The following is a 103,954-nucleotide window of genomic DNA, read 5'->3' as shown; positions in this document are numbered from 1 at the left end:
ATCCTTCGCTCTTGGCGTAATAACTGGGATGAACTAGCTACCTTTTTTAAGTATCCGCCAGAGATTCGCAAGCTCATTTACACAACCAACATTATTGAAAGCTACCATCGTCAGCTTCGAAAGGTAACGAAAGGAAAAAGCATCTTCCCAACGGACGAAGCGCTCTTAAAGATGCTCTATTTGGCCACCATGGACGTCACTCGAAAGTGGACAGGCCGCGTCCAAAACTGGGGTCAAATGCTGCTCCAGCTGTCTGTTTTCTATCCAGATCGCATCGGCCAGCATCTGCGCTGAAAATTTTTCTCCCCTCGGGGAGAAGTCTTTTAAAAGAGTTTACACAAAAGATTTGACAGACCCCCGTTTCGTTTAAATTTTTAGAGAAACATATTAAGGGTTATTATGATACTGACGGAATATGAACATTGGAGAGTCACCCAAGAATGTACGACCTGAGAGCTTGATCTTCAGAGGGATTTCAAGGAAGAAGGGTTCGGAAAATGTTACACCACTAAACTGTAAATCAGAAGGAGAAAAGATGAAACCCATTCGTAATTCAGCCAAGGCAATCATTATTCAAGAAGGCAAAGTACTATTAACCAAGAATCAAGATGAACAAGGATTCTTTTATTTGTTTCCTGGAGGCGGTCAAGAGTCTGGCGAGGAATTAATAAATGCAGTATTTCGTGAATGTATGGAGGAAATAGGTGCAGAAATCATAGTCAATGACTTACTATATGTAAGAGAATATATTGGTAAGAATCACGAGTTTGCTGAATGGGATTTCAATATCCATCAGGTGGAGTTTTATTTTATGTGTCAGCTGAAGGATCCTCATACGAATATATCCAATGGAATTAATCCGGATTCTTACCAGGTAGGCGTAGAGTGGGTGGAGCTTGAAACCATCGAAGAAATAAGACTTTATCCAAAGAAATTAGGAATCATCATTAAGAACAAAATAGAATCGCGAATATATATCGGGGATGTAAATTAACTAGCATTGATAATATCTCGAAGTAGGCAGTATCGTCGTTAACTAGGAAGAAAACCCCCGCAACTGACATCAGAAATATAATAAGTTCTTTTTTGAAGGGAGCGATTATCATTCATATAAATTACAGGGAAGCAGTTCTCCAAGACGAAATGGAACTATTTAATTTAGCTGCAAGTCTTGCTACAAGCTATAAAATAAATATGAAAGATTACTCGAGGATATTCAAAGATCTCTTATGTGATAAAAATGCTGATGTTGTAATCGCAGAAACGGAATCAAGAATAGTTGGGTATGTTCTAGTTTTTCATCACTCAACCTTTTATGCAAATGGACTCATTAGTTGGGTGGAAGAATTATTCGTTTTAGATGATTTTAGGGGAATGAAAATCGGGCAAAATTTGATGGAACGAATTGAGGAAAAAGCATGCAAGCGTGAATCCAAGCTGGTTGCCCTAGCCACGAGAAGAGCCAGCGGATTTTACAAGGCCATAGGATATGACGAGTCCGCTACATATTTTAAAAAGAATTTATCTACATAAGATGAACAAAAGAAACACACAGCCCAAGCGGAGAAAGCGGACCCTTCTGGAGAAACGAAGTGTTCGCCTTTGCAGACGGATTCTTACCCCTATGGGGCTAAGAATCGAAAGAATCTGGCTGCAACAGCGATTGGAAGAGGGGTCTGCTTTTGCAGCGCCTCTTTGCTGTCATGATGTTTAGTTCATTTTATATAATGAATAAAACAGGCATACTTATGAAGATCATGCTTTCAAAGTTCAACAATTTGTACAGCGGCCTGAGGGCCGCTTTTTTACAACAAGAATAGCAATTTACTAGAATGATAAAATGGAATATGATGGGATTGCAGGGGCTTACAGATTGGGAAATGGCGGCGGCAGTAGTAATCCGTAAAATCATATTGTTATTGATACCCAAATTTCTTTTTAACGCCTACTAAGTCAACAAAAATACCTGCCGCGAATGTTTTTGGTCCGGATGATAAATTTCAGGGAGTGGTGAAGGAGGATATTGCATGTCAATTGAAATTCTAAGTAAAGAACTTGCTGAAACCATGGAAAAATCTGAAATCGATTATATGGTCGATAGGATGAAAGCGATAAGAGAGCGTCTTAGCAATCCAATGGGGATTGAAATAATGAAGTTCGGTGGGGCAACAGCACTTTATAGTAAAGAAATGCCTTGGCCTCAATTTAATACAGTAAAGGGAATTAGCATTAATGAGCTTAATTTGTTGGATGAAGTCATTGATTTTTATGAGAGCAAGGATAGTCAATTGCAATTTGAGCTTGTACCGTCTAAGGCAAATAAGGAACTAATGAAGGCGCTACATGATCGAGGTTTTTACCAGTCAGGTTTTCATGCTACACTATACGGTCAATCCGAATATATAAGAACATATAATGAGTCCATTACCATTCGTGAGTTGGAAGAGGACGAAATTCATTTGTATGCTGAGATACATTGTCTTGGTACAGGTTTATCTGTCTCTGGAAAAGGCTTTGTAGCGGATAATAATATTGTTTTATTCAATCGGAAGGGTTGGAAATTTTTTGTTGGATTTGTTAATGGTATTCCTGCAGGAGTAGGTGTGATGTACATGAATGATGGAATCGCTTCTTTAACATTTGCGACAACTTTAAATGAATACAGAAATAATGGTGTTCAAAGAGCATTGTTAGAGAGAAGAATATCAGAAGCGGCGAGTAACAAGTGTGATTTGGTAATTGGTCAAACATCATATGCCTCAACTAGTTTCCGAAACATGGAAAGAACAGGTATGAAGCTTGGATATACAAGAGCAACATGGGTAAAGGGATAATGATAAGCGAATATAGTTGGATTTTTATTGGATGACAAGAAAGTCTGGGAACCCTGAGGGGGAAACGGATCCCGAGAACTATATTCCGAGTAAAGACAAATTTGAATATTTTATTGGTTTGGAAGTCTCTGAACAGTATGAGATACCGGTGGGAATGGTATGTAGAACGATTCCAGCTAATGAATATGTTGTATTTACTTTCAAGGGAAAGGCTGACAATGCAGGTAGAGTACACAAGAAGTCATACACAAATGGAAGCGTTTCATCTAAAGTTTAGACAACACTTCATTTATTAGAGATGGAGGTTAACAAGGTTGGTTCAGAAACAATACGACTTGACGATTGAAATTGTTAATGAACATACACAAATGCATGCTAAACAACTAATTCTGGATGGAATGGAAGAACATTTTGGTTTCTTGGGCACAGCTCTGAATCCAGACCTTAATAATATTATAGACAATTATTTAATGCAGGGTAATACATTTTTAGTAGGCTTAATACGAAATGAAGTGGTATGTAGTGGGGCATTGATCGCCGTTGATGATAATACAGGAAGAATCGTCCGAATGTCGGTCAAGAAAGAATGCAGAAGGTACGGATTTGCAAGTAAAATGATAGGTGCATTAGAAACGATAGCAGAAGAAAGAGGATATACAAAAATTATACTTAAAACGTTATACCATTGGGATGATGCTGTTGGTTTTTACATAAGCAAAGGATATACAAAAGGCGATTTAAATGGTGAGAGTATAACAATGGTTAAAACACTTTACATGAACAAGATGAAGGGAGATATTTGATGAAGAGAAAATGTGCAGATCGGCCTGACTGGCTTAGAATTTTGGAAAAAGAATATAAACAACTATATGTGAATGACGATTCTTATCGCGGTTACATCACTTATCTTCACTTACGTAAGGTTAGAGAACCTTTATTGGTTACCTATGATACTAAGGACATTTGTATTGTTGATGACGGATTCAAATGGTTGATGTATTTTCCACAGGAATCGGGTTACTCCGTGACAACAACATTTGATAGTCATGGAAATATAGTGCAGTGGTATTTTGATATCATTAAGAATCAAGGTTTAACAAATGAAGGTATACCTTATATAGATGATCTTTATCTAGACTTGGTTCTTCTTCCAGATGGGACTTTATATGTTTTAGATGAAGATGAGCTTGGGGAAGCGTTAGATGCAAAGGAAATATCTAAGCACGACTTCGATAATGCCAACGTAATTCTGAGTGATTTAATAGAATCCATAAAGAGCCATACAAACTATGAAATCAAAGATTGTAAGAGACGGTTTGAACTAATGAATACGCTATAGACCTTGCGTCATCTACAGTAAAAAGTCAGTGAGGAATCGTGATTTAGGTGCATTTAGAGAGGAGAGAAGTCGGTATAATGAAGGCAGTGCTATTTGATATGGATGGAGTTATCATCGATTCTCATTCGGTTGCTGGTCAACTTTTACATGAAGCTGCAAATAATTTGGGCTGTAATCTTTCTGTTAAGGAGATTCAGCTGTGGGGAAGTTTAAGTTCACGTCAATTTTGGCAAAAGATAAAGCAAGAATTCAAGTTGTCCCAAGATATCACGGAACTCATTCACACGTATGATGTAGACCGCGAAATCAATTTATATAGGGAAATAGGTTTAGTAGCGGGCGTAAGAAAGCTATTAGAAGATCTAAAAGAACATGGAATATATACCGCTTTAGCAACAAGTGCATCAAGAAAAAGAATGAATGCTGTATTAGATATATTCAGTATTGAACAATTATTTGATAAATGTCTTTGTGACGAGGATGTATCCGTATCTAAACCGGATCCTGAAATATATTTAAAAGCATGTAGTGAATTAGCTCTTAAACCCAATGAATGTGTTGTAATTGAAGATTCAACGAACGGTAAAACTGCTGCTCACCAAGCGGGAATGAAATGTATTGGGTTTAAAGGTTTAAAACACGTAAACGAAGATATGAGTGGCTGCGAGTTGATAATAGATGATTTTGGAGAAATAGATACCCATAGGTTAAGGTCACTTTTCCAATAATTCAAAGATGGGTTAACATTCCATTTAATAAAGGAGCACCCCATTGAAAACCTTATTTACTTACAATTGGCAGGTCAGAGATGAATGGTTGCAAGCTTTTGAATCAATATCTGAAGTAGAATTGTTAAGAGATCGAAAAGCAGGGGTGGGATCCATTCTCAAAACCCTTTTTCATATCATAGATGTTGAATATAGTTGGATAAGAGCAATCAAAAATGAACCAGATCTTGCATTACAATATCACGAGCACAATAATCTGAAATACATTAGAAATTTGTCAGACAAACTAAGATTAGAGAACAAAGAACTTATTGATCATTGGTCTACTCATATGGAATTTGAAGTCGTTAAACCTTCATGGATGGATAAATCTTTTTATAAGGGCGAAATTTTAAGACATATTGTAGTTCATGAAATTCATCATGTTGGACAGCTATCGATTTGGTCCAAAGAACTAGGGATACAAGCTGTTTCCTCAAATTTTATTGGAAGGGAATTCATGGGAAGATAATTATGCATAAGAGACAACTACCAGATGTCATTAATAAATTTGAATAAATATACAGAAAGAAGGTATCGTAAATGAATTTGGGCTATCAATTGAATATGCCAAGGCAAATTATTTATGGTCAAGGTGTTTTTGAACAACTTGGCTCTATAGCAGGGAATTTAGGTAAAAAGGCACTCATTATTAGTGATCCGATTATGGAGAAGATTGGCGTTGTCGCACAGTGCCAGGGCTTCCTCAATGCTATTTCTATGCCATATGCCACATTTACAGGTGTACACACCGAACCCACCGATGCGTATGTGGACTTGGGCTTGGAGCTATGTCGGAGAGAGCAATGCGATTTCGTCATTACAGTGGGTGGTGGAAGCTGTATAGATACAGCCAAGGCCGTTGCGGTGATGATGAATAACGACGGTTACATTGGAGATTATCGGGGAAACAACCGTTTCTCGCAGCCACCACTACCCTTAATTGTCATTCCAACGACAGCCGGGACGGGCTCGGAGGTAACGAAAGTAACGGTCATTATTGATACGACTCATGATGTGAAGATGATGATCTCTCAGCCGGAGCTGCTGCCGCAGATTGCGATTGTAGACCCATTGCTCACCTTATCCTGCCCACCTCATGTAACGGCTGCCACGGGTTTAGATGCATTATGCCATGCCATAGAAGCCTATTTGTCCCGTAAAGCTCATCCGATTACAGATACGTTTGCTTTAGGAGCCATTAAGCGAATCATGGAAAACCTGCCTGCAGCCTATGTTAACGGTCAAGACCTTGAAGCCCGTGAACAGATGGCAATTGGCTCCATGATGGCTGGTGTGGCCTTTTCCAATGCTTCGGTAACTCTGGTTCACGGAATGTCGCGACCGATTGGTGCCTTATTCCATGTACCGCACGGGATTTCGAATGCGATGCTGTTATCTGCTGTATTGGAATTCACGAAGCCGGCTGCCGAATCCAAAATGGCTGAGATCAGCAGAACAATTTGGCCTCATGTAAGTGATCTTACGGTTGAGGCACAGGCAGAGGCATTTATCCAAGAAATTAAGCATTTATGTAAGCAATTACATATTCCAAACCTTAGAGGCTGGGGAATCGATGCCGAGCAGTTCGTTCAGGTATTGCCCAAGATGGCAGCTGATGCGATCAACAGCGGAAGCCCCGGAAACAATCAACGGGTACCCACTGAGCAGGAGCTAATTGAGCTTTACCAAATCTGCTATGACTACGACATCAACTAAAAATTGAGGCGCGAAACATATTTATGGTAGATTAACCGAATTAGTGAATGTATGCTCTGATAGCAATACGGTATAAAGCATGAGTGCTCTACGATCACTTATTAAGAAGAGCTTGGAGAGTCAGTATAGTTACAAGAGCCACACATCCTAATACCAACATGGACAAAAACATTTGAAAGTAATATAACATCAAAATCCCATCCTTTGAGTAATCTTTTCTAATAGATTAACAGATAGAAGTTGAAAAGTTGCTCGAATAACGGTGTCGTTCAATGACAAGTTCTGGACCAACCGCTTAACTTTACGGCGATCTATCAGAAATAAATAGGCGTGTATGGCTCAAGTGAGTTGGGTATTTCTTAGAGAGGACTGATTATATGTTTTTTGTAAATTCAAGAGCGATAATTGAAAGAAATTATAATAATGAAAAACAAATTGTAATCCAAACAAGAAGTAAACCCAACGAACCATTAAAGATTGAATTGCCCGGAGGAAGAATAGAGCCCTATGAATCATTAACCCAAGCTTTGAGAAGAGAGGTTAAGGAGGAAACCGGACTAGAAATAACTGAAATTGAAGGAGAAGAGACAAGAATAGATACGGTTGGTATCAATCCCGAATTTGAAGTCGAATGTATAAAACCTTTTGGCGCCTATCAAACCATAAAGGGCCCCATTGATTCAGTAGGGTATTATTTTAGATGTAAAGCGGAAGGAGAATTATTAAAGAACGGAGATGAAACGACAGATATAAGATGGATTAACATTCATGAGTTAAGCGACTTGATCAATAACAGCCCATTACAATTTGCAAATGTGGATCGCGCAGGAATCATTTATTATTTAAAGCAGAAAGAAGGAAACTGGTAGGGAGGGTAATCAATGACGATTTTTTACTTGGTAAGACATGGGGAACCCGATTGGAAGTTTAAGGACGAACGGAATTTAAAAGGTGCCATGAGAGACTATGTTCCTTTGACAGTGAATGGAGTTGAGCAAGCAGAGCAAGCGGTTAATAATAACCTTTATTTAAAAGACTGTGAATTGATCCTTTCATCACCCTATACAAGATCCTTGCAAACTGCTGCCATTATGAATAGATACCTGGGAAAGCCGTTGCAAGTAGAATTTGATTTGCATGAGTGGACCCCAGATAATTGGCAATCTGCCACGGTCAAGGAAATAGGTGAGTTATGGAGCGATTACATGAAACACAATGGCTGTCATCCTCCAGGAGAAACTCGGCTATGGGAAACGAGAGAAAGCTTGCTGAATAGGACAAGTAACGTATTAAAGAAATATGTAAATCATTCAAAAGTTATGGTGGTTTGTCATGGAATGGTAATTGCAACTTTAATGGAATTAAGTTCGGAGGATGTCAATTTATGCGGAGTATATGAATATGTTATAAATCAATAGGGGGTGATCATTGATGATCATTGGCTTTCATCATGCTCAAATTACAATCCCAAAGGGACAAGAAGAGAAGAGATCCATTTGGAAACCGGATAGAATGTATTCAACCCCTATCAATATAGTTAAGGACTTTCAATCAAATGGTTAAAAGTGATTTTTTACAAAAGCGTCTTATACATTCAAAAGTAAGCCATACAGCTGCATCGTTTTTCATTCTCGCTTGCAGCTCTTTTTCTTGATCGACTTGTTGAAAATGTGCTTCGAGCGTTGCTTCCAGACAGTTCCGAAGATCATTAATGATATTCACATAAGGGGAATAGTCGTCTAAAAATCCATCAGCTTTATCACGGCTTTTAACAATGATAGAGTCAGCTTCGTGATCGGTTATTTTGTAAGTTTCTTTCAACAAATCCTTAACCCCGTTCAGAACCTCGTCATCCTCAAAAAAGTCAGATAAAATCATTGCATTCCCTCCCCAGGTGAGATTAGGATCATGTTTTTGTTGAATAACAACATTGTGCAAACCAGCTAGCTATACAAGTATCATATCAAACTTTAATGAATAAAAGTTATAGTTAGTTGTTGAAAAATAACACTGTGTTGTTATGTTATAATAATATCAGTTCCTTATATCCTGGGGTGATCCTTGATGTTATCAGACGATATTTTAAAAAATAATGAAATACAGTTTAAATACAGAGATATCTCGGTATCGAATTATCCGGGCTTTTACCACTATCACAGAGGCATCGAAATTTTATTCATTCATCAGGGTAAAGGGCATATCTTTATGAACCGTAAAATGTACGATTTAAATTCTGGCTGTATTGTATGTATCCAACCGTTCCAGCTTCACCGCTTGAATTTTGAAGTAAGCGATCAGATTCCGTATGAACGCACGGTAGTGACCTTTGAGCCTTCTACCTTTGCCCCTTATTTTAAAAGCTTTCCGACCCTCTATCGTTTCTTTGAACATATATGGAAGGATGAGCTCTCGAATCAAGTATTTCCGATGGACAGCGGAGCCGCTTATATGTCAGATATATTTGAACGCTACGTTTCTAAAATGTCGGGTCGGCATGGAAACGAGCAGCTTGAAGCTGCTTCAATATTAATCATCCATATTTTGGATTATTTGAAATCGTTGCTTGAGGATGTGCAGCTTCTGGGCGCTCCTCGTACGGAACGTAATGCAGAAAAAATTATGCAGTGGGTGGAAGAACACTATACAGAGCCTTTTGAGCTTAGTCAATTAGCCGATGAGCTTCATCTTTCCAGATATCATGTTTCTCACTTGTTTCGTAACGAGACCGGAAGCAGCATTACAGACTATGTAATCGCTCGTAGAATCAGACAGGCTTGCTGGTTGTTAAAAACTGAATCGATAGCCATTGAGCAGATTGGATTACAAGTGGGAATGCCTAATTTTTCTTACTTCTGTCGTATCTTTAAAAGAAATATTGGACTGACTCCCAAACAGTACCGCGATAGCTTTATTTAAAAATAACTACGCGGCCGTATTAATCCGCCGAAATGAACGGAAAACCTGGCCGCGCAGTGTGTGATTAGTTAGTTGAACAGCTTGGCATATTTACCATAGCCGCGTTTATCAAGTTGTGCTGTTGGAATAAATTCCATGGATGCAGAATTCATGCAATAACGCAGACCTGTAGGCTTGGGTCCGTCTTCAAACAGATGACCCAGATGGGAATTAGCGTATTTACTACGAACCTCTACACGAATGTCCCCCAGGCTGATATCCTCTTTAGTCACAATATTACCCGGTTCAAGCGGTTGAAAAAAACTCGGCCAACCGGTGCCTGAATCATATTTATCCTTGGAGCTGAATAGGGGTTCACCAGAGACGATGTCGACATAGATGCCGTCTTGTTTATTATCCCAATATTCGTTTCGGAACGGTGTCTCGGTACCTTCGTGCTGTGTGACATCGACTTGAAGCGCGGTCAAAGTTTTCAATTTTTCGGCCTTGTTGACATTTTTGTATGGCTCTGCTTTTGGTGTCAGCTTCACCTGAAGATCAGCTCCCCATATTTTACTGAAGTATGCGTCCCGCCCCGAGGCTTTGCGGTAGCTGTTATAGTGGTCGGGATTTTTCAGATAGTAGTCTTGATGATATTCCTCGGCTTTATAAAAGGCAGAAGCGTTTTTGATTTGTGTCACAATCGGCTTATTAAATCGCCCAGATTCGGATAGTGCTTTCTTGGAAGCTTCGGCTAGCTGACGCTGCTCCTCATTAAGAGCAAAAATCGCTGTTGTGTATGACTCGCCGCGATCGAAGAATTGTCCCCCGTTATCTGTCGGATCAATCTGCCGCCAATACACCTGCAGCATTTCTTCATAGTTGATAATACTCGGATCATAGCGGATTTCTACGGATTCCAGGTGGCCTGTCGTTTCGGTGATGACATCTTCATAGGAAGGTTTATCGAGGTGCCCGCCTGTGTACCCGGAAACAACGCTCAGCACACCAGGAATTTTTTCGAATGATGATTCCATACTCCAAAAGCAACCTCCGGCAAAAAGGGCAATGTCTCCTAACACGTTGGAAGAACGAGACGTTGCTGCTGCCGCATAGGCTGGAGCCGAACCAGCCTCATTTTTTCGAAGCCAAATGCTTGGAGCATATACAGTGACAATCAAAAGCACAAGTGGGGTCGCCAAAAGAATCCATTTTCTCATATTCATCGTATCGATCACCTCCGGACCATCTACCACTATTATAAAGCCAATTCCTTACAATAGTCTTACGTATTGTCTGCGTCTAAGGATTACTTTCGATATTTTTTCGGATGCTCAGCCCACAAATTCAACTTTTTTATGTATTCAGTCCAGAGAGAGGACGAAAGTAGGGACATTTAAAGCTTGTGATATAATGGAAATAAAACGAATTGAGGTTTTCTGCGTGAATCTATACATCGCGCTGCTCCGCGGCATCAATGTGAGCGGACAAAAGCTGATCAAAATGGTTGATTTAAAGCAGATGTTTGAGCAAATGGGCTTTGGCAAAGTTCAGACATATATCCAAAGCGGCAATGTTCTTTTCGAATCGGAAGAGTCTGAAGCAGCTTTGAGATTGAAAATTGAGCAGCGGATCGAGGAGGTATTTGGCTTTGTCGTCACGGTTGTTATCAGAACGATTGAACAACTGGAGCACATTGCTAAGCATTGTCCATTCGTGGCCAATCCATCGTCTCAGATAGAGAAGGTATATATTGCTCTACTGTCTGAGAAACCGTCTGAGGATAAGATAGCGAAGCTGCTGCTCTGTACGAGTGAAATCGATGAGTTCCAGCTTTCCAGTTCAAAGCTTGAGGTATACATCTTATGTCGGCAAAGCGTTCGCAAATCAATATTTACAAACAATTTTTTGGAAAAAAAACTGGGGGTGGCAGCGACCACTCGTAACTGGCAAACTATGAGCAAGCTTACCATGCTAGGAAAAGCTCTGGTAGAAGAAGGCTTATAAGCTGTGAAGCTTGAACAGCTGGAGGAATTCGTAGATGAAGTAACATCAGAAAGGTAGAAATTCAAAATAAGAATCAATTTCTCTCAAAAAGGGTAATGATAGTTGAAGGAGGCTGTACATATTGCTTCTGGAAACTTACTTATTTATCTGAAAGGATTGACATTGATGAAACGGAAGAGTACTTGCAAATATACAATCCCTATTATGCTATTGACGCTAGCGATGACCGCAGGCTGCGGCTCCAACTCGAATTCAAGCGGTGGCGCTGCCTCAGTAACTGCTCCATCTGTAACGAGTGGAGGTCAGACAAGTGGGACTGGCAGCGTTAATCAATCGGAACTGTCCAACGCTTCGAGTCCGTCAAGTAATAACACCAGCACGGGTTCTTTACCTTCATCCACGGGCTCAGAGAAACCAGCTGAGCAGCAAATTCAAACGATGCTTACAGATGTGAGCCTGCTCGGAGACCAGCTTGGTTATGCATGGGGAGTTACGGCTAAGGAATTAAAAATGTATCGCACAGAGGATGCTGGAGTGAAATGGACGGCTGTGTCTCCACCTGCGGACGGACATTCATTTGAGGCTTCACCTAGAGACAATTCAGGCATTTATGTGCTGGACCGTGATCATATGTGGGTATTCCAGCCTGGGCAAAATGATGGCAAGTCCCAAATGCTCCGCACGAAGGATGGGGGGAAGAGTTGGCAGACGGCAGATTTGCCCAATACGGTAAGAGCGATAGGCCTTTACTTTATAAATCCCAATCATGGGTGGCTGCTGAGTTCGTCGGACGCGGCCATGGGCAAATCCGAGAAATCTCTGTATGTAACGGAAGATGGAGGCGCGAGCTGGAAGCAGATTATGGAGAACACCGGTTATTTACCCACAGATAATCCAACTCCACAAGCGATTCCGCAAAGTGGATATTCGCGAGGGATGAGCTTTAGAGATGCCTTGAATGGTTTTGTACCTTTAGAAACGATAGATGGTAAGCTGCAGTTGTATGGAACACGCGATGGCGGTCATTCGTGGAGTTTAGTGGCTTTACAGGAAATTCCAGGTGAAACGAATGATATCAATTATGCAATTAGCGCAGCCCCGCAGTTTTGGGGAGCAGATCGGATGAAGGGCTGGTTTCCGATAACGGTGAGAGGGAAAGACACCCAATATTTCGATGGCTTTTTCACAACGGATGGCGGGCAAACCTGGACGTTTACGCCGTTAAATACTGTGCCTGTTGATCTAGTAAGTAAGAGCTACGATATTACTTTTATTAATGATAAAGAGGGCTGGTACCTAAAAGATGGGGGCTTCAGCCATACCATGGACGGAGGGACAACCTGGAAGAGGATTGCCGAAGATCCGGTATTGGCGGGTGCGTTCAAAACATTCCCTTATGCAATCAGAATGGAATTCACCGAGAAAGGGACCGGTTGGCTGCTGCTTAGAAACGAAGAGGCGACAGGCTCCAGATTACTGCAAACGAAAGATGGCGGCTCCACATGGCAGCTGCTCTGATAGAGTGATCTTTCTTTTTTATCTATTATTTGATACGATACTAGTAAATTTAGGGTAGAAACGGACGTAATTAGATGAAACATAATTACCTTAGAATCAAAGAAGAATTGGAACGTCAAATGCGTACTGGTGAATTGGCGGTTGGTGATAAGCTTCCATCGGAGCCGGATATGGCACGCAAATTCAAAGTTAGCAGGGAGACCTTCCGTTCCGCTGTCAAGCAGCTGGAGCAGGAGGGCAAGCTCAAGGTTCGCAGTGGATTTGGCCGCTATGTCGTGCGCCCGCTGGCTTCAATTCCGAGTAGTATCGACCATTTAAGTTCGACTTCAGAAATGATTAATTCTTCGTCCTTGCAAGAAGGAGAGCGTCATGAATCAATCAGAATCGAACCATGTCAGGAGGAATGGGCGAAATTTCTGGAAATTAATCCGGAGGAACCTGTAACGATCATTGAACGTATCCGTATGGCCGATGGGGAGCCTGTATCTTTTAACATCAACATCATGCCAAATGCAAGGGTCGGACAATTGTTTCACAATAAATCGCTTCAAGGCTCGTTGATGCAGTTCCTGGAGACGGAATGTGGGATTCGGATCGTTAGTGCGAACACGGAGCTCATCGTTCCGCCTCCTTCGGATATGAATAGCCGTAGGCTGCTGGTGAAGCCTGAAGCTACCGTCATTTTGTTGAAACAGACGCATTACACAGAGTCACAGGTGCCCATATTGTTTTCCTATGATTACTTCCGCAATGATGTATTTAAATTTTGGGTTCGTCGTACAAGGTAATCTATTTGGCAGTATCGTAAACCGTTCTTCTTTGGTAACAAAGAGGAGCGGTTTTTTTGTCGTTAATAAATGTTTAACATGCAGTTAATACAGCGATTATAATTGGCGGCGATAATGAACTCAACAGGTTGTCTAGACATCCCCTGTAAAGCTAATAATCATACAGGTTTCGGACTGGACAAGCTGATAGATAACCAAGAAACAGGGAGGATTAACATGTACAAGATGCAAAGATTTCAAGCAGCAAGTGTAGTCATGGCAGTCATATTATCAATGGTCACCGTTTTATCAGGGTGTGCAACCGGAAACAGCACTCCGACTGCTTCACCAGCATCTGCTCCGACAAAATCTGCAAGCAGCGAACCGGCGAAAAAAACGGTGGAGTCTAAGAAATTGGTTGTTTATGCAGCATTAAATGAAGATGATATCGTTCAAATTCAAAAGAAATTTAAAGAAGATACGGGTATTGAAATTGAATATCTGCGTTTAAGCGGCGCTGGAGAAGCAAGCACACGCATACAAGCGGAAAAGGCAACCCCCAAGGCGGATATTTTTGTAGGCGGTTCGGTGGAGTTCTATGATCCTCTCGCTCAGCAAGGATTGCTTGAGAAATACACGTCCCCTAATGCTAAGGATATCGAATCTCGATTCAATGATCCCAAGGGTTTCTGGCAAGGATGGTACATGGGTGTACTCGGAATTGTTATCAACAAGGATCGATTCAAAAAAGAGCTTGAACCTAAAGGGATCAAAATGCCGACAACCTGGGATGATCTGTTGGATCCTAACTACAAAGGTCAATTCATTACATCCAATCCAGCAACAGCGGGTGGAGGCTACATCTTTGTTGCGGACCAGTTATTCCGTTTAGGTGAAGAAAAAGGTTGGGATTATTTGAAAAAACTGAATGCCAATGTGCATCACTATACACCAGCCGCAGGCGATGGAATCAATCTTACCGCCACGGGTGAATTCGTAGCAGCTATGTCCTGGGCTCATGATATTGTTAAATCTGCTCAAAAAGGCTTTCCGATTCAAGTTATCGTTCCTGAGCAAACCGCTTTCGAAATCGGTGGCGTTGGTATCGTGAAGGGCGGAGAGAATACAGATAATGCCAAGAAGTTCGTTGACTGGCTGTTAACTAAACCTGTTGGGGAAATGAATACGAAAATGTCAAACCGCTACTCAGTAAGAAAAGACGTAGCTCCACCGGATGGCATGATCAAAATTGAAGATGTAAAGCTTGTCAATTATGACCGGGACAAGGCTTCTCAAATGAAAGCAGATGTTGTTAAAAAGTTTACTGAAATGATAGGCAAATAAGGATAATGGAATAAAAGTAAAAAGCATGAACCTTCTCCTGTGGAAGTTTGCTAGCGGGAGAATCGTTCATGCTTTTAAACGAAAGGTGTGGGAAGTCTTGTTATCAACTGCTGTCAAAGACACCTGGGCAGAAATGAAAAAATTAAGAAATGAACCTGCAATGGCCTTTGCTATTATAGCGATTATTCTGATTACGTGTTTTTTTGTTGTCTGGCCGATCGTTAAGGTAGTAAGCTTCTCTCGATTTGAGGATTATCTCAAGCTGTTTACTTATTCCAGGTGGTATCATGCGGCGTTGAACAGCTTGTTCATGACAGCTGTATCCAGTGTATCCTGCACGGTCATCGCTTTTGCTTTTGCTTATACGATTACAAGGTTGAAGGTCCCTTGCAAAGGGCTGTTCAAATTTATTACCATATTGCCTATTGTCTCGCCTCCATTTATCGTTGCGCTGTCGTACATTCTTCTTTTTGGCAGACAAGGTATGATCTCTAAATATGTGCTGCATGTTAATTTGGATATTTACGGCTGGCATGGCTTATGGCTAGTACAAACGATTACCTTTTTCCCTTACGCCTATGCGGTTATTTACGGGGTGATGAAATCGACATCCACGAACCTGGAGTATGCCGCTTACAATCTCGGAGCTACACATTGGCAAGTTTTCAAAAACGTGTTTTTTCCACTATGCAGACCAGGGGTAGCTGGCGGAGCGCTGATTGCCGCGATGAATGTGTTGGCAGATTTCGGGAATCCGATGATTATTGCGGGGAATTTCAATGTACTGCCGACAGAGGCTTATATGCAAATGTCAGGATTATTTGATCTGAATTCGGCTGCTGTGCTCTCAACGGCTCTCCTGCTCCCGGCGCTTGGTCTATTTGTATGGAACCGAATATGGGTTGGCAAACTCTCCTACGTTACTGTTACCGGAAAAGAAACGTCTCTGGAGCATTTTCCGCTTCCTTTTGCGATTAAATGGGGATTGTTTGCATTTTGCATGTTCGTAACGCTAGTTGTACTTTCGATCTACGGAGTTTTGTTTTACGGCGCCTTCACTAAGACATGGGGGTATGATTGGTCATTCACTTTGCACAATATTCAATATGTTGGAGCGAAGGGTAGGGAAATTTTCAACAGCATCCAATATGCCTTGATTGCTTCGTTGGCGGCTGGACTGTTTGCTCTGCCGTTAGCCTATATCGTTCAAAGAAAGCGTATAGGCATTAATCGTTTGCTTGATTTCTTAGCGATATTGCCTGGGGCTGTGCCTGGGGTATTTCTGGGACTTGGCTTTGCCATAGCCTTTAACGAACAACCGTTCCTGCTCACGGGGACACCTCTGATAATGGTTCTTGCCCTTATGTTCTGGAATTTACCAACCTGCTATAGCGCCAGCCTTGCAGGACTTCAACAGATCAGTGGAGCGCTGGAAGAGGCTTCGCTCAATCTGGGAACAAGCAATCTCGGAACCTTCAGGAAAATTGTGTTTCCCCTATTGAGAGGACCCTTTATCTCAGGAATCGTCGTATCTTTTCTACGCTCTGTTACTTGTTTAAGTGTGATCATTTTCATTTATTCTGCGAAAACGTCCGTGGGTACGGTTTCCATTCTCGGACTTGTACAAAACGGAGAATGGGGAAGAGCATCGGCTTTTACCATTGTTCTCATATCCATCGCTTTCACTGTGTTGGTTATAGCACAGATTTTCTTGAAGAAACAAGGTAAATCGATAGAACTTTAACTTGGAGGCAATCATGAACACAGAGGAACCGATGATTCGAATTTCAAATGTGTCGAAACGCTTTGGAGACTTTCAGGCAATAAATGAAGTGTCTCTAGACGTCCCCACCGGCAGCTTTACTACACTGCTCGGTCCGAGCGGTTGCGGCAAAACGACACTGATGCGGCTGATTGCCGGATTTTATGAACCAGATGCAGGTCATATTTATATAGAAGGCAAAAACGTGAATGGACTGCCCGCATTCAAACGAAACACACCGTTGGTTTTTCAGGAGTATGCTCTTTTTCCGCATATGACCGTTTACGAAAATATTTCGTATGGATTAAAGCTGCAGAAAATTTCTCGTCAGGAAGCCAAGGGAAAAGTCGAGTCCATGTTAAGCATGTTTGGACTTCAAGGCTTGCAGGACAGGCTTCCCAGAGCACTGAGCGGCGGGCAGCAGCAGCGTGTTGCCTTTGCCAGAGCGCTCATTTTAGGACAAAAGGTTCTGCTTATGGATGAGCCGCTGAGTAACCTCGATGCGAAAATGCGAGTTGAAGTGAGAAATGAGCTTAGAGAGCTGCAGCAGCGATTAGGAATTACGGCAATTTTTGTTACACATGATCAGGATGAAGCCTTGTCCATCTCTGACAAAATTGCAGTGTTCCACAAAGGGCAGATTGGTCAGGTCGGAGATCCTTGGGATATTTACTTTAAACCGAATAGTAAGTTTATAGCTGATTTTGTAGGAACGGCTAATTTTATAGAGGGTGAAGTCGCAGCTATTGAAGGAAAAGATTTGGTTGTAAAATGTGGATTAACTGTGCTGAGAGTTCATCATAGCGGACATCCCGTTCGGTTGGGTGATCGGGTTACCCTTGTGATCCGACCTGAATGTATCTCCATTATAGAAGCGCCGATTGCTGGTGAGAATGTATGGAGTGGATTCATTCAGCGGAGCAGCTTTCTGGGGCGGATGATTCGTTATTGGGTTGATTCCGCTCCGCTCCAGTGGATTGTAGATGATTCCAGCCCAAGTGTGCGGGGTTACCTTCAGGGCGTCATCCATTTGGCCTTGGATAAGCATAAAATTCATGTATTACCGCCCGAAAAGTAAGGCCAAATATGAATGATAAAGGTGACAGGAGAATGATAAAGGCTACAGTTCAATGTCTGAATGTCGGGTGGGGAGACGCCCATCTGATTCAGCTGCCTTCCGGCAGTGTTTGCTTAATTGACGGTGGTGACGGTACGTTCTCGGAGGATCAGGACCATCCGTTATCCTGGATGAACCGAAATGGGAGGGATCGACTGGAATGGATGATTCTTACCCATATTCATGAAGATCACATCAACGGCCTTTTGGATATCGCTAGAGAGAAACGGGTTATCAAAGCGGTTCTTCCATACGAACCATTCGAGCTTCCTTCGGAGCAGCTGGTTCTAGAGTGTGAGGACAGCTATGTAATGAGAGTATTCCATATGCTGAATTCCTATTTGGAGCTCATCCATGTGCTAAGCGATCAGGGTACTGAAATCAAATGGCGCAGCATGTACGGATCCAACGACAATTCTGTCGTCTGGTCTGATAAAGAAGTTACTTTAACTCATCTGTATCCTTGGGACGGGGACCCGCTTCCGGCTTATGAGGTTCTTATGAAAGCAGTCTCAACCTATGTTGCTAATGGCAACAGCGATGAATTCACCGAGATATTGCCCAGTTTCTTTGAGTTATCCAATGACGACAGCTCTGTATATCGACTTAGTTATGTAAATGAGCCCAGTTCGAGCATTCTATTTGGTGGCGATCAATTGGAGCCCGGATGGGAACGTCTTGCTCAGCGTACGGACATAAGGAGCCGAATTTGGAAGGTTTCTCATCACGGAGTGCAGGATGGCTTTAATTCCCGCATTTTATCATGGATTCAACCGGAGCATTGTATCATATGTTGTAGTGTGGAGCGATCAACTGATTTTCAAGAGGAATGGGACATCCTTCGTTCACGTACAGACACTGTCTTTCATTTGACTGGAGACCGCGCAGCGGGGACCATGTCATCCATAGACAACGGTTCTATTCCTGTTAAGATCGGCATGTAACAACAGATTGCCAAGGATCGTAGTCAGTTTAAATAAAGGATTCAAGTAATCCACTCAGGTGGCTTGGCGAATGGAGAGAACGTATGAACGAACAAGAGGTATATGAACATCAAATATTGCTGGATGCAACTCGCTATGCGAAAGAAGCGGGGGCATTGATCTTGGGTTTCATGAAGAAGCCGTTGCAAATTCAAGAGAAAAAAAACAAATCCGATTTGGTGACAGAAGTGGATGTGCTCAGCGAGCTTTATCTGCGTGACCAAATCAACCGCGATTATCCCGACCATTGGATCTTATCCGAGGAAACAGATGGAGCTAAGGAAGAGTCTCCATATGCTTGGGGAAAGCTTGCTCCAGGATATGGTTGGATTATTGATCCCATTGATGGGACAACCAACTTTATTCACGGAATATCTCACTTTGCGATTTCCATAGGGATTGTTAAGGACGGAATCCTCGTCTGCGGAATCGTCTATAATCCGGTAACTGCCGATCTTTACTCAGCAAGAAAGCAGGGAGGCGCTTTTTTTAACGGAAGCCCGATTCAGGTGGCTCAGGAGCAAGAATTAAGTGAGGCTTTACTGGCAACAGGCTTTCAGGCGAACGACTGGCATTCCAATTCGGTTCTAGTAGAACAAATCAGAAGAATGGCTGGCACATCAAGAAATGTGCGTATTAATGGAGCTGCAAGTCTTGATTTATGCTGGGTAGCATCAGGCAAGCTGACGGGATTCTGGCATGATGGTTTATATCCTTGGGATGTTGCAGCGGGGATCCTCATAGTCCAGGAGGCGGGTGGAGTGGTAACCAATGGTGCAGGATTAGCATTTGATCTCAGCGATCAAAGATTGATTGCCTCTAATTTATGGATACACAACGCATTTCTCTCCGTATTGGAATGATTCAGGTGATAAGTTAACCATGAATTTCCGATCTTATGCTGAAAAACTTGGCGATTCGTTCATTTTTTGATAAAGTGATAATATATGCATGTAATCATGTATCATCAATGACTTCGCAAAGCTTGCAGAGATCAGAAAGGATTGTGAAGAGCAGTGTCAGAAAGCCATAATGTGCAGGATATGCTGGCAGTCATGTCGAGAAATGGCTGGAGAATTACAGATCAGCGTAGAACGATGGCGCAGATTTTTGCCATACAGGATGGATATTTATCCCCTAAAGATGTTTATGATCAAATGACTATTAAATACCCAAGCGTAAGCTTTGATACCGTTTACCGTAATCTTCGTATGTTAAGTGAAATGGGTGTTCTGGAGCAATTTTATTTTATGGACGGGGGTCTGAAATTTAAGGGCAGCTGTCTTTCCCACCATCATCACCATTTAATCTGTGTGAACTGTGAGAAGACGCTGACTTTCGATTATTGCCCCATGGAACAGCAGATGGTGCTTCCTGGAAAGTATAAAATATTGAACCACCGTTTCGAGGTTTATGGAATTTGTGAGGAATGTCAAATTAATCCGCCTTCATAAAGGAAACAGCTAACCCGCATTATTGGGGTTAGCTGTTTTGTTGTAAATCTGGGAATGCTTACCGCGAGTTGATCATGCTAAGTATGCAGGCTAAGAGATATGGCTATGGCATATATATATGGTTTGCCGATAAAAAAGGTTACGTTTTAACTGCTTGTCTTATTTCTTTGCACCGTATCTTTGGTTGAAGCGGTCTACACGGCCGCCGATTTCGGCATTACGCTGCTTACCTGTATAGAAAGGGTGAGAAGCGGAGCTTGTTTCGACACGGATCACTGGGTAGCTGTTGCCATCTTCCCATTCCATGGATTCATTAGAGCTTTTCGTAGAGCCTGTCAAAAACTTGTAGCCACTGCTCACATCAAGCATAATAACCTGATTGTATTTGGGGTGTATGCCTTCTCTCATTTCACATCATCCTATCTCTCATTGATTAAGGGCGTTGGATTACCAGCTTTCTTCGTTGACTCCAGGGAATTTAGACTTTATTTCATGCTATAACTACCTTTGACTACTTTGTCACTTTGTATACATCGCTCTATTTAAATGTAATATTTACGATATAATGATATTGTATCTCATCACTATAAATAAAGTCAATAAAGCCCGGTAGTGTCTGTTTATCCGTTTATTTTCAAGACTTCAATCCTTGATTCCAGGCAGTTGGGCTTCTATTTCACGAATCAGCGCCTCGTACATGTCCTTCAACATTGTAATTGTGATCAGCTCAGGTGTATTCTCTATTTCCTCCCTGGAGTGTGAATGAAGAACACCCTCAAGGCCGTTATAATTAAATTTAAGGTCCTTATAGGTTTGATCCATTTTTTCTAATACGACGCCAATAAGTGCAGAGTAATGTTCCATTTGTCGACCACCTTGGTTCATAATGAATAGCTTGGATAGCAGAGTTTCACTTACGAATCTTTAATGAATATGGGGACAATTGTAACTTGATTCAGGATCATCGTCAACCAACAAGTATAGAGTTATTTTCTATTTACAGAGTTGCAAAAAGTTATATTCAGGAAATCAAGTTTCTTAATTGATAGCGGCTTCCGCTGCTTAAGCTTACAGTGCGTATAGAGGCCAAGCTTGCAGCGGAAGTCGACTGGAATAAGGTGCATGTTACATGGTGCCGCCATTCTGACGAACTTCGACAGGAATTTCTTCTGGACCTTTATTGATATAATTATAGATGAATGTGCCTACCATGGTTTCATCAAAGGTGGTCAGCTCCATCGTTTTTGTCCAGGCATTCACAACAACCTCTTTGTCCGTTTGTACGTCACCGAAAGGAACGGCAAGCACTCCGGAGCCTGCTTTTTTATAATGAGTCAGTGCCGTGATCTTGTCGATCAGCTCAGGCTTTGCATTCGGATGGTAATAAATAATGATATCGCCATGCTCCAAATTGTGGACCAGCATCTCAGTAACTGGTTTTTCCTTGTAAAAGCCGTATTTCAAATCGTGTGGGCTGTGCGTCCCCGATGTAGGAAGTTTCATATCATAGGAAACAGGAGCATCAGAGTGGCCCCTTCCATAGTCTTTGTCATCTGTTACCTGGATAGCTGCTTTATAATTCAAGTTTTCAATATTTGTTTTGCTGGTTGCATTCTGAATAAAAAAGATTCCGACAACAACAATTGCTGCACTGAGCAAAGAGTGCGAAATGACGAGAATGGTTTTGTTTTTCTTTTTCAAGGCGACCTTTTCTGCCTTTTTTAAAGCACTCGTATTTCCGCGTTTTAATTGTGAAGCATACATATAACCGACAATCGATAAGACCAATATGATCAAACCCACATACAAAAGCACGGTGCTCGTGCTGGTCCCATGCTGCATATTAGCATGCATATCCATATTCATTTCCATCCTTGCGTTCATGATCCGTAGTCCTCCCTGATTTACGTTTGTTCGTATGATTATTGTCTTTTAAAGCAAGAAGACAAGTTACACTATGTATTGTAGTGTATTGTTTGAGCATTTTCAAGTTTCATTAGTCTCCAACAAATTCCACTTTTCCCGATGAGCATAGAATCCTCGCTTGATTAAGGTTGTGAATCCGTCTACATATAAAATGGTTCAATCGAAACAATAAAGAGGTATGAAAGTGATGAAAGCATTTTGAGTATATCCGCTATTCGATAAGCTCCCAAACCTGGGACACGAACATCAGCAAATAAAAAATTAAATAAGACTCAGCAATCTGAATTTGACCGATATCCATGTCGTTGCATGCATTGGCTCGTATGAACCGATTAATGTTACCTCTATCGTCGAGAGAATAGGTATTTTCAAAGCTAGTATCTCGAAGATAGGAGTCAAGTTGCAAAAAATGAAGCTGATTCGACGAACTCAGCTGAATGATAATAAAAAAGAGAGAACGGCAGGGAGATAATCCTGCAGTGTGAGGTGAACGTACCGCTTGATAACATGAGTACAGTCCTTACCCGATCAGCAGGATGCAACGAACAGCTCGGGACCGGGACAAGGATCATGGAAACTCCCGAGCTGAAAAAAGCTGTGAGTCTAGCCAGATAGAATCAGGTTACAGCCTCCGTATGCTCTGCATTTCCCCACTCATCCCAGGAACCTTCATAAGGACGTACATCGGAATAACCGATTAATCGCAGCACAAAATACGTATGCGCACCTCGCTGATTGGACTGGCAGTAAGGGACTATCGTTAGCTCCGGCCGTAGGCCTGCTGCTTCAAACTCCTGCTGCAACGATCTGTAATTCTTAAAACGTACAACTCCGTTCTCATCCTTTGGACCGAGTGCTTCTTTCCATTCCTTATGAATGGCCCCACGAATATGCCCGCCCTTAAGGTTGGATCGTTGATCTGCACCTGTATATTCTTCCCATGCACGAACATCGAGCAGGAGACTGTGGTCCAAACCGTCCTGAATGTTTTTCTGAGTAACAACTCGTCGATTATCGACGGATACTGAGAGAGTTCCCTCAGAAACAAGAGGCAGCTCTGTGGATATCGTATTACCTGCTGCAGACCATGCGGTGTAACCGCCATCCAGCAATTTGATTTGATCCTTGAGACCATAATATTCCAGTACATAAAAGACACGAGTGGCTAGAACACCGCCCCCCTCATCGTAGACAACCACGGTTTTTCCATCGCTAACTCCGGATTGTTCCAGCATTCTTTTGACTGTATCCGCTGATGCGAATTTAGGCTGAGAATGATCTTTAAATAATTTGGCGTCAAGCCGGATCGCTCCAGGGATGTGTCCAGCATCATAACCTTTGGCTCGTACATCCAGCAGTACTACCTCAGTGGAGCCAAGATTCGTTTCCACCCAAGGAACATCGACAAGCAAATGTCCGTTTGGATAATCAAATTCGTTGTGAGTAGTCATATTAAATCCTCCTTGTTACATCATGTTCTGGGATTAACTGAGACCGAGGTTTTCACGCAAGCTTTGACCTTCATAGGCTGTAGGGAATAGTCCTCTGCGCTGAAGCTCAGGAACTACCAGCTCCAGAAAATCATCCACGACTCCGAAGTTAAGCTGGGGCATAACATTGAAACCGTCGGCCGCCTCCTCTAAGAACCAAGTCTCCATCAAATCCGCGATATGCTCAGGCGTACCAACAGCTTGAAGCTGGCCTGCACCCACCCAATACTTGTTCAGAAATTCACGCAGGGTCAGCTTTCCTGTGGCGACGATCTTTCTAACCATTTGATGAAAAGTTTGATAGGCATTGACTTGACTCGGCTCAGGCAGCTCTGGAAATGGATCATCAAGCGAATAGACCGAGAAATCAATTCCGAGCAAGTTTGACAAGGACATCACGGCGCGTTCGATGGGTGCAATCTGCTGAAGCTCGTTTGCTTTGTCCTGAGCTTCTGCATCTGTTGCACCGACAATGACGAGAAGTCCGGGCAATATTTTAATATGGTCAGGAGATCTTCCTGCCGCTGCCGTCCTTGCGCGAATATCCTGATAAAAAAGCTTGGCTTCCTCCAAGGAGTTTTGAACGGTAAAAATAAGCTCGGCATATTGGGCAGCAAAGTTTTTACCTTCTTCTGATGCGCCTGCTTGCACGAGCAGCGGTCTGCCTTGCGGAGGACGCATAATATTCAAAGCACCCCGAACAGAAAAATGCGTTCCTTCATGATGAATATCATGAACCTTGCTGACATCGGCATAAATCCCGGAAGTTTTGTCCTGTATTAATGCGCCGTCCTCCCAGCTGTCCCACAATTTGAGCACGACCTCTGCGAATTCCTGTGCTCTTTCATAACGATGTTTGTGGCTGGGCAATTGCTGTAGGCCAAAGTTGAAAGCGGTGCGCTCTACACCCGTGGTTACCATATTCCAGCCAGCGCGGCCTCCGCTAATATGATCTAGTGAAGCAAATATTCTTGCAACGTTATATGGCTCGTTAAAGCTTGTAGAAACGGTAGCAATCAAGGCTATTTTCTCCGTTACTGTAGCAATGGAGGATAACAAAGTCAACGGCTCAAACCCAAGGATGGGGCCATGCTGGACAGCCTTTGCTTCAATAGACAGACCATCGGCTATAAATAGCGAATCGATCCGCGCTGCCTCGGCCTTAATGGCAAGCCGTTGAAAATGCTTAATATTATGTATGTCTTCAAGCCTTGTACTGGAATGGCGCCAGGCTCCTCTATGAGATCCCGCATTGCTTAAAAACAGATTCAAAATCATTCTACGTTTGGATTCGCTCATCTTTCATCACCCTTTTTAAGTAGTTTCTTGAAGCTTGAGCTATAAATGCCATGAGGTTAAATGGATTTTACATCATTATATACTATTCACATTGAAATAGTAGGTACAAATTTAAGTGATTGATATTTCGTAATTGAGAGGTATAATTTTAAATAATCAATCCTGAAAATATTACTATAGTCAACATTAGTTAGGGGATAATCTATGAGCATCATCATGTCATTTCTGAAGCCTTACCGGGTAGCCATGGTCATTGCAGTACTATTGATGCTTGTTGAGTTAATGGTTGAGCTGTTTCATCCGCTGCTCATGTCCAAAGTCATCGATAACGGAATTGTTCATCAGGATCTCTCTGTTGTGCTGTTTTGGGGAGGGGTTATGATTTTCATCTCCTTGCTTGGTTTTATCGGCGGGATAGTGAACTCCTTCTTCGCCGCGCATGTCAGTCAAAACTTTGGATTCGATATTCGAAAAAGCTTGTTTACGAAGGTGCAAGCGATTCCATTTGCTCAGTTCAATCAATTTCAGACTTCGTCCTTAATTACCAGAATTACAAGTGATGTCACCCAGCTCCAAAATACCGTATTTATGGGCTTGCGGATCATGATGCGGGCTCCATTGTTTATGATCTTTGGTATGGTGATGGCCTTGATGGTTCATTTTAAAGTGGCTCTCATTTTGGTCGTCATAACACCGCTTTTGCTATTGCTATTAGTTTGGATGATGAAGAGAGCGTTCTCATTATTTCGTTCTGTACAGGAGCGACTGGATCAAACGAATGGGGTCTTGCGGGAAAATTTAATGGGGATTCGGCTAATTAAAGCGCTTGTACGGGGTAATCATGAAATCAAGCGTTTCACTCAAACGAATGAAGCATTGATGAACCGAACAATGGCTGCTCTGCGATTAATTGAGCTGACCATACCTCTGCTTCTTTTGGTGATGAACTTGAGTATATTGTTCATTCTCTGGTCTGGACATCTACAGGTGAATACAGGAGATGCGACTATCGGCCAAATCGTAGCTGTAGTTAATTATGCGACACGGATCACAGGCTTATTTTCTACAATCTCTATGCTGGTCATGGCTCTCTCTCGGGCTAAAGCCTCAGCGACAAGGGTAGCCGAAGTGTTGAGCGCACCTGAGGATCAGGACAATACCGTGTCGATGTCAGCAGCAAACCGGATAACGGAGGGGAGTGTCATATTTGACAAGGTATCCTTCCAATATCCCGGCATGACCGAAGATGTGTTGAAGTCGGTTTCATTCAAAGCTCGTCCAGGGGAAACCATTGCTGTGCTTGGAGCAACAGGTTCAGGGAAAACATCCTTATTCCAGCTCATTCCCCGTTTATACGAGGTATCCCAAGGAAGCATATTTATCGATGGCAAGGAGATTAGATCCTTCGAGCCAAGTGTGCTGCGCAGCGAGATCGGATATGTGCCTCAGGAGGTTATACTGTTTACGGGAAGCGTGAAGGACAACATCATGTGGGGCTTTGACAATGCCTCGATGGAGGAAGTGATAGAAGCCGCTCAAAGAGCCCAGATTCATGAGACCATCCTGAACTTGCCTCAGCAATACGAAACCATAGTCGGTCAAAAAGGCGTCAATCTATCTGGCGGTCAAAAGCAGCGTATATCAATTGCCAGAGCCTTATTACGCAAGCCCAAGCTGCTGCTGCTGGATGACAGCACAAGTGCCCTGGACGTAAGAACCGAGGCCGGACTGCTGGCAGCCTTGAGAACACTCGAATGTACAACTTTAATCATCACGCAAAAAATCGCTACAGCCATAGCCGCAGATACGGTGCTCCTACTGGAAGAAGGAAGCCTGCTGGCAGTGGGTGATCATCAGCAACTGCTTGCACAATCTGCACTTTATCGAGAGATCGTTCAATCTCAAATGAGAGAGGAGAACGTACAACATGTCTAGTCAATCGGTTTCGCTACAGACAAAGACCCCGAAGAACAATAAAGCGAGTGAATCTGCTCCCAAGAAAAAACAGCTCCCCCAAAACTGGAGCGGTACATTAAGAAAGATATGGAGCTACTGTTCAGTACATAAAGGCTTGCTGGCACTCATATTCCTAATGGTTCTAATAAGCTCTTCGCTTGGTCTGCTTGGACCGTATCTGCTCGGTGTAGCCATAGACCGCTTTGTAGTCTCGCCCCACAGTGACGGACTTATACGGCTGCTCTTGCTGCTTGCTGGTACTTATGTACTGTTCTCGCTTTCTTCCTGGCTGCAAAATTATTGGATGATCGGAGTGGCACAAAAAACGGTTTACGCCATGCGTGAGGATTTATTTCGACAGCTGCACAGGCTGCCTATTTCGTTCTTTGCCAAGCGTCAGCATGGAGAGCTAATGAGCCGTCTCACCAATGATATCGATAATGTGAGTCAAACCTTGAACAGCTCTTTTATCCAGATCATTTCCAGCTTGTTTACGTTCACGGGTATGATCATTTTAATGCTTTGGCTCAGCCCGCTGCTAACATTAATCACTGTAGTCATCATTCCCATTATGTATTTCGGTATGAAGTGGATTACAGCACGTACAAGCAAATATTTTAAAGAACAACAGCAAAATCTGGGTGAGCTTAATGGATTTGTCGAGGAGACATTATCCGGCCAAAGCATTGTTAAAGTGTTCTCGCGCGAAGAGCAGATGACGGAAATATTTTTGGAAAAGGCACAGAAGCTGAAAGTATCAGGCTACTGGGCGCAAACCTATTCGGGCTTTATTCCCAAGCTGATGAACGGGTTAACCAATGCAAGCTTTGGTGTTATCGCCATCGTGGGCGGGATGCTCGTTATGCATGATATAATCTCGATCGGTATCGTCGTCACGTTCTCTGAGTATGCCAGACAATTTATACGTCCGCTTAACGATCTAGCTAATCAATTTAACACGTTTTTGTCGGCAATTGCAGGTGCAGAGCGGGTTTTTGAAGTGCTGGAGGAGAAGGGCGAGATCAATGATGAGCAGGATGCAATTGAATTGCCGGAAATGAGGGGAGAGATCGTATTCTCCGATGTTGCCTTTTCCTACAATCAGCAAGTCCAGACTCTGCGAGACGTCAAGTTCCGTGTTGCACCTGGAGAAACTCTGGCATTAGTCGGCCCTACAGGTGCGGGCAAATCCACCATAGTCCAGCTGCTGTCGCGTTTCTATGATGCCGATCACGGACAAATCTTCATTGACGGTCATGACATCACAAGTATTCAACGGGCTAATCTGCGCCGTCATATGGGTTTTGTTTTGCAGGATTCATTTTTGTTTCAAGGAACCATTCGAGATAATATTCGTTACGGAAGGCTTGATGCGACGGACTCCGAGGTTCAGCAGGCCGCTATTTCAGCGAATGCACATGCTTTTATTATGAAGCTGCCGTTGCAGTACGATACGATGTTAAAACAGGATGGCAGCGGCATCAGTCAAGGCCAAAAACAGTTGATGTCGATAGCCAGAGCGATTCTCGCTGATCCATCGATTCTCATTCTTGACGAGGCTACGAGCAGTATCGACACCATTACCGAGCTCAAAATACAGGAGGCTCTGTTCCGACTGATGAAGGGCAGAACGAGCATTGTGATTGCGCATCGACTGAACACGATTCAACAAGCGGATCAAATTCTTGTTGTCGACAAGGGAACCATTATTGAGAAAGGTTCCCATGATTCCTTGCTGCAGCAAAAGGGCTTTTACTATGGGCTATTTCACAATCAGTTTAATGAAGAGCCAGCTTAGAGCGCTCCATGAATCAATCTCTTCCGGCTTCATATAGGTATTGAGCTATCCGATTAGGTTCTGACCCATTTTTTGCAATTCAGCAGCGATCCCACTCCAAAAACTGGAGTCCGCCCAGGATCCGTGGATAAGTACAAAGGTAAGAGGTGTATTTGAAAACATGGTTATTCTGCCTTTACAATCAGATAAATCAGCGTATGCCTATACCTGGCGAAACGTCCGTCAATAATGAATCTGGTTATCAACAAACGTTCCTATTTTAAACTATGAAGTATGAATAGTTGTTCTAAACGGAGCTTTTTTTAAAATGATTTCCAAAATGCTACAATGGAAAGGTAATATCCGTTCCAGAAAAAATTCAGGAAATGAGGCTGCCTGATGGAAAAAAGAGTATTGGGGAAATCAGGACTCGAGGTATCGGCTCTCGGTTTAGGTTGCATGGGAATGTCTGATTTCTACAGCGGACAAAATGACGAGGAGTCCATTCAAACGATTCAACGTGCGCTCGATTTAGGAGTAAACTTCTTGGATACTGCAGATATGTACGGCGTTGGGAGAAACGAGGAATTAGTAGGCAAAGCGATTCAAGCAAGACGAGACGAGGTTGTTCTTGCTACCAAGTTCGGTAATGTCAGAGGGCAGGACGGAAGCTTTCTGGGTGTAAAAGGAAGTGCAGGTTATGTGAAAGAAGCGTGTGAAGCCAGCCTGAGGCGTTTAGGTGTGGACCATATTGATCTATACTATCAGCATCGTGTGGATCCAAACACACCGATAGAAGAAACCATTGGAGCTATGGCTGAACTGGTCAAAGAAGGCAAGGTGCGCTTTCTCGGTATGTCGGAAGCTTCCCCGCAAACAATTCGACGAGCTTACGCTGTCCATCCGATTACTGCTCTCCAGACGGAATACTCGTTGTGGAGTCGTGATGTCGAAGATGAGATCTTGCCTGTTTGCCGCGAGCTGGGCATCGGATTTGTACCATACAGCCCGTTAGGTAGAGGGTTTTTGACGGGCCAAATTCAACGCTTTGAAGATTTGGCGGAGGACGATTATAGACGACATTCTCCAAGATTTCAAGGGGAGAACTTTATGAAAAATATCGAGTTGGTTCATCGGATTGAAGAAATTGCCCAAGAAAAAGGCTGCAAGCCTTCCCAGCTAGCCTTGGCATGGCTGCTTGAGCAAGGAGAAGATATTGTACCCATTCCTGGAACGAAAAAAAGAACCTATCTCGAAGAAAATGTAGGTTCCTTGCAGGTACAGCTGACGAGTCAGGATTTGGCAAGGATAGCAGAATTGGCACCAAAAGGGATCGCGGCGGGCGAACGTTATGCGGAAGCTTCGATGAAAAGCTTGAATTTGTAATTTTCCTGCCGATTGCCAAAAATGCACAGCTGTGCGGTCATGGGCGATTGTTTCGGACTTGGCAGAGCAGCCCTGGCGGCAGAGTGAGGAACTTACGGGTATGAAGTTCAATTTTTAACGAATGTATGTTGAAGATAGCTGACATGGCTGAAGCTTGGGGATTCCAGGCCCAGCCCTTTTGGCGTTGGTGAAGGATCATCTTGCATTCCGGCTCTGTCTACACAGCACTATATATGATAAAATAAAGGATAAAGCAATAAGCTGGCACTGATGTCGGACAGGAAGGAATTTTACATGAAGCATCTGCCATTACGTGTACATTTGACGAGAGCTTTTACGATAATAGCCTTGATTCCGATACTGATTCTGGGCAGTATTCAGATCTTTCAGATCAATCAAATAAAAGACGATTATAAGCGTACGCAAATGCATACGACACAACGGCTTGCCGATGCTGTGGAAGCCTATATTTATTACCGCAAAAATGCCATTGAGACATTGGGTGCGACGATCAGCGCCTCCCGTACTTCTTTTCGTGATCGTGCTGGAATTACACCCAAACTCCAATCGCTTCAAGCAAGCCTTCCCGGTTTGATCAATGTGGTCGCTGCGGATCGTAGCGGCATCATCACTGCCTCATTTCCGGAAACCAATCCAACCGGTGAGCCGCTTGTAGGAACAAGCCTTAGTCAGAACAGCTATTATAGTGAGATGCTCAAAGCCCAGTCCACGACGATTTCGTCCTTATTCCGCGGACTGCAAAGTGCAGGGACACCGGGTGTTGTCATAGCTACTCCTATCTTTAGCGAAGATCGTCAATATGACGGGTTTGTAGCGGCTGCTCTCGATTTAAAACAGCTGGAACAGCTGGTAACCAAATATGACTATGGGAAAAATACGTATCCTGTCGTGCTGGACCGCCTGAATCAAGCTATTTACCATCCTGATCAACAAGTGATGGCTACAATGAAAAATTTAAGCACAGAAGCAGTCGTTCAGGCTGCAGAGGAGAGCCCAGAGGGACTCGGCAGGTTCATGTCGTCCTTGCTACAGCAAGAGGAGCTTATCACTTATACAACGATCAGTGGGCTTGGCTGGAAGGTATGGGTCGGCCGATCTTATCAAACTGTGAATGAGGCGTTGTTTAACTCTCTGTTATTAACCTTTACGCTGCTGCTGCTTGCGATTGGCTTGACAATCGCACTTGGCTTCTTTCTCGCCAAAAGGCTTAATAATACCATTCATCTGCTCGTAGGTTACACGCAAAAGCTGGCTGACGGCAGCTACAAGGAAAGGCCTGAAAAAACGGCAATGCGTGGAGTACCTTATGAGCTGAACGTATTGGCTAACCGATTTTTCGAAATGGCTCAGCAGGTGAATGAAAATCAAAAAGCACTACTCGGACTCAATGCGGAGCTTGAGCATCGGGTTGAGGACCGCACTCAAAGCCTTTCCCGCAAAAATAAAGAACTGGAAATCGTCAATACACTGATTACACCTATGAATCCTTCACAGGAAACACCAGAGCTTATAGAAGGCAGCATCGATCAGCTGCGCTTACTGTTGAATGCGGACGTTCGGCTTGACCCTTCATATGAGGGTGATACGCGACAGCTGGGAATTTTTAGCAGAAAGAGGATCGTAGCTGATGGAGGCGCGCAAATCCGTGCAGCTATAGACTCGCCGGCCTATATAGTTCCAGTACGTTCAGGAACAATCGAGCTTGCCCACTTAAATGTTTCACAGGGGAAAGAGAATGGTAACGTGTCGGAGCAGGATCGCAATTTTCTTCATACCTTTGCTAACTCAGTCGCCGTTATGCTGCAAAATGATCTTTTGCTCAAAAGTGTTCAGCATGAGCATGCCACCCTGCAGGCTGTTCTGGAGAGTATGACGGATGCGATTGTGCTGATCGATATGCAAAAGCAGGTCGTATATGGGAATCGCCAAATGAGCGAAATGTTCGGGATTCCGATTCCGGAATTGCTGCAAATGAGTGAAGAGGCGATGTTCGAGACTGTAAGGCTGCGAAGCCCTGAATCTCGGGAAGTATTCACGTCTTTAATTTCACAGGAGGTTCCTGCCGTTAAATTCAAGCTCACTGCAACTACCGGCAAAGAACGGTTTATGATCGTGACCTCTTTTCTTGTACTTAGTCAGGACCATGTTTATGGCCGAGGTTATGTGTGGCGTGACATCACAAAGGAGCATGAGGTTGATTCATTGAAAAATGATTTAATTTCATTGGCATCTCATGAATTTAAAACACCGATAACCGGAATCAAAGGAAGCGTAGAAACGCTGCTCCGTGTCGATGCCGACTGGGATGAAAGCTTTAAACAGGAGCTGCTTGAAGGTATTCATGAGGATATTGGGCGCATTCAGCAATTGATTGAGGATTGGCTGGACATTTCCAAGATTGAAGCTGGAGCGATGAGAGTTAATCGTGAGCCTACCCGTATTCAATCTATTATCAGGAACGCAATCAAACGATTACCGAGTGCGGACGAGCATTGGATGGAGATGGATGCTTCCTTGGAGGGCAGCCTGCCCCTTATTTATGCGGATAAGGATCGGCTGGAACAAGTATTTGTCAATTTGTTTACGAATGCCATTCGTTATAATGACAGACAACCCTTCGTTCGGGTTACCGCAGAGAGCGATAATAGTTATGTGTATATTCGAGTCATAGATAATGGTACTGGGATACATGCCGACCATCTGGAGCACATTTTTGACCGCTTCTATCGGGTGGATCTGTCATCGAGCCGCCGTACAAGTGGAACGGGACTTGGTCTTGCCATATGCAAAGGGATTATGGATTCACATGGAGGCCAGCTTCATGTAGAAAGTACAGAAGGTGAAGGCAGCACGTTTATCGTTTCGATTCCCCAATATAATCCGAAAGTAGATGATGTGGTTTGAAGAAACAAAAAATCCTCATCGTGGATGATGAGGCCAAAATATTGCGTTTTATTTCCGCTAATCTGAAATCATTGGGTTATGAAACGGTGACTTGTCTGAGCGGTCTAGAGGCAATGGATAAGATAGACGAGATGGATCCCGACCTGATCCTTCTCGATATTATGATGCCGGGGATGGATGGTCTGGAAGTATTGCGCAGATTGCGCAGCTATTCGGACGTTCCCGTCATCATGCTGACTGCCCGCAGCAATTCGGATGATAAGGTCCAGGGATTAAATATCGGTGCGGACGATTATTTAACAAAACCTTTTTCATTGGATGAGCTGTTCGCCCGAGTGAATGCCGTGCTGCGCCGCACGGATGGAAGAACCTTGCAGACAACAAGCGCCAGTGAGATGAAACACGGCTCCATTACCGTTAATATGGCGCAGCGACGCATTAGACTGATGGAAACTGAGGTCAAGCTGACGAATACCGAATATAAATTGTTCGTGCTGCTGCTACAAAATGTGAATAAAGTAATGACGCATGAGCAGCTGTTAAGTGACGTATGGGGCAGTGAATATCGCGATGATGTCGAGTATTTACGGGTTACCATCGCCCGTATTCGCCAGAAATTAAAGCATGCCAATCCTGGAACTAATTTGATAGTGAATTATCCTGGAGTGGGTTACATGATTCCTGCGGAAAAAGAAACCACTCAGCCAACGCACTAGCAGTCCAGTGTAAAAGACCCGCTGCGCGGCCAAATAAATGAAAAGTTTCTACTATAACGAAAAAAGGAAGACACTGCACCCTCGTAAGGGGTAGTGTCTTCCTTTTTTGTATGATATGGACTGCTGCGAGATATTCTATTACTGTACGCTTTTCAAGGTAATGGAGTTCGAATCTGCCCAACCGTTCACAGCGGTAACGGTATAAGTGACACCAGATAGTAGCTTGTCGTTATTTTGGATATCAAAGACACCTACCGCTCCTTGGCGGGATGTAAACTTGTATTGTGCGGTTAGCTTGGTACCATCCGGTGCTGTTAGCGTCACACTGCGGCCAGCGAACAGCTCGTCCTGAGGGTCAGCGGTCAAAGTCACGTTGATACTCGTAGCAGATACGGCATCTGCTTTTTGTATCACCAGCGGGGCGATGCTCTTGGCTGTTAGTGTCTGACCACCAAAAGTCGACCATGGAGAAGATAAGGTATAAACCGAACCCGGTTTCAAAGTGACACCATTGGCCAGACGGAACTTCGGCTCCTGCTTGCCGTCTGTTGACTGGGTGAAAGGAACATAAGTTGCAGTCAAGCTGGCTCCTGCTGCGTCTGTCAGTGTAACCTGCTTAAGTCTCATGGACGGGATGACTGTAAGCTGTTTTCCATTATACGTATTGTTCTCATCTACTGCAAAATCCAGTCCGTTCCTTTTGCCGCTGTACAGCGCGATGATGTATTGGTAGTCAGTCACACCGTCTGCAAGGTAGGATTGAAGCTCGATGGTATCATTCGAAACCTGCTCTACCGCTTTAAATGGAATTTTGATGTCACTGCCGTTGAAAGCTCCTGATTTTTGTCCTTTATAGGATACTGTGTAGCTTGTACCTGCTTTTTGTGGTGAAGTGGGCACAATGTAGGTTGCTTTCGCGCCTGTTTTGAGCTGTGGAATGTTTTCAAGCATCAAACCATCCGAGAATGCGAAATTTTGCTTGGCTTTCTCCACATCTGTATTTTCGGCTGTCAGAGGAGCTGAGAATGTAATTTGGACAGCAACTGCATTCAGCACTTTAACCTGTGTGATTTGCGGGATCGCCGCTTGCTGTACGGCATAAAATAACTGTGCTGCTTCCGCACGGGTAGCTGCTTTCCCTGCGGTATAAGTAGTGCCGAATAAAGTCTGCACAGCAGACTTGTCCTGCTTCAATAAAGCGGCTGCGATTTCTACCAGCTGTTCATGTGTAACAGTTGCACTTGGCTGAAATCGATTATTATCGGCTTTCATGATGCCAGCATTCAACAAACCATTAATATAAACGAAAGACCAATCGGATTCATTCACGTCCTGTAAACTTTGCTTTTTGTCCGTATTCAAATTTACGTACATGGATAAGGCAGCGATCTTGGCCAGTTCACCTCTGGTTATGTTTTGATTAGGCTTGAACTCGGTATCGGAATATCCTGAAAGTACATTTTGTTTAGCCAGCTCTTGAATTGCGAATTTCGATGCTGCTGTTATTTCAATATCGTTAAATTTGTCTGCCGCAAGCACATGCAGTACATTCACGGGTGCTATGGCTGAAAAACCTACTGCTGTCGTTATTGTTAAGGCTGCTAACAAAGATTTCCGTTTTACCATTGTGATCAATCTCCCTTATGGTTATATTCAATTGCCTGACAATCTGTATGAGTGTCCTTAGGTATAGAATAGCCCATACGTCATTACAATCGAATAAAAAGCTACGGCCCCGCATAACAAAACCATAACAAAGCTGTTGTTGCATACGAAGGAGCAGGATGAGAATGAATGCAATTGTAGCAGCAATTACAAAAGCAAAAGGCAGAAAGTCCCTGTTTCATTTTACAAGGGCAAGCAATTTATTGGCTATTGCACATTTGGATATGCTATTATCCAGTACTACTATCCATCCCCATGACTCGGGTGAGCGCCGATTAGAAGCGCGGAACGTGAACTTTCATGAATATTCGATTACGATCAATGCGCATTTAAAGATTGTTGACAGCATGATGGATGCGGCAACCTCACAGGAGCAATTTCGTGCATGCCTGGACAGGCATGTATTTTTGTGGCCCACATTAAAGGATTGTCAAAAAATGATACAAACCTACGCGCGAAGAGAGCCGAATGAACGATTTGCCGTTCTGGAATTTGATGCGTACTCCTTATTGTTGGAGCATTATTCTGCTGTGAGGCTATCTAAATATGATTCGGGGAGTTCTCCGCGGTATCCAGCACACTGCTCGTATAAGAAAAGCCCAGATATGTTTTTACCTTTAGAATGCTTCAAAACCATCATCAGTAACACAGTACCTGCAAAAGCGTCCGAAATAAGAGAGGTACTTATAGAAGATCGGGTTATGGGCGTGTCCAAGCATTTGCGAACGGTTTACATCGATAATCGCGAAGATATGCCTGAATTCTGGCGGAGTTTGATGAAGCCCTTGGCGAATTTACAAGTCACAGTTTAAGATAAAGTTGATTTTATCAGTTTTCGAAATGAAGATGATAGGGTACTTCGTGGCTTGATGAAGGAGTATGTGATCATAGGCCTATCATATGTTTTAGTTTTTTAAATATTTGTTTATCTTCTACACCATTAAAACCCAAAGCGTTCCCTATGATTTTAGTATATTCATCGAAAGTAGTATTGATATTGCGCTTGCTTGAAAACCAATAATTTGAGCTGTACCCTGTTTGAGCAGCGCTGTATGTTAGTCTGATTCCTGAGCTAATGAAAACATTGCTAAAATTGAATTTAACTCTTCGCATATGATAATCTGAAGAAACGACTATAGCAGATTTTAAATGGTATTCATTCATCATATTTAGTGTGTATTGTGCATTCGTATATGTACTGTCTGCTTTTGTTTCCTTTAAGATGTTACTTGAAGGGACCCCAAGTTTAACCATGTATTCATATATGTTATCTTCATGAGCATTGGAAATAATGATAAGTGGTGCGTAGCCTTCATTAAACAAAGATATGGCTGCTTGAGGACGTTCTATGCCTCCTCCAGTTAATACAATAATGGCATCAGACTTAATTGGTTTATCATTAACAATTAAAAATTGCCCTAATAATAACAGCAAAATGAATACCCCCATCACGAATGATGCTAATATTAGCTTCCTACTTCTTTTCATGTTTTTGATCTCCTATAAGATAGGTTCTTTATTAAGAATATTATCTCATTGTAGATATATGAATACAACTTTAGGGAGAAATGCTTAAGCGTCCATCCATATATCTACGGCTATTTGCAGACGGATTCTTACCCCTATCGGGCCAATACAATTTTGTGAATCAATCCATAAGTCTGTTGTGAATTTCTCGAAAAGAAGCAGCGGTTCTCAGATTTCCGTGGATCTCATAATATTCGGATAGTCGTTCAGCCCAATACTGCATACGATTTGCAATATTATGCTTTAATCTTACTGACCATTCGTCTGAAAAACCCATCAAGTAATGATTATCATAAATGACAACAAAGTAACGAAATAATGCAGTTTCAAGATGAACTCTATTTTCTTCAAAACTTTCATTCATTAGGATTCGGTAAAGGTCGTAAATGTCAGAATTACAAGTAGCATGAATACTTATATATTCGCGATCAGATGTAACAACATCAGGATAATTATATTCAGCAAATAAACTTTTTAAATAATTCAAACTTACACGCAACTGGTTTTGCGCATTCACCAAATTTTTATCTGGCCAAAAATCCTCAAGCAATTGTTCCCGTGATACCTTACGATAAAAGGTTAAGTATAACAATAAATTTTTGGCAAGTCGTTTATTCCATCCTTTTTCAATTTTGGATTCATTGATATGTAAGGAGAATTCCCCTAACAAATTAAATGTAATGCTTGGAATATCATTTGAAAATAGAGAATTGGTGAACTTCTCCTTCATTTTTCGGTGAATTTGCTGCAGTTCGTCATGCGGTTCAAATAAAACCGTCGTCGGATTTTGTGATTTAATTAAAAATCGTTGAATATACCTCAAGGTCTCCTGCGGTTTGTCAATAAATACCATATTTGAAGCATCAAGAATGTTAATATACTCGGAATTTTCGATAAATCCACTTGCTACCATAGAGATATAAGGAGTAAACAAAGAATCTTTTTCACCAGACATCACCTGTGTTGGAATCTTGAGATTTTTGAGTTCAGAGATCCAGTCTGTTTCTGAGACCAAATGACACAAGTGAAAATGCATATCCAAAGCACAGATTTCTAATCCGCGATGTATGATTTTCCATGCTTGCTTGGTTTCATCTTGCAAAATTATTTTAGGTATCAAATGTTCAATTAGCTTTTCTTTACCGAATTCATTGACCAAATTCTTTCTAAAAGCTATATATTTACGGATTTCTACAATTGGAAAAAAACAAGGGGTAGAAATCATACAAATCGTTGTGACGAATTCTGGATACCTATTGGCGAATAGTATTGCTAGATTACCTCCCACATCGTGTCCGATCAGATGGAAAGCTTGTATCCCTAAGGACTCCGTTAATAATTTTAAATCCTCGCATAATTCCTCCCACGAAGGGAGACTAGCTTTTAAAGGACTCTTTCCATATCCCGGAAAATCATACATAAGAATATCGTAATGTTCTAGAAGTTCGTCTTTGATTGTATACCAACTTTTTGAATCCAAACCGTTTCCATGTAATAAAATTAGCGTTTCTTTTGTTTCCTTAATCGAATGAAAATAGTCAAAATGAATGGTTGTATGGTTTCTATCGATGTTGAAAATTTGATTCATGTGAAGCCCTCTCTAGCCGCTAAGTTTCTCTACTGAAGTTTGAGTGCCATTTGTTTAATCAAACAATTTTGAAATAATGAGAAAAACGTATATTTTTTAACAAAATGCGACTTTTGTAATGGTATTGTAATGGTACTTTTAGCATACTGGATTTATCATAAAATGTATAGATTTGTCGATTTTAAATAATAATGCGAAAGGATTTTTAAAAATGAGGTATAGCAGACAAACTGATATGGAAGGTTTATTTAAAATAATTAAACTTCTTGTAGACTCAAAGCGAGCAGGGACTTGGAAACTTTCACATAGTTGTTTAGTGCTAGGATTAATCCTAGTCATTACTGGATTCATTGGTTTCTGTACAAATATGTTTATTAGAAATAATCATGGACCTCTTTTTTTGTGTATATTGATGTTTGGCTGTTTGTTAACCATAGTGTTTTCTATAATTGTCCGCTTTCAGTCCATGTCATCCCATTCCCGAAGTGCAGAAGAAGCAGGGAAAAAGGGAGAGCAGCATATTGCTCATCAACTTGCTTTTCTAGGTGACGACTACAAAGTGTTTAACCATGTATTCGTTAATATTAAAGGTGAGCAACAAGAAATCGATCATATTGTAGTTGGACCTAATGGCATCTTTCATATTGAATCAAAAGCATACTCAGGTAATCTAACCTTTACCTCTACAGGGCTGAGTAAGGATGGTCAATCTATCGAAGACCCAACTGGGCAAGTATACCGTCATCAATTCATCATGGAGTCCATATTGAAAAACAGTGGATTAAATTGTGATGTTGCGGGAGTCATCTGCTTCTCTAACCCGAACAGTACATTAAATGGGTGTAGCCCAGCATTTATAACTTGTAAAGTAGATCGATTAATTCATTTGATTAAGGTGGATCAATCCAAAACATTATTGGATTCGTCATCCATCAAACAAATAGCAGATTGCATTGAAAGAAGTATAGTAAACGATAATACAAAGATGAAGTAGTCAGAAAGACCTCTCTTGTAAATCAATTCTTATAGAAACTTCTGCGATAGATCGCAGGAGTTTTTTTGTATGGAGTCAAGTCAATAGTAGTTATTCAAATGCTTCCAAATTATAGTATAATTATATTGTAATTCATATCTGGCTTTTATTGAAATATTATCGATGAATGAGGTTTTCATGACAACTTTGAAGAAAGAAATGAAGCTAAGCCATGTAATTTACTTATTATTGTTCATCTTCTTGTTGGTTGCGGTACGCTGGAGTTGGCATGATCAACTGTCGTTACCCAATCCGCCTACTGTGAAGCATGGTGTGTTGGATTTACGAGGCATAGAACTTAAACAATCAAGCACCATCCCCATGGACGGCGAGTGGCAGTTTTATCCTGGACAATGGATCGGTGCTTCAAATAAGAACAACGCTGCACCTGGACAGTTGCTGCAGGTTCCAGGCAATTGGAATGCTGCGTTTGATCCTGTAAACAATGAGGCATATGGATATGGAACCTACTATGTGCGCATTTTGCTGGATCGGCCATTGTCCGAACCACTTAGTATGTGGTTTCAATCGATCTATACAGCTTCTGAAGTGGAGATCAATGGGGATGTGCTTGCCAAATTTGGTGTACTTGCTGAAGAGAAGGAGGGACATGTTTCAGAAACCAAGTCAGTTCTGATCACCTATGCGCAGACAGGTCACAACGAGCTGGAGCTGTTCGTTCGGGTAGGGAATTATGAATCACCGATGAAAGGAGGCATTGTTCGATCTGTACAGTTTGGCACGCAGGAAGAGGTCAATCGGAAATACTTGTATTCTATTGGTTTGCAGCTTAGCGTATGTGTGATTCTATTGCTGCATGCGATATATGCACTGATTATTTATTTGATGGATGTACGAAAAACAGAGTTTATCGTGTTTTTTCTGATGATGGTGGCATCGGCCATGACGATCGCAGTCTATCACAATGGGCTTTTATTCCTGTGGATTGACGCCGATTTTGCATGGACATTAAAGTTAAAAGCTTTTGCATACATATGGTTCTCCTTTTTTCTCTTGCTGATGGGAAGAGTGCTGATTGGTACTAAACACAAAGGCGTGTTGTTTTATAGTTACTTCCTCTTGCTTATCTCCTATACTCTTTTTATTGCAGTTGGACCGAAAGAGATGGCGCTTTATTCAATAGATAAAGAGTTATACATGATTCTGTATTACGTTCCATTGCTCTGGGCTGCATACTATTTTATCAAAATGATATTAAATAAGGCAGTAGGCGCGTTGTACCTGTTATTTTCCGTGGTATGTATTATCAATAATATTTTGTGGGGAACGGTGTATTACGCTGGAGCGGCGCAGTTCATGTTTTATCCTATAGATCTGATTGCTGCCATTGCAAGTTTCTCCGCTTATTGGTTTAAAAGGTATTTCCATAATTCAAATGAAATCGAGCTGCTCAATACTCAATTAGCAGAGGCTAACAAATTAAAGGATCGTTTTCTGGCAAATACATCGCATGAGCTGCGCACGCCGCTGCATGGCATTATGAACATTGCTCAGAGTGTGCTGACCCGAAAGAAGCATATCCTGGATGAACAGAGTCAAGCTGACATGGAACTGCTTATTATGGTCAGTCGCCGGATGTCGCTCATGCTAAATGATTTACTTGATGTCGTGAGATTGCAGGATAAACGGATTACGGTCCATATGACAGCGGTACAAGTGCAGTCTTTGGCTGCAGGTGTACTGGATATGTTGCGCTTTTTGACCGATGGTACCAAGGTTGAGCTGCGCATGAACATAAAGAAGGATGTACCTTTCATACTTGCAGATGAAGAGCGATTGGTACAGATTCTGATTAATTTAGTACATAACGCGATTAAATTTACAGAAGAAGGCACCGTTGAACTGGTTGCAGAACAAGGCAACGGGCATGTATGGATACATGTAAGGGATACCGGATCGGGTATGGATGAGGCCATGCAAAAGCGTGTTTTTAAGCGATATGAGCAAGGGGCTTTTGGCCAAGGCGGCATTGGATTGGGACTAAGTATTTGCAAGGATCTTGTCGAATTGCACGGTAGTGAGTTAATGGTGCAGTCGCAACCGGGACAAGGCAGTATGTTCAGCTTCAAATTACCCATGGTGGATGAGAAGCTGCAGGTATCCATTCCTGTTTGTACAGAAAAAGAATTGGACTCACTGGCGTATATCAGGACGCAGATCACAGCAGCAGAATCAGCTGCCATGGTGGCAGCTAGTTACGATCTAAAAGAAGCCGATCATATATCGATACCTTCAACAGGTTCCGATCAGATTCGGGTGCTGGCGGTTGATGATGATCCCGTCAACCTAAAGGTGCTGATTCATATTTTGTCGACCGAAGCTTATTATATAGAAACCGCGAATTCAGCACGAGAAGCGCTGGACAAACTGCAACATGAGCAGTGGGATCTGATCATCGCTGACGTCATGATGCCGGGTATGTCGGGGTACGAATTGACGCGATTAATCCGCGAGCGATTTACGTTGTTTGAACTGCCTATTATTCTGTTGACTGCTCGTGCTGAGCCTGAAGACATTTATGCAGGTTTTCTGGCAGGAGCAAACGATTATGTCACCAAGCCTGTAGATGCACTGGAACTGAAGTATCGCGCCTCGTCGCTCTCGACACTGAAGCAAGCGGTCAATGATCGTTTGCGTATGGAGGCTGCTTATTTGCAAGCGCAGATCCACCCGCATTTTCTCTTTAATACATTGAATTCGATTCTGGCTCTTAGCGACATTGATAATGAAAAAATGAGAGAACTTGCAGAAGCATTCACTTCATACCTGCACATCAGCTTTGACTTTTTAACCGCGGGCCACATGGTGCCGCTGTCGCGGGAGCTTGAACTGGTGGAAAACTACTTATATATTGAGCAGCAGCGGTTTGAGGAGCGGCTGCAGGTAGAATGGGAAGTGAACGTGGATATGGAAGTACTAATTCCTCCACTTACCATTCAGCCGCTTGTGGAGAATGCGGTTCGACATGGCATACTCAGTCTGTCGCAGGGAGGAACACTGCGCATTCGGATTGAGAGACAAGCAGATGCCGTTCATTTTATGGTGGCAGATACGGGAATGGGCATGGATGATGAACAGCTTAGCAAGTTGTTAATTCCAGCAGGTAGAGAAAATCGTGGTATCGGGCTGTTTAATACGCATAGTCGATTGACACGATTATACGGGAAAGGCCTGCATATTCAAAGTAAGCCTGGTAAGGGAACAACGGTATCTTTCACCATTCCTGACTCCACACTGCATTGAGTGTTCCAACAGCTAGGACAGAAGGAATGAATAATAGGTACCAGTGAAGTTGTAACAAAACTGATAAAGGGATACGTCATCATTCAGTTTAAGGATGATGACCTGAATTTTCTCATCGTAAATATTAATCATTATCATGATGAGACTATTCATCGCCTAAGTCTACTTGAAGTCCAGAGAATGATACGATGAACCATGGAGTAACTAGCCGAAATTAAAGTAGGGATTGAGAACAAAAGCGATGTTTCTGCTTAACAGGGAATATCGCTTTTTCTACATATCCATTTTTCTGAAAACGAACAATTTAACCGAATCGAAAAGAGCAGGTTACTACAACGATGATTTTTGGAATCGTTTTTTTCTGAATTCTGAAGGGGTACAATCGTTATACCGCTTGAAAATACGGATGAACTGGGTGACATTCGGGAAGCCAGATTGAACGCCGATGTCTGCCATGCTAAGCGATTCAGTAAGCAACAGATGCTCGGATTTTTTAATTCGCCTTAAATGAAGATAGTCGATAAAGGACATGCCGATACACTTTTGAAAGTATTTAATAAAATAATGATACTCTAAATGCACGAGATGAAGCACATCGTGAATCCGAATAGGATTCTCGTAGTGAGATTCAACATAGTCCAAAACCGGCTTGAGGCGCTGCCAATCTGCAGGAGATATGGGAGTAGATGAGGGGGCGTGGCGAATGAATTGGGAAAGCAACTGCTTAAAGGCTCCACTTATCGCCAGTTCGTACCCTGGTTCCATTCGGCTTGCTTCCTGGTAGACGTGGATTAATAAATTGAACATGGATTCCTTGACGGATTTGTTCATAGATAGAACCCCATTTACTCGATCTAACGGTTCTGACAGCTCCAATAAGATTGGCGAGTAGTCCTTGGTGTACTGATCTAATTGAGCTATGATATCTAATTGAAGTACGATTTGTTTGACGGGGTTATGCCTTTTGGTACGGTGCAACCGGGATGATCCGATAATTAATAGGTCTTGATCTTGCAAATCATATACAGTATCGACAGTTTCTACTTGCATCGAGCCTTCCAACAACAAAAGGATTTCTACTTCTTTATGATAATGCCAAGTGTTCCAAGAAGATGAAGATAAGGGATCCAACGTAATGTTCCATATTTTATAGCGAAGCAGCGGATGATGATAATTGACGTGTTCATTTTTTGCGTTTTCCTCCACTTTTGTTCCTCCCTCAGTTTTCCATTAGAGACTGTTTGTCAGTACCCCACCCTACCGTTTTATAACGAAATGCCTGTTAGTGCTGTATAAAGGACAGTATTGTATGATTAAGCGACAGTTCTGTGACTATATGGAAATTTACGATAAGATTATAATCTTAGTAGTAACGGCTGGTATCTAGACAAACTATTTAGTAAGCGCTACCAAAACAATTCTAGCACAACGACCATGATATCACAAAGGAGGTACAATATCAGACGAAGAGTGTAAACCATGAATACATCTTAAAATGTGTTCCCCAAAAGTCAGCTTTTCAGTACAGATAAGGATAGCCAATTTTGAAAGGAGTTTTGTTCATGGTAAGTTGTAAAAGGCGTCCCATTTCATTTGTGAAAGCACTATCTATCTGTTTATGTACGACTGCTGTATTCACATTCTGGCTTTCTCCGACACCAATTGTGCAGGCTGCAGCTCAGGATAACAATGTGATGTGGAGTGGTTTGTTTCATGACCAAGGACCAATTTATGACAATAATCTGGAGCCCACAAGTACACAAAGTGTAACTTTGAAGTTCCGTACATACACCAATGACATAACAACGGCAAATATTCGTTATTTCGATTCGGCAGACAGCGCATATCATTGGGTCGCAATGTCGAAAGTGGGCAACGATGCCACGGGTAATTACGAATTTTGGCAGGGAACTGTACCAGCCAGCAGCTCGACCAAACATTATCATTTTCAGATCAATGATGGATCCAAAACCGTGTGGTACGACGCAAAGGGACCATCAGATACGGAGTCAACCACGCGGGATTTCTATATTATCCCCAACTTCAAGACCCCTGATTGGATGAAAAATGGTGTTATGTATCAAATTTTCCCCGATCGCTTCTATAACGGAAATACGTCCAATGATGTTCAGACAGGTACTAACCAATATAATGGTAATCTTGCTCAGAAGAAGACATGGGGGAGCAGTGTTTTAGCGGATGCTCCGTATAACAACAATCTTGTGTTTTTCGGCGGGGATTTAGACGGAATCAATCAAAAGCTAAGTTATATCAAACAAACGCTTGGTGCAAACATCGTTTATATGAACCCGATCTTCCAAGCTCCAACTAATCATAAATACGATACAGAGGACTACTATACCGTAGACCCGGCCTTAGGAACGAATTCTCTCCTGCAAACGCTCATTTCGAATATTCATAGTTCAACAAACGGTCCGAAAGGGTATGTTGTACTGGATGGTGTTTTCAATCATACGGGCGATACGAATCAATGGTTTGACAAGTATAACAAATGGCCTACGCTTGGAGCCTATGAGTCACAATCGAGCACTTGGTCCAATTATTATAATTTCCAGACCTGGCCCAATACGTTCTCAACTTTCCTCACATCATCTCGATTACCGAAATTGAATTTTGGAGCGACAGGTTCTGCAGTGCGCAATGCTTTATATAACAATAGCACTTCGGTTGCAAAAACCTATTTGGGGGCACCTTACAATATCGATGGATGGCGGTTGGATGCTCCCCAATATGCCGATAAGGATGGAGGTAATGGGAACAACGCCACCAATCACACGATTTGGAAGGAATTTCGTATTGCGGCAAAATCCATAAATCCCAATGCTAATATCTTGGGTGAATTCTGGGGAGATGCATCATCTTGGACTTCGGCGGGCGATCAGTGGGACGGAGCGACGAATTTTGATGGATTTACACAACCCGTATCAGAATGGATTACCGGCAAAGATTACAGCAATAATACAGCATCGATTCCAACCTCCCAATTCGACAGTTGGCTGCAAGGAACAAGAGCCAATTATCCGACCAACGTTCAGCAGGTGATGAGCAACCATTTGGGTAATCATGACATTACGCGATTCGGAACGAGGGCGGGGGGAGATATATGGAAAACCTACCTTGCACTGTTTTTCCAAATGACGTACGTTGGAACTCCCACAATCTATTACGGAGATGAGTATGGCATGCAGGGCGGAGCGGATCCTGACAACCGCCGTACATTTGACTGGACACAAGGCACGACTTCAAACAGCGCGGTTTCCTTAACACAACAATTAATCGGTATTCGTAATCAATATCCCGCTTTAAGGACGGGTTCATTTATGACATTAATCGCGGATGATTCGACTAAAATCTATTCCTATGGGCGATTTGACAATTCGAACCGAATTGCCGTTGTTTTAAACAATGATACGGCTCGCAAATCAGTTACGGTTCCGGTGTCTAAGCTGAGTGTGGTGGACGGGAGTACAATGACAGATAAAATTACAGGAACTGCATATACGGTTCAAAATGGTTCCGTGACCGTTTCTGTGAATGGACATTACGGTGCCATCCTGGTGCAATAAGCTGGACTTCCAACGGGCAGTCGAAACCTGTCACTTCAATGCTGCCCTCTTGTTGAGTTTATTATTTCGATCTATTTTCATAACATTTTACTGTAATTATCAGATTTCGTATTTCTGAATAAGAAGTGCATAATTCATACATTAGGGTAAATTTTTAATTTCGAATGACAGTTTTGTACAATTATTCACCAGTTCTGTGTCTAGAAAACACCTTCACTAAGACTTAAAATTATAGATGCAGGTGGATAGGTTAAATGAAAAGAATATCAAGTTTTGAAGTATGACCATATCCGTGTGAGGTGATCTTTTTGTAAATGTAAGCGATTTCGCAACGTCGCATATAGGGTAAGAAAATTTAATGAAATGATAAATTTAAGGGGGTAAACGGATTGACTAAACACAGAATACGTAAGGCAAGTACATTGACAGTAACCGGAGTACTAATGGCATCATTAATTGGTTGTTCTTCATCTGATAAAGTGGGTTCTTCTCCAGATGCTTCAACAAAACCTATGGATCTAAGTGTTATGTTTTACACATCTTCCAATATGCAATTTACCCATGACGATAACGAAGCGATTAAATTTTTGGAAAAAAAGTTTAATGTGCATCTTAATCTGATGGATGTACCGATTGGTGATTATACGACAAAACAGAACGTCGTCATAGCATCAGGAGATTTACCAGATGTTATGGTTTGGAATTCGTTTCCCGACGCAGGGCTGAGTAATTATATAAAACAGGGTGCTTTTATGCAATTGGAGAAGTACATCGAAAGCGCACCTACTTTAAAGCAGTTCCCCCAGAAGCTTTGGGACAATTTAAAGGTGGATGGTCACTCTTACCTAATTCCAAGGCCAAGACCGATTGTTCGGACAGGTGTAGTGATTCGCAAGGATTGGTTGGATAAGCTTAATCTGCCAATACCCAAAACGATAGATGATTTTGCCAAAGTAGCAATTGCGTTTGCTAAAAATGATCCTGATGGTGACGGCAAGGCGAATACTTATGGTATTGCCACGGGTAGTAACTTGGAAAATTTGAACCCGATCTTCCTTGCTTTAGGCGCGGGTAACGGCTGGCTAAAACAAGCTGATGGAACATTAATCAACTCGAATATTACTCCGGGAATGAAGCAAACTCTCCAACTGCTGCGGGATTTGTATGCTCAAGGTGCTCTTAGTAAGGATATAGCCGTACAACAAGGAATGGTCAGAAAAGAATTGCAAAGTGGAAAAGCAGGTATGGTGGTTGAAAGCTATATCGTTGACTATGCTCAGGACATCACTGCCCTTAAAAAGGTTGACCCTAAGGCTGAACTGATTTTTATTGACCCCCCTGTTGGTCCGTCAGGAATCAGCGGCTTTAACGGTACGACGGGAAATGCAGGTGGATGGCTGATACCAGCTAAAGTCAAGCCTGAAAAGGCTAAAAAAATTATGGAGATTTTGGACTGGGAAGCAAGTCCTGATGGTGCTCACTTCGGTAAATTTGGTGTCGATGGCATCCATAATACAAAAAATGCGGATGGTACTTTTACCATAAATGATAAGTATAAGCAGGATAACTTAAAGGAGCTTATTATGGTATCTCCTTACGATATTTACAGTTACGTTGATGGAGGAGCCCCTCAAGAGATCCAAAAAATTCAACGTGATGCTCTCGATATGATTAAAGATAAAGGTATTTTTAGTCCAGTACCTTCTTATTTATCACCAACAACGATAGAAAAAGGAGCAGATTTGAATAAATTGAAATTGGAATACTATTTCAAAATTGTAACTGGTGAATTACCGATTAGTGCCTTTGACGAGTTTGTTGTTAAATGGAATGCCGGAGGCGGAGATCAAATGACCAAAGATACGAATGAGTACTATAAAGCTCAGGGCAGTAAATAAACTGGAGATGATATCCTTTGGATTACTCTTGCTGCAGTTTTGCAGCAAGAGTCATTTGTATAGGATGACCCCCAGGATTATAGGGAGGAAAAATCTATGATCGCTGAGAAAACAAAATCTTTAAGAAAAAAAAGATTTGCTTCGATATATCAGGATTGGGATTTATATGTGTTAGCAGTTCCAGGTATTTTGTATTTCATTATTTTCAAATACATTCCTATGTGGGGAATTCTATTATCTTTTCAAGATTATAGTCCCTTTCTCGGCTTTTCAGGCAGCGAATGGGTAGGATTGAAGCATTTTAACAACCTGTTTCATTATGAGCATTTTTGGAGGTTGATGAAGAATACGTTGTTAATTAGTTTTTATCAACTTGTATTTTTCTTTCCTGTACCGATAATTTTCGCTCTCTTACTGAATGAAATACGCAAGCTGTTTTTTAAAAGGATAGTACAGACAGTCATATATCTCCCTCACTTCATTTCGTGGGTTGTCATTGCTTCGATGACTTATGTGTTGTTGTCTGGCGGGGGTGTGGTCAATCACTTGATACAAGAAGCAGGTGGACAAACTGTAAATTTCTTATCCGCGCCTGATATGTTCAGAACATTGATTGTATCCCAGGATATTTGGAAAGAAGCTGGTTGGGGAACGATTATTTACTTAGCTGCATTGGCAGGTGTGGACCCTATGTTATATGAGGCTGCGGTTGTTGATGGTGCCAACCGATGGCAGCAACTGCGGCATATCACACTGCCTACAATACGCAGTACGATTATTATCTTGTTTCTCCTGCGTCTTGGCCACATCCTTGATGTCGGTTTTGAACAAATTTTCTTAATGTTGAACAATTTGGTTCTTAATGTAGGAGATGTTTTTGAAACCTTCGTTTATAGCAAGGGATTAATCGGGGGACAATTCAGCTTTGCGACAGCCACTGGATTGTTCAAATCAGTCATCAGTTTGATCATACTTGCTGTCGCTAACTGGCTGACAAAGAAATTCGGCGAAGAAGGGATTTATTAAAATGAATAAAGGGGAGAGGAGGATGATCCGCCATGATTCATAATAAGGGTTTAGGTAGTCGTATTTTTGACGGGTTTAATTATATTTTTTTAATGGTTGTAACCTTATTGACCTTTATTCCATTTTACTATGTACTAGTTGCTTCACTATCACCTGTCAAACAAGTACTGACTTCGAATATCATACTTTGGCCGGATGAGTTTACTCTTGACGCCTATCATATGATCATGTCCAATCCATCATTCGTCAGAGCGCTTCTGTTTACCTTATATATTACTGTAACGGGCACTTTAACAAATATGCTGTTTACTACGAGCTTAGCGTATACATTATCAAAAAAACGATTTCGTGGACGTAGAGTCATATTGATATTGGTTATATTTTCTATGTTATTTAGTGGCGGGATGATCCCAACATTTTTGGTAGTTAAAGGGCTGGGGATGCTTAATACAATCTGGGCGCTACTCATTCCAGGTGCCATCAGTGCGTTCAATCTTATTATTTTAAAAAACTTTTTCTTGAGCATTCCGGAATCTCTTGAAGAATCGGCTCGGATTGACGGCTGCAGCAACTTTGGGGTGCTTTTCCGGATTGTCCTGCCTTTATCACTGCCTGCACTAGCAACGTTTACCATGTTTTATGCAGTTGGGAATTGGAACCAATTTTTCGCCCCAATTATATATGAGAACAATTCAAAATTCTGGACACTGCAAGTGGTTTTAAGACAGCTAGTAATCGTGGGCGATACCACAGGATATGGTCAAACGGTGGATGATTTTAATAAAGCCGCTTTCCCCGAAACCTTAAAGTATGCCGCTATCATTGTTGCCACTGTACCGATTCTTTTAATATATCCTTTTCTACAGAAGTACTTTACTAAAGGGGTATTGTTAGGTTCGATAAAAGAATAAGGAAACTAAAAGAAAGCTTGCCGTGATCATCAGAGGAGGAAAGTGTATGTTAAGAATAGGCTTGATGGGATGCGGAGTTGTAGCAAATTACGGACATATCCCCTCAATTAATAATTCGTCAAAAATTGAACTGGTTGCAATTTATGAACCTGATTCTACTCGAAAAGAAGAGCTTGAGAAGAAACACAATGTTCAAGTATTTACAGATGTAGAACCTTTTTTTCGTTCAGGTTTTGACGCGGTGGTCATTACATCTCCAGCTCCCTTTCATTATCAAAATGTAGTCGATGCCGCACGTTACGGAAAACATGTTCTATGTGAGAAGCCGTTGGCAATGGATGACAAAGAAGCAGCCGAAATGATTGCTATGATGGATGAAGCGGGCTTGATGTTGTTTACTGCATTTGATTATCGATTCAGTCCAGTTGCTCAAAGGATCAAAAGTATCGTGGAAAATAAGACCATAGGTGAAGTTCGCTCCCTGAGGTTAAGCTATGTTTGGAATAATCACGGTAAGTATTTGAATAATAACGAAATCCCACCTCAATTAAATTTGCGAAGGGTAGAAAGAATGTTTGAAGGCGGACCTATGGTTGACTGTGGTGTTCACCAAATTGATCTTGCCAGGTGGTGGCTTAATTCTGATGTGCATATTCAACACTCTGAAGGAGCATGGGTAGATGAGTACGAAGCTCCAGACCATATGTATCTTCATCTGACTCATTCCAATGATGTCCATACGATGCTAGAAATCAGCTATTCCTATTGCTTTACGGCAAAGGAACCCGTTTCACATTTTATTTATGAACTCATTGGAACAGAAGGTGTTATTCGATATGATCGTGAATCTAAACTATTTGAGATGCGTACTTCAACGGGCACAACCCATTTTCCTTTTGCTAGAGAGAAGAATTTTCCCGGAATGTACGATGCTTTTGCTGAATCACTTGAAACCGGTCAAATTGGGGAAATGCCTACCGGTTTAGACGGACTCATTGCAACTCGGATTGCCCGAACAGCAACAAATGAACTTATACAGAGGTATGGCAAGTTTCAAAAGGTTTAGTAAACTCTCGATTATAATAATGGTGTCCAAATAGATTAATAGCGGAGGAAGGAACTTTTCCTCCGCACATTAGGATCTGAATAACAACGCAACCCTATTGGTTCGATATGAGAATAGGGCACGCGGTGTTTATTCGTGTTTCCTTGTAAATATCTTTATTTCCTTTACTACTATATGAATAAGGTTTTCAAATTGTTAGGTGTAGATTATAGTAGATTATATTGGATGAGGTTTTTTTATCCCCACATGAGATGAAGCAGCTTATACAGTTCACACAGGAGGCATTATGAAATTCAATTGGCGCAGCCGTCTGCTGCTTTCTTATCTCCCTATTTTTTTTGTCGTGGTCATCATTCTAATTACTGTATTCTTTATGTCCATGAGTGAATTTTCCAAGCAGGAGGCTAAGAAAGCGAACGAAATTTATGTAAAGCGCATTCTTGAAACCATTGACTCCTCACTAATTTCTATTGACCAAACGATTACCAAAGAAGTGATGTCCAATAATAAATACGCTCACTTCTTCAGAAATGAAGATTCCTCCAACAAATACTATTCCAGTTTTGAGGCTTCGATCGAATTGTTTGATCTGTTGCGGTATGTCCCGCTAATTGATTCGGTTTATTTGTACCGAAGTTCCGATCAAGTCGTGCTCACCGACAAATCCTCCTCATCGTTCGATGAGTTTGGGGATCGGGAATTTTTATTGCGGGGAATAGAGAACGGTATCCCGAGGCGGTACACTGATTTGAGAATGTACCAAGAGAATATTGAAAATAAACAGGGTAGGCCTGTAATCACTATCGTCAAAAAGATGGTCCCACCATTCGGAAACGAAGGTTATATCGTAGTAAACATTCGGTTAGATTCACTTAAACAGCTTGTTCAACCGATGCTTAATTCGAAAATAAGCCATATCGATGTATTTGATAAGCACGGTTCCTTTTTGTTCGGCGACAGCCAGTGGGTAGCAGATGCAACTGTTCAAGCGCGACCTTCAGCGATTACGAAGGTAACATCCGAATATACGGGCTGGGAAGTTGACAGCAATTTTGCCGATATGCAACTGTTCGGAGTGTTTTCGGTATTAAGCTATGTGTGGATGAGCATCGGAATCTTTAGCTTATTAGCAGGTGGTATTTGGATATTTTATATTACTCGCCAAAATTACAAGCCTATTGAAACGATTATGGCTCACATTTACCAATATTCGCAAAACCGCAGTAACGCTTTCGCGGGGAAAGCGGATAGTGATGAGTTCAAGTTCATCGAAGTTGGTATTCACAATTTGATCGAGCAATCGATCCGCTACGAGAAACAATATGAAGAGAATCAAGCCTATCGAAGCAAACATTTCTTCCAGGAATTGCTCGATGGCAACCTGACGGTTAACCCTTCCAGATGGGCGGATGAACTTCTGTATAAGGGATTCGGAGAGGACTTCGAAAGCTATGCGGTTATCGTTGTGGAAATCGATACATATACAAAGTTTATTAGCACCTACAATGTGAAGGATCAAAACCTTCTGAAGTTTGCCGTAAGCAGCGTCCTGAAGGAGATTTGCCAGAACCATGGGGTAACCATATGGAGTGAATGGATAGATACACATCATTTGGCGGTGATATTTCCCATCGCAGTTGGTATGGACGGCGATGGTCTGATACATGTAGTTGGGGATGAAACGATCCGATGGGTATCTGCCAATCTGCCGTTTACAGTTACGATTGGTATTGGCTCCATTACGGAGCATCTTGAAGGAGTTTCAGTTTGTTACGACGATGCAATGGAGGCATTACAATACAAGTTGACGCTCGGGAACAACCGATTGTTGGATCATTCTCAGATCGTTAGACAACCTATCCACAAAGATATGTTTAAAAGTCTCCAAAGCATCCGTTCCATCACCCAATCGTTTCGGCTTGGTGACGAGAATTGGAAGGAAGAATATGCAAAGATTTTTAAGGAAATTCAGTCGAGGTCCACTCCCAAGGATGAATTAATTAGCATGATGAACTATATGGTTTATCAGATGTACCGTGAATCGGTTGAATTGTCCGAAGAGCTGCAGCAGGTGTGGGAGCAGAAGATGCCCGAATTGAATGCAATATTAGACCATTTCGAAACATTGAAGGAATTGGATTTACGCTTTTATGACGTATTAAACAGGGCAGCCGAAGATATGCGGCGCATACGGGAAGGCAAAACCCATTATCAGTTAATAGGTGAAATGAAGGCGTATATCGAAACGCATTTTGCTGATACTGACCTTAGCCTATCGTCACTCAGCGACCGGTTTGAATTACATCCCAACTATTTGAGCCGATTATTCAAAGAAGAATTTGGTGAGAAGTTCATTGATTATTTAACCACGATACGCATAGAGCGGGCCAAGAAACTTCTATTGGAAACTAGCCTTTCTATCCAGGATGTAGCCGCTCAGGTTGGCTATTCGTTACCGGTATCTTTCATTCGCGTCTTTAAAAAGCATGTAGGGAGCACCCCAGGAGATTACAGAAAGGGCACGCTGCCTTGATTTTGCTAAATTGTATATTCCGTAACAAAATGAATACTGACTGTTTTTCAAAGCTCTTCTTTCTTAGAAATTAGACGGGAAGGGTTTTTTTTCTTTTTGCATATCACATTAAAACATATCTATATACACCTCCAGCCCTCGTCAATTAAGATCAATTTGCAAACGAATCATACACAACGAAAGAGAGGAGGTAATCGAAACAAATGATCAAGGCTCAGTCACCTTTGTCTAGGGAAACCGTGCAGCGTGCGGATGTATCCGTCAAGCTGCGCAGATCGCGGATTATTAAACAGAACATTCCTCTTATGGCCATGTTTATGCCGGTCATTCTGTTCTATATCGTGTTCAAGTACATACCAATGCTCGGTTTGGTGATCGCATTTAAGGATTACAATTTTTTTGACGGAATTATGGGCAGTGAATGGGTAGGGTTCAAACATTTCAAATATTTGTTTGAAAACAACTATTCGCGGGAAATCATCTACAATACGATGCTGCTCAGCTGTCTCCGCGTTTTTGTAGGCTTTCCGTTTCCAATTCTTCTAGCTATCATGATGAACGAGGTAAGAAAGCTGTGGTTTAGAAAATCAGTGCAAACGCTGGTCTACCTTCCCCACTTCTTGTCGTGGATCATTGTCGGCGGCATTGTGGTGACGGTATTTGCCGAGCAGACCGGCATCGTCAACGGATTAATGAAGCTGCTGGGCTTTTCAAGCTATGCATTTCTGTACCACGATGTCTCTTGGGTATCTATCTTCGTCGGATCAGGGATATGGAAAGAGGCCGGGTTTAGTGCCATTATTTATTTAGCTTCGCTCACCACAATCGATCCCAGCTTATATGAAGCTGCCAATATGGATGGAGCGGGGAAATGGCGGAAAATATGGCACGTTACACTCCCTGGAATTCGTCCAACCATTATTTTAATGCTCATTTTGTCAATGGGTCATGTTATGGAAGTCGGATTCGATCATGTCTACGTGCTACAAAACCAGGTTGTTTCTCAAGTATCCGAGGTAATTAGCACTTATATTTTCAAAATAGGTTTACAAGGAGCTAACTTTAGTGTTACCGCGGCAATGGGCTTGTTCGAATCGCTAATTGGGATTGTTCTCGTAGCGGTAACCAATCGAATCGCTCGTGCGTTTGGTCAAGGACTTTGGTAAAAAGGTGGAGCGTTATGAACGACACAAAGGGTGAATCGCTATTTTATGTTGTAAATTATATCGTCATGACTTTAGTAGCGCTTAGCTGCCTACTGCCGATCATCAATATTTTTGCCGTATCCGTTAGCAATCAGAATGCGGTTGCATCCGGCTTTGTTTCCTTGTGGCCTATCGGCTTTAACTTGGATTCATATAAAGCATTACTCAAAGGAACTAATATCGTTCTAGCCTTTCAGAATAGTGTGGTCATTACGCTGGTTGGCGTATTGCTCAGCATGCTGTTTACGATTATGGCAGCATATCCGCTATCGCGTAAATATTTTTGGGGACGGAAATTTTTTACGATGGCTATGGTGTTTACTATGTTATTCAGCGGTGGTTTGATCCCAACTTACTTGCTTGTTAAATCGCTTGGCCTTGTCAATTCCTATGGCGCTCTTTGGCTGCCTGGGCTCATCAGTACTTACAACATGCTTGTTATGCGCACTTTTTTCGATAATATCCCTGTGGAGGTAGAGGAGGCTGCCCGGATAGACGGCTGTGGGGAACTGAGATTGCTGGGCCAAATCATCATGCCGCTCTCGCTGCCGGTAGTTGCCACATTGGCGCTTTTTTATGGTGTTGGTTTCTGGAACGCGTTTATGAGCGTGCTGATTTACATCAATGATACGAAACTGTTCAACCTTACCGTTCTCGTGCAAAAAATGGTGCAAAGCCAGCAGCTATTGCAGCAAATGAACAATTTACAACCCGATGACGTCGAGGCAGTCACTCCAAATTCAATCAAGAGCGCCGCTATCATCATAATGATCGCACCTATGTTGGTTGTATATCCTTTTGTGCAAAAATATTTCGTCAAAGGTGTGATGATCGGTTCCGTCAAAGGGTAACTTGTTCCGTTTTTATTTTTTGCAAGGGATAGAAAAATAGACAAGGAAAAAACATTTCAAGGAGGCAAAAGAATGATGATTTCTTCACAAAAATGGATGTCTATGCTTGCTCTAACCGCTTTGTCCAGTTCTCTGGTTGTTGGTTGCGCAGACAGTAAGCAGGAGCAACCAAAATCCGATAACGGAAAGGCAACAACACAGGCTGCAGTTAGAGGGGCAGCGACCGTCACACTTTACGACCGAGGACGTGTCCCTGCGGAAGAAGGCACAATGGATAAAAGCAGGTGGACTGACTGGGTTAATAAAAATGGGCCCACCGATGTGAAATATATTTTGATTCCAAGAACGGACTCTATCGCTAAATTTAATACCTTATTCGCCTCGGGAGAAGTACCTGATGTCATCAATGAGTACGACCCGCAGTATCGTGATCTATTGTATCAACAAAAGCAGCTGCTGCCGTTAGACGATTTAATTGACAAGTATGCACCTAACTACAAAAAGCTGCTGGAGCAATACCCACAGTTGAAAAAGGCAGGAACCAAGCCGGACGGTAAGCTTTATGAAATAGGCCGATTGCAGGGAACGATGTCCATGTATTCTCTTATTATTCGTGCCGATTGGTTGAAAAAGCTGAATCTGCCAATGCCTCAGACACCAGAGGAGCTTTTTAAGGTTGCTAAAGCTTTCACAGAACAGGATCCGGATGGGGATGGGAAAAAGAATACCTATGGAATTTCAATCGCCGCTGATACTGGAATGGCGATCAGTAAGATGTATGGCGATGTTGGTTGGGTCGTTAAGGATGGAAAGCTCACATACGATTGGGACAGAACAAAAGCTAGCAACGAATTTAAGAAAATGCTATTTGACGAGGGCATAGTAGACAAAGATTACCTTACCGACAAAAATGGCGAAAAGGCAAAGCAGGATTGGCTTAGCGGTAAGCTTGGGATATATGCGATGCAGCATTCGCAGCAATTCAATCCGGGATTATCCAACTACCAAACGTTGAAGAAAAATGTGCCTGGCGCAGAAATATTGCCGATGCCTTTGCCAAAGACGCAATTCGGCCAATTCAGTATGAACTTTCTTAATCCGGCGCAAATGACTACCGTCGTTTATCGGGGTGCTAAGGATCCGGTAGCTGCAGTGAAATACATCGATTTCATAGCATCTAAAGAAACAGCAGTGGTCATGAAGTACGGATTGGAAGGTACCCATTGGAAGCAAGGAGCTAACGGATGCCCAGCACCGATTGATTTGGAGAAAAACAAAAAAGAGCTTGTTTATGTACCTGATCTTGCTATGCAAACGTCACCAGACTTAGTGGGGGCTTGCAACCAAACGGAGAGCTCTTTCGATCCACAGGTACCCGATCAAAATGCTTACTTAACTTTCATCAAGCAAGCTCGGGAAGCCTATGAATCGCCTGAAAGACCTATGCCGGATTTAACACTTTCTGAACATATGCCTAATTTGCCGACTGACCTTGCAAAAATCAATGCTGATCTCAGTCTGCAAATTACGAGTATATGGGCTAAATCGATTGTTAGCGGATCGACTTACACGATTGACAAGGCGCTCGCGGATGCGAAAGCAGTGTGGGATAAAGGCGGAGGAAAGCAATTGGAAGATTGGTATGCTAAGTGGTACGCGGATAACAAAGACAAGGCATTCCTCACGCAGGACATTTATAAGTTCTTGAATAAAAAATAATTCGTTTCCAAAAACAAAGTACCCCGAAGACGGATGTTCGTTCTTTGGGGTTTGTATCATGACCTTTACACTTGAGAGGAGATCAATATGAGCTATAATGTGAAGCATTTTGGAGCTATTGGGGACGGATCGACATTAGATCATAAGGCGATCCAATCAGCTATTGACGATTGCAGCCGAAACGGTGGAGGCATGGTTCTTGTGCCGCAAGGAGCTTATCTGTGCGGAACGATTCAAATCCGCTCGAATGTGTGTTTGCATCTGGAAATGGGTGCTATCATCCGAGGGGCAGATAATCCAGCGCTTTTTCCTGAAATTTGCAAGACGCCTTACGGAAATTTGCCTGGTCAAATCCAAGCATTAATTTGGGCCGATGGTGTGGACAACGTCTCGATTACAGGGCAAGGCATCATCGATGGCGGAGGCGCCAGTCCTCTACCTCCGTCTGCGGCCGCAGAAGTGAAATTTCGGCCTGCCTTAGTATTTTATCGGGATTGTAAAAATGTTAAATTTCTGGATGTCACGCTGCAATATTCTTGCTTTTGGACTTTACATCTGATGCGCTGCGAGGATGTGATGGTACGGGGGCTTACCATCTTGGCCGACATGAATCGTATTAATACCGACGGCATTGATCCCGATGGTTGTAAAAATGTCATCATCAGCGATTGCAATATTAAGACAGGCGACGATTGTATTGTGATTAAAAGCACGGAAGGAGACTTGTGTGAAAATATTACGGTAACCAATTGCATACTTAGTTCCCGGCATGCCGCTCTTAAAATCGGTACAGAAGCTACCGGATCCGTTCGCAACATCACTTTTAATAACTGCATCATCTATAATACGGATGTGGCGCTTGCTCTCTACATGAAGGATGGAAGCGTATACGAAAATATGGTGTTCAGCAACATGGTCATTGAAGCACGCAATGAATTCCCGATTATATTAGACATTACTCCCCGTTATTACAAGGAACCGAAGATAGGACGTATCCGAAACATTACATTTGATAATATTACGGTGACGGCAAAGGGACGGTGCTACATCGAAGGGATTCCAGAGCAGCCCATTGAGAATATTCGCTTCCGCAATATTATTTGGAACGTATCCGGCCCTTGCAATTTGGCGAATACAACCAAACCGCCGGGGGCCCGTCGTGTTGAGATCGATCCCGATCGGCTCAATCACGCTTTGCATCCTTACCAATTCATCGCTGTTAACGTCGACGGTTTGCTTCTAAGTGATATCCGCATTCAACAGGAGCAGTCGGACAGCATTCCCGACAGGGGACGCCTTTACGCGGATCATGTCCGTGATTTAACAGTGGAACGCATGGATTCTTTTGAAGTTCCAGCCGGTATTGATCCGATATTGATCCGGTATTGATCTGGCTTTGCAATTCCGAAGAGTTGAAGCCTGAAAAATATAACATAAGGGAGAATGTTATGAGAAAAAAAGGATTCACAAGCATGCTGCTAATAGCCGCATTGCTGGTAGGCATGCTACCTGCCGTTAACCTTAACTCAACCGTTGTGCAAGCAGGAGGCGCGGAAAACTACTATTTGGACGAGAACTTTAACAGCAGCACGAACTTTCCAACAGGTCAAGCGCCAAATTACAAGGATTGGTCATCACAAAGCAATGGTGTGTTAGATAAGAATTACTGGTTTACGGAGACGACAGGTGGTACTGTAACTGTGGGGAACCCTCCCGATGCCTCCAATAGAAGCGTGAAGATAACTAAGTCAGCAAACAATACCAACAAAGCGGAGTCCTCGGTAGATTTTACCAGTCAACCGTTAAGCGGGTTAGTGGTAGTTGAGGCTAGTGTCATGTCGTCTGGTCCGATGACTGGAACACAGGTTGCCCCATATATAACTAATGGGGCGGGTGCTTCTATAGTAAAAATACAGTGGAATGGTGGACAGATAAAGGCAAATAATGCAGGAATGCAAAATAAAGTACAGGCATTTAATCAGGACCAATGGTATGACATCAAAGTAGTGATTAATACATCAAGTGATACCTATGACCTGTATATAAATGGGACTAGCAAGCTGACTGGTCAAGCTCTAGCAGCTTCATCGGGCGGATCTGTGGGGAAAGTCACTCTTAAAATGGACTCAGGCGACAATACAGGTACCATTTATTATGATAATTTAAAAATATATACAATGAAGCCTTCTGCTACAGTTACAGGTTTAGAATTTGATCCGGCTACGTATAGCGTTTATACAGGAGATGTAATTCAAACAGTTGTGAAAGCGGTTTATTCAGATAAGAGCAAACAAGTGATAACAAGTGGGAATTCTTTTTCATCCTTGAACACCAGCATTGCATCCATCGACCCGACGATAGGGAAGATTACAGCAAATATTCAGGGTACTACACAAGTCTCGGTTTCAAATAGTGTATATAGTACACCCGCATCGGCAACGGTGAATGTAAATCCGCTACCGACTCTTATGGCACCATCAGGTATTAGCACAAGTACTGTGACGGACACATTAGTGCAATTGAATTGGTCTGCTGCACCCAATACAGCAAAATATTATATTTACAGGACGGCTGCGGGAAGCGGACAATATAGTAAAATAGGAGAATCAACTACAACCCCTTATACGGATAGTACCGTATTAGCAAGTACAGCCTATGATTATATGGTATCGTCCGTGTTTGTCACACCCGGCGGACAAGTTATTGAATCCGCGCGAAGTGCAAAAGTAAGTGCTACGACATCAGCGGCATCAGGGTTTATAGTAAATGATGATTTTAACAGCATGGTAACAGAAGCATTGCCAACCGGATGGACAGATATACTTGCAGGTACCGGAAAAGCAGCTGTGGCAGAAATACCATCTGCTTCTGACAAGAGTTTAGGCTTGTTCGTTGCAAACAAAACGGATGCGGCTGAAGCTAACAGGATTTTTCCGGGACTTACTGGAAAAGTAGCTATAGAGGCAAGAGTGATGACAACAGGGGATCAATTTAGCGTAGCTCCCTATTTATATAACAGTAATGATAAGGCTTTTATGAAATTTGGGTTTAGAAATGGCTATTTTGTTGCACTCGGTAAAACCAGTACTATTAATGCACAACCTTTCGAGAAAAACAAATGGTATAACCTGAAAATAGTCGTTAATACAAACGCGAATACCTACGATCTTTGGATTGACGGGGTTCAACAGGATATTATCAGGGAAGATATGCTGCTTGATTTTTCTGGTAATACGAGTATAACAAGGGTTATGTTTAAAGCAGATAATAGTAATGCGTCCACAAGCTATGTTAATAATCTTAAAGTATATACAATGCTTCCTGCTCAAGTAGAAGGGATTAACTTTGATAAATCCACATATGACCTCTATACAGGCGATACTTTTAAAGCAAAAGTGAATTCGATTGACGGAGATGGAGCCAAAGAGAATGTAACAAGCAGCAGTATGATTACTTCTTCAAATCCAAGTGTTGCAACAATCGACCAAACAGGTGAAATTATTGCAGTCGGCGTAGGGACTGCACAGCTAACCGCAACCTATACAGTTGGACAAAACGTGTATCAAGCTCAGGCAAATGTGAATGTAAATTCAATCTCAACGATAGCTGCACCTCAAGGGCTTAGTGTTGGACAAGAATGGAACACATCCGTAACATTAAACTGGATTCCGGCGGCTGGTGCAACAAAATACAGTATTTATAGAGCGAATGCACAAGATAGCCAATATCGTTATGTGGGCCAATCCCAGCCTGGCATTGCAGCCTATATTGATAACAACGTATTGCCCAGCACAGCATACGATTATAAGGTAACATCCGTATTTACTACTCCTGGCGGACAAGTTATTGAATCTGTACAAAGCAGTAAAGCTACTGCTGTTACTGCGGCTCCACTTAACAATTTCCCGCAGGCAGCGAAAGAGCTTACAGTTAACGACAGCTTTAACAGTGATAAAACTGGCAATGCGCCGACCGGTTGGGTCACGGATACTTCTGGCGGCATTGTGAACGTACAAGAAGTTCCATTCCCGGCTGATAAGAGTATTATGATATCTAAAAGTGCTGCTGGGAATCATGCATCTGCAGAAAAAACTTTCCCCTCACTAGATGGAATAGTGACAGTTGAAGCTAAAGTTAAAGCTATGGAAAGAGCGGGAATTAAGTACATCCCATACATCTATGACAGTCATGGTAATATTATTGCACGCATAGCATTCAATGGTACCAATATCGCATATGAGAAAAATGGGACATGGACCCATGCAGGTGTAACTTTCGATGCTGACAAATGGTATATAATCAGGGCAGTGCTTGATACAACTGCCAATAAGTATGATCTGTACATTGACGGAGTAAAAAGAGGAAGCGGCATTCCTTTTGTGACCCAGGCTTCTGATGTAGGGAAGCTATCGTTCAGCATAGATTCGGGTAATACCGGCGCACTGTACTTTGACAATATCAAAGTATACAACCAAGCATCCTTTATAGGAGGGCCGCCGACACCGGTATTCGATGTTAAGAATTATGGGGCCATAGGGGATGGTACAACTAAGGATACAGCTGCCATTCAGGCTGCAATCGAAGCTGCTGCAGGTACTGGTGGATCGGTTTACTTGCATCACGGTACATTTCTTTCAGGAATGATCGAATTGAAGAGTAATATGACACTTTATATCGATTCCTCAGCAACATTAAAGGGAAGCACTTCAGCTTCAGATTATCCGGATACCCATCCGCTTACTTATAATACACAATTAGGTCCTGAAGCCAATTGTAATAAAGCATTGATTTATGCGAACCATGTAGAGAATGTGAAAATTGACGGTGGAGGTACAATTGATGGAAGCGGCGGGTCCTTTAGCACAGGGAGCGAACCCACAAGACCTATGGCCATTTATACTGTACTTAGCAATAATGTAACCATACAGAACTTATATATTACGAAATCAAGCATGTGGACTGTTGTAAATGCGGAAACCGATTATTTGATCATAAGGAACTTATATTTGGATGTTAAGCTGGCAAGCAACAGGGACGGAATTGATATCGTTGATAGCTGGCATGTTGTAATTGAGGACGTTACTGTGAATACCGGCGATGATGCGATTTGTATTAAAAGCGGTAAAAGTCGCGGAGTCGTGGATCTGTTGGTCCGTAATTCCAATGTTACTGCTTCGGGTACAAACGGCTTAAAGTTTGGAACAGCTAGTTATGGGGCATTCAAGAACGTCAGGTTTGAAGATGTCATGGTGAAAGGTGTTAAATATTGTGCGATGTGCGTTGAATCGGTTGACGGAGCAGAAGTATCCAATATCACCTTCCAAAGGATTGATGTCCAGGATGCGGGGAATCCATTCTTCGTTATTCTTGGAAAGAGAAGCGACCGTACAACAAAAGACGATAAACCAAGATTAGGAACGATGGATACGGTAAGATTCCAGGATATTATTGGAAAAGACATGAACACTTCCTGGGCTTCTCCGATAGCAGGAGCCAATATGTCGGATGGCACGAAATATAGATTGAAAAATATTTATTTTGAAAATGTCCATATCACTTACAAAGGAGGCAGAACGACGGTACCCGGAAACCCGCCGGAATACGCCCTCGGCCAGTATCCCGAATCCAATATATGGCGTGATCTTCCGGCATATGGATATTATGTCAGACACGCTGACGGAGTATCTTTTATAAATTCAACAACGAATGTATCTCCGGCAGATGCAAGAGACCCTATAGTGATGGTTGATGCGTTTAATTCGACAGGTATTATGCTTGACTCGACGAAGTACAGCCTCCAAATTGGTGAAGCTCATACTATTAAAGTGACGCAAAGGTATGAAAACGGAGATACTTTGGACGTAACAGGTTCGAGCCATTTTGCATCATCCAATACCCATGTAGCAACCGTTGATGCTTTCGGAAAAGTAACGGCAGTCAGCACTGGCAGCTCGGAAATCACGATTACAAACCGTGAATACAAGGTATTGGTGAGTGTGACAGTTCTGGACAACGTGGTCCTGAGCAGTGATGCTTCATTAAGCAGTCTCACAATCACGCAAGGTACCATCACACCCGTATTTGATAAGGAACACAACAGTTACTTTGCAAATGTTGGTTATGCTGTAGATACTGTTGACATTACGTCGATAGCGAATTCTGTACAAGCGGTTATCGCCATTAATGGAGTCGCGACCGAGTCGGGTGGTATTTATACGGCAAGACTGGATGTTGGTATCAATACGATCGCAGTCGTTGTAACAGCTCAGGACGGTACTATTCAAACGTATACCCTTACGATAACAAGAGATTTAATTAGGTACGGTAACAACGATAATAACAATAACAGTAATGGTGCTAACTCAAATAATGGACAGCCTGCACAGATAGGGACAACAGACCCTACGAATACAGAAGGTATCGATAGTACATCAGCCATAAGTGTAAATGCATTGTTGGATAAGTCTACTGGAACGGCAAAAGCGGAAATCTCCGCATCGGTATTGTCCAATGCGTTGGACAAAGCTGCGACAGATCATAACGGAGTAAAAACGGCAGAAATTCAAGTGCCAAAAGTGGAAGGTGCCCAAGTATATGAACCCGCATTGCCTGCAGGTTTTGTAACAAATGGTGACCCTAAACAAAAGATAGCTCTATCGACTCCGTTTGCGATTGTAGAACTGCCGGGTAATATGCTTAAGTCCTCTGAAGTATCGGCTTCATCAACTATAGCTTTTCCTGTAGAGTTTGTTGATAAGGGAGTAATTGGCGACTCTAAGTTGCAGGATAAAATCGGTGATAGGCCAATACTGAAAATTAATATGAAGGTTGACGGTAAAGTGGTTAAATACGAAAACCCTCAGGCTGCAGTTACCATATCCATACCCTATAAACCATCAGATCAGGAAATGAAGGATTCTGAGCACATCGTCGTTTGGTATATAGATGGAAATGGCGATGCGGTGAAAGTGCCAAATGGGAAATACAATACGGTAACAGGTAGGGTAACTTTTAAGACGACTCATTTCAGCATGTATGCCATCTCTTACGATTATAAGACATTTGAAGATATAGGCGATTATGGGTGGGCGAAAAAGCAGATTGAAGTGCTCGCTTCAAAAGGACTAATAAACGGTACGTCGGACGATGCGTTTACACCAGCAGAAAGCATTACGAGAGCAGACTTTCTGGTGCTTCTGGTAAGAACGATGGGAATTGCCGCAGACATTGACGACAACTTCAGCGATGTAAGTAAGTCAGACTACTTCTATCATGATCTTGGAATTGCCAGAAAGGTCGGAATCAGCGATGGAATCGGCGATAACAGGTTTAATCCGAATGGGAAAATATCAAGACAAGATATGATCGTACTTTGCGCTAAAGCACTGCAACTAACACAAATGACTAGTGCACGTGGCAATGCGTCCGATCTTGATATTTTTACCGATAATTCGATTGTGGCCTCCTATGCAGCGGAAAGTATGGCTTCCATGGTTAAGGAAGGATTAGTGATGGGGGATCGGAATCAGCTTAACCCTAGAAGTTATACGACAAGAGCGGAAGCTGCAGTGCTGATGTACAGAATTTATAACAAGCAATAAAGGATATTACAGATTGGGGCTTTCCTTAGTCAGATATTGCTGAAGGGAGGTCCCTGTAAAATAGTTGCACAGTCTGCTTACTGGCAATATCGAGCAGGGTGACAGCCCTTCTTCCTCAATGCGGTTCTTCACGGCATATTCAGTTTGTAGCAGGGCGGCACACTGCGCATTCGGATTGAGCGGCAAGCAGATGCTGTACATTTTTAGTCTCGGATACAGGAATTGGCATGGATGATTTTTTCTTGATCCAACACTAAGGACAGAAAGGAATGAATAATACGTAAGTGTATTGATTTTTCCATATCGGACATAATAGCGAAGATTGCAATATAAGTAATGAAAAGGAAGTTTTAGGTATGCCCGAGAATGACATTTTTCAACAGGCGCTTAAATCCAACGATTTTCATCAATTTTCACCAATTGATCATGGTCACCCCATTCAAATCAGCTATTATCGATCCTTGGTAGACGCGGAGAAAATAAATCGCTATCTCCTTCCAGGGATACAAGAAAATATCGATAACTTGACCCTTTTGGACGATATAAAAAGGGTTATTCCCTTTGACGATGTGAGTGTGACAGATGATACCGGTGAAGTTGTAACAAAGCTGATGAAGGGATACGTGATCATTCAGTTTAAGGATGATGACCTGAATTTTCTCATCGTTAATATTAATCATGATGATTTAGGTCATCGCAAGAGCAATGAAACTGAGAATGAATTTAGCGTGGTTGGGCCTAAAGTGGGCTTTGTAGAGAACATTGATATTAACCTTCATTTATTGCGCCAGCAAATTAACATTCCTGCATTAGTCCTGCAAGAGATCAAAGTGGGCACAATATCCAACACGAAAGTTGTTATTGCCTACATAGATGGAATTACGAATCCTAAACACGTGCAAACCATGCAGCAGCGTCTTCAAGCTATTCACTTTGACGTGGTTTTTGACAGCTCTCAATTGGATCAAATTATTTCCGATCATTCTAACACGCCTTTCCCGCTTTTCTTATCAACGGAAAGAGTCGATCGCGTTATATTTGCCATCTTGTGTGGACAAGTGGCTGTATTCTCCGATGGTTCTCCTTATGTGATTACAGGACCATCAACCATTCTGGATTTTTTTATTTCACCCGAGGACTATCATCTTCCTTGGATTGTAGGCTCATTTTTTCGTATTATCCGAATTATGAGTGTGTTCTTCTCAATCTTTTCAACCCCGTTATATATTGCGATACTCACTTATCATTTTGAAGTTATACCGGAAAGTTTGCTTGAACCACTCATTAATTCGCGCGTTCATGTTCCGTTTCCACCTGTGATCGAAGTCATTTTTTTGGAAATTACAATTGAACTTTTACGGGAAGCTGGAGCTCGTTTACCTGCAAAAATTGGGCAGACATTAGGAATCGTGGGTGGAATTGTGATCGGACAAGCGTCGGTTCAAGCTGCATTCACCAGCAATATTTTATTAATCATTGTAGCGTTATCTGCACTTGCCTCTTTCACAACTCCGATTTTTAAAATGGCGAACACCATCCGTCTCCTGCGGTTCCCCTTTATCCTACTGGCGGCTTTTTGGGGCGGATTTGGCATTATTGTCGGGTTCATATTACTCCTCGGGCATTTGTTGAGGTTAAAATCGTTGGGGACACCTTATCTGGTTCCTTTATTTCCGTTTCGAACAAGTAATTTTGCAGATAGCCTTGTCCGGTTATCTTTCCGATACACAACAAATCGAAGTGTGCACCTAAAGCCTCTTTCACAGAAACGTTATAAACCAAACGATGTCAAGGAGGATATTGATCATGACTAGCGGCGACAAACGGAAACGCTGGATTCCTTGTCTCTTGGTGATTGTTCTGGCTCTGACGGCTTGCAGCAGCCAAAGGATCGTAGATCAGATTAATATTCTTATGATTCTGGGACTAGACAAGAGTGACAACGGTTTCAAGGGAACAGGGCTGTATTCAGATTTTAACCATGGCGAGAAATTAACGCTCTTGCAAGGAACTGCTGCGAAACCGACACTGTTGCTAAATAAGATGAACAATCAATCCCCGCAGCCCGTTGAGATCGCCAAGTTGGAGATGATTCTTTTTGATAAGCAGTTAGCGGAAGATGGCATATCTCCTTTTATTGAAACTATTTTCAAAGATCCTCTGATAAGCAACTACTTAATTGTTGCTGTTTCTGAGGGAGCTACGGCATCGATGTTGGAAACCCTAGTGGATAAAAAGGGCGATAGCCTGCCATATCATATCATCAAGCAAAATATTCAATCAGGGGGTATTCCGGATTCGAATTTGCATACTTTATTGTTTGATTATTATGGAGAAGGAAGAGATATGTCGGTTCCGTATTTAACATTAAATCCAGGTGGGAAGATTGCATTAGCAGGGTATGCGATTTTCAAAGATGAGCATTTGAAATTAATTATTAATCAGGAAGAACTGCCGCTGTATACAATGCTTCATGGCAATCTACGAGGGGATGTACCATTTACAATAAGGACAGGGCAGAACAAAGGTATGGCCGTGTTCTCCAGTATATACGGGAAGGAATCCAGATCGGTGTCCAAATCTATAAATGAGACTAAGGTAATCTACAACATGATGGTGAATGGTATGGTTAAGGATTATCCGAAATGGACAGATTTAAGAGATGAAGGAAATGTTCGTGAATTGATCTTGCAATTAGAAAAGCAAATGAGCAGTAAGCTTGCGGTGCTTCTGAATAAGTTTGTAAAGGAGAAGGTAGACCCGTTTGGAGTAGGAGATTTGGTTAGAGCACATAGTAGAGATTGGTGTGAGAAGGAATTTTACGAAGTCGAATATCCCAAAATCAAATTTGAAGTTAATTTAAAGGTTCATCTAAGTAAATCTGGAACATAGGAAATGGAGCAGTGGGTGATATCCGTGAATAAACAGGCGAGTGAAGGCTTAATCGTATCTCCATTCTATCTGTGGTTCCTCATTCATAGTACCCAAACGGGAGTTTCAATGTTGAATTTTCCAAGTAAAGTGATTCTGGGAGCCGAACAGGATGCATGGGTTTCTTTATTGGTGGCAGGGTTAAGTGTTCATCTGATTATTTGGATGATTTTTTTTGTGTTAAAAAATTCGAATAAAGGGGATATCATTTCATTGCACCAACAATTGTTTGGAAAATGGTTTGGAAATGCCCTGACATTGGGGTTTTACGGGTACACCATTTTGTTTGTTTGCAATGAAATTCGCTCTTACATAGAAGTTTTACATATCTGGGTTTTTCCAATGTCACATCCCTGGGAATTGTCGCTCATTGTTCTGTTGACGTCAGTCTATATCGTATCTGGAGGCTTCAGAGTCATAACCGGTATTTGCTTCTGGTGTGTGGTTATCCCTTCGATTTTGCTTGTCTCTCTCTATTTTCCCCTGAAATATGCCCATTGGAATAATCTCCTCCCACTCTTAAATCATAATCTTGACGAATATACCGTGTCTGCTCATCAATCGTTATCGTTATATCAGGGAGTTGAGTTTTTGCTGCTCTATTATCCTTTCATTAAAAATAATGAGAAATCCCAAAAATGGGCGCATATTGCGGCAGCGCATACAACTATATTATATTTGATATTCGCTTTCGTGATTTTTGCCTATTTCAACATTCAGCAGTTGAAGCATACGATATGGCCCACGCTGATCTTATCGAAAGTCATTCAATTACCTTTCCTTGAAAGATTTGATTATATGTTTGTTTTTAATTGGTTCCTCATTATATTGCCTCCTATCTGTATCGGACTGTGGGGAGGGACACGGATACTGAGGAAAACAGTCGGCCTTAAAGCTAGACCCGCGTTATGGATAACGAGCAGCATCGTTTTTATAATCATCGTGTTTTTGAGAGAGCCAACCACTATCGAGAGGCTGGACTCTCTGCTGTCCGGGGCAGGATTCATCTTCCTGTACGCGTACATCCCTATGCTTGTTATTTGGATAAGCTTTATCCGTTTTTTTCGAAAAGTTCGGCCTATCGGAGGGAATTTAAAGTGAATCATTCGTATGGAAAGGGTTGGTAATGGGAGTTAATCATTCCTGATGACTAGATATACGATCAGACCCATAACCGGAAAAAATAGCATCCCGAATAACACAATGACGGCGTATTCTTGGCTTTTACCTCTCCTTAAACAGTCTTTATATGCCCAAATGCTTAATACAATATGTAGCAAAGAAAGTAAAAGAGCAAAAACAATCATTCCACTAAACAAAAAGCCAGTACTTGAAGACATTCCGGCACCTCAACTTATTTTTGATTTTTAAGAGCAACAAAAAGAGCGCTTGAAAAAAAGAACACAGCAAGAAACCAACCAAAAGCAGGCGCCGAAGACCAAAGGTCTTTTCCAGCAAATGCAAAACCTAAGAATGCTACTCCAAACATACAAAGAATTGATGGCTTCATAGACGCTCTCCTTTATATTCATTAATAAATAGACGTAGATTTTTCCAGAAAGTTGCAGTTAACGATCTCTATGGATAAATGTCATGCATCTCTGATTCGGACAGTTCTTGCGATTATTTATTCAATAACCCATATGGGGGATAGGGATGGCTCAATTTCGCAACTTTTTAACCAAACTCAGCGTCTCTTTTAAAGGAACACCGGAGGAGGTCGTATCATTTTATGAATAAACATATTGTTATATCAATTCCATTGGCCATAGCCCTGCTGCTGTCTTCGGTACAAACGGCAGGTGCCGCTGTGCAAAAAGTAGAAGTCAAGCTCCCAGCCTTTGAAGTAAGCCTCAATTCTTATTATCCGGTTATGCAATCGGAGGCATATCCGCCAATTATTTATAAAGACGTTATTTACGTTCCGATGACATGGAACAACAGCCTGCGACTTAATATAGCTTTGGAGTGGAAAAATAGCGAAGGTCTTTTTATCCGAAAAAAGGAAGGTGTAGAGCAGTATCCGAATTTTAATTCGTATCCAATTGAAGCGCCCGCATCCGAGAATAATGACCTGAACAAGTCATACGAGGCGAACCTTGTTTCTTATCCAATAACGGTAAATGGCAAAAAAATCGATAATGCACAAGAGCCTTATCCGATTTTGTCGTTCCGCGATATCACCTATTTCCCTTTAACGTGGCGTTTTGCGCATGAAGAGTTCGCATGGACGACCGCATGGACTCCCGAGGATGGATTCGGTTTAATTGCGGGGGGCCGTAGTTATATCCCTAGCATGATCGTGTCGGACAATGATGAGTCGTTATTCGTCAGCACGAACATTTATGGGACGTTTCAAATAAATAAATCGTTAAAAGGAGCTATCGAATCCTTACGTGCTCAACATGCAGAAGGGAGTTACCTTCAGACAGCTGAGAAAAGTCGTATTCAATTGGTTGAAACCGCTCCCACTGCCAAGACGAATCAAACAAAGCTGACCGGCGGCAAGGTAATGTGGGGAGACATCGAGCTGATGTCACTTCAGCCTGTTTTGAAGGAAGCGAATAGAGCAAGTGATGTACAATCTTACAAGGAAGAAGATATACATATCCAAGATACGGTTTTGCCTCTTGGTTCCAGCTATCTCATCAGCTTGAATACCAATCTACCGGGTGCAAGCTCAGTCGGATTTCTTGTGAACGGTACTCAAGTCATTCAATTGGATGTTCTATCACTATACCGCTGGAAGGATAACGCGAATGGATCGTTCTGGGTAAGCAGTGCTGATACGTTTAGTGAGCGGCATCATACCACATGGATGGAACACCATTTATGGCTAATTGACAAGGAGGGACATCCCCATTCGATGAATGAACAGGTGGGTGCTGAAGTTGCACGAATTTTATCTGCAATGGATGACGGCACTTTAATCGTGTTTACTTCGGAAGGGCATGCTGAAGTGCCGGTCGGTGATATTTATCGGATCAAGCCCGACGGAAAAGCCGAGAAAATGTATGCTTCTGTACGAGGAAACATATATGCGGATCAAGCAGGAGAAGTATTCGTACTTTCAAGTCAAGAGAATCGGATTACCAAGCTGAGCGATGGCAGCAGTGCAGAGTTGTCCGAAAAAATGTTGTTCCTTGCATCAAGAGGACAGCCGCAATCGATCGATGATAAATAAATTAATCGGGATCGGCTTCGTACCTTTGAGGCCGATGTAGCTAGATTTTAAATAAACCATCTATATAAGATAAAAAAAAGAAATACACAGCCCGAGCGGAGAAAGCGGGCCCTTCTGGAGAAACGAAGTGTTCGCCTTTGCAGACGGATTCTTCCCCCTATGGGGCTAAGAATCGAAAGAATCTGGCTGCAACAGCGATTGGAAGAGGGGGCTGCTTTCGCAGCGACTCTTTGCTGGCATGATGTTTAGTTCATCCTATATCATTTGTTAAATTAAATAACCGTTTTATAAACTATATTTATCCAAATATATTAATAATAAAAAAACTAAACATGGAAGGGATTTATGTTGGATGGCATTCAAACTCCATATTTTTGGTATTGTCATTATTGTTATCGGAGTTTTCATTGGAATATTTTTTTATGGTGGCGTTGCATTGATTGCAGTATCTATTATTTGCGGAATTTTCTTTATGGCATTAGGGAAGATTGTAGAATTACTAGAAAAGATTGAACAAAAGTTACCTGATCTATCTAATAGTAATACATATCAAGTGCAAGAATACTCTGTAACTTCATCTGATTTTGACGTCTATGATTCCAGTAATGAAACCTATCAATTTCTTACACTGGATGGAAATGATTATATTCAAGCACGTGTTTTTAAGAACTACTTAGATATCAAAGAAAATACAATTTCATTTAAATTACCCAGCAGAGTGCAGCAAGTATTTACTAAGCACGACACTTATCGTTTATCGGTGGATGTTTTTTCAAAAGATGACATAGTTTTTGTGAAATTGGCTTCTTTAGGTATCCATGCTTCACAGCTTGGAAACTCAATAGTGCTCAGTTATTCTATAACGATCAAATAAAGAAAAGACATGGCTTGTCTGACGCAAGCTCTGTCTGTATTTATTGAAGTAAATAAGCCATAACGATTAATTACTTACACTGTAATCAGCTCTTGTACGCGCTACTGAAATGGAGTTGTTGCCGCTGTGCGACGATCTATCATAGTCAGGGCTATGCGAATGGGAAACATTTCCGTTTTCCCCTTGTTTGATAAATGCATCACCTTTTGGATGAACTTGACCCTTAACCCAGTAGTGCGTCCCGGCTTTTAGAATATATTGGCCGCTCTTAGGAATCGACGGAGACCAATTGCCGTTTGCGGTATTCAGATCCCATGTGTTTTGGGAGCTCTGAGTCTTAGTGAATAAGACTGTATTTTCATCCTCCGCGAGCGAAAGAACTTGATTCCAAGATTTTGTGTCTTTATCCGTGCCGATAAGGATAGAAGTTATAGTGCCGCCGATAGCGTTACTCAATCCAAAATCTATATCGTTATCCACGACGGCTCTTACTTTTGAATATGTAACATACGATTTAGCGGGAGCCGATATGTTTGTAGTGTTAGAAGGATTGCCATTGCTGTCGTATTGGGTAAAGGCAAACTCCATACCTCTTACTTCATCAAGGAAAGGATCCTCGGGATCCTCCATGTCCACAACGATGTATTGTTCCCCGCTCTCGTGATAATTGCCGTCATTGGAATCCCAATGTGCTTTGCTCAAGTCGAAGTCATTAATGAATTTCTCAGGAAAGTAACGAGGCCATATTGTAAAAATGTTAGTTCCGTGCCAGGCGACTTCCGCCTTGGACAAGGCATGCTTATCGACATCGAGTTTTTTTCCGCTGTTATAAGCTAGAACCCTTTCAATAAGAGCTACAGCTTCCGCTCGAGTGGTTGAAGTGCCGGCCGCTAAATCTCCTCGATTGTCTCCTTGCATAAGTCCTCGTTTCACGACCTCATAGACGATCCGGCTGTCGGTGTAGTCGACATTCGTTACATCTGCTGCTTCAGAGAGAATCGATTTGAGCTTGGCAGTATAATCTCTGACCAAACATTCAGAAATCTCAACCGAACAAGTATTTTTTGCCCGATTCGGATTTTTAATTTTCGGCTGAATAACATCTCGATTATACCTTTCAAGAGCGGTGATCAGCTTCGGAACATCTGGCAAAATATCATCGATGCTGCCATTGGATTGGCCGTTGAATTCAGGCAAGGAACGGAGCGTCTTCAATTGTTCCGCGGAAAAATTCGGATCTACCTTCGAGGGAACCCATGTTTGAAATCGTTTTAGATTTTCAGTGACATTCTGTTTTTCATATTGGGATTGGGTCGCTCTAAATAATGTTTTGGCTGCATCATCGTGCCTAATAGGAGACTGCCAGTCGTTCTGATAGTCCCCCTTATACAATGCGTATTGATTAGCTGCATCCAGAACAGGAGCAAACCACGATTCTCCTTGCTTTTGTGATGGAAACGGGATTTGTAACGCATGCACCGTCATTGACAAAAATTCCTCTTCCGTAATAGAAGCGTCAGGTCTAAACGTTCCATCAGCATAACCGTTAACGTATCCTGCCGCTACTGCTTTTTGAATCGCATTCTCTGCCCAATGACCAGTTATATCGCCTAGCATTAAATTGTTGGATGCTGCTGTAACGGGACCGATTAATAAATTCGAAGCTATAATTCCAGATAAAGCAAGACTGCATAGTAGTTTTGTATTCACTATGATGAAACCTCCGTGTTTTTCAATATCAGTGATGAATAATGCTGCTGAGACGATTATGTTATGATAACATAAATTGTAAGAAAGCATCTACTGGGTATATCCGACGTTGCACGTACCTGGCTTTGAAGAGATGTTCGTTACTTTCATCTTTACTTTTAAAAAGAATATATCAAAAAGACCGCATTTTAAGCGGTCTCAAGTAGTTCAACAAAAAAGATACTAGTCTTAATGATCTTATCAGTTCTATCGAGTTTTACATAGATCCATTCATTTGCTCGACTCGTAACTATACCCGTACCTTCACGTGTTACAACCATTGTTTCATTTAACTTAATATGAAAAGGATATTCTGCTGACTGACTACGAAGTATTTTCCGTGGCATTGATACCATTCCTTTGTTTTTGTAGTTATTGTACTTATTAATCGTATCATTAGCTGTACGGAGTTTCTGTTAAAAAAATCACAGACATAGTGATGCTGTTATGTCCAAATATAATGCAACCAACTTATGATATTTCAATGGGTTGTAGAATTGGAGGTTAAAATTGAGCAGAATTGATATTGGGAAAATCATTGCAGAATCAGTCTTTTGCTATGCGAGAAGTGAGGGGCAAGGATTAGTAAATAAAGTCCAATGTGCCTGCTACCAGCAGGGTCAAAAGAAGTGTGAAGCATATTTACAAATGGAAAATTTTCATAAGCGATATAAAGAATTACAAATTCAAGGATTACCACGAAAAGAAACTCTTCAAATCATCGAAAAAGAATTGGAAGGCGAGGAACATCACTGGTATAGGCAAAATGTTAAACCATAACCTGTGAAACGAGCTCAATGGTAAAATGATATAAAAATTCTTATTTAAAAGAAATGAGATCTGCTACAGGCAATCCGTTTGGAATCAAGATGGTCATTTATTGAAGACAAAGATATTAGACAAGTTGTAAAGAACTGTGCAAAGCAAAGATTTGAGATTATCAATGATTACATTCGTGCTAACTATGGACATAGCGTGGGTAGATTGGAGTATCAAGGTGCGATTCCTTCAGATGTACTATATCATGGGACTAATGCTAAAGTTGTTGATATCATACTTGCCGAGGGAATAAAACCAATGGGAAGAAAATACATCCATTTTATCAAAGTTCCAATAAATTGTGGTTTAATAAGAGTTTGAGATAGATTAGATTGTCTATGAGTGTTGTTGGGGGGGGCTGTAAAGACAAAATGGCGCACAAACAAATTGCCCCTTATTTGTTAAAGAGTCTTATAACATACATAACTAATGAGAGCGCAACACTTATAATAATGCATGTTACAACGGGAAAATAAAACTTGAAATTTTCTTTTTCGACTACAATGTCTCCAGGAAGTTTTCCAAGGTTGATGAACTTTGATAAGACAGACCATAAAATGCCAATGACAACTAGTGCAATTCCTAAGCTAATTAATATTTTGGGGATAGACATTAGACTCACCTCTTATTTAATTATTACCAGTTTATACTAAGGCAATCAAATAGAATTCTTCTTTCAAAATTTTGCTTCAGAAATGAGCGCTTAATTTCACTCTACCCACATACTAACCGAAGAACCTCCTTTAACTGCGATTCGTACTGATGGCTTGTAAACAATAACAACGAACCCGGTTCATGCTGTAAAACGGTGGCTATGAACGCTACCCATGAAGGGGTTCCAGACTGCCCTACAATAAGTTGAATCTGGTCAAGTGAGCGGAACTTCAGCGATGGAGCCACAAGAATGCTTAAGCGAAACGCTAACGACTCCTGCTCCTTGGGGAACTTTACCATCTCCCGCTCCACGGATAAGACACGAACATCCCAACCTGTCGATCTGAATACATTCTCTCCCACATTTGCACTCCCGTGCTTTTCTACTTTTATCCTACTAAGTTTAGATGGAAGAAACAACTATTACAACAGTTGAAGTCTATGAAAAGTAATATTATGCATGGTAAACATGCTCTTTCGAGCCACCCGGGAGAGATTTTTTATGTGTGAAAGTGGGCAATAATTATTAAACAACATGATTAAAAAAAGCATGATCGGCGCTTTCCAAACATAAATATTATATACGAAATTCATAGGAGGGGAGAGTGTCGAATAATGTCTGTACATCCACCTATCTTGAGACGTGGCGATACAATTGGAATAGTAACATTGGGGAGTCCGCTTAATTCGATGACAATCAATACGGGTATTTCTGTATTGAGAAGTATGGGATTTCAAGTTGTTTTAGGTAACTATGTATATTCGGTTGATGGTTTTCTTGGGGGAACAGATGAGCAAAGAGCATATGATCTGATGAATATGTTTGCTAATCAAAGAGTTAGAATGATTCTTCCCACCAGAGGAGGGGTAGGAGTTCTGGGAATTCTCCCTTATTTGGATTATGAAGTAATTTCTGCGAATCCAAAAATACTTACGGGTTACAGTGACATTTCTGTATTAATGAATGCCTTATATCAATTTTGTGACTTAATTACTTTTTCTAGTTTAATGCTTTTTGATTTTAATCCGTCCACTCCGGCTTATAATTTCGATCAATTTTTTGAGGCTACTTCTAAAGTAAGCGCTCCAAGGATTATTCAAAACCCTCCAAATGTGTTACTTACAAGTAAAGTTCTTGGTAATGTAACGGGGCCTATAGTCGGGGGGAATCTATCTTCAATTGTTGATACGCTAGGTACTTCGTATGAAATTGACACTAAAGGAAAAGTTTTATTCCTTGAAGAAACACATGAACCAATAAACAAAGTTTATAGAATGATCAATCATTTAAAAATTGCAGGAAAATTTAATGATTGCATTGGAATCGTAATGGGTGAATGCACAGAATGCCAAACAGCTTATGGTAAATCATACAATGATCTGATCGATGAAGTATTAGCTCCAATAGGTAAGGCACTCATGACCAATTTGGCATCTGCTCATGGAACATATAAGGCAGCCATACCTATTGGAGCTTTGGTTAATCTCAACACATATAATAATACATTGACCGTTCTTGAACCAACGGTTAGCTTATCTTAAGCAAGATCTTAATCGATTAGACGACGAGCACCCCAATAATGGGAGTCATAATAGGGAGTACCAAATAAAGTGCTAATTTTCACTTCTCTTGTTCCCATTGTTCCAGCTTGTAGTACTTTATTGTCTCCGATATAGAGAGCCACATGTGACACTCCGGCTTGATAGGTGTCACTTAGGAATATCAAGTCGCCTTTTCGTAATTGATTAGCTGGAACAAATTTTCCTAAATCGCTCTGCATAGCCGAGGAATGAGGGAGTTCAATTCCAATTGCTCTAAACATATATTGAGTAAAACCAGAACAATCAAATGCTTCGTACGGTCGATCTCCTCCAAATACATATGGAACTCCAAGTTGAGTCATTCCTTTGGCAATCATTGCATCCGCATTTAATTCCCAATTTTGGTTTTGTTTATTGGGAATGTTTATGATCAAACCCTTGTAAATATTATATGGATCGATTTTTGGATTTATCTCCATTAAACTTGATAAACTTACGCCATACGTATTGGAAACTTTCCATAGCATATCATTATCTTTAGCGGTGTACTGATCATATGTAGCAGCTGAAGCAACGCTTGAAAACATAATGCTTATAGCTAATGCGGAACTCAAGATGATAGATTTTTTCATTGTGACCTCCATGTTGTATAAATCTTTTTGAAATTCCTAATTTAAACATAACACCATTATTCAGTAGTGGAAACACTCAAATTATGGTATTTTGATGTTTCATAAGGTTGTTGCCTATTGAATTCGCTCCATGACTTCGGTACTCAGGAGCGGAATATCCATAGACACCGATGTGCCCCAAGAGAGCTTGCTGCGTATGATAAGCCCATTCTCTTTGCCATAGACAAGCCGGATGCGTTTGTTCGTATTTGACAGTCCGATATGGCGGTACACATTATCCTCTTCGTTGATCAAGATCCGAATCTCCTCAAGGCGTGCCCTGCTTATCCCCTTCCCATTATCGAGCACGGCAATATGGAGATGAGAGGCGAGACGGGAAATTTTGATTTTAATCTGAATAGGGGGTCCTTGGGCAAGCAATCCATGGTGGATGCAGTTCTCAATTAATGGCTGCAAGAGCAGCTTAACGATGCCGACGCCTTCAAGTTCTTCATGCTCATATTGCCAGTAGAGCTCAAATTTGTCTTTATAGCGTATCTGCTGGATATCGAGGTAGTTCTGCATATTGTGGATTTCCTTATCCAGCGATACGATTTCATGTGGCGTTTCCAAGGAGTACTTCAGTAAACCGGACAAGCTTTCTAGCATTTGGTTGGCCTCATTGGGCTGGACTGTTAGCCCCAGCACCTTCCAATAGATGGTTTGAAGCGTATTAAATAAAAAGTGCGGATTGATTTGAGCTTGCAAGGCAAGCAATTCGGCAGCTTGAAGCTTATACTTTTTCTCAGAAAGTTGAACCTGCAAATAATGTCGCTCCAGAAAATTTTTTATGATTTCTTCGGTAATAATGCTGTATTCATCCTTAACTACTGAGGCTGAGGCATCATACAGAGGAACCCCCTTTTCAGCTTGCTGCAGTATGGTCATAATTCTACGTATTTGATTGGCGCTGCGCTTGGTAAGCAAATAGGCAAGGGCTGACCCCAGAACAAAGGAGAGCAGGACAATACAGGCAGTAAAGGTACTAAGCTTGAATGGAATCTGGTTTAATGACGACTGCGGTGTGACAGAAAGGTACCGCCAGCCAGAAACCGTAGAGCGCTGCTCGGAGACGAAATAGGTGCTATTGCCGTTTTTCCAGATGAAGGGCTTGCTTTTTTCGGGAATTAAGGTGCTATTCAATGCATTGGTGCCAGTATCCGGATGATTACGGAATATAACACGCCCGTTATCGTCTATAACAATAATATGCTGATTGGGGTAAGTTGCCATTTGATCCAGCAATTTTTCAATGTACTGGGTATACACATTGATGGCGATCACGCCTCTTGGATGGTTCAGGGCGGAAGAAAACATATTTTTATACAGAGTGGTAACGGAAATCGGCTTCTCGAATGAAAAATGTTGAATTTGCCTCGATTCCGTCCAGATTCCTGTAAGATCACGGTTTTGCATATAGCTGTTTATCCAGGTCGAGTCGTGGAAATCATCAAGTCGGATCAATCCGTCATTGTAATCCAGAAATTGATTGTAGCTATTATTCACATATACATAGATAGATTCAATAAAAGGCTTGACACTGGCTGGAGCCCTCAAATAGTTCTGGATAACCTTCATGAGCCGAATATCTTCTAACGTTAAAGTTTGGGTATGGAGGATTTCCTCCATCCTGAACAACACATCAAGATTGCCAAGACCGACGCTCAGCGACTCCATTTCACTGAAGATTTGCTCCATATTCCGATCCAATTGATTGAACAAAACGAGGTTGTTCCTATTGATCTCCCCTTGAATATATTGCTGGGTGATATAGATGGATAGGCCGCCGAGGAGAACAACAGGAATTAATAGGGGAGCCAGAAATAGCAGCAGGTTTTTGAAAAAAAATCGTGTGCTCATTCGTCTTCACTTGGTTTTTTACTGGATTTTTCGCTTGCAGGTTCGCTGCTATTACGAAATTCGCGGGGACTGATGCCATAATATTTTTTGAAAGTTCTTGTAAAGTTTTTCGGATAGCTGTAGCCAACCAGTTCACTGATTTCATAAGTTTTATAGTTGATATCCCGAAGCAGCTCGATAGCTTTGCCCATCCGGATTTCCACAATATAGTCCGAGAAATTTTGCCCTGTCTTCTGTTTGAAGTACTTGCTGACATAATCAGGATTCATGCGGATCAGGCGAGCCGCTTCTTCAAGAGTAGCTTTGGAATAATTATGCTCAACGTAGCTTTTAATGGAACCGATCACTTTATCTTGGAAGGATCCTTCGTTCCCCTCTTGAACACGCTGCTCCGGTAAATCGGGATGGTGCTCGCGATCATTGTCCAATTCAGCCCTAAGCTTGGAAAATACCTCATGAATTTCATTAAAGTGCGTAGGCTTTAGAATATATCCCTTAACATCGTAGGCCAATGCTTGTTGGGCATACTCAAAGTTTTTAAACGCGCTCAGCAGCAGGACCTTGGTTTTGATTCTCCGTTCGTACAACTTCTGTACAAGCTCCATTCCACTCATAAGCGGCATCGAGATATCGCATAACAGTGCATCGACGGGATGTGACTCCATATATGTAAAAGCGTCCAATCCATTATCAAACTTTTCTACTACTTGGAAGCCAATTTGCTGCCAAGGAAAGTATTGGGCTAGTCCATTACGTATTTCCGCTTCATCATCAACAAGTACAAGTTTGTACACGTGAATTCCAACCTCCGTCTGAGACTTTCATAATAAAGTAAAGTAATCCTATCGGATATATTAAAATGATACTGGATTTTTCAGTTCTTGTATAGGTTTCTTGATTGACAAAAATACGCAGCAATCAACGATTGTAGGGGAAATGATACTTTTTTTCTGAAAATTAATCGTAAAGGATACCATTTCTAAGATTAGGGTTGTATTTTTTTTGCCTAAAACCTTTTATAGTAAATACTCAGAGACCAAGAATGAGGAGGCAGGTATTATGAAAAAACCGACTAGAACTATTGGAATACTATTAACGCTGCTGATGTTCATGGGGGTAGCGGCAGGCTGCAGTAATGGCAGCAATACACCAGTTGCAGGGGGACAAAGTGTGCAGCCCCAAAAAGAACAGCCGCAGGCGCCAGCCAAAAAGGTGACATTGCGGTTTGCCTGGTTTGGAACTGAGGATAGGCACAAAGCCGTGTTGGAAGCTGTAGATTTGTACATGAAGAAATATCCGAATATTACGATCGAGCCTGAATATGGCGGCTTTGACGGTTACTATCAGAAATTGGTTACGCAATTCGCGGGGGGGACTGCACCCGACATTACTCATCTTGGCATTACTTGGATTGATGATATCGCGGTAAAGGGCAAGCTAGTGCTGGATTTGAACACACAGAAGAAAAACCTGAATCTGGAAGCTTTTAATCAGGATTTTGTAAATAAATATACGGTATTTGGCGGTGAGTTAATCGGTTTGCCAATGGGTGTTAACGGGATGGTTATTGCCTATAACCCGGAGTTTTTCAAGAAATTCAACATTCCCACCGACACAAGCTGGGATTGGATCAAAATTCATGAGATTGGGAAAAAAGTGCATCAACAGGATCCCAAGGCTTATCTGCTCGCACAGCTTGACGTTCGTACCTTCCTTCATCCGTTTATAAAACAACAAACGAACCAGCAATGGATTAAGGACGACAAGACGCTTGGCTTTGACCAGGCCATCCTGACAGAAGCCTTTACTTATTATAAAAAGCTTTTGGACGATGGTGTGCTCCAGCCGCTCGCAGAAAGCAGCCTGTACCCGGATATTTCGCAGAACGTGAGCTGGCAAAAGGGTAATGCAGGTATGGTGTTCGTCTTGGCATCTACATTATCCAAGCATAAAACCTTTATTCCTCAGCTAGATGTAACCACATTCCCAATAGCGGCCAATGCCAAAACCTCAGCTGTGCAGGTCAATCCGACCACACCATTGGTCATTAATAAAGCGACGAAGAACCCTGAGGAAGCGGCGAAGTTCATCAGCTGGCTGCTAACAGATCCAGAAGCGGCTGAGCGATTACGCGATGTATTCAGCGTGCCGCCTGTAGAGAAAAACGCCAAGAAGCTGGCGGAGCAGAACATCATAGATGCAACTGTAGTAAAAGCGGTGGGTCTTGCCCTTGCCAAGCCAGGTGACCCGGAGAATGGGATCAGCGGCAACCAAGAGTTGTTCAAGCTGAGCGAAGACTATTTACAGCAGGTCGGCTTCGGCAAAATATCTCCTGAACAAGGCGCAAGCGAATTAATCCGCAGAATGACTGAAAAATTGAAGGGTATCAAGTAACGGTTATGCGTAATTGGTATGTCGGTTTGCTGTATGTCAGCCCGTGGATCTTAGGTTTCTGCGTGCTGACGCTCTATCCTTTCCTGGCTTCGCTGTATTATTCGTTTACCGACTACAGTATGGTACGTGACCCTGTATTCGTTGGCTTGAAAAATTACAGCATGATGGCTGCTGATCCGGATTTTTATCAATCTTTAAAAGTCACCTTTTATTATGTGCTTATGGCTGTGCCTGCCAAGCTGGCAGTAGCTTTGCTGGTAGCTGTTATTTTGAATATCCCGCTTCGTGGCATTGGCGCGTTCCGCACGGTTTATTATTTGCCTTCGCTGCTTGGTGGGAGTATAGCCGTTTCAATTCTATGGAAATTTCTTTTTATGCGGGAGGGCTTGGTTAACGAAATATTGGGTCATGTCGGGTTAGGTCCCATGGACTGGCTGGGTAGTCCGCAATTGGCCTTATTTACCATCACCTTGCTGCCCGTCTGGGAATTTGGCTCATCAATGGTTATTTTTCTGGCAGGCTTAAAGCAAATTCCCAAGGAGCTATATGAAGCTGCGAAGGTTGATGGTTCATCGAGGCTGGCGACATTTTTTCGGATTACGCTACCCTTGCTGACGCCAGTTATCTTATTCAACCTGGTCATGCAGACGATTGGTGCCTTCCAGCAGTTTACCGCCGCTTTTGTAATAACAGGGGGAGGTCCACTCAAATCGACGTTTTTGTATGGACTGATGCTGTATGAGCAGGCGTTTAACTTTTTCAAAATGGGCTATGCTTCGACTCTGTCCTGGATATTGTTTCTTATTATATTGGCGGTTACCTTCCTGCTGTTAAAGACCTCCGACCGCTGGACGCATTATGAGGATGGAGGAGAGGCGAAATGAGCCGTGTGCAAAAGGTTTTGTTATTCATATTGCTATCGGCGGTTGGTATAGCTTTTATTTATCCGTTGTTATGGCTGGTAGCTGCTTCATTTAAGCCCAATGCCGAGGTGTTTGCCTCAATTGGCTTGATCCCAACCGATTTTGTTTGGGATTCCTATGTGAAGGGCTGGAAGGGAATCGGGAAAAACAGCTATCTTGTTTTTTTTCGTAACACCTTTGTATTGGTTCTGCCTGTTGTAGTGTTGACCGTGCTGTCCAGCATGCTGATCGCTTATGGCTTTGCACGGTTTCAATTTCCTTTAAAAAAGCTGTTCTTTGCTTTAATGATATCGACGTTAATGCTGCCGGATGCGGTGATTATGATTCCCCGGTATTTACTGTTTAAAAATTTTGGCTGGCTAAATACGTACCTACCCTTTTATATCCCTGCTTTGCTTGGAGTGAATGCCTTTTTTATATTTCTCTTAATCCAGTTTTTCAGGGGGATTCCACGGGATTTGGACGAAGCAGCCGTGATGGATGGCTGTGGCTCGTTTGGCATTTTGACCAAGGTGCTTGCGCCCTTATGCTTGCCAGCTTTGGTATCGGTCGGGCTCTTCCAGTTTTTATGGACTTATAACGAATTTTTTAATGCTTTGATCTACATCAATAGTGTATCTAAATATCCGGTATCGTTAGGCTTAAGAATGACGCTGGATACGGATGGAGCTGTGTCCTGGAACCAGGTGATGGCAATGTCGGTCGTCACATTGCTGCCTTGTGTAGTTGTATTTTTCGCGGCCCAAAAATATTTCATTGAAGGTATTACAACGACAGGCATTAAAGGCTAACGCCGTAGGAAAGGGTGGTTGGAGATGGGCCGAACAAAGCAACCAATTGTGGATGGCGATGCGGATGCAAAGAAAGCTGGCATTCGCTCCAATCGACGCACCTATCAAGTCGATGGGGAATTGTTCGCGTCGCTGGACGGACATGCGGCTTATCAGCGGGAAAAGTCGCGCTTGGGCCATGAGTTTGGCAATGTGGAGCATCCACTAAGAAAGCAGTCTTATTCTTGCCCGAAATCATCCGATGAGATGACGATGAAGCGAAAAGGCTTGTTCAGTTTGGCGGGCAACAGGTCCGTGTTTGCCACGGGGCTGGCTGATTACGCGCATGCGCTGTTGTCTGCCTGGTCTGCGTTTGCACATGAGCATAGGCGCAAGGATGGGGTGCTGCCCTTGGAACCGGCCGAACCGTTGAAGCCTGTTGATCCCAGAGGGCAGATCCAAGCAGAGCAAATGAACTTACTGTTTGAAGCATTCTTCAAGCAAAGCAGCCTTATCACTCTTTCATGGCAGCCTATAAAACCGCAGTCATCCAGCCCGGCGGCCATATACCCCGTGGCAACGTACACGGAGGATGGCGTTGTACTGCGAGGGACGCAGACGTTTGGGAGCGATGCCTTGTTCGTGGATGAGCTGCTGGTCTTTATCCGGGAGGAAGGAAGTTCAGATACGCTAGCTCATACGATTGCAGTTGTGCCGATAGATAGCGAGTATCTGGTAGTACGACTTCATCCAGACTTCGATTCTGGAGTAACGGTAACGTATAATGCCGTGCTTGTGCCCTGGAGCCGGGTGTTGGTCGATCGCGATACCCGCATGGTGAAGCGTCTGCTTCATGACCCATCCCATAACACATGGGCAGATTTCCAGTGGGCATCCAGGCAGCTTGCGGAGCTAGAGCTCATCGCGGGAATGTCCTTTGCGCTTGCAGACGCAAGCGGGCTTGGAAATGAGCTCCATATTCAAGGAGAGCTCGGGGAGCTTGTGCAAGCCATTGACACGATGGGAGCTTTACTGCACGCAGCGGAGCTCGGCGCTTATTTGACGCCAACTGGATTGCTCCTTCCGGCAGTACTGCCAGTTCAGGCAGCCAAACGAGCCGGGAGTATGCTGCTGCACAAGGGCTATGAAGCCCTCCAGCATACAAGCGGCATAGCTATACTGGATGCGCCTGGAATTGAAGCTCCCGAAGGAAGCGGGCAAGAACAAGAGGGGCAACAGCTTGGCGGCAAACTACTGCGCGGGGTATGGGAAATGCTCGCAAGCCCTCAAGCCTTCAGAAGAAGGCTGCACGAGCAATATGTATTTGGCGATTCGCTTCAGCAGGCGCAAATTCTGTTCGAGCATTATCCATTGGAGCTGCTGCGCAGCCGCTATAGGGAATTCTGGTTAAAGGGAGAGGATACTCCATGCTAGCAGGATCGAAATCAAGCATCGGATCAGGCACTGAACCAAACACGACTGTAAGCTCAGGAGCGAGATATTTACAGCGCTTAAATGATGGCAGGAAAGTGTGGCTGGACGGGAAGCTGGTTCAACATATTGCCAACCATCCCGCCTTTCGTGGGACAATTAAATCTGTAGCGGGCATTCTTGATCTGCAGGATGAACCGGAGCTAGCCCCGCATTTGGTCTTTGAGACAGAAACAGGAGCCCATGCCAACATGGCTTTTCTGATTCCAGAGCAGAAGGAGGATGTATTCCGGCGCAGCCGTGCATTCAAAATATGGTCGGATGCGACCTTTGGTGTAATGAGCCGTGTAGGCGGAACATATCGAGGGCAGGTGGCAGGCCTCTATATCGGCCGGGAGTTGCTTCAATCCGAGGATCCTGATTATTCGGATAAAATAGTTAATTATTACCGTTACGTCCGAGACCATGATCTTCTCGTGACTTCCGCCGGGCACGACCCGCAGATCGACAGGACGAAGCTTTCCTCTGAGCTTGGGGGGCTGTACACAGCCTTGCGTATCGTGCGTGAGACCGAGGATGGGATCATTGTCCGTGGAGCCAAAATGCTGGCAACCGGCAGTCCCTATATGGATGAAATTATCGTATCGCCCTTAGTTAAGAAAACGGCAGAAGAAAAGCAATATGCGCTTCTGCTCATGGTTGCTGTGAATACGCCAGGCTTACACCTGATTTGCCGGGAATCCTTTGCCTCGGAGGAAGAAGAAAACCATCCGCTCAGCTCACGATTTGACGAGATGGATGCCGTGCTGGTTTTCGATGACGCCTTGATCCCTTGGGAGCGAGTACTGGTTAAGGAGGACCCTGAGCTGCTCTGGAAAGTTCGCTCCACAGCGGTTGGTGGCGGGCTCGGACTGCACAAGAGTATCGTCAGGCTGGTCAGCAAGCTGGAGTTTGTGGCGGCAGTGGGCAATGAGCTGGCGGATTCTATAGGCATTAAGAAATTCGCCCATGTCAAGGAAAAGCTAGCTGAGCTATTTTACCAGCTGGAGTCAATTAAAGCCCTGCTGCTGACAGCGGAGCATGGAGCCAAGCTGGATCCTTCTGGTGTATGGCTACCGGATAGCGGGCTGATGGCGACAGCCAAAAATCTCGGGAACCGCTATTATCCCAGAGCGATCGAAATTTTGCAGCAGCTCTCAGGAGCGGGATTGCTCCAGGCTCCTTCAACGCTTGCTGAATTCCGCGGCCCGCTGGGTACGCAGCTTCAGGCTTATTACCGGGGAGCAGATCGTGGTGCCGAAGAGCGGGTAAAGCTGCTAAAGCTGGCCTGGGAGCTGGTTGGCAGCCAGCTTGGTGCGCGCCATGAGCTTTATGAAAGGTACTACGCGGGAGATCCAATAAGAACCTATGCAAGGCAATATGTCGACTATAACAAGCAGCCGCATTTCGATAAAGTGCAGGAGTACTTACTGGGCAGCACGTATCATCAATAGGTTGGAGCTATTATGCTGATTTTATATGCTAATTATAGGGAGGTATTCAAAATGGGTGAAACAAAACTAAAAGCAGATCTGGAATTAAATGTGGATGTATTGGTCATTGGCGGCGGACCTGCTGGTGCGTGGTCAGCAATCTCAGCTGCTAATGCGGGAGCCAAGGTGGCACTTGTGGACAAAGGCTACTTGGGATCAAGCGGTGCGACCGCTCCATCGGGTACAGGCGTCTGGTATATTCAGCCTGACGATAAGCTTCGGCAGGAGGCCAAGCTGAGCCGGTATGATCTGGGCGGCCAGCTTTCTGAGGATAGATGGATGAACAGGGTGCTGGATAAAGCATACGAGCGGATGAATCATTTGGCGCAATGGGGTTATCCTTTTCCGGCGGATGAGCATGGCACGGTGCAGATACGGGCGCTGCAAGGACCGGAATATATGAAAATGATGCGGAAGTTGGTACAAAAGGCTGGGGTGAAGGTATTAGACCATAGTCCTGCGCTTGAGCTGCTGGCGGATGCGCATGGTGTGGCCGGAGCAAGGGGCGTGCGCAACCAAACCAACGAAACCTGGATCATTCGTGCGGGTGCAGTTGTTATTGCGACGGGCGGATGCGCGTTCCTCAGTAAGGCACTGGGTTGTAATGTATTGACGGGGGATGGGTATCTACTTGCTGCCGAAGCAGGAGCAGAACTCTCTGGGATGGAGTTCTCAAATGCCTATGCGATATCACCAACCTTTTCCTCGGTAACCAAAACGGCCTATTACCGGTTTGCCAGCTTTTATCATGAGGATGGCACAGTCGTGGAAGGTGCGGCTTCACATCGCGGCCGCTCTGTAATCGCGAAGAACCTGCTGCAAGGGCGACAGGTATATGCATGTTTAGACCAGGTGCCGGAGGAAATGAAGCCGATTCTTCGAGTGGGCCAGACGAATTTTTTCCTTCCCTTTGACCGGCTAGGCATTGACCCTTTCCGGGATTCCTTCCCGGTTACACTTCGTCTGGAAGGTACAGTCCGGGGAACCGGGGGTATCCATATTATCGATGAAACCTGCGCTACGAAGGTGTCAGGGCTCTATGCGGCAGGCGATGCGGCAACCCGTGAGCTTATTTGCGGAGGCTTTACGGGAGGCGGCAGCCATAATGCAGCTTGGGCGATGTCCTCAGGCTCCTTTGCAGGGCAAGGCGCTGCCGAATTTGCACTGGCTTTAAGCGGCAAAGCAGAGGACAGAAGCCTGCTGGGCTTGTCCTCATCACCGCTTACAAGCCAGCTTTCCGACCCATCGCCTGGCAAGGTGCAGGAGTATGTGGAGGCAGTCAAAGAGGAAGTTCATCCTTACGACCGTAATCTTTTCCGCACGGATAAGGTGCTTACCGATTCATTGGGGCGGCTCGACGAGCTGTGGAAGCAACAAAGAGATCAAACGATTACCTTGAATGCCCAAGGCTATAAGGCACGTGAAGCATTGGCCATGACCGCGACAGCGCGCTGGATGTACGAATCGGCGAAATTCAGAACAGAAACCCGCGGGATGCACCGGCGTGTGGATTTTCCTAATATCGATGCGAATCAGCACTATCGCTTGGTTAGCGGAGGGCTGGACCGGGTTTGGGTGAAGCCTGAGCTAGTGAAAGGAAAGGTGGCGGTGCTTTGATTGAAATCGTAAGTGATTCCAAATGCATTCAGTGCAATTTATGTGTGTCCGTATGTCCGACCAATGTGTTTGACCGTATAGATGGTGGCATCCCCGTTATTGCCCGGCAAAGTGACTGCCAAACCTGTTTTATGTGTGAATTGTATTGTCCTGTGGATGCTCTATATGTAGCTCCTGATCCAAATCGTATCACCCTTATTACCGAGCAAGAGGTGGCTGACGAAGGTTTAATCGGAGGCTATAGGGAAAAGGTAGGCTGGGGGCCAGGCAGGACACCGGTTACGAGAAATCCGCTTATGCTCAGCCTAAGGTAGACCTTTACACTAATGTAGAGGGGAACAAGGGATGCAGAATTGAAAGAACCATGTTCAATTAAATTGACACGGTTTTTTCTTTTTTTACCAAGTCTATGATTAACTTGACTCAAAACAAAAACATTCAGCGACCATGGAGGTGAGGCCCTATGATAACGAATTCCATATTCAATAGATAAATCTTTGAAGAATCACTCGCACCTAAATTCAACGGTTAGCATGTCTTTTTGAAAACTCCTTTGAATTCATGTAATTGGGGAGCCAAATAAAAACGCCAAGCCATTTCGCAGAGCGAACAGCTTAGCGTTTTTCATTGTATTTACTGCTGAACAATGACCGGATCAATAAGCGAGAGAAACAATTGCAAATCCTTTTTATCAAAGCTGTACAGGTTGGCAGATTGTTTCAAAAAAACCATAATGCTGCTTATATCCAAATTGCCGGTATTCAGAAAATAAACAGTTCTTACGGCAGCATTGACTTCCTTTTGGTTACTATTATCCGTAATTAAAGTAGTTGTGAAATTTGTTGATATATTGCCTGCCATATCCTTGACGCCGATGCCGATGCGAGTTGCTGTATTAGGAATCCGTAGCCCCCAAGGCAAAGTGAACTCAGGCACATTTTCTTTTGGTACCTCTCCAATCAGGCTTATCGGTTGGTTATTACTGTCTAGAAAATAGATCTGATAACTGACGAGGCTTGATTCATCGATAGCTCTGCTCCAAGTTAAGAAGCCATGCAATCTTTTTGGTTGCTCATCCATGTCAAGAAAATTCAGATTATTAGGAAGTTTCGCACTCGGCGTAGTGTTGGTATAAATTTTGATAGGAATATAAACTGCTGCGCTCTCATTGCCGTCTTTGTCATACGAATACAGCGCAAATTGAGTGGCATCGCTAGGTACGGGCAGCAAATTATCTAAATTGTAGGATAGCTGAGAAACATCTTGGGACGTAACTATCGTACCGATCGCTTGTTTTTTATGACCATTTGGTGTACTAAAATATAGATTATAGCCTTTGATTGTGCTCCGTTCTGAGGGCAGAGTAAAAGCAATCTGTCCTGAAATCGTATTCGGTGTAAATGTATATGTAAAGTCTTGAATATTTGTAGGTGCAGGAAGGGTAGCCAAATAAGGAGGCAAAACATCCGAGACTGCGTCTGCTTGACGATTATCAATGACATTGACAGTGGGGAAAGAATTAAACTCTTCTCCAGCACTATTGAGGCTGCCAACTAAGATGCTTCCGGTGTTTTTAGGGAATTTATCAAATACATATTGATACGTCTTGTCTGCACGTTTGGCTATAGTGTCCCAGTATTTCCACGTATTGTCGCCCATTATCCAATAATAAATATTGTACCCTGCCAGCATGCTTTCGTCGTTGGCTCCGGTCCACGAAACCACAGCTTCAATAGAATTTTCGTTTTCAATAGAATTTCCGTTAGCATTGTTATCATGGAACTTCAGTGATTGAACAGAATGCAAAGTATAGCTCCACAAAGGACTTGATCGAATATCCATCACAGCCGAACTGCTGTCGAACAAAATAACACCGATCCGTGTTGCGCCCAAAGGTAACGAAGTCTTTGGCACCGTCCACGAAAAATAGTTACTTTCATCGGAATAAACGGACGCAATCACGGAACCTATAGGGTTATTCGTATTATTCAGAAACTGAAGTTTCATTTCGGAGTGAATAGGTATTGTGCCGTAGGTCGACCATGTTACGTTACCCTCAAATGTGGTCACATCCGATGAATTATTGAAAGTACTGAAATGATAGATCCCTTCCGAAGATACATTCGACGTGAGATTAATGGTTTGACTAAATGATTGACCTGAAGAGAGAATCCCGGTTTTTATCGGAGTGCTCACGGTGTAGCCGATTGATGAAGCTGTAACCGTATAATCTCCAACCTGCAAATTGGGGAATGAAGCCACTCCATCAATATTCGTTTTAGCAGTCACCGGGAATGGGAGCACGGTGGAGGTGAAAGTCACATCTGCATCGGGGATTGGATATCCCAAATTAGATGTAACCATAATGTCAGCCGATGCTTTTGTTGGTGCGACCCCATGGACTGTTGGAACGTTGCCCACAAACGAGAAGAACAGCATGAATAGAAAAATGATAGACGCTAGATTCCTGAAAACTTTCATGACTTACCCCCACATCTGTAATAAACTTATCATAACATGGGTCTCAAGACTTAGTCAGTATTATACCGCTAATAATTTTGGCGAATTTTCTTTTTGTTATGGGTTTGTTAAGTTTTTATAACGACAAAATATCCCATAAATAAAGAAAATTTACTCAAATGACTACAAACAACAAATCCAATAGATTAGCCAAGTACAAGGAAATATTGAGGTACAAAGTGAATTTGGGACAGTGAGCGGAACGGGTTCTCAATCTTCACACCGTCATGTATAATGAGAATTATTATCATTTGTGTGGAGTGAGGTTGAATTTATGAATATTCAGGAACATATTTTGCTATGGAATCAAGCTGCTATCAAGGTTTTGGATGTTCGCTATATGAAAATGAATAAGGGTGAAGACTTACGCTCATACCGATTGCCTGCAAGTGCTTTCCTGCAGCCGTCCTGCGGAAGCGCGTTGCTATCTCTGGATGGAAATACCTATCAGGCGAAGCCACTGCATGTGCTGCATGGCTGTAAGGGAATGCACCTGGACATTTGGCAATTGGAGGAACAATTCGAATATTATCTTATCTTCTATACGGCAGTCATTCCCTTACCGTGCAGACAAGAGATTCAGCAGCTTATGGAACGCAACAATCCGTTTCATGTTCAATATGGGTTCGAGCCCTATTCTCCAGTATCTCTTCTCCTCAGAATTGAGGAGATGGATCGGGAATGGAGACTTTCAAATACCTTGGAACGATTTCATGTAAAGGTATTATTCTATCAATTCGTCTATGATCTGCTATGGCAGCTTTATACACAGGAGGTTACTATCCTGCAGGCAGACCTTGTATCGCAAGCGGTCCGCTATATGAAGGAGCATTATTCGGACACGATTACTGTGGAGTCATTGGCTGCGCTTCTTGATTGTAGTCCGAGACATCTGACGAGACTATTTCAAGAACGGATAGGCCACAGTCCCCTCGATTATTTAATCGGGATTCGTATGGATATGGCCAAACGATTGTTAAGTACTACAGACGCGACGATTCAGGAAATTGCATATGGTCTCGGTTACCAAGATAGATATTACTTTAGCCGCTTGTTCAAAAAGCATATAGGCAGTTCGCCAAATCATTATAAAGCACAAGCTGCAAAGGCTTCTCGTCCGAATCGTACATTATTTGTGTCCGAATTGTCTATTGGCGCTCGCAGGGTTCGGAGTTATATTGATAGTGATCTTGATAATCATTATCAATACATACGTGAAGGAGTATTACCGATGACTAGAAACTGGAAGAAACCATCCATGGCAGTAAACCTGCTGCTTATGTTTGCTTTGCTGCTTGGCGCATGCTCCAGCATGCCGAATTCCAATGCAACGAATGCAAGCTCACAAACCACGAATAACACGGCTGCACAAGCCACCGCTGACAATAGCAAGGGCGTGTTGAACGACACCAGCATAAAAATTGTTGATGACCGCGGGGAAACTATCGTCTTGAATAAACCAGCCAAAACGATTTTAACCTTTCCCAAACCTCTAGCCGAAACGGCAGTCGCTATCGCAGGAGACGCTGAGCGAGTGGTAGGAATTCACCCTGCGTCAAAAACCATGATTTCCCAACGGGTGCTGAGCAAATATTATCCGAGTCTCAAAAATGTGAACTCCTCCTTTACCGTTGAAGGTGGGTTTGTTCCGAACATAGAAGAGGTACTGAACATTAAGCCAGATATTGTATTTCAATGGAATATGGGAAAACCGGAATATTACGAGTCCATGGTTAAGGCTGGCGTTAAAGTCATCACCATTGGATGGGGACCTTGGGATAAAGAAGTGGCAACGATTCGTATGCTTGGTGCAGCACTGGGAAAAGAAGAGCGAGTCGATCAATTATTGGCCAAGCAGGATGCAGCCAAAGCAGATATTGAAAAAATCGTGAAGGACATCCCACAGGACAAACGTGCCAGCATGCTGTTGATTAGCGCTCTTGATGGCAATAAGATCTCCGTTCATGGCGATAGTAATTTTTACCATGGGATTCCTGGAGTGAAGAATGCCGCCTATTAAGAAGGGGTATCCAAAAACACCATGCAGGTCAATGTTGAGCAAATTTTGGCTTGGAATCCCGATATGATCGTCATTCATGAGGCAGCTGTGGGAGTGAATCCAAGTGCGATTTATGATAATCCGCAATTTAAACAATTAGCAGCTGTTAAAAATAAGAAGGTGTATAAGCTGCCTGAATTCGCATTAATGTCCCATATGGCCTCGTTAACCTGGTATTGGTATGGAGCACTGGCTTATCCAGATAAATTCTCTACCCACAACATCAGAGATGTCATTGCTGAAGGTTACAAGTTCTCCTATAACATTGCTCTTACAGACGAAGAAATCAACCAAGTGTTCAGACTTGACGCTAATAAGGACAGTCAGTATTATGTTGAAAAATTTTCAAAAAAGTGAAATGAAGTAAATTAAACCAAGCTGATGAGGAGATTATTATGATGCAATATAGAAGTATAGCCAACACCGATATGAAAATCTCGAGAATCGGCTTCGGGGCACAAAGATTTGAGAATCCTCATGACAGGGACGAATGCGTTGAAACCGTTCTGCACGCTTATAAGAATGGCATTAATTTCTTCGATACAGCCATGCAATATTGTGCTGATCAGTCTGAGTCCATACTCGGAGAGGCTATCATCGAAATGAAAAAAGAGCCGCTTCCTTTCCACATTTCCTCGAAATGTTATTACGGCGATTCTGCGAATTTCAGGGAGATGCTTGAGAGGAGTCTGAGAAGATTAAACCTGGAGCGAATTGATTTCTTTACAAATTTGTGGGGGGTCAAAAGCTACGGAGATTGGTTGGAATGCTTAAGATTCGGAGCAGTGGACCAGATCATCAAAGCTAGAGAAGAAGGCTTGATCAAACACGTATCCATTACTACCCACATGCCTAGTGAGGATCTGAAAAAGGTATTAAGTGAATATCAATTCGATATTAACATTGTCGGGTACAATGTGCTGAACGCACCATGGCGTACAGAGGGGATGAAAGCCACTCAAGGGATGGGAATCGGTAATATCGCTATGAATCCACTGGGAACAGGCATTATTCCGCAGTATGAGGATGTGTTCAAGGCAATTTGTATTAGAGAGAAGCAAAGCATTGTCGACGGTGCTATTCACTATATGCTGTCCAGTCCTTATGTAGATAGTGTGTTGGTTGGCTTGCGCAACAAAAGCGATGTTCAAGATGCCATAGATTCCTTCAATAGTTTTGAGCCTTATACAGAGGAAGAAAGCAGGCTTGTTCACACCAGACTGCAAGAAAGTATAGCCAAGCTTGATTACGCTACCCGTCATAAAATCGCTATGGATATTTGCCAAAAAATGTATATCAATAGAGAAGAGGTAGCCGCCTTAATGGATGTGTACGTGTTGTCCATCTGGCGAAATTAATATGCGATACAAGAACACATATTTTTTTGTAACGACTACGATTCTTTTTATCGCTGCTACCGTTGCTGCTTTGTGTATGGGTAGATATGTGATGAGTCCCGGCGAGTTATTCCAGGCTATCTTCTCCCCAGGCAGCTTGAAAATGGGAAGTTCGGGAGCAACCGTTATATGGGATATCCGCTTTCCGAGGGTAATCGTAGCTGCTGTTATTGGCGCAGGTCTGGCCGTATCTGGAGCCTGCCTGCAGGCGATGTTCTCCAACCCCTTGGTTAGCGAGCACATATTGGGTGTATCCTCAGGAGCAGGCTTCGGTGCAGCGCTAGGAATTTTCCTTTTCAGCCAGACCATTCTGATTCAAGGTCTGGCCATTATATTCGGTTTGCTCTCGATGGGGGTAGCCTATTATCTGAGCAAGAAGGATGGTCAAGTCAAAATATTGAAGCTCGTGCTAGCCGGAACCGTCACCAGCTCCGTATTTGCTGCTCTGACTTCCCTGATTCAATACATAGCCAATCCTGAACAGCAGTTGCCGAGCATTCTGTTCTGGCTTATGGGAAGTCTGGCTGGCGCAACGATGAAGGATGTCCTGACAACGATCCCAATCATTATGATTTGCATAGCATTGGTCTGGAAATTACGATGGCAGTTAAATATCATTTCTCTCAAGGAAGAAGAAGCGATATCCCTCGGAATTAATCTGAAGCGAATCCGCATCATCGTCATATTGACAACCACAATCATTACTGCGCTTGCTGTAGCCACCTCCGGAATTATCAGCTTTGTCGGTCTGATTGTTCCCCATTTTGCAAGGATGATTGTAGGGGCGAACAATAAGATATTGATTCCTGCGAGCATTAGCCTCGGGGCTCTTTTCATGGTTGTCGTAGATACGATGGCCCGCACCCTGACTGCTGCAGAAATCCCACTTTCTGTTCTGACCGCACTGATCGGTGCGCCTATATTTGGCTATTTGCTGAACAAGACGGGAGGCGTGTGGAGTGATTGAGGTCGTCAATACTTCTTTCTATTACGAGCAGACCCATGTATTATTCAAAGATCTAAGCTTAACCGTCAAAGAAGGGGAAACATTGGCGGTGCTTGGGGTTAATGGAGCAGGCAAAACAACGTTCATTAAATGCTTGATGGGCTTTCAAAAGTTTAAAACAGGTTATATGTGCATAGATGGAACCCAAGCACAAACCCTTTCTTTGACAGATTTCTGGAAACGGATAAGCTATGTGCCACAAGCCAAGCACACCAGCTTTGGATACAGCGTAACTGAAATGGTCGTGATGGGGCTATCTCCCTATATAGCGATGGGCAATACACCCACCAAGGGAGACTATCTCAAGGCCCGAGATATGATTGATCAAATGGGACTAGCTGGAATTGCCAAGAGGCCATGTAATCAGATAAGCGGCGGACAGCTACAGATGGTGTTAATCGCCAGAGCGCTGGTCAAGAAGCCAAAAGTATTGATTATGGACGAACCAGAGTCTAATTTCGATATGAAAAATCAATTGATGGTTTTGGAAATAATAAAGTGGCTGAACAAACAAAAGCTAACCATAATCATCAATACGCATTTTCCTGCTCACGCACTAAGAGTTGCCGAACAGACCTTAATCATCGGTCAAAACGAGCATGTTATTGGACAAACTGAACATATCATAAGTGAGCATAATCTGGAGAAATACTTCGGTGTACAATCGGAAATGATTAGTTCGAGCAAGAGTGGAAGGACTGTTAGCGGGATTCTTCCTACAGAGTTGGTGCATCCCATGAAGCTTGATTCTATTTCGTGATAGGCGATTAGAGACGAATGGTATGCTAACGGCCATAGATGTCAATGAGCAGGTCTCCATGTTACTGGAGGCTTGTTTTTTGATGAATTTGAAGTTCTTTGCAATATTAGATCCTTGAACATGTTTAGAAGTGAAATAGATAAATACTTACGATTGAGGCAATAATAATGAAAGAATTTATGACAACGGTTATTTAAGGACAAATCTGATGAGCTAACAAAAAGGAGAAACTATGATTCAGGAATTAATGGCTAACTCTAAAAAACCTGCGGTGGTTACGTTCACACAAATCTTAATATATCTTAATGCGATCGTGAATATAGGTAACGGCATCTACTCTCTTGGCTCCGAAGGAATTGTAAAGATAACACTATCCATTGCAATGATCATCCTTGGTATTGCAGCAATTTGGGTAGCAACTCGCCTAAACACACCCATCGCATCCCGACTTAGGAGTGCCATTGTACTTTCATGCATTCTTATCGTACTCCGTTTAATCGAGTTTACTGTATGGCATAGCTTCGGATTACTGCTTGGCACCGTCCTGCCTATACTCGTTATTTGGAGATTGAACAGCATGGAATCTAAAAAATGGTTTGGTTTATACTAAATGGAATACATTCAGAAAAACAATAAAGAGACCTTTATGAAGAACCAGCAATTACTGAAGCTCAGGCATCAGAGTACCTTCTGAGCATATACGGATAAGATTTGAAAATTTTTTTAACGGAAGAATGTCTAAAAAAACCATAAATGTCCATTTGAAAGGAAATAATCCCGATATGATCGGGATCAAGTTTTGTTTCGCATTAATATTCAACTTCGAACACATCATCATTTACATCGTCATAACGAATCTGCTTCGTATCTTCAACCATAAACCCTGTTCGTTCATGTGCCTCTGTGTCTTCGTAAATTGTTTCAGAATCTCCATCAGTTTCAATATTGATTTTTTCATTAGGCATATTGAAAAATTCCCTCCTTTGTTCTGAAGCTTATTTTTTCCAATGATAAATTTTTTATTCCTAGAACATTAACGGTTCCTAAAAACACTGGAAAAACAAAAGGAGAAGCTATTCCAAGAGTTAGGACAATATTCACCTCTTATAATATATTTGAGAATTATATTTTCAAATATGAGAATAAAAATAAAAGAAATCATCTGTACCAGACAGTGTTAATGAAAATTTGATTTTATTATAACTTAATGAATAAAATATGTAGTAATACATAACTAATGTGAAATAATGTTCTGGTAAAGGGGACATATTGAAAGGGGAAGCTAGCCTACCCGTAATGCAATTTGAAGATGATGCTTTTAATATATATAATTAACTAAGATTCTAAATTTATTAAGTGAGGCGGTAATTAAAATGGAAACAGGAAATAAAGTAACATTAACGGTAGAAACCACAGTTCATGCACCAGTTGAAAAAGTGTGGGAATATTGGACAGAACCACAGCACATAACGAAATGGTCTTTTGCTTCTGATGACTGGCATGCACCAAATGCCGAAAATGATTTAAGGGTTGGCGGAAAATTTTTTACAAGAATGGAAGCAAAGGATGGAAGTTTTGGATTTGATTTTGGCGGAGTTTATGATGATGTGAGAATAAATGAATTTATTTCTTACACTATTGGAGATGGAAGAAAAGTCGCGATAACTTTTATTAGTCAAGAAAGCGATACTAAGGTTATTGAGGCCTTTGAAGCAGAAACCACCAATCCCATTGAAATGCAAAGAGCAGGCTTTCAGGCGATTCTAGACAATTTTAAAAAATATAGTGAAATTTCTAAAGAAAATTAGGATAAAATGATTCGGACATTCAGGTTTATTCACAATTACTGATAACACTAAATTTAAAGACCTTCTTAACGGAAGGTTTTTTCTTGTGAACAATTTAAATAAAAATAAGTGAAAAAGATATATTACGATAAATGAAAAGTTGTCGACTTTGATATCGACTTTAATGAAGTGTGGTATGCCTTTGCGGAAGTAAAAGGAAGATAATATTACGATACAATGTTACTTTCGTTGCCTGTTCATAAGTATAATGGTTCAGGCCGAATAACTACTTTGACATTTTTGGGCATATTTCTGTTCAATAATCTGAACATTCGTATTCTTCCAAATGGGTTTGCCGTATGAATAATAATCTCTGAAGGAAAAATTTTATTGCTTACAATGTATTTTACAACTTCAAAACCTGATGGACTACCAAAACCTAAATCATGATCCAATGACAACACATTGATTTTATTCTTTTTAATTAGATGGATACATTCACTCACATTTTTAGCTAATTGAAACCCCTTTGGACAAGGGCGAAGATCATCAAGGAACACATTTAACATGTAGTATTTCAACTCCAGAGTGAGTCATTAGGGATCTTAACTGTATATGATTAAATGTTCATGATTGATTGGGTTGGTCAACTAAATGTACGGAGTCGATCCGTCTCCCTGAATGGAGATGAAAAAGTTGTTTTATTTTATAAGTGAATTATACAAAAATATTACGTATTCAAAACGTATCTTTCTTCAGAAGATAAAGTGAGGAGATAAGAAAGAAATGATAAAAACATATTTGTATGATCGACAAAAGATGTTGAATACTCTTATTCTTGCAAGTTTAATTATGGAATCATGACAACCCTATATACTGAAAATGCTAAAATTATGGGTGCTGGCATGTTAATACTTATATTTATAACTAGACTAGAATCCTAAAGTATTGGTAAAATATACTAGAATAATTTGCCCATACAAAGGAGTTGGTCTTGTGAGTATCGTCCCGAAAATATTAATTGTCATGATGCTTGTATTTTCTTTAATCTCACCTATGTCTGCACTTGCTGATGAATCAAATTATACTGTTTATATCAATAACAAGAAATTAGACAGTGAGCACAGTCCTTTTGTAGAGAATAATATTATCTATGTGCCTCTTTGGAGCGTCTTAGGTCATCTTAATATGTCTGCTGAAGACTACGATGGGGTTTTAAGGATTAATCATCCTTATAGGATATTGCTAATTAAAGCAGACCAAAATCTAATGACTTATTTCGGAACAAGTATGGAAGTTAATTCGGCAAGATTAGATTATCCTGTTGTTTCTAAGGATTATGTGCTGTATGCACCACTGGTCTTTCTCCAAGATTATTTAGATATGCAAATAGCCTATGGTGAAAATGATAGAATCGATATCACAGCTGGAGACTATAATAAGGGTGTTTCTTGGGCTAATTCCAATAGTAATAAGAACACAATAGTAAGATCCGCAAAGCAGTTGAAATTAGATGCTGACGCTGAAAGTTACTGGAAAGAGCAAGACTACTTATGGCGCGCTGCCACAAGTAGTAAAATTAACACCGATCTTTTTGGTTTTCCTTCTTATTCTAAACTATCAATAGTAGGCTACTCTGGATCTACTGTGACGTTAACAAATGGAGAGAAAACAAAAACAGTGAAATTCAACTCCATGGATTCAATAATGGCGAGTTTACTTTTAATAGATCCACTAGAAAAATTCAGTGTATCTGACCGAGCACTTATTAGAAAAGGCAACATTGAACTAGGGATGAGCAAAGACATGGTTATTATGATAGCTGGAAAACCGGATAAAATTAATACTACGGAAAGTAAGTTCCACTATTCTGAACAGTGGGTTTATCGATGGAGTTCTTCAACTAGCTACTTTTATTTTGATGGTTCGGGTAAGGTTGCAACTATCCAAAATTAGGGGCTTTTATGTCAACATTTATTGAAAAGTCTATTCCGCTGGTTCATCCATTACAAAGACGGATCTCAACGTTAAAGCAACCTACATACTCATAACGATGTGTGCTTGTGGGAAATGAAAATAGGCCACTTAGATGAGCTTGACGAGAGCAAGTTTCATTATGAGGAGTTAATGTTGGGTAAAGCAAACAAAACATAAACATAAACAGAAAGGTTGTTTCTAAAATTGGCGTATCTTATAACGGATTTGTTGAATTATCTAGAAAAATCAAAGACTGTAATGTCGGTAAGTTATAATGGTGCAACAATAGAAACGGGTACTTTGTTAGTCGATATCCAAAATAGCTTTTTAAAAATAACTACTATATAAGATGAACAAAAGAAACACACAGCCCGAGCGGAGAAAGCGGACCCTTCTGGAGAAACGAAGTGTTCGCCTTTGCAGACGGATTCTTACCCCTATGGGGCTAAGAATACAAAGAATCTGGCTGCAACAGCGATTGGAAGAGGGGTCTGCTTTCGCAGCGCCTCTTTGCTGTCATGATGTTTAGTTCATCTTATATAGTTCAAGAGCTGACCAAAATTTATATATACCGTTTTCTTCAATTATATTTATTCAAGGGAATACAATATATTTAAGATGAAATATAGATCTTAATGTTGAGTCAGGCGCTCCAAGATCGATTCTAAGGCTGTTGTATCCTTCTGAGGAACAATGGCTTTTTGTAATATCTGGAATCAAACAAAGACACACCATGAAGCATAAAAAATAATTCAAAAAATACGTTTAAATTTCCATATTATGGATTATCATTAATGAGGATATTTATATGAATAGTTCAATATCATAACTTACGTATAAAATCAACACCAATATTATGTAAAATATTGTATATTAACAAATGTAAAATATACTAAGTATGAATCAATCGTTCCCTGGTATATTAACTTATTGGAGGTCATTTTTATGAGGAAATTTGTAATGGGCGCAGTTGTAGGTAGCATACTCTCACTCTCAACTGTTGTGGTTGCATCTGATTCAATACAGACAGTCTTGTTTCCAGCTTACTTTACAATCAATGGTCAACATGCAGAAACAAATAAAGATTCTCCAGTGCTTAATTATAATGGTCAAACCTATGTTCCTGCTCGTTTCATTGCGGAGCAATTAGGAGCATTTGTCGATTATAACGATGACTATAAAGAGATAATAATTAATCATTTTCCATCTCATAAGGATATTCTTACTGATAACAAGTATCCTAATGTTCATTTCAGTCTTATAGGTGTCTATTTGGATGGAGATTATACGGTAATTAGAGGAATGTTATCAGTAGACAAATTAGAAGACCCAACATTAAAAGAGAAACGTGACATCGAATTTAGCTTAAATTTTTATGACGAAAGCGATACGTTTATTGGAACAGCATCAGGATCGTCAAAGACAGGATCATCTTTGGATAAGAAAACTATAAGTACAGGTGAAATAAAGATTGTTAATGCTGGAGAAGTTGGCGACTTTTCAAAATTTTCAAAAGTAAGTTTTCAGGTTACAAGCTTTAAATAAATCACACCATGAATCGTGTATTTTATTGGGAATAGATGGGTTAATTTTGAAAACACTTGGCAGAGAAGTTGTATTCAAAGCAATATCAGGAAGTATTAAAACTTCAAAAGTTATTAAGAACACTAGTTAGGTGTATTTTATAAGACATTGAAAGGTACATTTTATTTAGTCCTTAATGATTTCCTAATATTGATATACAATGCTACTAGTCCAAGAAGCGAGCTAATGAGAATAATAGGAATTGAATTCCTTTTTTTAAAATTTTTAACACTTTTCTCACTAAATTCTCGTTCACCTAATGAGGACATTTTTTGCTGAATTTCTTTCATTCTATCACCATCTAGTGGATCAATAAAAGCAGCTTTAATTCCTATAATAAAGCCTATCCCCAACCAACTTAATATCGCTATTAGAATCCAATTCATTTAGGTCACCAACCTTACTCATAGATCATTTTATCTATATGTATATTATATCGTATATCATTGTTATGCCACACTATAAAACTCATGTTTTATTGGAATTGAAGAGTTTATAATTTGTGAAGAACTAATCTGATTTTTTTGTCTATAAAGTAAAAATGTAGTTTATAAGCAACATATTGTTTTAGGTTTCGCTATTATTATGAGAGGGGAGGGAATTTGATGAAATTTCTGTTTCCAGTGGTTTTTCTTGTCGCTTTGACTGGATGTGTTAGAAGTGATGTTCAAAGCTTTGCAAGTAATAAGATGATAAATTGGGAAAACCGTGTGTATATGGTGACTGATCAACAAATAGAAAATACTGATAAATTACTTGGAACAATAAAGTTAAAGTCTAACAAGGAGAAAGATCTTAGTAGAAACTATAGTTCAAATTTCTATTCAGTCGGTACTGCTGTGTATTCTATTGCAGGATTGGATTACAAAGATTCAATAGCCATACAAGAAGATGGAGACAAATATGTTAAAGCTAACTCAAATAAATAGTTATGAATAATAAAGAAACTGAGAATCAAATTTGAGTTCTCAGTTTCAAAATAATCACTTTCGGAAATAATCGATTGATCAGCCATGTATGGGTACTGTCCTTCAACAACTTTATTTCCACTCTTCTCGGCAGAATTGCTCTGAAAACTAACAAATAGACTTTCATTTTCGTTAATTAGAATGTAAGTGTTGTCGTCTGACTTATTAAGTTCGTCCAAATGAATGGCCTTATTCGTGAGTAGATATACCATTTAATTGAATTACGAAAACAGAAATAGTTGAATGTAATTTAGAGTAAATAATTCCAATACATAGATATACCCACACTATCTAGAATAATCTTACGAAAATTCTAGATAGTGTTTTTCACAAGTCAGATAACAAATATGGAGGCATGATGAACAACGAGATTACCAAGCGTTCTCTTGTGATTTTAATCTTGAGTGGCACACTAATTATTACTGGTGCTAAACAAGCAGGAGAAGCGAAAATAGACACCTTAAAACATCCAACCGTCACAATGTCGGTAATGTCAGAAACAAAGATTGAGAACATGGAAGTATCAGAACCTGAAGTTCCTCTTGTGACCTCTTCAGAGACTGAAACTAAAGTTGACAAAAAAGGATCAAAGGTAATCACTATGAATGTTAGCGAATATTCAAATCATGAACACTCTACAGGTAAAACCCCAAGAAGCAAAAACTATGGAATTACTGCTTCTGGAAGTAGAACTGAAGAAGGAAGAACTATTGCTGCTGATTGGAAAGTGTTGCCCAAAGGAACCAAAGTATATATCGAAGGCATTGGAGAAAGAGTCGTTGAAGATAAAGGTGGAGCAATAAAGGGTAACAAGATTGACGTATTTTTTGAGAGTGAAAAAGAAGCTTTGAATTTTGGTCGTCAACAATTGAACGTAACTATTATAGATTAATAAAGGATGATATTGATCAGCTACGAGCCTATTGAAGTAGTAGCATAATTGAATTGTGATAATGAAACGAAGACTTGGAGTGGGTATAATTTAATGCCCACTGTAATAACTAAGTTTTGATGGATATTAGGATGACGGTGAATTTGAATAAATTTAGATATCAAAACGCAAGATGTATGTTCTAGCCTGAAGAATCATCCTGAAATTTGACTTTCAATGGGAATAAAAAAACCTAATTGAAGACTCTCAATTAGGTAATAAGGGTCTGTCAAATCTTTTGTGTAAACTCATTTAAAAGACTTCTCCCCCAGGGGAGAAAAATTTTCATCGCAGATGCTGGCCGATGCGATCTGGATAGAAAACAGATAGCTGGAGCAGCATTTGCCCCCAGTTTTGGACGCGGCCTGTCCACTTTCGAGTGACATCCATGGTGGCCAAATAGAGCATTTTTAAGAGAGCTTCATCCGATGGGAAGATGCTTTTTCCTTTGGTCACCTTTCGAAGCTGACGATGGTAGCTTTCAATAATGTTGGTCGTGTAAATGAGTTTGCGAATCTCTGGCGGATACTTAAAAAAGGTAGCCAGCTCGTCCCAGTTA

At 41.9% G+C, this 103,954-nt stretch carries 90 protein-coding genes and 1 pseudogene; 67 read left to right on the top strand and 24 right to left on the bottom strand.

Going from position 1 to position 103,954, the window contains the following annotated elements:
* From BM210_RS28035 to BM210_RS27980, 12 genes are all read left to right on the top strand, one after another.
* A partial coding sequence (locus tag BM210_RS28035; protein WP_143101113.1) for a transposase occupies positions 1-294 on the top strand: 294 nt, incomplete at its 5' end.
* Between the two features lie 241 nt (positions 295-535).
* Complete coding sequence (locus tag BM210_RS28030) at positions 536-994, top strand: NUDIX domain-containing protein (RefSeq protein WP_091175660.1); 459 nt, start codon at positions 536-538, stop codon at positions 992-994.
* Between the two features lie 92 nt (positions 995-1,086).
* A complete protein-coding gene (locus tag BM210_RS28025; RefSeq protein WP_218184984.1) occupies positions 1,087-1,533 on the top strand; it encodes a GNAT family N-acetyltransferase in 447 nt (148 codons plus the stop codon).
* Between the two features lie 494 nt (positions 1,534-2,027).
* Positions 2,028-2,834 (top strand): GNAT family N-acetyltransferase, encoded by an 807-nt coding sequence (locus tag BM210_RS28020; protein WP_091175658.1) that lies wholly within the window; start codon positions 2,028-2,030, stop codon positions 2,832-2,834.
* A gap of 31 nt (positions 2,835-2,865) precedes the next feature.
* Complete coding sequence (locus tag BM210_RS36330; RefSeq protein ID WP_091175656.1) at positions 2,866-3,111, top strand: GyrI-like domain-containing protein; 246 nt, start codon at positions 2,866-2,868, stop codon at positions 3,109-3,111.
* 37 nt (positions 3,112-3,148) lie between these two features.
* Entirely contained in the window at positions 3,149-3,637 is a 489-nt protein-coding gene (locus tag BM210_RS28010; RefSeq protein ID WP_256224100.1) for a GNAT family N-acetyltransferase, read from the top strand.
* A complete protein-coding gene (locus BM210_RS28005; RefSeq protein WP_091175655.1) occupies positions 3,637-4,173 on the top strand; it encodes a DUF402 domain-containing protein in 537 nt (178 codons plus the stop codon). Before BM210_RS28010 ends, BM210_RS28005 begins: the two co-directional genes overlap by 1 nt.
* A 77-nt stretch (positions 4,174-4,250) precedes the next feature.
* Entirely contained in the window at positions 4,251-4,901 is a 651-nt protein-coding gene (locus BM210_RS28000; RefSeq protein ID WP_091175653.1) for an HAD family hydrolase, read from the top strand.
* A gap of 43 nt (positions 4,902-4,944) precedes the next feature.
* A complete protein-coding gene (locus tag BM210_RS27995) occupies positions 4,945-5,412 on the top strand; it encodes a DinB family protein (protein WP_091175651.1) in 468 nt (155 codons plus the stop codon).
* A 71-nt stretch (positions 5,413-5,483) separates the two neighbouring features.
* Positions 5,484-6,659 (top strand): iron-containing alcohol dehydrogenase, encoded by a 1,176-nt coding sequence (locus BM210_RS27990; protein ID WP_091175649.1) that lies wholly within the window; start codon positions 5,484-5,486, stop codon positions 6,657-6,659.
* A 377-nt stretch (positions 6,660-7,036) separates the two neighbouring features.
* Positions 7,037-7,528, top strand: a complete 492-nt coding sequence (locus BM210_RS27985; protein WP_091175647.1) for an NUDIX hydrolase — start codon at positions 7,037-7,039, stop codon at positions 7,526-7,528.
* A 12-nt stretch (positions 7,529-7,540) separates the two neighbouring features.
* Complete coding sequence (locus tag BM210_RS27980; RefSeq protein ID WP_091175645.1) at positions 7,541-8,077, top strand: histidine phosphatase family protein; 537 nt, start codon at positions 7,541-7,543, stop codon at positions 8,075-8,077.
* A gap of 133 nt (positions 8,078-8,210) precedes the next feature.
* Here the strand turns inward: BM210_RS27980 and BM210_RS27975 are convergent, their stop codons facing one another.
* The gene (locus BM210_RS27975) at positions 8,211-8,537 is read right to left on the bottom strand and encodes a hypothetical protein (RefSeq protein ID WP_091175644.1); all 327 of its coding nucleotides are present in this window, start codon (positions 8,535-8,537) and stop codon (positions 8,211-8,213) included.
* A 186-nt stretch (positions 8,538-8,723) separates the two neighbouring features.
* On the opposite strand from BM210_RS27975, the gene BM210_RS27970 reads away from it, so the two are divergent.
* Positions 8,724-9,575, top strand: coding sequence for an AraC family transcriptional regulator (locus BM210_RS27970; protein WP_091175642.1), 852 nt, complete (start codon positions 8,724-8,726; stop codon positions 9,573-9,575).
* Positions 9,576-9,643: 68 nt separating this feature from the next.
* Here the strand turns inward: BM210_RS27970 and msrA are convergent, their stop codons facing one another.
* Positions 9,644-10,780: a peptide-methionine (S)-S-oxide reductase MsrA gene (gene msrA, locus BM210_RS27965; RefSeq protein ID WP_091175641.1), complete on the bottom strand. Its 1,137-nt coding sequence runs from the start codon at positions 10,778-10,780 to the stop codon at positions 9,644-9,646.
* A 217-nt stretch (positions 10,781-10,997) separates the two neighbouring features.
* Here msrA and BM210_RS27960 point away from each other — a divergent pair, with 217 nt between their 5' ends.
* The 9 genes from BM210_RS27960 to BM210_RS27920 all read left to right on the top strand — a co-directional run bounded on the left by BM210_RS27960 (position 10,998) and on the right by BM210_RS27920 (position 20,506).
* On the top strand, positions 10,998-11,561 hold the full coding sequence (locus BM210_RS27960) for a DUF1697 domain-containing protein (protein ID WP_091175663.1): 564 nt from the start codon (positions 10,998-11,000) through the stop codon (positions 11,559-11,561).
* Between the two features lie 165 nt (positions 11,562-11,726).
* Positions 11,727-13,079 carry a WD40/YVTN/BNR-like repeat-containing protein gene (locus BM210_RS27955; RefSeq protein WP_143101112.1) on the top strand — a complete coding sequence of 451 codons (1,353 nt, stop codon included), beginning with the start codon at positions 11,727-11,729 and terminating at the stop codon, positions 13,077-13,079.
* Positions 13,080-13,153: 74 nt separating this feature from the next.
* Positions 13,154-13,867, top strand: coding sequence for a GntR family transcriptional regulator (locus BM210_RS27950; protein ID WP_091175637.1), 714 nt, complete (start codon positions 13,154-13,156; stop codon positions 13,865-13,867).
* A gap of 216 nt (positions 13,868-14,083) precedes the next feature.
* Entirely contained in the window at positions 14,084-15,190 is a 1,107-nt protein-coding gene (locus tag BM210_RS27945) for an ABC transporter substrate-binding protein (RefSeq protein WP_177238043.1), read from the top strand.
* Positions 15,191-15,287: 97 nt separating this feature from the next.
* Positions 15,288-16,934, top strand: coding sequence for an ABC transporter permease (locus tag BM210_RS27940; RefSeq protein WP_177238042.1), 1,647 nt, complete (start codon positions 15,288-15,290; stop codon positions 16,932-16,934).
* 13 nt (positions 16,935-16,947) lie between these two features.
* Positions 16,948-18,030: an ABC transporter ATP-binding protein gene (locus BM210_RS27935; RefSeq protein ID WP_091175632.1), complete on the top strand. Its 1,083-nt coding sequence runs from the start codon at positions 16,948-16,950 to the stop codon at positions 18,028-18,030.
* 32 nt (positions 18,031-18,062) lie between these two features.
* Positions 18,063-19,013 (top strand): ComEC/Rec2 family competence protein, encoded by a 951-nt coding sequence (locus BM210_RS27930; protein ID WP_091175630.1) that lies wholly within the window; start codon positions 18,063-18,065, stop codon positions 19,011-19,013.
* A gap of 83 nt (positions 19,014-19,096) precedes the next feature.
* Positions 19,097-19,915, top strand: coding sequence for an inositol monophosphatase family protein (locus BM210_RS27925; RefSeq protein ID WP_091175629.1), 819 nt, complete (start codon positions 19,097-19,099; stop codon positions 19,913-19,915).
* 180 nt (positions 19,916-20,095) lie between these two features.
* Positions 20,096-20,506, top strand: a complete 411-nt coding sequence (locus BM210_RS27920; RefSeq protein WP_091175661.1) for a Fur family transcriptional regulator — start codon at positions 20,096-20,098, stop codon at positions 20,504-20,506.
* 159 nt (positions 20,507-20,665) lie between these two features.
* On the opposite strand, the gene BM210_RS27915 is transcribed toward BM210_RS27920, so the two are convergent.
* The 3 genes from BM210_RS27915 to BM210_RS27905 all read right to left on the bottom strand — a co-directional run bounded on the left by BM210_RS27915 (position 20,666) and on the right by BM210_RS27905 (position 22,390).
* On the bottom strand, positions 20,666-20,914 hold the full coding sequence (locus tag BM210_RS27915) for a type B 50S ribosomal protein L31 (protein ID WP_091175627.1): 249 nt from the start codon (positions 20,912-20,914) through the stop codon (positions 20,666-20,668).
* A 234-nt stretch (positions 20,915-21,148) separates the two neighbouring features.
* Positions 21,149-21,370: a hypothetical protein gene (locus BM210_RS27910; RefSeq protein WP_091175625.1), complete on the bottom strand. Its 222-nt coding sequence runs from the start codon at positions 21,368-21,370 to the stop codon at positions 21,149-21,151.
* Positions 21,371-21,631: 261 nt separating this feature from the next.
* Complete coding sequence (locus BM210_RS27905) at positions 21,632-22,390, bottom strand: DUF3105 domain-containing protein (RefSeq protein ID WP_091175624.1); 759 nt, start codon at positions 22,388-22,390, stop codon at positions 21,632-21,634.
* Positions 22,391-22,718: 328 nt separating this feature from the next.
* Between BM210_RS27905 and BM210_RS27900 the strand changes: the two genes are divergently transcribed.
* Positions 22,719-22,904 carry a MarR family transcriptional regulator gene (locus BM210_RS27900; RefSeq protein ID WP_256224099.1) on the top strand — a complete coding sequence of 62 codons (186 nt, stop codon included), beginning with the start codon at positions 22,719-22,721 and terminating at the stop codon, positions 22,902-22,904.
* Positions 22,905-23,049: 145 nt separating this feature from the next.
* On the opposite strand, the gene BM210_RS27895 is transcribed toward BM210_RS27900, so the two are convergent.
* Positions 23,050-23,883, bottom strand: coding sequence for a sulfurtransferase (locus tag BM210_RS27895; RefSeq protein WP_091175621.1), 834 nt, complete (start codon positions 23,881-23,883; stop codon positions 23,050-23,052).
* A 33-nt stretch (positions 23,884-23,916) separates the two neighbouring features.
* Positions 23,917-25,221 carry an LLM class flavin-dependent oxidoreductase gene (locus tag BM210_RS27890; protein WP_091175619.1) on the bottom strand — a complete coding sequence of 435 codons (1,305 nt, stop codon included), beginning with the start codon at positions 25,219-25,221 and terminating at the stop codon, positions 23,917-23,919.
* A gap of 204 nt (positions 25,222-25,425) precedes the next feature.
* Here BM210_RS27890 and BM210_RS27885 point away from each other — a divergent pair, with 204 nt between their 5' ends.
* The 5 genes from BM210_RS27885 to BM210_RS27865 all read left to right on the top strand — a co-directional run bounded on the left by BM210_RS27885 (position 25,426) and on the right by BM210_RS27865 (position 33,981).
* Positions 25,426-27,156: an ABC transporter ATP-binding protein gene (locus BM210_RS27885; protein ID WP_091175618.1), complete on the top strand. Its 1,731-nt coding sequence runs from the start codon at positions 25,426-25,428 to the stop codon at positions 27,154-27,156.
* Positions 27,149-28,975 carry an ABC transporter ATP-binding protein gene (locus tag BM210_RS27880; RefSeq protein WP_091175616.1) on the top strand — a complete coding sequence of 609 codons (1,827 nt, stop codon included), beginning with the start codon at positions 27,149-27,151 and terminating at the stop codon, positions 28,973-28,975. The genes BM210_RS27885 and BM210_RS27880 overlap by 8 nt, the downstream gene beginning before the upstream one ends.
* A gap of 378 nt (positions 28,976-29,353) precedes the next feature.
* Positions 29,354-30,340 (top strand): aldo/keto reductase, encoded by a 987-nt coding sequence (locus BM210_RS27875; protein ID WP_091175615.1) that lies wholly within the window; start codon positions 29,354-29,356, stop codon positions 30,338-30,340.
* A 294-nt stretch (positions 30,341-30,634) separates the two neighbouring features.
* On the top strand, positions 30,635-33,265 hold the full coding sequence (locus BM210_RS27870; RefSeq protein WP_177238041.1) for a sensor histidine kinase: 2,631 nt from the start codon (positions 30,635-30,637) through the stop codon (positions 33,263-33,265).
* Positions 33,262-33,981, top strand: a complete 720-nt coding sequence (locus tag BM210_RS27865) for a response regulator transcription factor (RefSeq protein WP_091175612.1) — start codon at positions 33,262-33,264, stop codon at positions 33,979-33,981. Before BM210_RS27870 ends, BM210_RS27865 begins: the two co-directional genes overlap by 4 nt.
* A gap of 138 nt (positions 33,982-34,119) precedes the next feature.
* Here the strand turns inward: BM210_RS27865 and BM210_RS27860 are convergent, their stop codons facing one another.
* Positions 34,120-35,607 (bottom strand): S-layer homology domain-containing protein, encoded by a 1,488-nt coding sequence (locus tag BM210_RS27860; RefSeq protein WP_091175610.1) that lies wholly within the window; start codon positions 35,605-35,607, stop codon positions 34,120-34,122.
* 164 nt (positions 35,608-35,771) lie between these two features.
* On the opposite strand from BM210_RS27860, the gene BM210_RS27855 reads away from it, so the two are divergent.
* Positions 35,772-36,458, top strand: a complete 687-nt coding sequence (locus BM210_RS27855) for a DUF7002 family protein (RefSeq protein ID WP_091175608.1) — start codon at positions 35,772-35,774, stop codon at positions 36,456-36,458.
* 73 nt (positions 36,459-36,531) lie between these two features.
* Here BM210_RS27855 and BM210_RS27850 read toward each other — a convergent pair whose 3' ends face one another.
* Both BM210_RS27850 and BM210_RS27845 read right to left on the bottom strand, forming a co-directional pair.
* On the bottom strand, positions 36,532-37,134 hold the full coding sequence (locus BM210_RS27850; protein WP_091175607.1) for a YdcF family protein: 603 nt from the start codon (positions 37,132-37,134) through the stop codon (positions 36,532-36,534).
* Positions 37,135-37,294: 160 nt separating this feature from the next.
* Positions 37,295-38,761, bottom strand: coding sequence for an alpha/beta hydrolase (locus BM210_RS27845; protein WP_091175605.1), 1,467 nt, complete (start codon positions 38,759-38,761; stop codon positions 37,295-37,297).
* 235 nt (positions 38,762-38,996) lie between these two features.
* Here BM210_RS27845 and BM210_RS27840 point away from each other — a divergent pair, with 235 nt between their 5' ends.
* A complete protein-coding gene (locus tag BM210_RS27840) occupies positions 38,997-39,755 on the top strand; it encodes a nuclease-related domain-containing protein (protein ID WP_177238040.1) in 759 nt (252 codons plus the stop codon).
* A 177-nt stretch (positions 39,756-39,932) separates the two neighbouring features.
* Entirely contained in the window at positions 39,933-43,058 is a 3,126-nt protein-coding gene (locus tag BM210_RS27835) for a hybrid sensor histidine kinase/response regulator (protein WP_091175602.1), read from the top strand.
* Positions 43,059-43,388: 330 nt separating this feature from the next.
* On the opposite strand, the gene BM210_RS27830 is transcribed toward BM210_RS27835, so the two are convergent.
* Positions 43,389-44,264: an AraC family transcriptional regulator gene (locus BM210_RS27830; protein WP_091175600.1), complete on the bottom strand. Its 876-nt coding sequence runs from the start codon at positions 44,262-44,264 to the stop codon at positions 43,389-43,391.
* A 356-nt stretch (positions 44,265-44,620) separates the two neighbouring features.
* Here BM210_RS27830 and BM210_RS27825 point away from each other — a divergent pair, with 356 nt between their 5' ends.
* From BM210_RS27825 to BM210_RS27760, 14 genes are all read left to right on the top strand, one after another.
* Positions 44,621-46,645, top strand: coding sequence for a glycoside hydrolase family 13 protein (locus BM210_RS27825; RefSeq protein WP_091175598.1), 2,025 nt, complete (start codon positions 44,621-44,623; stop codon positions 46,643-46,645).
* A gap of 443 nt (positions 46,646-47,088) precedes the next feature.
* The gene (locus tag BM210_RS27820; RefSeq protein ID WP_091175596.1) at positions 47,089-48,543 is read left to right on the top strand and encodes an extracellular solute-binding protein; all 1,455 of its coding nucleotides are present in this window, start codon (positions 47,089-47,091) and stop codon (positions 48,541-48,543) included.
* Between the two features lie 96 nt (positions 48,544-48,639).
* Positions 48,640-49,569, top strand: a complete 930-nt coding sequence (locus tag BM210_RS27815; protein ID WP_091175594.1) for an ABC transporter permease — start codon at positions 48,640-48,642, stop codon at positions 49,567-49,569.
* 32 nt (positions 49,570-49,601) lie between these two features.
* A complete protein-coding gene (locus BM210_RS27810) occupies positions 49,602-50,480 on the top strand; it encodes a carbohydrate ABC transporter permease (RefSeq protein WP_091175593.1) in 879 nt (292 codons plus the stop codon).
* Positions 50,481-50,526: 46 nt separating this feature from the next.
* On the top strand, positions 50,527-51,546 hold the full coding sequence (locus tag BM210_RS27805; RefSeq protein WP_091175591.1) for a Gfo/Idh/MocA family protein: 1,020 nt from the start codon (positions 50,527-50,529) through the stop codon (positions 51,544-51,546).
* Between the two features lie 286 nt (positions 51,547-51,832).
* The gene (locus tag BM210_RS27800; RefSeq protein WP_091175590.1) at positions 51,833-54,079 is read left to right on the top strand and encodes a helix-turn-helix domain-containing protein; all 2,247 of its coding nucleotides are present in this window, start codon (positions 51,833-51,835) and stop codon (positions 54,077-54,079) included.
* Between the two features lie 203 nt (positions 54,080-54,282).
* Positions 54,283-55,245, top strand: a complete 963-nt coding sequence (locus BM210_RS27795) for an ABC transporter permease (RefSeq protein WP_091175588.1) — start codon at positions 54,283-54,285, stop codon at positions 55,243-55,245.
* Positions 55,246-55,259: 14 nt separating this feature from the next.
* Positions 55,260-56,135 carry a carbohydrate ABC transporter permease gene (locus tag BM210_RS27790; protein ID WP_091175587.1) on the top strand — a complete coding sequence of 292 codons (876 nt, stop codon included), beginning with the start codon at positions 55,260-55,262 and terminating at the stop codon, positions 56,133-56,135.
* A gap of 72 nt (positions 56,136-56,207) precedes the next feature.
* On the top strand, positions 56,208-57,854 hold the full coding sequence (locus BM210_RS27785) for an extracellular solute-binding protein (RefSeq protein WP_091175585.1): 1,647 nt from the start codon (positions 56,208-56,210) through the stop codon (positions 57,852-57,854).
* A gap of 87 nt (positions 57,855-57,941) precedes the next feature.
* A complete protein-coding gene (locus BM210_RS27780; RefSeq protein WP_091175584.1) occupies positions 57,942-59,243 on the top strand; it encodes a glycoside hydrolase family 28 protein in 1,302 nt (433 codons plus the stop codon).
* Between the two features lie 59 nt (positions 59,244-59,302).
* Positions 59,303-65,455: a glycosyl hydrolase family 28 protein gene (locus BM210_RS27775; protein ID WP_091175582.1), complete on the top strand. Its 6,153-nt coding sequence runs from the start codon at positions 59,303-59,305 to the stop codon at positions 65,453-65,455.
* A gap of 356 nt (positions 65,456-65,811) precedes the next feature.
* A complete protein-coding gene (locus tag BM210_RS27770) occupies positions 65,812-67,269 on the top strand; it encodes a spore germination protein (RefSeq protein ID WP_091175581.1) in 1,458 nt (485 codons plus the stop codon).
* Positions 67,262-68,347 (top strand): Ger(x)C family spore germination protein, encoded by a 1,086-nt coding sequence (locus BM210_RS27765; protein ID WP_177238039.1) that lies wholly within the window; start codon positions 67,262-67,264, stop codon positions 68,345-68,347. The genes BM210_RS27770 and BM210_RS27765 overlap by 8 nt, the downstream gene beginning before the upstream one ends.
* Before the next feature lie 3 nt (positions 68,348-68,350).
* Entirely contained in the window at positions 68,351-69,487 is a 1,137-nt protein-coding gene (locus BM210_RS27760; RefSeq protein WP_091175578.1) for a GerAB/ArcD/ProY family transporter, read from the top strand.
* A 32-nt stretch (positions 69,488-69,519) separates the two neighbouring features.
* Here the strand turns inward: BM210_RS27760 and BM210_RS27755 are convergent, their stop codons facing one another.
* Together BM210_RS27755 and BM210_RS35060 are read right to left on the bottom strand one after the other, a co-directional pair.
* A complete protein-coding gene (locus BM210_RS27755; protein WP_371263561.1) occupies positions 69,520-69,693 on the bottom strand; it encodes a PLDc N-terminal domain-containing protein in 174 nt (57 codons plus the stop codon).
* A gap of 47 nt (positions 69,694-69,740) precedes the next feature.
* The gene (locus BM210_RS35060) at positions 69,741-69,896 is read right to left on the bottom strand and encodes a hypothetical protein (protein ID WP_177238038.1); all 156 of its coding nucleotides are present in this window, start codon (positions 69,894-69,896) and stop codon (positions 69,741-69,743) included.
* A 222-nt stretch (positions 69,897-70,118) separates the two neighbouring features.
* Between BM210_RS35060 and BM210_RS27750 the strand changes: the two genes are divergently transcribed.
* Together BM210_RS27750 and BM210_RS27745 are read left to right on the top strand one after the other, a co-directional pair.
* Positions 70,119-71,570 (top strand): hypothetical protein, encoded by a 1,452-nt coding sequence (locus tag BM210_RS27750; protein WP_091175575.1) that lies wholly within the window; start codon positions 70,119-70,121, stop codon positions 71,568-71,570.
* Positions 71,571-71,922: 352 nt separating this feature from the next.
* Positions 71,923-72,444 carry a hypothetical protein gene (locus BM210_RS27745; protein WP_091175573.1) on the top strand — a complete coding sequence of 174 codons (522 nt, stop codon included), beginning with the start codon at positions 71,923-71,925 and terminating at the stop codon, positions 72,442-72,444.
* A gap of 66 nt (positions 72,445-72,510) precedes the next feature.
* Here the strand turns inward: BM210_RS27745 and BM210_RS27740 are convergent, their stop codons facing one another.
* Positions 72,511-74,154: an S-layer homology domain-containing protein gene (locus tag BM210_RS27740; protein WP_177238037.1), complete on the bottom strand. Its 1,644-nt coding sequence runs from the start codon at positions 74,152-74,154 to the stop codon at positions 72,511-72,513.
* Positions 74,155-74,703: 549 nt separating this feature from the next.
* Between BM210_RS27740 and BM210_RS27730 the strand changes: the two genes are divergently transcribed.
* Positions 74,704-74,973: a hypothetical protein gene (locus BM210_RS27730; protein ID WP_091175569.1), complete on the top strand. Its 270-nt coding sequence runs from the start codon at positions 74,704-74,706 to the stop codon at positions 74,971-74,973.
* Positions 74,974-75,033: 60 nt separating this feature from the next.
* Positions 75,034-75,333, top strand: a complete 300-nt coding sequence (locus BM210_RS27725) for an RNA 2'-phosphotransferase (RefSeq protein ID WP_091175567.1) — start codon at positions 75,034-75,036, stop codon at positions 75,331-75,333.
* A 73-nt stretch (positions 75,334-75,406) separates the two neighbouring features.
* Here the strand turns inward: BM210_RS27725 and BM210_RS27720 are convergent, their stop codons facing one another.
* Both BM210_RS27720 and BM210_RS27715 read right to left on the bottom strand, forming a co-directional pair.
* Complete coding sequence (locus tag BM210_RS27720; protein WP_091175566.1) at positions 75,407-75,625, bottom strand: DUF2905 domain-containing protein; 219 nt, start codon at positions 75,623-75,625, stop codon at positions 75,407-75,409.
* A gap of 101 nt (positions 75,626-75,726) precedes the next feature.
* Entirely contained in the window at positions 75,727-76,029 is a 303-nt protein-coding gene (locus tag BM210_RS27715; RefSeq protein WP_091175564.1) for a hypothetical protein, read from the bottom strand.
* A gap of 252 nt (positions 76,030-76,281) precedes the next feature.
* Between BM210_RS27715 and BM210_RS27710 the strand changes: the two genes are divergently transcribed.
* A complete protein-coding gene (locus tag BM210_RS27710; protein WP_091175563.1) occupies positions 76,282-77,208 on the top strand; it encodes a S66 peptidase family protein in 927 nt (308 codons plus the stop codon).
* Between the two features lie 8 nt (positions 77,209-77,216).
* Here BM210_RS27710 and BM210_RS27705 read toward each other — a convergent pair whose 3' ends face one another.
* The 3 genes from BM210_RS27705 to BM210_RS27695 all read right to left on the bottom strand — a co-directional run bounded on the left by BM210_RS27705 (position 77,217) and on the right by BM210_RS27695 (position 80,533).
* Complete coding sequence (locus tag BM210_RS27705; protein WP_177238036.1) at positions 77,217-77,840, bottom strand: C40 family peptidase; 624 nt, start codon at positions 77,838-77,840, stop codon at positions 77,217-77,219.
* 114 nt (positions 77,841-77,954) lie between these two features.
* Positions 77,955-79,739: a sensor histidine kinase gene (locus BM210_RS27700; protein WP_091175560.1), complete on the bottom strand. Its 1,785-nt coding sequence runs from the start codon at positions 79,737-79,739 to the stop codon at positions 77,955-77,957.
* Positions 79,736-80,533: a response regulator transcription factor gene (locus tag BM210_RS27695; RefSeq protein WP_091175558.1), complete on the bottom strand. Its 798-nt coding sequence runs from the start codon at positions 80,531-80,533 to the stop codon at positions 79,736-79,738. The genes BM210_RS27700 and BM210_RS27695 overlap by 4 nt, the downstream gene beginning before the upstream one ends.
* A 265-nt stretch (positions 80,534-80,798) precedes the next feature.
* Between BM210_RS27695 and BM210_RS27690 the strand changes: the two genes are divergently transcribed.
* Genes BM210_RS27690 through BM210_RS27660 form a run of 7 tightly spaced genes read left to right on the top strand, consistent with a single transcriptional unit; the run spans position 80,799 to position 88,720 of the window.
* Entirely contained in the window at positions 80,799-82,133 is a 1,335-nt protein-coding gene (locus BM210_RS27690) for an ABC transporter substrate-binding protein (RefSeq protein ID WP_091175556.1), read from the top strand.
* Between the two features lie 5 nt (positions 82,134-82,138).
* Positions 82,139-83,017 (top strand): carbohydrate ABC transporter permease, encoded by an 879-nt coding sequence (locus tag BM210_RS27685; protein ID WP_091175554.1) that lies wholly within the window; start codon positions 82,139-82,141, stop codon positions 83,015-83,017.
* Positions 83,014-83,847, top strand: coding sequence for a carbohydrate ABC transporter permease (locus tag BM210_RS27680; protein ID WP_091175552.1), 834 nt, complete (start codon positions 83,014-83,016; stop codon positions 83,845-83,847). Before BM210_RS27685 ends, BM210_RS27680 begins: the two co-directional genes overlap by 4 nt.
* A 24-nt stretch (positions 83,848-83,871) precedes the next feature.
* Entirely contained in the window at positions 83,872-85,260 is a 1,389-nt protein-coding gene (locus BM210_RS27675; protein WP_091175551.1) for a 4-hydroxyphenylacetate 3-hydroxylase C-terminal domain-containing protein, read from the top strand.
* Positions 85,254-86,750, top strand: a complete 1,497-nt coding sequence (locus BM210_RS27670; RefSeq protein WP_091175549.1) for a 4-hydroxyphenylacetate 3-hydroxylase family protein — start codon at positions 85,254-85,256, stop codon at positions 86,748-86,750. The genes BM210_RS27675 and BM210_RS27670 overlap by 7 nt, the downstream gene beginning before the upstream one ends.
* Positions 86,751-86,801: 51 nt before the next feature.
* A complete protein-coding gene (locus BM210_RS27665) occupies positions 86,802-88,406 on the top strand; it encodes an FAD-dependent oxidoreductase (RefSeq protein WP_091175548.1) in 1,605 nt (534 codons plus the stop codon).
* Entirely contained in the window at positions 88,403-88,720 is a 318-nt protein-coding gene (locus BM210_RS27660) for a 4Fe-4S dicluster domain-containing protein (protein ID WP_091175546.1), read from the top strand. Before BM210_RS27665 ends, BM210_RS27660 begins: the two co-directional genes overlap by 4 nt.
* 319 nt (positions 88,721-89,039) lie before the next feature.
* On the opposite strand, the gene BM210_RS27655 is transcribed toward BM210_RS27660, so the two are convergent.
* Positions 89,040-90,887 (bottom strand): carboxypeptidase-like regulatory domain-containing protein, encoded by a 1,848-nt coding sequence (locus tag BM210_RS27655; protein WP_091175545.1) that lies wholly within the window; start codon positions 90,885-90,887, stop codon positions 89,040-89,042.
* A gap of 313 nt (positions 90,888-91,200) precedes the next feature.
* Here BM210_RS27655 and BM210_RS35875 point away from each other — a divergent pair.
* The 5 genes and pseudogenes from BM210_RS35875 to BM210_RS27625 all read left to right on the top strand — a co-directional run bounded on the left by BM210_RS35875 (position 91,201) and on the right by BM210_RS27625 (position 96,758).
* Positions 91,201-93,342, top strand: a pseudogene (locus BM210_RS35875) (helix-turn-helix domain-containing protein).
* A gap of 38 nt (positions 93,343-93,380) precedes the next feature.
* A complete protein-coding gene (locus tag BM210_RS27640) occupies positions 93,381-94,343 on the top strand; it encodes an aldo/keto reductase (RefSeq protein WP_091175540.1) in 963 nt (320 codons plus the stop codon).
* Between the two features lies 1 nt (position 94,344).
* Positions 94,345-95,349, top strand: coding sequence for a FecCD family ABC transporter permease (locus BM210_RS27635; RefSeq protein WP_091175538.1), 1,005 nt, complete (start codon positions 94,345-94,347; stop codon positions 95,347-95,349).
* A complete protein-coding gene (locus tag BM210_RS27630) occupies positions 95,342-96,148 on the top strand; it encodes an ABC transporter ATP-binding protein (protein ID WP_091175537.1) in 807 nt (268 codons plus the stop codon). The genes BM210_RS27635 and BM210_RS27630 overlap by 8 nt, the downstream gene beginning before the upstream one ends.
* Positions 96,149-96,380: 232 nt before the next feature.
* A complete protein-coding gene (locus BM210_RS27625; RefSeq protein ID WP_091175535.1) occupies positions 96,381-96,758 on the top strand; it encodes a hypothetical protein in 378 nt (125 codons plus the stop codon).
* A gap of 199 nt (positions 96,759-96,957) precedes the next feature.
* On the opposite strand, the gene BM210_RS35055 is transcribed toward BM210_RS27625, so the two are convergent.
* Positions 96,958-97,113 carry a hypothetical protein gene (locus BM210_RS35055; RefSeq protein ID WP_177238035.1) on the bottom strand — a complete coding sequence of 52 codons (156 nt, stop codon included), beginning with the start codon at positions 97,111-97,113 and terminating at the stop codon, positions 96,958-96,960.
* Positions 97,114-97,521: 408 nt separating this feature from the next.
* Between BM210_RS35055 and BM210_RS27620 the strand changes: the two genes are divergently transcribed.
* The gene (locus BM210_RS27620) at positions 97,522-97,956 is read left to right on the top strand and encodes an SRPBCC family protein (protein ID WP_091175533.1); all 435 of its coding nucleotides are present in this window, start codon (positions 97,522-97,524) and stop codon (positions 97,954-97,956) included.
* Positions 97,957-98,192: 236 nt separating this feature from the next.
* Here the strand turns inward: BM210_RS27620 and BM210_RS27615 are convergent, their stop codons facing one another.
* Positions 98,193-98,504, bottom strand: a complete 312-nt coding sequence (locus BM210_RS27615) for a cyclic-phosphate processing receiver domain-containing protein (RefSeq protein ID WP_091175531.1) — start codon at positions 98,502-98,504, stop codon at positions 98,193-98,195.
* A 427-nt stretch (positions 98,505-98,931) separates the two neighbouring features.
* Here BM210_RS27615 and BM210_RS27610 point away from each other — a divergent pair, with 427 nt between their 5' ends.
* Positions 98,932-99,891 carry a stalk domain-containing protein gene (locus BM210_RS27610; protein WP_091175530.1) on the top strand — a complete coding sequence of 320 codons (960 nt, stop codon included), beginning with the start codon at positions 98,932-98,934 and terminating at the stop codon, positions 99,889-99,891.
* Positions 99,892-100,857: 966 nt separating this feature from the next.
* Positions 100,858-101,457 (top strand): copper amine oxidase N-terminal domain-containing protein, encoded by a 600-nt coding sequence (locus BM210_RS27605; protein ID WP_091175529.1) that lies wholly within the window; start codon positions 100,858-100,860, stop codon positions 101,455-101,457.
* Between the two features lie 161 nt (positions 101,458-101,618).
* Here the strand turns inward: BM210_RS27605 and BM210_RS27600 are convergent, their stop codons facing one another.
* Entirely contained in the window at positions 101,619-101,882 is a 264-nt protein-coding gene (locus BM210_RS27600; RefSeq protein WP_091175527.1) for a hypothetical protein, read from the bottom strand.
* 219 nt (positions 101,883-102,101) lie between these two features.
* On the opposite strand from BM210_RS27600, the gene BM210_RS27595 reads away from it, so the two are divergent.
* The gene (locus BM210_RS27595; RefSeq protein WP_091175525.1) at positions 102,102-102,425 is read left to right on the top strand and encodes a hypothetical protein; all 324 of its coding nucleotides are present in this window, start codon (positions 102,102-102,104) and stop codon (positions 102,423-102,425) included.
* Between the two features lie 394 nt (positions 102,426-102,819).
* Positions 102,820-103,356: a 3D domain-containing protein gene (locus BM210_RS27590; RefSeq protein WP_091175524.1), complete on the top strand. Its 537-nt coding sequence runs from the start codon at positions 102,820-102,822 to the stop codon at positions 103,354-103,356.
* A 324-nt stretch (positions 103,357-103,680) separates the two neighbouring features.
* Here the strand turns inward: BM210_RS27590 and BM210_RS27585 are convergent.
* Positions 103,681-103,954, bottom strand: a 274-nt coding sequence (locus BM210_RS27585; protein WP_143101109.1) for a transposase, incomplete at its 5' end; no start/stop codon positions are given.

Origin of the sequence: Paenibacillus sp. 1_12 (assembly GCF_900114475.1) — a bacterium.
Taxonomy (GTDB): domain Bacteria; phylum Bacillota; class Bacilli; order Paenibacillales; family NBRC-103111; genus Paenibacillus_S.
The sequence above is the reverse complement of the archived record's forward strand: the minus strand, read 5'-3'. Positions and strand labels throughout refer to the sequence as shown.

What these genes read in the sequence shown, in the direction of transcription:
- BM210_RS27945 (WP_177238043.1), top strand. Translation starts at nt 14,084, where the DNA reads ATGTACAAGATGCAAAGATTTCAAGCAGCAAGTGTAGTCATGGCAGTC.
- BM210_RS27840 (WP_177238040.1), top strand. Translation starts at nt 38,997, where the DNA reads ATGGAAGGTTTATTTAAAATAATTAAACTTCTTGTAGACTCAAAGCGA.
- BM210_RS27825 (WP_091175598.1), top strand. Translation starts at nt 44,621, where the DNA reads ATGGTAAGTTGTAAAAGGCGTCCCATTTCATTTGTGAAAGCACTATCT.
- BM210_RS27910 (WP_091175625.1), bottom strand. Translation starts at nt 21,370, where the DNA reads ATGGAACATTACTCTGCACTTATTGGCGTCGTATTAGAAAAAATGGAT.
- BM210_RS27810 (WP_091175593.1), top strand. Translation starts at nt 49,602, where the DNA reads ATGATTCATAATAAGGGTTTAGGTAGTCGTATTTTTGACGGGTTTAAT.
- BM210_RS27665 (WP_091175548.1), top strand. Translation starts at nt 86,802, where the DNA reads ATGGGTGAAACAAAACTAAAAGCAGATCTGGAATTAAATGTGGATGTA.
- BM210_RS27670 (WP_091175549.1), top strand. Translation starts at nt 85,254, where the DNA reads ATGCTAGCAGGATCGAAATCAAGCATCGGATCAGGCACTGAACCAAAC.
- BM210_RS27935 (WP_091175632.1), top strand. Translation starts at nt 16,948, where the DNA reads ATGAACACAGAGGAACCGATGATTCGAATTTCAAATGTGTCGAAACGC.
- BM210_RS27930 (WP_091175630.1), top strand. Translation starts at nt 18,063, where the DNA reads ATGATAAAGGCTACAGTTCAATGTCTGAATGTCGGGTGGGGAGACGCC.
- BM210_RS27700 (WP_091175560.1), bottom strand. Translation starts at nt 79,739, where the DNA reads ATGAGCACACGATTTTTTTTCAAAAACCTGCTGCTATTTCTGGCTCCC.
- BM210_RS27950 (WP_091175637.1), top strand. Translation starts at nt 13,154, where the DNA reads ATGAAACATAATTACCTTAGAATCAAAGAAGAATTGGAACGTCAAATG.
- BM210_RS27975 (WP_091175644.1), bottom strand. Translation starts at nt 8,537, where the DNA reads ATGATTTTATCTGACTTTTTTGAGGATGACGAGGTTCTGAACGGGGTT.
- BM210_RS27755 (WP_371263561.1), bottom strand. Translation starts at nt 69,693, where the DNA reads ATGATTGTTTTTGCTCTTTTACTTTCTTTGCTACATATTGTATTAAGC.
- BM210_RS27850 (WP_091175607.1), bottom strand. Translation starts at nt 37,134, where the DNA reads ATGAAAAGAAGTAGGAAGCTAATATTAGCATCATTCGTGATGGGGGTA.
- BM210_RS27970 (WP_091175642.1), top strand. Translation starts at nt 8,724, where the DNA reads ATGTTATCAGACGATATTTTAAAAAATAATGAAATACAGTTTAAATAC.
- BM210_RS27750 (WP_091175575.1), top strand. Translation starts at nt 70,119, where the DNA reads ATGAATAAACATATTGTTATATCAATTCCATTGGCCATAGCCCTGCTG.
- BM210_RS27760 (WP_091175578.1), top strand. Translation starts at nt 68,351, where the DNA reads ATGGAGCAGTGGGTGATATCCGTGAATAAACAGGCGAGTGAAGGCTTA.
- BM210_RS27915 (WP_091175627.1), bottom strand. Translation starts at nt 20,914, where the DNA reads ATGAGAGAAGGCATACACCCCAAATACAATCAGGTTATTATGCTTGAT.
- BM210_RS27805 (WP_091175591.1), top strand. Translation starts at nt 50,527, where the DNA reads ATGTTAAGAATAGGCTTGATGGGATGCGGAGTTGTAGCAAATTACGGA.
- BM210_RS27820 (WP_091175596.1), top strand. Translation starts at nt 47,089, where the DNA reads ATGGCATCATTAATTGGTTGTTCTTCATCTGATAAAGTGGGTTCTTCT.
- msrA (WP_091175641.1), bottom strand. Translation starts at nt 10,780, where the DNA reads ATGAATATGAGAAAATGGATTCTTTTGGCGACCCCACTTGTGCTTTTG.
- BM210_RS27605 (WP_091175529.1), top strand. Translation starts at nt 100,858, where the DNA reads ATGAGGAAATTTGTAATGGGCGCAGTTGTAGGTAGCATACTCTCACTC.
- BM210_RS27785 (WP_091175585.1), top strand. Translation starts at nt 56,208, where the DNA reads ATGATGATTTCTTCACAAAAATGGATGTCTATGCTTGCTCTAACCGCT.
- BM210_RS27710 (WP_091175563.1), top strand. Translation starts at nt 76,282, where the DNA reads ATGTCTGTACATCCACCTATCTTGAGACGTGGCGATACAATTGGAATA.
- BM210_RS27720 (WP_091175566.1), bottom strand. Translation starts at nt 75,625, where the DNA reads ATGTCTATCCCCAAAATATTAATTAGCTTAGGAATTGCACTAGTTGTC.
- BM210_RS27640 (WP_091175540.1), top strand. Translation starts at nt 93,381, where the DNA reads ATGATGCAATATAGAAGTATAGCCAACACCGATATGAAAATCTCGAGA.
- BM210_RS27985 (WP_091175647.1), top strand. Translation starts at nt 7,037, where the DNA reads ATGTTTTTTGTAAATTCAAGAGCGATAATTGAAAGAAATTATAATAAT.
- BM210_RS27705 (WP_177238036.1), bottom strand. Translation starts at nt 77,840, where the DNA reads ATGAAAAAATCTATCATCTTGAGTTCCGCATTAGCTATAAGCATTATG.
- BM210_RS27765 (WP_177238039.1), top strand. Translation starts at nt 67,262, where the DNA reads ATGACTAGCGGCGACAAACGGAAACGCTGGATTCCTTGTCTCTTGGTG.
- BM210_RS35060 (WP_177238038.1), bottom strand. Translation starts at nt 69,896, where the DNA reads ATGAAGCCATCAATTCTTTGTATGTTTGGAGTAGCATTCTTAGGTTTT.
- BM210_RS27590 (WP_091175524.1), top strand. Translation starts at nt 102,820, where the DNA reads ATGATGAACAACGAGATTACCAAGCGTTCTCTTGTGATTTTAATCTTG.
- BM210_RS27780 (WP_091175584.1), top strand. Translation starts at nt 57,942, where the DNA reads ATGAGCTATAATGTGAAGCATTTTGGAGCTATTGGGGACGGATCGACA.
- BM210_RS27990 (WP_091175649.1), top strand. Translation starts at nt 5,484, where the DNA reads ATGAATTTGGGCTATCAATTGAATATGCCAAGGCAAATTATTTATGGT.
- BM210_RS27875 (WP_091175615.1), top strand. Translation starts at nt 29,354, where the DNA reads ATGGAAAAAAGAGTATTGGGGAAATCAGGACTCGAGGTATCGGCTCTC.
- BM210_RS27860 (WP_091175610.1), bottom strand. Translation starts at nt 35,607, where the DNA reads ATGGTAAAACGGAAATCTTTGTTAGCAGCCTTAACAATAACGACAGCA.
- BM210_RS28030 (WP_091175660.1), top strand. Translation starts at nt 536, where the DNA reads ATGAAACCCATTCGTAATTCAGCCAAGGCAATCATTATTCAAGAAGGC.
- BM210_RS27680 (WP_091175552.1), top strand. Translation starts at nt 83,014, where the DNA reads ATGAGCCGTGTGCAAAAGGTTTTGTTATTCATATTGCTATCGGCGGTT.
- BM210_RS27600 (WP_091175527.1), bottom strand. Translation starts at nt 101,882, where the DNA reads ATGAATTGGATTCTAATAGCGATATTAAGTTGGTTGGGGATAGGCTTT.
- BM210_RS36330 (WP_091175656.1), top strand. Translation starts at nt 2,866, where the DNA reads ATGACAAGAAAGTCTGGGAACCCTGAGGGGGAAACGGATCCCGAGAAC.
- BM210_RS27890 (WP_091175619.1), bottom strand. Translation starts at nt 25,221, where the DNA reads ATGAGCGAATCCAAACGTAGAATGATTTTGAATCTGTTTTTAAGCAAT.
- BM210_RS27835 (WP_091175602.1), top strand. Translation starts at nt 39,933, where the DNA reads ATGACAACTTTGAAGAAAGAAATGAAGCTAAGCCATGTAATTTACTTA.
- BM210_RS27690 (WP_091175556.1), top strand. Translation starts at nt 80,799, where the DNA reads ATGAAAAAACCGACTAGAACTATTGGAATACTATTAACGCTGCTGATG.
- BM210_RS27925 (WP_091175629.1), top strand. Translation starts at nt 19,097, where the DNA reads ATGAACGAACAAGAGGTATATGAACATCAAATATTGCTGGATGCAACT.
- BM210_RS35055 (WP_177238035.1), bottom strand. Translation starts at nt 97,113, where the DNA reads ATGCCTAATGAAAAAATCAATATTGAAACTGATGGAGATTCTGAAACA.
- BM210_RS27795 (WP_091175588.1), top strand. Translation starts at nt 54,283, where the DNA reads ATGATCAAGGCTCAGTCACCTTTGTCTAGGGAAACCGTGCAGCGTGCG.
- BM210_RS27905 (WP_091175624.1), bottom strand. Translation starts at nt 22,390, where the DNA reads ATGAACGCAAGGATGGAAATGAATATGGATATGCATGCTAATATGCAG.
- BM210_RS27615 (WP_091175531.1), bottom strand. Translation starts at nt 98,504, where the DNA reads ATGTTAAATGTGTTCCTTGATGATCTTCGCCCTTGTCCAAAGGGGTTT.
- BM210_RS27625 (WP_091175535.1), top strand. Translation starts at nt 96,381, where the DNA reads ATGATTCAGGAATTAATGGCTAACTCTAAAAAACCTGCGGTGGTTACG.
- BM210_RS27620 (WP_091175533.1), top strand. Translation starts at nt 97,522, where the DNA reads ATGGAAACAGGAAATAAAGTAACATTAACGGTAGAAACCACAGTTCAT.
- BM210_RS27870 (WP_177238041.1), top strand. Translation starts at nt 30,635, where the DNA reads ATGAAGCATCTGCCATTACGTGTACATTTGACGAGAGCTTTTACGATA.
- BM210_RS27815 (WP_091175594.1), top strand. Translation starts at nt 48,640, where the DNA reads ATGATCGCTGAGAAAACAAAATCTTTAAGAAAAAAAAGATTTGCTTCG.
- BM210_RS27980 (WP_091175645.1), top strand. Translation starts at nt 7,541, where the DNA reads ATGACGATTTTTTACTTGGTAAGACATGGGGAACCCGATTGGAAGTTT.
- BM210_RS27885 (WP_091175618.1), top strand. Translation starts at nt 25,426, where the DNA reads ATGAGCATCATCATGTCATTTCTGAAGCCTTACCGGGTAGCCATGGTC.
- BM210_RS27635 (WP_091175538.1), top strand. Translation starts at nt 94,345, where the DNA reads ATGCGATACAAGAACACATATTTTTTTGTAACGACTACGATTCTTTTT.
- BM210_RS27745 (WP_091175573.1), top strand. Translation starts at nt 71,923, where the DNA reads ATGGCATTCAAACTCCATATTTTTGGTATTGTCATTATTGTTATCGGA.
- BM210_RS27920 (WP_091175661.1), top strand. Translation starts at nt 20,096, where the DNA reads ATGCTGGCAGTCATGTCGAGAAATGGCTGGAGAATTACAGATCAGCGT.
- BM210_RS27675 (WP_091175551.1), top strand. Translation starts at nt 83,872, where the DNA reads ATGGGCCGAACAAAGCAACCAATTGTGGATGGCGATGCGGATGCAAAG.
- BM210_RS27790 (WP_091175587.1), top strand. Translation starts at nt 55,260, where the DNA reads ATGAACGACACAAAGGGTGAATCGCTATTTTATGTTGTAAATTATATC.
- BM210_RS27655 (WP_091175545.1), bottom strand. Translation starts at nt 90,887, where the DNA reads ATGAAAGTTTTCAGGAATCTAGCGTCTATCATTTTTCTATTCATGCTG.
- BM210_RS27595 (WP_091175525.1), top strand. Translation starts at nt 102,102, where the DNA reads ATGAAATTTCTGTTTCCAGTGGTTTTTCTTGTCGCTTTGACTGGATGT.
- BM210_RS27845 (WP_091175605.1), bottom strand. Translation starts at nt 38,761, where the DNA reads ATGAATCAAATTTTCAACATCGATAGAAACCATACAACCATTCATTTT.
- BM210_RS28005 (WP_091175655.1), top strand. Translation starts at nt 3,637, where the DNA reads ATGAAGAGAAAATGTGCAGATCGGCCTGACTGGCTTAGAATTTTGGAA.
- BM210_RS27770 (WP_091175581.1), top strand. Translation starts at nt 65,812, where the DNA reads ATGCCCGAGAATGACATTTTTCAACAGGCGCTTAAATCCAACGATTTT.
- BM210_RS28020 (WP_091175658.1), top strand. Translation starts at nt 2,028, where the DNA reads ATGTCAATTGAAATTCTAAGTAAAGAACTTGCTGAAACCATGGAAAAA.
- BM210_RS27895 (WP_091175621.1), bottom strand. Translation starts at nt 23,883, where the DNA reads ATGACTACTCACAACGAATTTGATTATCCAAACGGACATTTGCTTGTC.
- BM210_RS27685 (WP_091175554.1), top strand. Translation starts at nt 82,139, where the DNA reads ATGCGTAATTGGTATGTCGGTTTGCTGTATGTCAGCCCGTGGATCTTA.
- BM210_RS27955 (WP_143101112.1), top strand. Translation starts at nt 11,727, where the DNA reads ATGAAACGGAAGAGTACTTGCAAATATACAATCCCTATTATGCTATTG.
- BM210_RS27855 (WP_091175608.1), top strand. Translation starts at nt 35,772, where the DNA reads ATGAATGCAATTGTAGCAGCAATTACAAAAGCAAAAGGCAGAAAGTCC.
- BM210_RS27775 (WP_091175582.1), top strand. Translation starts at nt 59,303, where the DNA reads ATGAGAAAAAAAGGATTCACAAGCATGCTGCTAATAGCCGCATTGCTG.
- BM210_RS27800 (WP_091175590.1), top strand. Translation starts at nt 51,833, where the DNA reads ATGAAATTCAATTGGCGCAGCCGTCTGCTGCTTTCTTATCTCCCTATT.
- BM210_RS27880 (WP_091175616.1), top strand. Translation starts at nt 27,149, where the DNA reads ATGTCTAGTCAATCGGTTTCGCTACAGACAAAGACCCCGAAGAACAAT.
- BM210_RS28000 (WP_091175653.1), top strand. Translation starts at nt 4,251, where the DNA reads ATGAAGGCAGTGCTATTTGATATGGATGGAGTTATCATCGATTCTCAT.